At 70.2% G+C, this 110,909-nt stretch carries 107 protein-coding genes, 2 tRNA genes and 1 pseudogene (2 of these 110 only partly in view); 61 read left to right on the forward strand and 49 right to left on the reverse strand.

Annotation, left to right across the window (positions count from 1 at the left end; all coding sequences use genetic code 11):
• Positions 1-600: the 3' portion of a DMT family transporter gene (locus ACZ32T_RS15670; RefSeq protein ID WP_467367298.1), read on the forward strand. Its footprint begins 390 nt before the window's first position; only the last 600 of its 990 coding nucleotides appear in the window; the start codon falls outside the window, past its left edge; the stop codon is at positions 598-600.
• Here ACZ32T_RS15670 and ACZ32T_RS15675 read toward each other — a convergent pair.
• Both ACZ32T_RS15675 and ACZ32T_RS15680 read right to left on the reverse strand, forming a co-directional pair.
• Complete coding sequence (locus ACZ32T_RS15675; protein ID WP_467367594.1) at positions 590-1,255, reverse strand: DUF4232 domain-containing protein; 666 nt, start codon at positions 1,253-1,255, stop codon at positions 590-592. The genes ACZ32T_RS15670 and ACZ32T_RS15675 overlap by 11 nt on opposite strands.
• Before the next feature lie 262 nt (positions 1,256-1,517).
• A complete protein-coding gene (locus ACZ32T_RS15680) occupies positions 1,518-2,018 on the reverse strand; it encodes a hypothetical protein (RefSeq protein ID WP_467272154.1) in 501 nt (166 codons plus the stop codon).
• Positions 2,019-2,490: 472 nt separating this feature from the next.
• Here ACZ32T_RS15680 and ACZ32T_RS15685 point away from each other — a divergent pair, with 472 nt between their 5' ends.
• Positions 2,491-4,890 (forward strand): PA14 domain-containing protein, encoded by a 2,400-nt coding sequence (locus ACZ32T_RS15685; RefSeq protein WP_467367300.1) that lies wholly within the window; start codon positions 2,491-2,493, stop codon positions 4,888-4,890.
• Between the two features lie 410 nt (positions 4,891-5,300).
• Here ACZ32T_RS15685 and ACZ32T_RS15690 read toward each other — a convergent pair whose 3' ends face one another.
• A complete protein-coding gene (locus ACZ32T_RS15690; protein WP_467367303.1) occupies positions 5,301-5,639 on the reverse strand; it encodes a thioredoxin family protein in 339 nt (112 codons plus the stop codon).
• Positions 5,640-5,715: 76 nt separating this feature from the next.
• Complete coding sequence (locus ACZ32T_RS15695; protein ID WP_467272162.1) at positions 5,716-6,855, reverse strand: PucR family transcriptional regulator; 1,140 nt, start codon at positions 6,853-6,855, stop codon at positions 5,716-5,718.
• Positions 6,856-6,941: 86 nt separating this feature from the next.
• Here ACZ32T_RS15695 and ACZ32T_RS15700 point away from each other — a divergent pair, with 86 nt between their 5' ends.
• Positions 6,942-7,997 (forward strand): ferredoxin reductase, encoded by a 1,056-nt coding sequence (locus tag ACZ32T_RS15700; protein WP_467367305.1) that lies wholly within the window; start codon positions 6,942-6,944, stop codon positions 7,995-7,997.
• A 7-nt stretch (positions 7,998-8,004) separates the two neighbouring features.
• Complete coding sequence (locus tag ACZ32T_RS15705) at positions 8,005-9,123, forward strand: fatty acid desaturase family protein (RefSeq protein WP_467367307.1); 1,119 nt, start codon at positions 8,005-8,007, stop codon at positions 9,121-9,123.
• Between the two features lie 504 nt (positions 9,124-9,627).
• Here the strand turns inward: ACZ32T_RS15705 and ACZ32T_RS15710 are convergent.
• From ACZ32T_RS15710 to ACZ32T_RS15755, 10 genes and pseudogenes are all read right to left on the reverse strand, one after another.
• Positions 9,628-10,298, reverse strand: a pseudogene (locus ACZ32T_RS15710) (nucleotidyl transferase AbiEii/AbiGii toxin family protein).
• Positions 10,295-10,642: a transcriptional regulator gene (locus tag ACZ32T_RS15715; protein WP_147961734.1), complete on the reverse strand. Its 348-nt coding sequence runs from the start codon at positions 10,640-10,642 to the stop codon at positions 10,295-10,297. Before ACZ32T_RS15715 ends, ACZ32T_RS15710 begins: the two are co-directional and overlap by 4 nt.
• A 154-nt stretch (positions 10,643-10,796) precedes the next feature.
• On the reverse strand, positions 10,797-11,108 hold the full coding sequence (locus ACZ32T_RS15720; protein ID WP_147961733.1) for an NIPSNAP family protein: 312 nt from the start codon (positions 11,106-11,108) through the stop codon (positions 10,797-10,799).
• A gap of 336 nt (positions 11,109-11,444) precedes the next feature.
• Entirely contained in the window at positions 11,445-11,846 is a 402-nt protein-coding gene (locus ACZ32T_RS15725) for a DNA-binding protein (protein ID WP_467367309.1), read from the reverse strand.
• Positions 11,843-12,091, reverse strand: coding sequence for a type II toxin-antitoxin system CcdA family antitoxin (locus tag ACZ32T_RS15730; protein WP_329043579.1), 249 nt, complete (start codon positions 12,089-12,091; stop codon positions 11,843-11,845). Before ACZ32T_RS15730 ends, ACZ32T_RS15725 begins: the two co-directional genes overlap by 4 nt.
• A gap of 127 nt (positions 12,092-12,218) precedes the next feature.
• The gene (locus ACZ32T_RS15735; protein ID WP_467367312.1) at positions 12,219-12,965 is read right to left on the reverse strand and encodes a hypothetical protein; all 747 of its coding nucleotides are present in this window, start codon (positions 12,963-12,965) and stop codon (positions 12,219-12,221) included.
• Positions 12,966-13,562: 597 nt separating this feature from the next.
• Positions 13,563-13,853, reverse strand: a complete 291-nt coding sequence (locus ACZ32T_RS15740; RefSeq protein WP_467272176.1) for a hypothetical protein — start codon at positions 13,851-13,853, stop codon at positions 13,563-13,565.
• Positions 13,854-13,882: 29 nt separating this feature from the next.
• Positions 13,883-14,248, reverse strand: a complete 366-nt coding sequence (locus tag ACZ32T_RS15745; protein ID WP_365243019.1) for a hypothetical protein — start codon at positions 14,246-14,248, stop codon at positions 13,883-13,885.
• 28 nt (positions 14,249-14,276) lie between these two features.
• Positions 14,277-14,462 carry a type II toxin-antitoxin system Phd/YefM family antitoxin gene (locus ACZ32T_RS15750; RefSeq protein ID WP_093708058.1) on the reverse strand — a complete coding sequence of 62 codons (186 nt, stop codon included), beginning with the start codon at positions 14,460-14,462 and terminating at the stop codon, positions 14,277-14,279.
• 160 nt (positions 14,463-14,622) lie between these two features.
• Positions 14,623-14,696 (reverse strand) — tRNA-Gly (locus ACZ32T_RS15755).
• A 477-nt stretch (positions 14,697-15,173) separates the two neighbouring features.
• On the opposite strand from ACZ32T_RS15755, the gene dcd reads away from it, so the two are divergent.
• Both dcd and ACZ32T_RS15765 read left to right on the forward strand, forming a co-directional pair.
• Positions 15,174-15,749 carry a dCTP deaminase gene (gene dcd / locus ACZ32T_RS15760; RefSeq protein ID WP_356709417.1) on the forward strand — a complete coding sequence of 192 codons (576 nt, stop codon included), beginning with the start codon at positions 15,174-15,176 and terminating at the stop codon, positions 15,747-15,749.
• 6 nt (positions 15,750-15,755) lie between these two features.
• Positions 15,756-16,256 (forward strand): phosphoribosyltransferase, encoded by a 501-nt coding sequence (locus ACZ32T_RS15765; RefSeq protein WP_356709419.1) that lies wholly within the window; start codon positions 15,756-15,758, stop codon positions 16,254-16,256.
• Between the two features lie 74 nt (positions 16,257-16,330).
• On the opposite strand, the gene ACZ32T_RS15770 is transcribed toward ACZ32T_RS15765, so the two are convergent.
• The 3 genes from ACZ32T_RS15770 to ACZ32T_RS15780 form a co-directional block, all read right to left on the reverse strand.
• Positions 16,331-17,257, reverse strand: a complete 927-nt coding sequence (locus ACZ32T_RS15770; protein WP_467274514.1) for a Yip1 family protein — start codon at positions 17,255-17,257, stop codon at positions 16,331-16,333.
• Positions 17,258-17,458: 201 nt separating this feature from the next.
• Positions 17,459-19,726, reverse strand: a complete 2,268-nt coding sequence (locus tag ACZ32T_RS15775; protein WP_467367314.1) for a (Fe-S)-binding protein — start codon at positions 19,724-19,726, stop codon at positions 17,459-17,461.
• A gap of 92 nt (positions 19,727-19,818) precedes the next feature.
• Positions 19,819-20,415: a sugar transferase gene (locus ACZ32T_RS15780; protein ID WP_467274515.1), complete on the reverse strand. Its 597-nt coding sequence runs from the start codon at positions 20,413-20,415 to the stop codon at positions 19,819-19,821.
• 443 nt (positions 20,416-20,858) lie between these two features.
• Between ACZ32T_RS15780 and dnaK the strand changes: the two genes are divergently transcribed.
• The 4 genes from dnaK (at position 20,859) to ACZ32T_RS15800 (ending at position 25,097) form a co-directional block, all read left to right on the forward strand.
• Positions 20,859-22,715, forward strand: coding sequence for a molecular chaperone DnaK (gene dnaK / locus ACZ32T_RS15785; RefSeq protein WP_356716979.1), 1,857 nt, complete (start codon positions 20,859-20,861; stop codon positions 22,713-22,715).
• On the forward strand, positions 22,712-23,362 hold the full coding sequence (gene grpE, locus ACZ32T_RS15790; protein ID WP_467274510.1) for a nucleotide exchange factor GrpE: 651 nt from the start codon (positions 22,712-22,714) through the stop codon (positions 23,360-23,362). Before dnaK ends, grpE begins: the two co-directional genes overlap by 4 nt.
• A 93-nt stretch (positions 23,363-23,455) precedes the next feature.
• Positions 23,456-24,649: a molecular chaperone DnaJ gene (gene dnaJ, locus ACZ32T_RS15795; RefSeq protein ID WP_467274320.1), complete on the forward strand. Its 1,194-nt coding sequence runs from the start codon at positions 23,456-23,458 to the stop codon at positions 24,647-24,649.
• Position 24,650: 1 nt separating this feature from the next.
• Entirely contained in the window at positions 24,651-25,097 is a 447-nt protein-coding gene (locus ACZ32T_RS15800) for a heat shock protein transcriptional repressor HspR (RefSeq protein ID WP_356716985.1), read from the forward strand.
• Between the two features lie 29 nt (positions 25,098-25,126).
• On the opposite strand, the gene ACZ32T_RS15805 is transcribed toward ACZ32T_RS15800, so the two are convergent.
• Both ACZ32T_RS15805 and ACZ32T_RS15810 read right to left on the reverse strand, forming a co-directional pair.
• A complete protein-coding gene (locus tag ACZ32T_RS15805; RefSeq protein WP_467274348.1) occupies positions 25,127-26,134 on the reverse strand; it encodes a helix-turn-helix transcriptional regulator in 1,008 nt (335 codons plus the stop codon).
• A 90-nt stretch (positions 26,135-26,224) separates the two neighbouring features.
• Positions 26,225-27,208, reverse strand: a complete 984-nt coding sequence (locus ACZ32T_RS15810; RefSeq protein ID WP_467274322.1) for a helix-turn-helix transcriptional regulator — start codon at positions 27,206-27,208, stop codon at positions 26,225-26,227.
• Between the two features lie 128 nt (positions 27,209-27,336).
• On the opposite strand from ACZ32T_RS15810, the gene ACZ32T_RS15815 reads away from it, so the two are divergent.
• Complete coding sequence (locus ACZ32T_RS15815; RefSeq protein WP_467274324.1) at positions 27,337-27,591, forward strand: hypothetical protein; 255 nt, start codon at positions 27,337-27,339, stop codon at positions 27,589-27,591.
• Positions 27,588-27,911 (forward strand): (2Fe-2S)-binding protein, encoded by a 324-nt coding sequence (locus ACZ32T_RS15820; protein ID WP_467274326.1) that lies wholly within the window; start codon positions 27,588-27,590, stop codon positions 27,909-27,911. Before ACZ32T_RS15815 ends, ACZ32T_RS15820 begins: the two co-directional genes overlap by 4 nt.
• A 113-nt stretch (positions 27,912-28,024) precedes the next feature.
• Here ACZ32T_RS15820 and ACZ32T_RS15825 read toward each other — a convergent pair whose 3' ends face one another.
• On the reverse strand, positions 28,025-28,426 hold the full coding sequence (locus tag ACZ32T_RS15825; protein ID WP_467274328.1) for a pyridoxamine 5'-phosphate oxidase family protein: 402 nt from the start codon (positions 28,424-28,426) through the stop codon (positions 28,025-28,027).
• Between the two features lie 137 nt (positions 28,427-28,563).
• Between ACZ32T_RS15825 and clpB the strand changes: the two genes are divergently transcribed.
• The 3 genes from clpB (at position 28,564) to ACZ32T_RS15840 (ending at position 33,387) form a co-directional block, all read left to right on the forward strand.
• Positions 28,564-31,170 (forward strand): ATP-dependent chaperone ClpB, encoded by a 2,607-nt coding sequence (gene clpB / locus ACZ32T_RS15830; RefSeq protein WP_467367596.1) that lies wholly within the window; start codon positions 28,564-28,566, stop codon positions 31,168-31,170.
• A 332-nt stretch (positions 31,171-31,502) separates the two neighbouring features.
• Positions 31,503-32,771, forward strand: a complete 1,269-nt coding sequence (locus tag ACZ32T_RS15835; RefSeq protein ID WP_467274329.1) for an MFS transporter — start codon at positions 31,503-31,505, stop codon at positions 32,769-32,771.
• 70 nt (positions 32,772-32,841) lie between these two features.
• Positions 32,842-33,387, forward strand: coding sequence for a type III secretion system chaperone family protein (locus tag ACZ32T_RS15840; RefSeq protein ID WP_467274331.1), 546 nt, complete (start codon positions 32,842-32,844; stop codon positions 33,385-33,387).
• An 81-nt stretch (positions 33,388-33,468) separates the two neighbouring features.
• Here the strand turns inward: ACZ32T_RS15840 and ACZ32T_RS15845 are convergent, their stop codons facing one another.
• The gene (locus ACZ32T_RS15845) at positions 33,469-34,650 is read right to left on the reverse strand and encodes a pyridoxal phosphate-dependent aminotransferase (RefSeq protein ID WP_467274332.1); all 1,182 of its coding nucleotides are present in this window, start codon (positions 34,648-34,650) and stop codon (positions 33,469-33,471) included.
• 126 nt (positions 34,651-34,776) lie between these two features.
• Between ACZ32T_RS15845 and ACZ32T_RS15850 the strand changes: the two genes are divergently transcribed.
• From ACZ32T_RS15850 to ACZ32T_RS15920, 15 genes are all read left to right on the forward strand, one after another.
• Positions 34,777-35,040, forward strand: a complete 264-nt coding sequence (locus tag ACZ32T_RS15850; RefSeq protein ID WP_467367316.1) for a hypothetical protein — start codon at positions 34,777-34,779, stop codon at positions 35,038-35,040.
• 327 nt (positions 35,041-35,367) lie between these two features.
• A complete protein-coding gene (locus tag ACZ32T_RS15855; RefSeq protein ID WP_467274336.1) occupies positions 35,368-35,889 on the forward strand; it encodes a DUF2617 family protein in 522 nt (173 codons plus the stop codon).
• Between the two features lie 113 nt (positions 35,890-36,002).
• Positions 36,003-37,604, forward strand: coding sequence for a polyamine aminopropyltransferase (locus ACZ32T_RS15860; RefSeq protein WP_467367318.1), 1,602 nt, complete (start codon positions 36,003-36,005; stop codon positions 37,602-37,604).
• Positions 37,605-37,687: 83 nt separating this feature from the next.
• Complete coding sequence (locus ACZ32T_RS15865; RefSeq protein ID WP_467367320.1) at positions 37,688-38,629, forward strand: SRPBCC family protein; 942 nt, start codon at positions 37,688-37,690, stop codon at positions 38,627-38,629.
• 30 nt (positions 38,630-38,659) lie between these two features.
• The gene (locus ACZ32T_RS15870; RefSeq protein WP_467274342.1) at positions 38,660-39,454 is read left to right on the forward strand and encodes an aldose epimerase family protein; all 795 of its coding nucleotides are present in this window, start codon (positions 38,660-38,662) and stop codon (positions 39,452-39,454) included.
• Between the two features lie 30 nt (positions 39,455-39,484).
• The gene (gene pyrE, locus ACZ32T_RS15875; protein ID WP_467274344.1) at positions 39,485-40,024 is read left to right on the forward strand and encodes an orotate phosphoribosyltransferase; all 540 of its coding nucleotides are present in this window, start codon (positions 39,485-39,487) and stop codon (positions 40,022-40,024) included.
• Positions 40,025-40,191: 167 nt separating this feature from the next.
• On the forward strand, positions 40,192-41,223 hold the full coding sequence (fbaA, locus tag ACZ32T_RS15880) for a class II fructose-bisphosphate aldolase (protein WP_104787119.1): 1,032 nt from the start codon (positions 40,192-40,194) through the stop codon (positions 41,221-41,223).
• A gap of 204 nt (positions 41,224-41,427) precedes the next feature.
• Positions 41,428-42,927: an MFS transporter gene (locus ACZ32T_RS15885; protein ID WP_467367322.1), complete on the forward strand. Its 1,500-nt coding sequence runs from the start codon at positions 41,428-41,430 to the stop codon at positions 42,925-42,927.
• 3 nt (positions 42,928-42,930) lie between these two features.
• Entirely contained in the window at positions 42,931-43,344 is a 414-nt protein-coding gene (locus tag ACZ32T_RS15890; RefSeq protein WP_356717013.1) for a DUF3151 domain-containing protein, read from the forward strand.
• 156 nt (positions 43,345-43,500) lie between these two features.
• Positions 43,501-44,349 (forward strand): tryptophan 2,3-dioxygenase family protein, encoded by an 849-nt coding sequence (locus tag ACZ32T_RS15895; protein ID WP_467269570.1) that lies wholly within the window; start codon positions 43,501-43,503, stop codon positions 44,347-44,349.
• Between the two features lie 17 nt (positions 44,350-44,366).
• Positions 44,367-45,563 carry a kynureninase gene (kynU, locus tag ACZ32T_RS15900; RefSeq protein ID WP_467367324.1) on the forward strand — a complete coding sequence of 399 codons (1,197 nt, stop codon included), beginning with the start codon at positions 44,367-44,369 and terminating at the stop codon, positions 45,561-45,563.
• Between the two features lie 129 nt (positions 45,564-45,692).
• On the forward strand, positions 45,693-46,568 hold the full coding sequence (locus ACZ32T_RS15905; RefSeq protein ID WP_467269573.1) for an alpha/beta hydrolase: 876 nt from the start codon (positions 45,693-45,695) through the stop codon (positions 46,566-46,568).
• 75 nt (positions 46,569-46,643) lie between these two features.
• Positions 46,644-47,960, forward strand: a complete 1,317-nt coding sequence (locus ACZ32T_RS15910) for a histidine kinase (protein WP_467367325.1) — start codon at positions 46,644-46,646, stop codon at positions 47,958-47,960.
• On the forward strand, positions 47,957-48,625 hold the full coding sequence (locus ACZ32T_RS15915) for a response regulator (protein ID WP_467367327.1): 669 nt from the start codon (positions 47,957-47,959) through the stop codon (positions 48,623-48,625). The genes ACZ32T_RS15910 and ACZ32T_RS15915 overlap by 4 nt, the downstream gene beginning before the upstream one ends.
• Before the next feature lie 9 nt (positions 48,626-48,634).
• A complete protein-coding gene (locus tag ACZ32T_RS15920; RefSeq protein ID WP_467367329.1) occupies positions 48,635-49,840 on the forward strand; it encodes a cytochrome P450 in 1,206 nt (401 codons plus the stop codon).
• Here the strand turns inward: ACZ32T_RS15920 and ACZ32T_RS15925 are convergent.
• From ACZ32T_RS15925 to ACZ32T_RS15935, 3 genes are read right to left on the reverse strand one after another with little or no spacing between them, the layout of a single operon-like run.
• The gene (locus ACZ32T_RS15925; protein WP_467269579.1) at positions 49,823-50,209 is read right to left on the reverse strand and encodes a hypothetical protein; all 387 of its coding nucleotides are present in this window, start codon (positions 50,207-50,209) and stop codon (positions 49,823-49,825) included. The two genes, ACZ32T_RS15920 and ACZ32T_RS15925, sit on opposite strands and share 18 nt — an antisense overlap.
• 35 nt (positions 50,210-50,244) lie before the next feature.
• Positions 50,245-51,903, reverse strand: a complete 1,659-nt coding sequence (locus ACZ32T_RS15930) for an ABC transporter permease (protein ID WP_467367331.1) — start codon at positions 51,901-51,903, stop codon at positions 50,245-50,247.
• The gene (locus tag ACZ32T_RS15935) at positions 51,900-52,832 is read right to left on the reverse strand and encodes an ABC transporter ATP-binding protein (protein WP_467367333.1); all 933 of its coding nucleotides are present in this window, start codon (positions 52,830-52,832) and stop codon (positions 51,900-51,902) included. Before ACZ32T_RS15935 ends, ACZ32T_RS15930 begins: the two co-directional genes overlap by 4 nt.
• Before the next feature lie 93 nt (positions 52,833-52,925).
• Here ACZ32T_RS15935 and ACZ32T_RS15940 point away from each other — a divergent pair, with 93 nt between their 5' ends.
• Positions 52,926-53,441 (forward strand): GbsR/MarR family transcriptional regulator, encoded by a 516-nt coding sequence (locus tag ACZ32T_RS15940; protein WP_467269824.1) that lies wholly within the window; start codon positions 52,926-52,928, stop codon positions 53,439-53,441.
• Positions 53,442-53,460: 19 nt separating this feature from the next.
• On the opposite strand, the gene ACZ32T_RS15945 is transcribed toward ACZ32T_RS15940, so the two are convergent.
• Positions 53,461-54,297: a diacylglycerol kinase family protein gene (locus ACZ32T_RS15945; protein ID WP_467367335.1), complete on the reverse strand. Its 837-nt coding sequence runs from the start codon at positions 54,295-54,297 to the stop codon at positions 53,461-53,463.
• A 186-nt stretch (positions 54,298-54,483) separates the two neighbouring features.
• On the opposite strand from ACZ32T_RS15945, the gene ACZ32T_RS15950 reads away from it, so the two are divergent.
• Positions 54,484-55,767: an adenylosuccinate synthase gene (locus tag ACZ32T_RS15950; protein ID WP_356713905.1), complete on the forward strand. Its 1,284-nt coding sequence runs from the start codon at positions 54,484-54,486 to the stop codon at positions 55,765-55,767.
• Positions 55,768-55,840: 73 nt separating this feature from the next.
• Here ACZ32T_RS15950 and ACZ32T_RS15955 read toward each other — a convergent pair whose 3' ends face one another.
• Both ACZ32T_RS15955 and ACZ32T_RS15960 read right to left on the reverse strand, forming a co-directional pair.
• Complete coding sequence (locus tag ACZ32T_RS15955) at positions 55,841-56,377, reverse strand: hypothetical protein (protein WP_467367337.1); 537 nt, start codon at positions 56,375-56,377, stop codon at positions 55,841-55,843.
• Positions 56,378-56,455: 78 nt separating this feature from the next.
• Positions 56,456-57,994 (reverse strand): substrate-binding domain-containing protein, encoded by a 1,539-nt coding sequence (locus ACZ32T_RS15960; protein ID WP_467367339.1) that lies wholly within the window; start codon positions 57,992-57,994, stop codon positions 56,456-56,458.
• Between the two features lie 266 nt (positions 57,995-58,260).
• On the opposite strand from ACZ32T_RS15960, the gene ACZ32T_RS15965 reads away from it, so the two are divergent.
• Both ACZ32T_RS15965 and ACZ32T_RS15970 read left to right on the forward strand, forming a co-directional pair.
• Entirely contained in the window at positions 58,261-59,157 is an 897-nt protein-coding gene (locus tag ACZ32T_RS15965; RefSeq protein WP_467269589.1) for a glycoside hydrolase family 19 protein, read from the forward strand.
• A gap of 97 nt (positions 59,158-59,254) precedes the next feature.
• Positions 59,255-59,749 (forward strand): hypothetical protein, encoded by a 495-nt coding sequence (locus tag ACZ32T_RS15970; protein WP_467269590.1) that lies wholly within the window; start codon positions 59,255-59,257, stop codon positions 59,747-59,749.
• 79 nt (positions 59,750-59,828) lie between these two features.
• Here ACZ32T_RS15970 and dnaN read toward each other — a convergent pair whose 3' ends face one another.
• Positions 59,829-60,947, reverse strand: a complete 1,119-nt coding sequence (gene dnaN / locus ACZ32T_RS15975) for a DNA polymerase III subunit beta (protein ID WP_467367341.1) — start codon at positions 60,945-60,947, stop codon at positions 59,829-59,831.
• 365 nt (positions 60,948-61,312) lie between these two features.
• Here dnaN and ACZ32T_RS15980 point away from each other — a divergent pair, with 365 nt between their 5' ends.
• The gene (locus tag ACZ32T_RS15980) at positions 61,313-62,770 is read left to right on the forward strand and encodes a helix-turn-helix domain-containing protein (RefSeq protein ID WP_467367598.1); all 1,458 of its coding nucleotides are present in this window, start codon (positions 61,313-61,315) and stop codon (positions 62,768-62,770) included.
• A 21-nt stretch (positions 62,771-62,791) separates the two neighbouring features.
• On the opposite strand, the gene ACZ32T_RS15985 is transcribed toward ACZ32T_RS15980, so the two are convergent.
• From ACZ32T_RS15985 to ACZ32T_RS15995, 3 genes are all read right to left on the reverse strand, one after another.
• Positions 62,792-64,552, reverse strand: coding sequence for a serine/threonine-protein kinase (locus ACZ32T_RS15985; protein ID WP_467367343.1), 1,761 nt, complete (start codon positions 64,550-64,552; stop codon positions 62,792-62,794).
• A gap of 76 nt (positions 64,553-64,628) precedes the next feature.
• Positions 64,629-65,123, reverse strand: a complete 495-nt coding sequence (locus ACZ32T_RS15990) for a MarR family winged helix-turn-helix transcriptional regulator (protein ID WP_467269596.1) — start codon at positions 65,121-65,123, stop codon at positions 64,629-64,631.
• A complete protein-coding gene (locus ACZ32T_RS15995; RefSeq protein ID WP_467367345.1) occupies positions 65,120-65,731 on the reverse strand; it encodes a DJ-1/PfpI family protein in 612 nt (203 codons plus the stop codon). The genes ACZ32T_RS15990 and ACZ32T_RS15995 overlap by 4 nt, the downstream gene beginning before the upstream one ends.
• Positions 65,732-65,919: 188 nt before the next feature.
• On the opposite strand from ACZ32T_RS15995, the gene ACZ32T_RS16000 reads away from it, so the two are divergent.
• The 3 genes from ACZ32T_RS16000 (at position 65,920) to ACZ32T_RS16010 (ending at position 68,851) form a co-directional block, all read left to right on the forward strand.
• On the forward strand, positions 65,920-67,293 hold the full coding sequence (locus ACZ32T_RS16000) for an aminotransferase class III-fold pyridoxal phosphate-dependent enzyme (protein ID WP_467269599.1): 1,374 nt from the start codon (positions 65,920-65,922) through the stop codon (positions 67,291-67,293).
• 97 nt (positions 67,294-67,390) lie between these two features.
• Positions 67,391-68,104, forward strand: a complete 714-nt coding sequence (locus ACZ32T_RS16005; protein WP_467269601.1) for a GntR family transcriptional regulator — start codon at positions 67,391-67,393, stop codon at positions 68,102-68,104.
• A 96-nt stretch (positions 68,105-68,200) separates the two neighbouring features.
• Positions 68,201-68,851 carry a hypothetical protein gene (locus ACZ32T_RS16010; RefSeq protein ID WP_467269603.1) on the forward strand — a complete coding sequence of 217 codons (651 nt, stop codon included), beginning with the start codon at positions 68,201-68,203 and terminating at the stop codon, positions 68,849-68,851.
• A gap of 53 nt (positions 68,852-68,904) precedes the next feature.
• Here ACZ32T_RS16010 and ACZ32T_RS16015 read toward each other — a convergent pair whose 3' ends face one another.
• Positions 68,905-69,693: an SLATT domain-containing protein gene (locus ACZ32T_RS16015; protein ID WP_467269604.1), complete on the reverse strand. Its 789-nt coding sequence runs from the start codon at positions 69,691-69,693 to the stop codon at positions 68,905-68,907.
• Between the two features lie 360 nt (positions 69,694-70,053).
• On the opposite strand from ACZ32T_RS16015, the gene ACZ32T_RS16020 reads away from it, so the two are divergent.
• From ACZ32T_RS16020 to ACZ32T_RS16050, 7 genes are all read left to right on the forward strand, one after another.
• Positions 70,054-70,389 carry a YbaB/EbfC family nucleoid-associated protein gene (locus ACZ32T_RS16020; protein WP_356713924.1) on the forward strand — a complete coding sequence of 112 codons (336 nt, stop codon included), beginning with the start codon at positions 70,054-70,056 and terminating at the stop codon, positions 70,387-70,389.
• A 60-nt stretch (positions 70,390-70,449) separates the two neighbouring features.
• Positions 70,450-71,049: a recombination mediator RecR gene (gene recR / locus ACZ32T_RS16025; protein WP_099173476.1), complete on the forward strand. Its 600-nt coding sequence runs from the start codon at positions 70,450-70,452 to the stop codon at positions 71,047-71,049.
• A gap of 83 nt (positions 71,050-71,132) precedes the next feature.
• The gene (locus tag ACZ32T_RS16030) at positions 71,133-71,792 is read left to right on the forward strand and encodes a DUF5063 domain-containing protein (protein ID WP_467269606.1); all 660 of its coding nucleotides are present in this window, start codon (positions 71,133-71,135) and stop codon (positions 71,790-71,792) included.
• Between the two features lie 219 nt (positions 71,793-72,011).
• Positions 72,012-73,283, forward strand: a complete 1,272-nt coding sequence (locus tag ACZ32T_RS16035) for an aspartate kinase (RefSeq protein ID WP_467269608.1) — start codon at positions 72,012-72,014, stop codon at positions 73,281-73,283.
• On the forward strand, positions 73,280-74,344 hold the full coding sequence (locus tag ACZ32T_RS16040) for an aspartate-semialdehyde dehydrogenase (RefSeq protein WP_467269610.1): 1,065 nt from the start codon (positions 73,280-73,282) through the stop codon (positions 74,342-74,344). Before ACZ32T_RS16035 ends, ACZ32T_RS16040 begins: the two co-directional genes overlap by 4 nt.
• Positions 74,345-74,703: 359 nt before the next feature.
• Positions 74,704-75,279: a SigE family RNA polymerase sigma factor gene (locus tag ACZ32T_RS16045; protein ID WP_099173480.1), complete on the forward strand. Its 576-nt coding sequence runs from the start codon at positions 74,704-74,706 to the stop codon at positions 75,277-75,279.
• Complete coding sequence (locus tag ACZ32T_RS16050) at positions 75,276-76,652, forward strand: hypothetical protein (RefSeq protein WP_467367347.1); 1,377 nt, start codon at positions 75,276-75,278, stop codon at positions 76,650-76,652. The genes ACZ32T_RS16045 and ACZ32T_RS16050 overlap by 4 nt, the downstream gene beginning before the upstream one ends.
• Positions 76,653-76,935: 283 nt before the next feature.
• Here the strand turns inward: ACZ32T_RS16050 and ACZ32T_RS16055 are convergent, their stop codons facing one another.
• Both ACZ32T_RS16055 and ACZ32T_RS16060 read right to left on the reverse strand, forming a co-directional pair.
• Positions 76,936-77,718 carry an SURF1 family protein gene (locus ACZ32T_RS16055; RefSeq protein WP_467367349.1) on the reverse strand — a complete coding sequence of 261 codons (783 nt, stop codon included), beginning with the start codon at positions 77,716-77,718 and terminating at the stop codon, positions 76,936-76,938.
• Positions 77,719-77,780: 62 nt separating this feature from the next.
• Positions 77,781-79,622, reverse strand: a complete 1,842-nt coding sequence (locus ACZ32T_RS16060) for a S9 family peptidase (protein WP_467367351.1) — start codon at positions 79,620-79,622, stop codon at positions 77,781-77,783.
• A 90-nt stretch (positions 79,623-79,712) separates the two neighbouring features.
• On the opposite strand from ACZ32T_RS16060, the gene ACZ32T_RS16065 reads away from it, so the two are divergent.
• Complete coding sequence (locus ACZ32T_RS16065; RefSeq protein WP_467367353.1) at positions 79,713-80,549, forward strand: class I SAM-dependent methyltransferase; 837 nt, start codon at positions 79,713-79,715, stop codon at positions 80,547-80,549.
• A gap of 51 nt (positions 80,550-80,600) precedes the next feature.
• Positions 80,601-81,020, forward strand: a complete 420-nt coding sequence (locus tag ACZ32T_RS16070; protein WP_467269619.1) for a nuclear transport factor 2 family protein — start codon at positions 80,601-80,603, stop codon at positions 81,018-81,020.
• A gap of 117 nt (positions 81,021-81,137) precedes the next feature.
• On the opposite strand, the gene ACZ32T_RS16075 is transcribed toward ACZ32T_RS16070, so the two are convergent.
• Both ACZ32T_RS16075 and htpG read right to left on the reverse strand, forming a co-directional pair.
• Complete coding sequence (locus ACZ32T_RS16075) at positions 81,138-81,932, reverse strand: SGNH/GDSL hydrolase family protein (protein WP_467269620.1); 795 nt, start codon at positions 81,930-81,932, stop codon at positions 81,138-81,140.
• A 395-nt stretch (positions 81,933-82,327) separates the two neighbouring features.
• Positions 82,328-84,241: a molecular chaperone HtpG gene (gene htpG, locus ACZ32T_RS16080; protein WP_467367356.1), complete on the reverse strand. Its 1,914-nt coding sequence runs from the start codon at positions 84,239-84,241 to the stop codon at positions 82,328-82,330.
• A gap of 178 nt (positions 84,242-84,419) precedes the next feature.
• On the opposite strand from htpG, the gene ACZ32T_RS16085 reads away from it, so the two are divergent.
• A complete protein-coding gene (locus ACZ32T_RS16085) occupies positions 84,420-85,664 on the forward strand; it encodes a damage-control phosphatase ARMT1 family protein (protein ID WP_467269622.1) in 1,245 nt (414 codons plus the stop codon).
• On the opposite strand, the gene ACZ32T_RS16090 is transcribed toward ACZ32T_RS16085, so the two are convergent.
• Positions 85,639-86,292 carry a TetR/AcrR family transcriptional regulator gene (locus ACZ32T_RS16090; protein WP_467269623.1) on the reverse strand — a complete coding sequence of 218 codons (654 nt, stop codon included), beginning with the start codon at positions 86,290-86,292 and terminating at the stop codon, positions 85,639-85,641. The genes ACZ32T_RS16085 and ACZ32T_RS16090 overlap by 26 nt on opposite strands.
• Positions 86,293-86,408: 116 nt before the next feature.
• On the opposite strand from ACZ32T_RS16090, the gene ACZ32T_RS16095 reads away from it, so the two are divergent.
• The 4 genes from ACZ32T_RS16095 (at position 86,409) to ACZ32T_RS16110 (ending at position 89,823) form a co-directional block, all read left to right on the forward strand.
• On the forward strand, positions 86,409-86,969 hold the full coding sequence (locus ACZ32T_RS16095; RefSeq protein ID WP_467269625.1) for an NAD(P)H-dependent oxidoreductase: 561 nt from the start codon (positions 86,409-86,411) through the stop codon (positions 86,967-86,969).
• A 235-nt stretch (positions 86,970-87,204) separates the two neighbouring features.
• A complete protein-coding gene (locus tag ACZ32T_RS16100; protein WP_467367358.1) occupies positions 87,205-87,855 on the forward strand; it encodes a GntR family transcriptional regulator in 651 nt (216 codons plus the stop codon).
• A gap of 121 nt (positions 87,856-87,976) precedes the next feature.
• Positions 87,977-88,684 (forward strand): 4-carboxy-4-hydroxy-2-oxoadipate aldolase/oxaloacetate decarboxylase, encoded by a 708-nt coding sequence (locus tag ACZ32T_RS16105; protein ID WP_467269627.1) that lies wholly within the window; start codon positions 87,977-87,979, stop codon positions 88,682-88,684.
• The gene (locus ACZ32T_RS16110) at positions 88,681-89,823 is read left to right on the forward strand and encodes a 4-oxalomesaconate tautomerase (RefSeq protein ID WP_467367360.1); all 1,143 of its coding nucleotides are present in this window, start codon (positions 88,681-88,683) and stop codon (positions 89,821-89,823) included. Before ACZ32T_RS16105 ends, ACZ32T_RS16110 begins: the two co-directional genes overlap by 4 nt.
• Positions 89,824-90,034: 211 nt before the next feature.
• Here ACZ32T_RS16110 and ACZ32T_RS16115 read toward each other — a convergent pair.
• Positions 90,035-90,108: transfer RNA gene (locus ACZ32T_RS16115), tRNA-Pro, on the reverse strand.
• 90 nt (positions 90,109-90,198) lie between these two features.
• Positions 90,199-91,137: a metallophosphoesterase gene (locus tag ACZ32T_RS16120; protein ID WP_467269631.1), complete on the reverse strand. Its 939-nt coding sequence runs from the start codon at positions 91,135-91,137 to the stop codon at positions 90,199-90,201.
• 79 nt (positions 91,138-91,216) lie between these two features.
• On the opposite strand from ACZ32T_RS16120, the gene ACZ32T_RS16125 reads away from it, so the two are divergent.
• Positions 91,217-91,681, forward strand: coding sequence for a GatB/YqeY domain-containing protein (locus ACZ32T_RS16125; RefSeq protein WP_467367362.1), 465 nt, complete (start codon positions 91,217-91,219; stop codon positions 91,679-91,681).
• Positions 91,682-91,760: 79 nt separating this feature from the next.
• Here ACZ32T_RS16125 and ACZ32T_RS16130 read toward each other — a convergent pair whose 3' ends face one another.
• Complete coding sequence (locus tag ACZ32T_RS16130) at positions 91,761-93,995, reverse strand: transglycosylase domain-containing protein (RefSeq protein ID WP_467269635.1); 2,235 nt, start codon at positions 93,993-93,995, stop codon at positions 91,761-91,763.
• A gap of 398 nt (positions 93,996-94,393) precedes the next feature.
• Here ACZ32T_RS16130 and ACZ32T_RS16135 point away from each other — a divergent pair, with 398 nt between their 5' ends.
• On the forward strand, positions 94,394-94,771 hold the full coding sequence (locus ACZ32T_RS16135) for a WhiB family transcriptional regulator (RefSeq protein ID WP_382987128.1): 378 nt from the start codon (positions 94,394-94,396) through the stop codon (positions 94,769-94,771).
• Positions 94,772-94,820: 49 nt separating this feature from the next.
• On the opposite strand, the gene bagB is transcribed toward ACZ32T_RS16135, so the two are convergent.
• Positions 94,821-96,293: an ATPase BagB gene (bagB, locus tag ACZ32T_RS16140; protein WP_467269638.1), complete on the reverse strand. Its 1,473-nt coding sequence runs from the start codon at positions 96,291-96,293 to the stop codon at positions 94,821-94,823.
• Complete coding sequence (gene bagA / locus ACZ32T_RS16145; protein WP_467269640.1) at positions 96,290-97,324, reverse strand: ATPase BagA; 1,035 nt, start codon at positions 97,322-97,324, stop codon at positions 96,290-96,292. Before bagA ends, bagB begins: the two co-directional genes overlap by 4 nt.
• A gap of 71 nt (positions 97,325-97,395) precedes the next feature.
• Here bagA and ACZ32T_RS16150 point away from each other — a divergent pair, with 71 nt between their 5' ends.
• The 4 genes from ACZ32T_RS16150 (at position 97,396) to ACZ32T_RS16165 (ending at position 99,899) form a co-directional block, all read left to right on the forward strand.
• Complete coding sequence (locus ACZ32T_RS16150; RefSeq protein ID WP_019992579.1) at positions 97,396-97,554, forward strand: DUF4177 domain-containing protein; 159 nt, start codon at positions 97,396-97,398, stop codon at positions 97,552-97,554.
• Positions 97,554-98,024: a RidA family protein gene (locus ACZ32T_RS16155; RefSeq protein ID WP_467269641.1), complete on the forward strand. Its 471-nt coding sequence runs from the start codon at positions 97,554-97,556 to the stop codon at positions 98,022-98,024. The genes ACZ32T_RS16150 and ACZ32T_RS16155 overlap by 1 nt, the downstream gene beginning before the upstream one ends.
• Before the next feature lie 118 nt (positions 98,025-98,142).
• The gene (locus ACZ32T_RS16160) at positions 98,143-99,072 is read left to right on the forward strand and encodes an NUDIX hydrolase (RefSeq protein ID WP_467367364.1); all 930 of its coding nucleotides are present in this window, start codon (positions 98,143-98,145) and stop codon (positions 99,070-99,072) included.
• Positions 99,069-99,899, forward strand: coding sequence for an MBL fold metallo-hydrolase (locus ACZ32T_RS16165; protein ID WP_467367367.1), 831 nt, complete (start codon positions 99,069-99,071; stop codon positions 99,897-99,899). The genes ACZ32T_RS16160 and ACZ32T_RS16165 overlap by 4 nt, the downstream gene beginning before the upstream one ends.
• Before the next feature lie 100 nt (positions 99,900-99,999).
• Here the strand turns inward: ACZ32T_RS16165 and ACZ32T_RS16170 are convergent, their stop codons facing one another.
• A complete protein-coding gene (locus ACZ32T_RS16170) occupies positions 100,000-100,674 on the reverse strand; it encodes a Crp/Fnr family transcriptional regulator (protein ID WP_031090867.1) in 675 nt (224 codons plus the stop codon).
• Between the two features lie 277 nt (positions 100,675-100,951).
• On the opposite strand from ACZ32T_RS16170, the gene nth reads away from it, so the two are divergent.
• The 3 genes from nth to ACZ32T_RS16185 all read left to right on the forward strand — a co-directional run bounded on the left by nth (position 100,952) and on the right by ACZ32T_RS16185 (position 103,879).
• Positions 100,952-101,770: an endonuclease III gene (nth, locus tag ACZ32T_RS16175; protein WP_467367368.1), complete on the forward strand. Its 819-nt coding sequence runs from the start codon at positions 100,952-100,954 to the stop codon at positions 101,768-101,770.
• A 74-nt stretch (positions 101,771-101,844) separates the two neighbouring features.
• On the forward strand, positions 101,845-102,582 hold the full coding sequence (locus ACZ32T_RS16180; RefSeq protein ID WP_467367371.1) for an NUDIX hydrolase: 738 nt from the start codon (positions 101,845-101,847) through the stop codon (positions 102,580-102,582).
• 91 nt (positions 102,583-102,673) lie between these two features.
• A complete protein-coding gene (locus ACZ32T_RS16185) occupies positions 102,674-103,879 on the forward strand; it encodes a MarP family serine protease (RefSeq protein WP_467367373.1) in 1,206 nt (401 codons plus the stop codon).
• A 118-nt stretch (positions 103,880-103,997) separates the two neighbouring features.
• Here ACZ32T_RS16185 and ACZ32T_RS16190 read toward each other — a convergent pair whose 3' ends face one another.
• From ACZ32T_RS16190 to ACZ32T_RS16215, 6 genes are all read right to left on the reverse strand, one after another.
• Complete coding sequence (locus tag ACZ32T_RS16190) at positions 103,998-104,201, reverse strand: hypothetical protein (RefSeq protein ID WP_382096052.1); 204 nt, start codon at positions 104,199-104,201, stop codon at positions 103,998-104,000.
• A gap of 105 nt (positions 104,202-104,306) precedes the next feature.
• Positions 104,307-105,284, reverse strand: coding sequence for an alpha/beta fold hydrolase (locus ACZ32T_RS16195; protein WP_467269651.1), 978 nt, complete (start codon positions 105,282-105,284; stop codon positions 104,307-104,309).
• Positions 105,281-105,811 carry a phage holin family protein gene (locus ACZ32T_RS16200; RefSeq protein WP_467269653.1) on the reverse strand — a complete coding sequence of 177 codons (531 nt, stop codon included), beginning with the start codon at positions 105,809-105,811 and terminating at the stop codon, positions 105,281-105,283. The genes ACZ32T_RS16195 and ACZ32T_RS16200 overlap by 4 nt, the downstream gene beginning before the upstream one ends.
• A 39-nt stretch (positions 105,812-105,850) precedes the next feature.
• Positions 105,851-107,251, reverse strand: coding sequence for a Na+/H+ antiporter NhaA (gene nhaA, locus ACZ32T_RS16205; RefSeq protein ID WP_467269655.1), 1,401 nt, complete (start codon positions 107,249-107,251; stop codon positions 105,851-105,853).
• 399 nt (positions 107,252-107,650) lie between these two features.
• Positions 107,651-109,618 (reverse strand): acetate--CoA ligase, encoded by a 1,968-nt coding sequence (acs, locus tag ACZ32T_RS16210; protein ID WP_467367375.1) that lies wholly within the window; start codon positions 109,616-109,618, stop codon positions 107,651-107,653.
• A 185-nt stretch (positions 109,619-109,803) separates the two neighbouring features.
• Positions 109,804-110,909: the 3' end of a SulP family inorganic anion transporter gene (locus ACZ32T_RS16215; protein WP_467367377.1), read on the reverse strand. It continues 1,405 nt past the right edge of the window; the window shows 1,106 of its 2,511 coding nt (coding positions 1,406-2,511); its start codon lies beyond the right edge, outside the window; its stop codon occupies positions 109,804-109,806.

The following is a 110,909-nucleotide window of genomic DNA, read 5'->3' on the forward strand; positions in this document are numbered from 1 at the left end:
GTGACCCTGGGCGCCGCCGTCGCCGCAGGGCTCGGCGGCGGCAGCCTGCACGGGGTGCTGCTGTCCCTGGGGGCGCTCGTCGGAGAGGTCGCCTTCTCGCTGCTCGCTCTTCCCCTGCTGCCCAAGCTCGGCCCCATCAGGGTCGCCGCCTACCCCGCTGCGCTGGCCGTGCCCATGCTCCTGGCCGCGAGCATCGCCCTGGACGGTACGAGTGCCCTTCGCCTGCCCACCCTCACCGAAGCAGCCGCCTTCGGCTACCTCGGGGTGCTCGTCACCGCCACCGCCTTCTTCCTCTGGTACGACGCGCTACGCCGACTGGGCGCCGCACGCGCCGGACTCTTCGCCGGCCTCGTCCCGGTGGGCGCACTGGTCACCACGGTCGCACTCGGGCTCGGGGACGCCGGACCCGCGGACGTCACCGGCGCACTGCTCGTCGCCACAGGTGTCCTGATCGGTCTGCGGCAGCCCGCGCCGACCGGCGCCGCAGTCCCGCCGTCGGAGCGTGGTGAACGGGCCCAGGACGGGGAGACCCGGAGCGGGGAGGCTCCGGTCACAGTGAGCCCGGTATCCCCGCCACGGTCCGGTCCGGTCAGACGATGACCGGGACGGCCTCGGAGCGGTTGGTGGCCCAGTTGGTGACGATGGGCTTGTCGACGGTGGCGGTGTCGGGGAGCTTGAGCTCAGCGGGGTCGGGATCGTCGTTGGTGACGGCGATGATGACGTTCTCGAACTCCACGCCGCCATCAGTGTCCGTGGTCTTCGGGCTGATACCGGTGTACGCGACGGCGGATCCGCTGAGCTTGATGGGGTCCTCACCGCCCTGTCCGACAGGGGAGGCGACGCCCTCGGCGCCGGAGCCGAAGGACACGCTGGGGGTGTTCACGTCCAGGTAGCAGGTGATACCCGACTTGGCCTTCGCCGTGACGAGGTAGTAGCCGCCGGCCTGGGACTCCGAGGTGACCGTGAAGTTCAGGTCGTTGGTGCCGCAGGACTGCCCGACGCCGCTCTCGCTCCCGCCCGCAGCATCGGCGGCCTTGGTGGTGGAGTCGCTGGAGGAGTCGCCGGACCCGGAACCGGTGGAACCGGAGCCGCTGCTGGAGGGGCTGCTGCTCGCGGAGCCGCCGGCGGAAGCCGAGGAGCTGCCGGCGTCCTCGGAGTCACCGCTGCTGCAGGCGGTGGAGGTGGCGGCGATGGCCGTCAGGGCCGCGACGGCGAGGACGAGACGGGTGGAACGGGCGGTGGGGCGCGCACGCATCATGATCTCCAGCGGCTTCGGTGTGGTGCTTCCTGCTTCCACCGATGACACTAGGGCCGAGTCGATCCTGAAATGATCTTTTACGTGTCCGGGTTCTGTCTCAGCGGCATCGGTTCCACGAGACGGGGTCGGATCGGCCCACCACCAGCACCGGCGGGAGCCTCGGTGGACGACGACCGAGGTCATCGACCTGCGGAGCGGCGGATATCTGCCGCGGTTCGCCGATGCCTGTGTGGACGCCGGTGCCGCGTTCAGTTCATGACTACTGGAAGCAGTCCTCCGCGGAGAACTCCGCGACCGCTGCGTCCGTCACGCCGTCGAGGTCAGGGATGTAGGGGCGGACGTCCGGCAGCGGTGTACAGAAGGTGACGTTCGAGGTCAGTAGTGCCTCGTCGGTGTCGGCGAAGGAGAACGAGACGTAGGACTTCACCGCTGTGTCGCCGAAGTGCTCCTGCGCGCCGTGCAGGCAGGCGGCGGCGTACGCCAGGCACCTCCGTACGAGGACGGGCGTGCGCACGTCCGCCGCAGAGGGAAGGTCATAGTCCGTCATGCCCCTGCCGTTGACCGTGGTCTCCTCCGCGAGCCGGTCGGCGCACTCCGGAAGGATCTCCGGGAGAAGGCCGGTCAGCACTCGCCCGCCGGCGGGCGTCAAGGACCATCCTCGCTCCACGACTTCACGGAACAGGGGAGGGATGTCCTGAGCACTCAGTCCTGCCGTGTCCGTCTCCCGCAGGAGAGCCCTCATCCGGGCATTGGTTCGCATGTCCGCTCACCGCCGAGCGCGTCAGCGCGCACAACCGGCACTCCGCTCTGCCGACCAGACCGTGGACGTCTGGAGCGCAGGGCCGTCGACCCGGACCGCGCCCGCTACGTATGCGGCCCAGAGTAGTTCCTGGCAGCCGAAGAAGGACTCCCCCAGCTGTTCACCCAGATGCGCTCGCCACTGAGGAGGAGGGCGGATGTCGGACGGACCAGTGCCTGTCTCAGGTCGTTGAAGGGGCTCTGACCTGCATTTTCCCGTCAGGCGGAGTGTATGACTACGGTCTCTGGGTACCCCACCTGACCGCTGTTGTCCGCTCTGCTGGGCACGGATGGGGCACGGGAGTCACCACGAAGGCCGTGCCCCAGCGTCTGAGCTGTTACGGCTGAGGCTCGTACAACCAACCCGCCCTCTTGTCGGTCTTGTTCGGCGACGTCTGACCGACATCGGCCGCCGAACAGGACTGAAGGACTTGATGAACCCAGCCAGACGCACGACCGCCACCGCCTTGGTTCTGGCCACGGCAGGCGGAGTGCTCTACGCCACCGCCGTACCTGCTTCCGCGGCGGTGAACTGCACTTCCCCCGTCTTCAAGCGGCAGTTCTTCGCGAACACGACGTTCTCGGGTACGCCGAAGAAGACAGACTGCGATTCCGCGATCGACCAGAACTGGGGCAAGGGAGCGCCCGTCTCCGGCGTGCCGTCCAACAACTTCGGCGTGCGCTGGTCGGTGACGCGCGACTTCGGCTCCGGTGGTCCCTTCGCGTTCACGGCCTCCGCCCAGGACGGAATGCGCGTCTACCTCGACGGCGTCCGGAAGATCAACGTGTGGAAGAACGTCTCCGCCACCGTCAGGAAGACGGTCAACGTGACGATCCCCGCGGGCAAGCACACGATCCGCTTCGACTTCGTCAACTGGACGGGTTCCGCGAACGTCAGGTTCGCCTATACGCCGCGCACCTCCGCCGCCTATGACAAGGTCAAGCCCCTCAGCCCGACGGGCGCGGCCGTCTCGTACAACCCCGCCACCGGCGCGGCCAAGCTCACCTGGGCCAGGAGCAAGGAGATGGACCTGGCGAATTACCGGGTCTACCGGCGGCTGAAGGGCGCGCCGTACGGCAAGCAGCTTGCGACGACCACCGCCACGTCGTACAACGACAGCGCGCTGCCCAAGACCGGCGCGGCCTACTACTACGAGGTGCGGGCCGTCGACAAGGCGGGCAATGTATCCGGCGGCAGCCCCGACAAGCTCGTCACCACCGTCGACAGGACGCCGCCCGCCGCGCCCTTCGTCGAATGGGATGCATGCCCGGCCGACCAGCCCTACGCGGCACCGGAGCTGGTCACCACCGCGAGCAACGCCGCCGACATCGCCCGGTACGAGATGCAGCGGCTCGACGCGACCACGAAGCGCTGGAGCACCGTCTACTCCGGCACCAAGGGTGCGATCTGCGACACCGGCTACCGGGCCGACGGCAGCAAGGTCACCTACCGGGGGCGGGCCCGGGACGCCGCCGGGAACTGGTCGGCCTACTCGGCCGCCACGACGTTCACCACCCCCGACCTGACCCCGCCCGCCGCCGTCACGGGGCTCCGCGCCGAGTACCGGTCGGGCGTTCCGCATCTGGTGTGGTCGCCCGTCACCGGGGCCGCCTCGTACCAGGTCCTCCAGTACGAACCGGCGACCGGCGGCTACGTCGACGCTCTTCCCGAGGGGAGCCCCAGCACCCGGACCGACGTGGTGCCGCGTCAGTCGGCCGCCGTCGCCGACAGCTACCGGTACGCGGTGCGCTCGCTGGACGCCAAGGGCAACCCTGCCGCGCCGGTGGAGATCACTCTGGAGTTGGCCGACCGCCCGGAGGCGATCCCCGCGTTCAAGACCACTGCCAACGGGTTCGACGAGGGTGTGATGGTCGAGTGGAGCAGCGTCGACCCGTGGACCGTCGACGAGCGGTCTCTTCCCACATACAAGATCATCCGGACCGACACCGCGACCGGCGAGACCGACATCGTGGACCGGTGCAAGCCGAACAGCTCAGTGGACCAGCCGCTGGGTGACCCGGACACGTACTGGACCTGGGCGGACGACGATGCTCCTCTGTCCGCCCGCAAACAGGTCAACGGCAGCTGCTGGGACGTCCAGGGCAAGTCGGAGACGACGTACGAGTACCGAGTCGTGACGACCGACCGGTACGGACATGTGTCGCAGGCCGGCCCGCCCGCCACGGAGACCACTCCGGACACCCAGCGTCCCGCCCCGGTCCAGGACCTGACCGCGGAACGAGTCCCGCTCGGCGTCCGGCTGACCTGGACGCCGCCCGCCGACACCGATGTCTCCGGCTACCGCGCGTGGCAGGGCGTCACCGACCCGGACAGCGGTGAGACGGTCTGGAAGAACAACTGCTGGACCGGCAGCTCCCTGACCAGGACCGAAATCCTCTGCCCGACAGTGCCGGACGGCGCCACCCACGTCTACAAGGTGGCCGCGATGGACGATTACCGCGAGGATCCACTCGGCGTCCTCCACCCCACCGAGGTCTCGATCACCCTGCCCGACACCCGGCCGCCGGGCTGGACGGAGACCGAGGTCCGTGAGGGCCAGTACCCGGATCTGTACGTCGGCTGCTCCGAAAGCTCCGGACTCGGGGACTGTTCCCGGTTCGCGAGCTACCGCGTGGAGCGCTGGGACCCCGTCACTGCCGCCTACGTCACCCTGGCGGAGGGCGCGATGGGTGACGCCGCGTTCTACATGGACACCACGGTGCACGAGGACCGGCTCGGCCTGTACTACTACCGCGTCGTACGGCTCGACGCCTCGGGCGTCGAGGCCGTGACCCGATCGACGGCGTATGGCATCTGGGACTCCTGGCTCTGACCGGACGTGGGAGGGGACCGAAGGGTTCTTCGGTCCCCTCCCCAGGCGACGAGCGGTTCGACCGGCCCCAGGACCTCGACCTGGACGTGTACCGGGTCTCCTGTCTCGACGACTTCAAGGCCCGCTGCCATATCGGCACAGCCACCGTCCGCCTTTCTGCCCGGGAATGACGGCGCTTGCTCGGCGACGTCGCCCTTGCGGTGGTGAGGGCCTTCGGCGCCCCCGCGACCGCCGGCGGTGACGACGGACGGGTCGAGGCGGTCATCCCGGTCGAGGGCACCGAGCACGTCTGCTGCGAGTTGCTGAGCTCGGACCGCCCTGCGGTGGTGAGGCGGGAGATGGGCTGCCAACCCGCCCGCGTCCGCTTCGAACGCGACGAGAAGCGGCGGTCCGGGCGCCGCAGCGGCCACTCAGATGTGACCGTCCAGGAACTTCCGTACCTCGTCGATGGTCATAGGTCCCGTGCCGTGCGCCACCGCCGCTCCCTCCTTCAGCAGGAGGCAGGACGGGGCTCCGGTGATCCCGTATCGCGCGGTCGCCGCCGGGCAACGCGTGACGTCGGTGCGGACGACCGCCAGGCGGCTCGTGTAGGCGGCGGCGATGTCGACCATGACGGAATCCATCACCCGACAGGACTCGATCGCCTTGGGCCATGCCCCGGTGAAGTATGCGAGAACCGGAACCTTGCTTCTCCCGAGGATGAAATCGAACTCCGCGTCCTCATGAGGTCGGTGAACCAGCTTTGTCATGGGAGCTCCTGACCTCACGTTTCGTACTCCGTCCCATCATGGACGCTCGCGGACGCGGCGGTAGCCGGGTGACGCGTCAGCTGACCCGGAGGCCGACCGCCAGCGTCAGTTCGAGGACCCGTTGTGGCGATGCGAGATCGGGAAACAGCTCGCGCAACTGCGACATCCGGTATCGAACAGTCTGGGGATGGACGAACAATGCCGCCGCGGCCTCGTCCCGCCTGCCCTGGTGCAGCAGCCACGCTCGCAACGTCTCCTCCAGCCGTCGTGCGGTTGCGGCAGGCAAGGTCTGCAACGGTGCGAGGGCTCGGGCGCGCAGGTCTGCGAACGCGTCCACGTCGGCGCTGAGCACCAGCTCGGGCAGGTGGTCCTCGGTGTCGCGAATGTCGGAGGAAAGGGAGCGCGCGCGTAGGGCTCGTGCGTACGAGGCGGACGCATGAGTCCAAGGCCGGGCCGGGCCGACCACGGCGGCTCGGTCGGTCAGCTGCCGCAGGAGACGCGATCGGTCGGCATCGGGGACGAGGAGCACACCGGTGGCATCCGGCAGATCGTCGAGGACGAGGGTGCTCGGGTCGAGTGTCCGGTAGGCAGGCCGGGCCTGGGCGGCGGGCAGCAGGACGGCGGTCAGCGACACCGGAGGCTGCCACCTGGCCCGTTGGCCGGAGGCCAGCAGCACGTCCGGGCTCGCGCCGGCGAGGAGGTCGCGGGCCAGGTGTTCCAGGTGGCGCTCGTGGGCTCTGCCCCGGGCGGCCAGTTCGTCGGCGTGGCCCGCGGCGCTCGCGGCGGAGAGCTCATCGATGTAGGCGAAGGTCAGCTCGGCGAACTTCGCGACTTCGGCGGCTGGCAGACCTGCGGGTACGGCACCCGCTGCCAGACAGCGCCAGGCGACTCGGGCGCCGACGCGGTAGGCGCTGAGCAGGGCGTCCATCGAACGGCCGTCGCGCACCTCACCGCGGCCCAGCTCGTAGGCGGCGTCACCGGCGTCGCCGCCTGTGGCGTTTCCGCTCGCAAGGTCCAGGTAGTGCCCCAGGGCGGTACGGACGGCTCTGCGGATGGTGGCGCCCATGCGGCCCGAAAGAGCATGGGCGTAGGGAGGAACCTCGTCGATGATCGCCTGGACGACTTCGTCGGCGGTGGTCTTCAGTGCGGCCCGAAGGGCGGTGACCGTTGTTTCGTCCAGGGTCAGTTCGCTGGCCCTCCGTATTGCATAGCTCACTTTTTGTTCCCTGCGAACAATTCAGTCGACCAGATTTACGTCCTGTGGTCAGGACTTTACGCCTGAAGGCGCAGCAAGCTGGAGTCATGACGAGTGGAGCCCTCCGCAGTAGGGCGTGGAAACTGCTGGAGATGGTCACGACGCCGCTGCTGCCATCGGACTACCTCGACCTGATCAGCCCGCTGCGTGCGGGCGCTGACCTGTGTGGGCGCATCGAGGCCGTGCACCCCGAGACCGATGACACCGCGACTGTCGTGATCAGGCCAGGGCGGGGCTGGCGCGGCCACACAGCCGGCCAGTACGTGAGGATCGGGGTCGACGTCGACGGAGTGCGCCTGTGGCGTGCCTACTCCATCACCTCGCCGACAAACCGCCGGGACGGCCGCGTCACGATCACCGTGAAGGCGATCCCGGACGGCAAGGTCAGCAACCACCTGGTCCGCAGGGCGAAACCGGGCACGCTGATCCAGCTCGACCAGCCGACCGGTGACTTCGTCCTGCCGCAGGCCAAGCCTGCCAAGGTGCTCTACCTGACGGCGGGCAGCGGCATCACGCCCGTGATGGGCATGCTGCGCGACATCGAACTCGACGACATCGTCATGGTCCACTGCGCGCCACAGCCTCAGGACGTGATCTTCCGCAAGGAACTGCACGGCCTGGTCGCGGACAAGAAGCTCCGGCTCACCGAAGTGCACACCGACACGGACGGCAAGCTCGACATCACGCGTCTCCAAGAACTCGTGCCCGACTGGGCCGAGCGCGAGACCTGGGCCTGCGGGCCCGCAGGCCTGCTCGACGCCGCCGAAGGGCACTGGACCGAGCAAGGTGTCCGAGAACGCCTGCACACCGAACGGTTCCGCCCCAGCATCGTCGTCGCCGGCGACGGCGGTGAGGTCACGTTCAGCGCCAGCGGCAAGACCATCGTCGCGGACGGCGCCACGCCGTTGCTCGACATCGGCGAGGAGGCCGGCGTGCTCATGCCCTCCGGGTGCCGCATGGGCATCTGCTTCGGCTGCGTCACGCCGCTCAAGGCCGGTGTTGTCCGCGACCTGCGCACCGGCGAGATCACCGAGGCCGAGCCGGGCGTCCTCATCCAAACCTGCGTGTCCGCCGCGGCGGGCCCCTGTGACATTGAACGGTAGGAGCACCTTGACCGCCATCGACCCCACCGCCCACCTGACCGCGGAGCAGATCGAGGAGCTGGGCCGCGAACTGGACGCGATCCGCGACGAGGTGATCGCCGACCGCGGTGAGAAAGACGCCGCCTACATCCGTAAGGTCATCTCGGCGCAGCGCAAGCTCGAGCTGGTCAGCAGGGGTGTGCTGCTGTTCTCGTTCTTCCCGCCCGCGTGGTTGCTCGGCACCGCCGGGCTGTCCGTGGCGAAGATCATGGACAACATGGAGATCGGTCACAACGTCCTGCACGGCCAGTGGGACTGGATGCGAGACCCGAAGATCCACTCCACCACCTGGGAGTGGGATCACGTCTCGCCGTCCGATCAGTGGAAGCACTCGCACAACGAGCTGCACCACACGTACACCAACGTGATCGGCAAGGACAACGACCTCGGCTACGGCATCATGCGCGTCGACGAAGACCAGAAGTGGCACCCCTTCCACCTCGGCCAGCCGCTGTGGAACTTCCTCAACGCCTGTTTCTTCGAGTACGGCATCGCAGCGTACGACCTGGAGCTCGGCAAGAACCTCACCAAGCGCCGCCGCAAGAACCCGGAGTTCCGCGCGCGGGCCAAGGCCGTGGGTCGTAAGATCCGCAAGCAGGTGCTCAAGGACTACGTGATCCACCCGTTGCTGTCGGGCCCTTCATTCCCCACCACACTCGCCGCCACGTTCACCGCGAATCTGGTCCGCAACATCTGGACCCACTCGGTGATCATGTGCGGGCATTTCCCCGAGGGCGTACAGGTCTTCGAGCGCCGGTCGATCAGGGACGAGACGCGCGGCCAGTGGTACCTACGCCAGATGATGGGCTCGGCGAACATCAGCGGCAGCAAGGCCATGCACTTCATGACCGGCAACCTGTCGCACCAGATCGAGCACCACCTGTTCCCGGACCTGCCGAGCAACCGGTACGCCGAGGTCGCGGTGAAGGTGCGCGCGCTTTTCGAGAAGTACGAGCTGGAGTACGTCACCGGCCCGCTGCCCAAGCAGGTGTTCTCCGCGTGGCACAAGGTCTTCCGGCTCGCGCTGCCGGACAAGCAGCCCAAGGTCGGAACGCCGGACCGTGAGCAGGACCTCATCGCCGCCTGACCCCCCGGCCTCACCTCGAGCCGGCAACTGAGTGGGAGCTTCTCTCCGGTTCTACGACGAACCCACGGCAGATGAGAAGGGCGGCGAGGTGGACTACGACTTGGTGTGAGCAGGTCGCTGGTACAAGCACGGCCGGGGGCGGCGCGGTAGGCCCCCTTCTGAGCTGATGTACGCCCCGGCCCGGCTGGCGACCGAAGCCGGTCGGCGACATCCGGACGATGCTCCGGGCCGACAAGAAAGCCCCCGGCGGCTGGCCTTGGGCTCTTTCATGGAGCGGGTGACGAGAATCGAACTTGCGCTTTGAGCTTGGGAATCAACGGTTCTTGAACGGCTCTAACGGCTCTGACCTGCATGTTTGCCTGGGTCGGTCGAGGCTTGCGTGGTCTCTGGGCGCTGTGCTTGACCGCTGTTGTCCGCTCCGAAGGGCACGGATGGGGCACGGTCGTTGTGGGCTGAACAGCATGAGGTGCATCCTGCCGAGCACGTCCGGTCTGTGTGCGGCCCTCAGTCTTCGTGCGGAGCCTCCTGCTCCTGGAGTCGTTCGCCGATGTCGCCGGCCCATGTCTGTGCCCACTGCCGCAGCCTGGTGATTGCTTGCTCGTTGAGTCCGTAGGCGGCGAATTCCGTGTCGTCGATCCAGTCGGCTCCGTCCAGTCGAGCTTGCAGCTCGCTCAGGTCGAAGGAGTCGCGGGCATGGCGCCGTCCGAGCTCTTCGAGTTCGACGTGACTCCAGTGGTTCGCTGCGGCCTGAACGTCGATCAGGTCGCTGGCGAGCCCGCGGTCGGACAGCGCGCGGCCCTTGGTTCCGACGACATCTTCGAGTGACAGCACCAAGCCGTGCTCGGTGTGCACAGGCGGTCGTCAGAGGGCTTCCTTGAGGATGTCGACTTCGCACTCTTCACGGCTGGTGGGATCGGTGACGATCAGGCGCGCGGAAGCGGGTCTGTTTCCAGAGCGCTGACCTGCCACCCGCGCTGCTCCAAGCCGATGCGCACGGCAGTCGCAATGTCCTCCATGCGCTCGGGGTTCTCGGTCGCGACGTCGAGGTCCTGGCTGAGCCGGTCGACCAGGCCGTGCGCTTGGACCGCGTAACCACCGGTAAGCGCCAGAGGGTATGCACCGCCTACAGCAAGCACGTCTGCAAGCAAGCGACGGTGCAGGTCGGTGAGGTTCACGCTGCGGCCTGGGCGCTGTGAGCCAACTCGTCGAAGGCGCGTTCCCAGACTTCACGGACATCACGGCTGATCAGCGTGCGCAGTGTGGGCCACAAGCTGACGAGGAGGCCGCGATTGAGATACCGGACCAGATCATCGTGCTGGCCCTCGGCCAGCACGATGCGGTAGTAGCTCATCCGCAACCGGGGCTGATCGAGGTCGAAAGTGGTCAGTCCCGACCACGCCAGGTGGAGTGGCAGGCTCACTGTGCCGTGCTCGGGGCCGGCGAGCTCGGAGAGCGCCGCGGGTGCGCGCCGGGCAAACTTGGCACGGCGGAGATCGGAAAGGCTGGGCTGTGAGGCCATACCCCGATTATCCAGGGAGAGGCCACCGGGGCGACCTGCATGGTGGCCGACCTCCTGGCGGGCTGGTGCGCACATCGCGGATACGCACCGGGATGCCGGAGCCATTGCAGTGGGCCGCTGCTCGGTGTGATCGCGCGGCATGCCTCCTGCCGGCCTAGGACAGGTCGTCGAGCGGCCTGAGAAACCGGCGCTCGTAGCGCTTGATGCAGCGGGTCTCACGAGCCAGGTCGAACGCTTGCTGGCACTCCGAGTCGGACATGCTGTCGGAGCGGTACTGCTCGTACGCGGCAAGACTGGGGAAAGAGAACAGGGCGTAGGCAATGTCGCTGTCGCTCTCACTCGGCAGGAAGTAGCCGTGGTGCGTCCCGCCGAACCGGTTGACGAGCCGGACCCAGCGGCGACCGTACTCCTCGAAGTCCTCAAGCTTGTCAGCGTCGATCTCGTACTTGAGATGAATGGTGATCACGCTTGCATGATGCCGTGTCACGGACGGGCACCCGTACGATCAGGCCGGTGGCGAGGGCATCCAGCACGGATATGGCCCCCCAGGCGCAAAGAAGCCCCGGGCCGCTGGCCTGGGGCTCTTTCATGGAGCGGGTGACGAGAATCGAACTCGCGCTCTGAGCTTGGGAATCAACGGTTCTTACGCTGTTGGAGGGGCTCTGACCTGCGGTTTCGGATTGGGTAGGTGGATGGCTCCCGGTCTCTGGGAGCCGTATCTGACCGCTGTTGTCCGCTCTGCTGGGCACGGATGGGGCACGAGAGCTGGCAGTGCGACGCGTGCTCCGGGCGGGCCGACTGGTCAGAGGGGGACGATGCGGACTTGGTTGCCGCAGAGCTTGGTCATGTCATCGCTGTCGGACGTCAGGAGGGCGACGGGTTTCGGCTGGCGGAGCGCGACCTCGGCGACCGTGGCGTCGATGGCGTACTTGCGCCCGTGCAGCCCGGCGCCTTTGAGCAGCTCCGCTGCCGCTTTCGCCGCCTGCTCGGTGACCGGCTCCACCTTGATGCGGGACAGGGCCCAGTTCAGGCGGGGCATGTTGGTACGGGGGTGGGATACTTCCACGATGGTGTTCGCCCCGATCACCAGGTCGGCTCCCATGTCGTGGAAGACCTGAAGCATCGCGAGGAGCTTGCGGTCCTGCGCGACCCAGGCGGAGAGTCCTTCCGAGTCCAGGACAACGGTTTCGATGCGCTCGCTCACGCGGCGTCCGCGCCCTTGGAGGAGTTGGTGGCGCCGAAGATCTTCGAGTGGGCCTCGGCGAGCTCCTCGTCGCTGAAGCCTCCATGCTCCTCCTCGTGCCGGCGAAGGTCGTCGCCCAGCAGTTGGTGCCGGATCTGGCGGGCCACGGCTTCCGCTACATAGCCGGAGACGTTGTCCGTGAGCTTGCGGAGTTCCGCCACCTGGTCGCTGGGGAGCGTGACGGTGATGCGAGTCGTTGAGGACATGCGGTAAGCATACTGGAGTATGCGTGCAGGCTTTTTGCGGCACCGATCCTTCTGGTCAAGGTTTCGCGACCGGAGAGTGCGGTTTCCGGTGCCGGGAGTACGAGCCCGCCGACCATGCGCGTATCGGTCAGAAGGGCGGTTCGAGATAGCTGCGGCCATCACCGTGCGGCCCCCAGGCCCAGGACTCCTCCAGGAAAGGCTCGGAGTCGGGGGCGTCGTGGCCCCACGCTTCGAGCGCCCTCCGGGCAACACGCCGGTTGGGGTCGTCGCCGCTGGTGTCCAGGATGGCGCGCGCGTGCACGGCGAGGTGATCGCGGTGTTCGGCGAGCGCGGGGTGCTCGGCGAGGATGAGCGCGGCGATAACGGCGGCTTCGCGCACGTCCTCATGGCTGTCTCGGAGGAAGGGCGAGACCGCCTGGTAGAGCATCGGGCGCAGGTCCCGGAAGGACGCCACGACGGTGTCGGGGGCCAGGAAGCCAGGGAAGTACTGCTCCGTGCGGCTCGCAACCTCGTCGGAGGCGTCGTAAGCCGTGGAAACCAACCAGTTCAACAGTGCCGCGCGGATGGGGGCCTTGCGATAGGGCCGGGGGGTCGTAGCCGCCGGGTGGGTGAGGATGCCGGCGACATACATGGCGACGGGAGCGGTGGCTTCGTAGATGGTGTTCTGGTGGCCGACCATCTCACCTAGCTCTGACAGAGCGTTGACCTGGGCCCTGGGGTCGGGTGTCAGCAGCCGTGTGAGGACCTCGGGGAGGTCCTCACCGTTCCCGAAAGGCGTCTCGAGCGAACCCCAATCAGTTTCCGACAGGACTATCTGGTAAGGCGGCAAGTCGGGCTCGCGGGGTGCGCCGCCGTTGGAACAGCTGTGGTTCACAGGCAAAACCTAGACCAGACGGCGGATGCAATTCTCATGGTCCACGGCGGTGCGGACGGACGTCGCCGTCTGTGCCAGGCGGGCCCGGAGCTGACCACGGGCAGGCGTGCTGAAGGGGCCGCCACGTCGGAAGCGGGCATGCGGGCCGTCGTTCTGTTGGCCTTTCTCGCCTGGAGCGGCAGCGCGAGGTTGTGGCCGGCCTCGACCAGCGCGTGCGAGCACGGCGTGAAGAGGCGGATGACCAGGCATCTGGCACGGACATGGCACGAGATACCTGAACTGGTCCAGACAACAAAGAAGCCCCCGGCCGCTGGCCTGGGGCTTTTCTTGGAGCGGGTGACGAGAATCGAACTCGCGCTCTGAGCTTGGGAATCAACGGTGCTTGGACCGTCGAAGGGGCTTTGAGCTGCACTTTCGCGCTGGACGAGGTGTATAGCTACGGTCTCGGGGAGCCGTACCTGACCGCTGTTGTCCGCTCTGCTGGGCACGGATGGGGCACGTCGACGGCGGGTCATCAGCCTGAGGTTCTGTGCTGGAGCGGCTGGCGGAAAACGGAACGGGACCACCTGTGCTGCAGATGCTCCGGTGGCGCAGACGTCAGGCCCAGAAGGCTTCGGTGACCACGATCTGGGGGTCGGCGTGGCGCCGCATGAAGGTGTAGATGAGCCAGCCGCGTCCGCCGGCCAGGTCCACGATGTGGGGGCCGCCGGGGCTTGTAGAGGCCAGAGGCCGGACGGTCATCCAGTGCGGGAGCGAGGCATCGGCGTCGATCCCCCGGAAGTACGGGTCTTCGGTCGTGATCAGTTCCGCACGGGCGCTCATGATCAGATCACTGCCTTCGACAGGCATGTTCTGGAAGTCGTGCTGCGCCTGCTTCGTCCAGTCCATTTGCCAAGGCGGCCGGAGTGGTGCGTCGGTCACTCTCCGGGCTTCCTCTCAGCGGCTTCGTGCCGGAGGCGGCTGTACTCCTCCAGGAGCCGGATGGACTCCTCGGGGTCCTCGGACTTGGCGGCGCGGGCTTCGAGGTCGCGAAGGTGCGAGTCGAGGACGGGATCCCTGGCGATGGCGTACTGCGTCCACCACAGGCGCATGAAGGCGGGCACGGGCGTGATGTTGAAGGCGTCGCCGATGACGCGCTTCCAGTGCGCCTCAAAGTCCGGGAGGAGGTGCGGAGTGTGTTCCTGAATCGCCAACCGAAGTGCCTGAGGCGTGTGTTCGGGCATGGGCGGCAACCGCAGGGGTTCCCCCTCGTACCCATCGAAATGGAGTGCGTGGGCGGGCATGGTTCGTGCTCCTTGGTGTGGGGGTGGGTCAGGCCGCCTCGTGTCGGTCCTCGCGCTCGCGGGCCATCTGCTCGAACCACTCGGCCGGCACCAGGTAGGCGACCGTCTTCCCCTTGCGGGTGATGGCGGCGGCCTCGCCGGCGATCCGGGTCCGGTCCAGGATCTCGCCCATCCCCTTGCGCAGGTCGATGGTTGTGTACGTCTTCGTCTCCATGTGCTGAAGCATATAGCAACTATCATAGTTGACATATGTGCCCGTGGGGTGCGGCGGCTGGAGGAAGCCAGCAGGCGCATCGGGTGCAGAGCGGGCGCGGGGTGCCTGATCGGGCTTGTGGCAACAAAAAAAGCCCCCGGCCGCTGGCCTGGGGCTTTCATGGAGCGGGTGACGAGAATCGAACTCGCGCTCTGAGCTTGGGAAGCTCATGTTCTACCATTAAACTACACCCGCGAAGCGCACCGATGATCGGCTGTGCACCGTCCCACACTGTACCCCATCGCAGGCCCCCGGCGTGTTCGTCGTGGGGTCTGTGTGTCGTTCCGGAGGGTGGACGCGGGTGCGGGTGGGGGGAGTTGAGGGCGTAGCGTGGGTGGGCGGAGTGCCGCCTGGAGTGGCGTCCCCTTCATCCCCTAATGTGGCGGTCTCGTCCAAGGCTGGTTGGGGAAGGGACTTGATGGAGTCGATGGAGCGCACCGTCGTCCGCTGTGCCGAAGGGCACGTTTTCGCTACGTCGTCGTTCCCGATGCAGCAGCTCGGGTCCGGGCGGATCGGGCCCGGGCGGCTCATCCGCTGCCCGCGCTGCGCGCGGTTGCGGCAGGCGGTTCCCGTGGTGTTCGAGGAGCGTTAGCGAGCGGCAGAGGTCGGAGGCAGGCGCGCGCGGGGCGGTCCGGTTGGGGTCGGCTCGCGCGTTCTGCGTATCCTCGGTGCGTGCTTCTCTCAGATAAGGACCTCCGGGCCGAGATCGATGCCGGGCGGGTTCGCATTGACCCGTTCGACGCTTCGATGGTGCAGCCCTCGAGCATCGATGTGCGGCTGGACCGCTACTTCCGGGTGTTCGAGAACCACCGCTATCCGCATATCGATCCCGCCGTCGAGCAGGCGGACCTGACCCGTCAGGTCGAGCCGGACGGTGACGAGGCGTTCATCCTCCACCCCGGTGAGTTCGTCCTGGCGTCGACCTACGAGGTCATCTCGCTCCCGGACGACCTGGCGTCGCGGCTGGAGGGGAAGAGTTCGCTGGGCCGGCTCGGGCTGGTGACGCATTCCACGGCAGGTTTCATCGACCCCGGTTTCTCGGGTCATGTGACCTTGGAGCTGTCGAATCTGGCGACGTTGCCGATAAAGCTCTGGCCGGGAATGAAGATCGGGCAGCTGTGCATGTTCCGGCTGACGTCGTCCTCCGAATTCCCGTACGGCTCCGAGCGTTACGGATCGCGTTATCAGGGCCAGCGAGGGCCGACCGCCTCGCGTTCTTTCATGAATTTCCATCGGACACAGGTGTGATACGGCATGGCTGGTGAAGTGCGGGAGAATCTGACGTACGAGGTCTTCGGACACGCCGTACGTGAGCTGGCCCAGGCGGTGGCCGACGACGGCTACGAGCCCGATGTCGTGCTGAGCATCGCGCGGGGCGGGGTCTTCGTCGCGGGTGGTCTGGCGTATGCCCTGGACTGCAAGAACATTCATCTGGTGAACGTGGAGTTCTACACCGGGGTCGGGACCACGCTGGAAATGCCGGTGATGCTCGCGCCCGTGCCGAACGCCATCGACTTCACGCAGAAGAAGGTGCTCATCGCCGACGACGTCGCCGACACCGGAAAGACGCTGAAGCTGGTCCGCGACTTCTGCATCGACCATGTGGCCGAGGTGCGCAGCGCCGTCATCTACGAGAAGCCGCATTCGCTCGTGAAATGCGAGTACGTGTGGAAGAAGACCGATCAGTGGATCAACTTCCCGTGGAGCGTCGAGAAGCCCGTCGTGCGCCGTGAGGGCCAGGTTCTCGACTCCTAGGCCGCCGCCACGGCACACCGTGCGGAAGGGGCCCCGGTGCGTTCACCGCACCGGGGCCCCTTCCGCATGCCGGATCAGATCGTGCCGAGCTTGATGATCGAGAGCAGCGCGATCAGCTGGATCGCGGAGGCGCCCAGCGCCTTCGGCCACGGCAGGTCGTGCGACTTGCTCACCATCGAGGTGAACAGCGCTCCGGCGGCCAGCCAGGTGATCCAGCCGAGGATCTGGACGAGGGCGTTCTCGCCGCCGAGGAACAGGGCGAAGACCAGGCGCGGTGCGTCCGTGATCGACATGATGAGCATCGAGAGGCCCACGGTCGGCTGCCAGGAGCCCGTGCCGCCCAGCTGGCGGGCCAGGGTGTGTGTGACCGCGCCGAGGACCAGTCCGCCGATGACGAAGCCGACGCCCGTGAAGATCACGTACGGGGCGGCCGTGGAGACCTCCGCGTGGATCGCCTCGTCGCGGGCCCCGTCGAAGCCGAAGAGCGCGAGCAGGCCGTAGACGAACGTGACGACGATCGCGGGGCCCCAGACGGGGTAGTCGCGCATCTGCCAGAACGTCGGGCCCGGCCGCATCACGATGCCGCTCAGCAGCTGCTTCCAGGGGAGCCTGGGCCCCGACGGCTGTGCGGGGGCCTGGCCGGCCTGGTAGGTGTTGCCGTCGCCGTACGGGTCCTCGTTGATGCTGAACGCCTGGGTGTGCCCCGGGGCGTTGGCATACGGGTCGTGCTGCGAGGGCTGTTGGTACGGGTCGCCGAAGTACTCCGGTTCGCCGTGCCCGCCTGTGTGCCCCTGGCCACCCCCGTGTCCGTTGCCGCCGTGCCCGCCGCCGTACGGGGCGCCCTGGGGGCCTCCGTACGGCGCGCCGTTGCCTCCTGCCGGGGGCCACGACTGCCCGCCGTGCGGCGGCGGTGATGCCTGCGCGCCGTACGGCTGTTGCTGCTGCGGGTGTTGTTGCGGTGTGCGGTTGTCCCGGCCGCGTCCGATCCTGAATCCAGCCACGCATCGAACGTACCTGGTCCGTGTGGGTGCGGTGTGAGGGCCGGGGGAACACGGGGCCCATTGCGGCCTAGCTGTGACATCCCCTAGGGGAACCCCGGGGGGCCCGCACCACCCCTGGGTGGCCCGGCAGCACCCCTGGAACGCCGGAGCGGCCGGTCCTGCCCCCGAGGCAGGTCCGGCCGCTTCCGTGGTGGGAGACAGCTACTGGACGGGTTCCGGTTCCGGCTGGTCGGCCGTCTCCGCGTCGCCCGCCGGGTCGGCGGGTGTCTTCACCGACTCGAGGAGCAGCTGGGACACGTCGACGACCTGGATCGACTCCTTGGCCTTGCCGTCGTTCTTCTTGCCGTTGACCGAGTCGGTCAGCATGACGAGGCAGAACGGGCAGGCGGTGGAGACGATGTCCGGGTTGAGGGAGAGGGCTTCGTCGACGCGCTCGTTGTTGATGCGCTTGCCGATCCGCTCCTCCATCCACATCCGGGCACCACCGGCGCCGCAGCAGAAGCCGCGCTCCTTGTGGCGGTGCATCTCCTCGTTCCGCAGACCCGGGACCTTCGCGATGATCTCGCGCGGAGGCGTGTAGATCTTGTTGTGACGGCCCAGGTAGCAGGGGTCGTGGTACGTGATCAGGCCCTCGACCGGCGTCACCGGGATCAGCTTGCCCTCGTCCACCAGGTGCTGGAGCAGCTGCGTGTGGTGGATGACCTCGTACTCGCCGCCGAGCTGGGGGTACTCGTTGGCGATGGTGTTGAAGCAGTGCGGGCAGGTCGCGACGATCTTCTTCGACGACTTCGGCTTCTTCGTCTCCGGCTCGTCGTCATCTTCACCGAACGCCATGTTCAGCATCGCGACGTTCTCCTGGCCGAGCTGCTGGAACAGCGGCTCGTTGCCCAGGCGGCGGGCGGAGTCACCGGTGCACTTCTCGTCGCCGCCCATGATCGCGAACTTGACGCCCGCGATGTGGAGCAGCTCCGCGAAGGCCTTCGTCGTCTTCTTGGCCCGGTCCTCGAGGGCGCCCGCGCAGCCGACCCAGTACAGGTAGTCGATCTCGCTGAGGTCCTCGACGTCCTTGCCGACGATCGGGACCTCGAAGTCGACCTCCTTGGTCCACTCGACGCGCTGCTTCTTGGCGAGCCCCCAGGGGTTGCCCTTCTTCTCCAGGTTCTTGAGCATCGTGCCCGCCTCGGACGGGAACGCGGACTCGATCATCACCTGGTAGCGGCGCATGTCGACGATGTGGTCGATGTGCTCGATGTCGACCGGGCACTGCTCGACGCACGCACCACAGGTGGTGCAGGACCAGAGGACGTCCGGGTCGATGACGCCGTTCTCCTCGGCCGTGCCGATCAGCGGGCGCTCGGCCTCCGCGAGGGCGGCCGCGGGGACGTCCTTGAGCTGCTCCTCGGTGGCCTTCTCGTTCCCCTCCATGTCCTTGCCGCCGCCGGCCAGCAGGTACGGCGCCTTGGCGTGCGCGTGGTCGCGCAGGGACATGATCAGGAGCTTCGGGGAGAGCGGCTTGCCCGTGTTCCAGGCGGGGCACTGCGACTGGCAGCGGCCGCACTCGGTGCACGTGGAGAAGTCGAGGATGCCCTTCCAGGAGAACTGCTCGACCTGGGAGACACCGAAGGTGTCGTCCTCGCCCGGGTCCTCCCAGTCGATCTCCTTGCCGCCGCTGGTCATCGGCTGCAGCGCGCCGAGAGCGACCTCGCCGTCGGCGTTCCGCTTGAACCAGATGTTCGGGAAGCCGAGGAAGCGGTGCCAGGCGACGCCCATGTTGGTGTTGAGCGAGACCGTGATCATCCAGATCAGCGAGACGCCGATCTTCACCATCGCGGTGAAGTAGATGAGGTTCTGGAGGGTGCCGAGCGCGAGGCCCTTGAAGGCGAGCACGAGCGGGTACGAGACGAAGTACGCGGCCTCGTAGCCCTCGACGTGGTGGATCGCGCCCTCGAGACCGCGCAGGGTCAGGATCGCCAGGCCGATGACGAGGATGACGTACTCGACGAAGTACGCCTGCCAGGCCTTGGAGCCGGCGAATCGGGACTTGCGGCCGGCCCGGGAGGGCAGGTTCAGCAGTCGGATGGCCATCAGCGTGACGATGCCGAGCACGGTCATGATGCCGATGAACTCGATGTACAGCTCGAACGGCAGCCAGCTGCCGACGAACGGCAGCACCCAGTCGGCCTGGAAGAGCTGTCCGTACGCCTGGAGCAGCGTCGGCGGCAGTGTCAGGAAGCCGATCGCGACGAACCAGTGGGCGAAGCCCACGATCCCCCACCGGTTCATCCGGGTGTGGCCGAGAAATTCCTTGACCAGGGTGATCGTGCGCTGCTTGGGGTCGTCGGTGCGGCTGCCTGCCGGCACCGGCTGTCCGAGACGGACGAACCGGTAGATCTGCGCGACTGCTCGGGCGATGAGCGCAACGCCGACGACAGTCAGCACCAGCGACACGATGATCGCGGCGAGTTGCATTTGGGGGCTCCTCGGGCCTGCGAGGGTGGGATCCAGCGCGTACATGCGATTACTAAGCAGTAACTTAATCAGTCTGTGCTGACACTATCCACTTATTCCGCCACGCTGTAGCCGGGCAGGCGGTGATCTGTGTCGCTCAGGTGAGCCTTCCCCGGACGTCGCAGTCGCCGGAGCGCCGCACCCAGGGGGATGCGTACGGAGTGCGCCAGGATCGCCAGGTCCAGCCCTGTTCCATGATGCTCTGCGTAGTGCGCGTCCAGGAGGGCGGGTTCGTCCCAGGGCATCCCTGACCGGGCGCGCACCTGGGCCAGCCCGGTCAGGCCGGGGCGGACGCTCTGGCGCCGGCGGGCCGCGGTGGCCTCCAGGAGGGCGGCCTCGCCCGGGGTGAGAGGTGCCGGGCCGACCAGGGAGAGCTCTCCCCGTACGACGTGGGGCAGCCGGGACAGCAGGTCCAGCCGGAGCCGCCGGGTGCGCAGGGAGCGCAGTTCGAAGGGGCGGCCGCCCAGGCCCACCCGGATCTCGCGCCTCCGTACGCCTCTCCCGTCATGGGGTGGCCGGACGGCCAGGGCCAGCGCGGCGAGGGCGAGTGCGGGGGCCGTCAGAAGCAGCAGCGCCGAGCCGAGGGCCAGGTCGAGGGCCCGTTCGGCCGTCATGGCCGACAGAGGTCCGGTGATCCGCCTGGCCGCCATGGTCGTCAGGGCTCCGGCGGCGCGTCCGGCCGTCACGGTTGCGCGGCCGATCCCGGGGAAGGGGCCGGTGGCGGACCGGGACGGTCCTGCCGCCGGTGACGGGGCAGGGTGCCGTCTCCTTCGTTCCGCAGTCTGCTTCGCGTTCCGCATGGCACCTGCCCGGAGTCGATGACGGGACGGTATGACCGTCTCGATGCATTTTGTGACAGAACGATCCCACGGTGCGATGGTGGGTGGGGGGCGTGTGACGTGTGACGCGTGGTGGTGTCGCGGATCGGGGCGGTCGCTGCGGGCTTCTTTCACCATCCGTAGGCGTATAACGCCTGTTCATAGGGCCGCGAGCACATAAGTTGAGCGTAAGTGGCTCAGGTCCTTTGACTCCGGGGTGGGTGTCATGCATCCTTGAGTCAGATCCACTCAAGTAGTCAGTTGGAGGAATTGAAATGGCACGTGCGGTCGGCATCGACCTGGGCACGACTAACTCCGTCGTCAGCGTTCTCGAAGGCGGCGAGCCCACCGTCATCACCAACGCCGAAGGCGCCAGGACCACGCCGTCCGTCGTCGCCTTCGCGAAGAACGGCGAGGTTCTGGTCGGCGAGGTCGCCAAGCGTCAGGCGGTCACCAACGTCGACAGGACGATCCGTTCGGTCAAGCGCCACATGGGCACTGACTGGAAGATCGAGCTCGACGGCAAGAACTTCAACCCGCAGCAGATGAGCGCGTTCATCCTGCAGAAGCTGAAGCGCGACGCCGAGTCCTACCTGGGCGAGAAGGTCACCGACGCGGTGATCACCGTCCCGGCGTACTTCAACGACTCGGAGCGCCAGGCGACCAAGGAGGCCGGTGAGATCGCGGGCCTGAACGTCCTGCGCATCGTCAACGAGCCGACCGCCGCCGCGCTGGCGTACGGCCTCGACAAGGACGACCAGACGATCCTCGTCTTCGACCTCGGTGGCGGCACCTTCGACGTGTCCCTCCTGGAGATCGGCGACGGCGTCGTCGAGGTGAAGGCCACCAACGGTGACAACCACCTCGGTGGTGACGACTGGGACCAGCGGGTCGTCGACTACCTGGTGAAGCAGTTCGCCAACGGGCACGGTGTGGACCTGTCCAAGGACAAGATGGCTCTCCAGCGTCTCCGCGAGGCCGCGGAGAAGGCGAAGATCGAGCTCTCGTCCTCGACCGAGACCACGATCAACCTGCCCTACATCACGGCGTCCGCCGAGGGCCCGCTGCACCTGGACGAGAAGCTCACGCGCTCGCAGTTCCAGCAGCTGACCGCGGACCTCCTGGACCGCTGCAAGAACCCGTTCCACAACGTCATCAAGGACGCGGGCATCCAGCTCTCCGAGATCGACCACGTCGTTCTCGTCGGTGGCTCGACCCGTATGCCGGCCGTCGCCGAGCTCGTCAAGGAGCTCACGGGCGGCCAGGACGCCAACAAGGGTGTGAACCCGGACGAGGTCGTCGCCATCGGTGCCTCGCTCCAGGCCGGTGTCCTCAAGGGCGAGGTCAAGGACGTCCTGCTCCTCGACGTGACCCCGCTGTCCCTCGGCATCGAGACCAAGGGAGGGATCATGACGAAGCTCATCGAGCGCAACACCACGATCCCGACCAAGCGTTCCGAGATCTTCACGACGGCCGAGGACAACCAGCCGTCCGTGCAGATCCAGGTCTACCAGGGCGAGCGCGAGATCGCGGCGTACAACAAGAAGCTCGGGATGTTCGAGCTCACCGGTCTGCCGCCGGCCCCGCGTGGTGTGCCGCAGATCGAGGTCGCCTTCGACATCGACGCCAACGGCATCATGCACGTCGCCGCCAAGGACCTCGGCACCGGCAAGGAGCAGAAGATGACCGTCACCGGCGGCTCCTCGCTGCCGAAGGACGAGGTCAACCGGATGCGCGAAGAGGCCGAGCAGTACGCCGACGAGGACCACCGCCGTCGCGAGGCCGCCGAGTCGCGCAACCAGGGCGAGCAGCTCGTCTACCAGACGGAGAAGTTCCTCAAGGACAACGAGGACAAGGTCCCCGGTGACGTGAAGACGGAGGTGGAGACCGCGCTCACCGAGCTGAAGGAGAAGCTCAAGGGCGAGGACACCGCCGAGATCCGCACCGCCACCGAGAAGGTCGCCGCCGTCTCCCAGAAGCTGGGTCAGGCGATGTACGCCAACTCCCAGTCCGAGGGTGCGGCACCGGGTGCCGAGGCGCCGGGTGACGGCCAGGCCAAGGCCGCTGACGACGACGTCGTCGACGCCGAGATCGTGGACGACGAGAAGGACACGAAGGGCGGTGCGGCGTGACCGAGGAGACTCCGGGCTTCGACGAGAAGCCTGACGTCCCCTCCGGCGCCGATGCCGACGACGCCGAGCCGAAGGCCGCCTCCCCCTCCGAGGAGGAGGCGGCGGCCCCGGCCGGGGACGTACAGCAGACAGCGGCCCTGACGGCCCAGCTGGACCAGGCCCGCACCGCGCTCAACGAGCGTACGGGCGACCTCCAGCGGCTCCAGGCCGAATACCAGAACTACCGTCGTCGGGTCGAGCGTGACCGGGTCACGGTCAAGGAGATCGCCGCGGCGGGTCTCCTGACCGATCTCCTGCCCGTGCTCGACGACATCGGCCGGGCGCGCGAGCACGGCGAGCTCGTCGGCGGCTTCAAGGCCGTGGCCGAGTCGGTGGAGACGGTCGTCGCGAAGATCGGCCTCCAGCAGTTCGGCAAGGAGGGCGAGCCCTTCGACCCGACGATCCACGAGGCCCTGATGCACTCGTACGCGCCGGACGTCACCGAGACGACCTGCGTGGCGATCCTGCAGCCTGGGTACCGCATCGGGGAGCGCACCATCCGCCCCGCGCGGGTGGCCGTGGCCGAACCGCAGCCGGGCGCCACGCCCGCGGCGGCGAAGGAAGAAAAGGCAGACGACGAGGAGAGCGGTGGCACCGAAGAGGTCTGACATTCCGTCCGACCACAGCGGTGAACACCGACGGGGCGTGCGGCCGGCCACAGGGCCGGCCGCACGGCCGATCGTCCGGAAGGAGGGACGTCGATGAGCACGAAGGACTTCGTCGAGAAGGACTACTACAAGGTTCTCGGCGTCCCCAAGGACGCCACCGACGCCGAGGTCAAGAAGGCGTACCGGAAGCTCGCCCGCGAGTACCACCCGGACGCCAACAAGGGTGACGCCAAGGCCGAGGAGCGCTTCAAGGAGATCTCCGAGGCGAACGACATCCTCGGCGACCCCAAGAAGCGCAAGGAGTACGACGAGGCGCGCGCCCTCTTCGGCAACGGTGGCTTCCGGGCCGGCCCCGGCGGTGCGGGCGGCAACTTCAACTTCGACCTGGGCGACCTCTTCGGGGGCGCCCCGGGCGGTGGCCAGGGCGCCGGCGCCGGTGGTTTCGGCGGAGGCGGCGGTGGCGGCCTGGGTGATGTCTTCGGCGGCCTGTTCAACCGCGGTGGCGCGGGCACCCGTGTCCAGCCGCGCCGTGGCCAGGACATCGAGTCCGAGGTGACGCTCAGCTTCACCGAGGCGGTCGACGGGGCCACGGTCCCGCTCCGGATGTCCAGCCAGGCCCCCTGCAAGGCGTGTTCGGGCACCGGCGACAAGAACGGCACCCCGAGGGTCTGCCCGACATGCGTCGGCACCGGCCAGGTCTCGCGGGGCACGGGCGGCGGGTTCTCGCTCACCGATCCCTGCGTCGACTGCAAGGGCCGGGGCCTCATCGCCCAGGACCCCTGCGAGGTCTGCAAGGGCAGCGGCCGTGCCAAGTCGGCCCGCACGATGCAGGTCAGGATCCCCGCGGGCGTCTCCGACGGCCAGCGGATCCGGCTGCGCGGCAAGGGCAGCCCCGGCGAGCGCGGCGGCCCGGCCGGCGACCTCTACGTCGTCGTCCACGTCGACGCCCACCCGGTCTTCGGCCGCAAGGGCGACAACCTCACCGTCACCGTGCCCGTCACCTTCCCGGAGGCGGCGCTAGGCGGCGAGGTGAAGGTCCCCACGCTCGGCGGACCCCCGGTCACCCTGAAACTCCCGGCCGGCACGCCCAACGGACGTACGATGCGGGCCCGGGGGAAGGGTGCCGTGCGCAAGGACGGCACCCGTGGCGACCTCCTGGTCACCGTCGAGGTGGCCGTGCCCACGGACCTCGGCGCGGACGCCCAGGACGCGCTGGAGGCCTACCGGAAGGCGACCGCGGGGGAGGACCCGCGGGCGGAGCTGTTCCAGGCTGCGAAGGGAGCTTGAGATGGACGGCCGTCGACGCAATCCGTACCAGCTGACCGACGAATCACCGGTCTACGTGATCTCGATCGCGGCCCAGCTCTCGGGCCTGCACCCGCAGACACTGCGCCAGTACGACCGTCTCGGCCTGGTCTCGCCCGACCGCACGGCCGGGCGCGGCCGGCGCTACTCGGCCCGCGACATCGAGCTGCTGCGCACCGTGCAGCAGCTGTCGCAGGACGAGGGCATCAACCTCGCGGGCATCAAACGCATCATCGAGCTGGAGAACCAGGTCGCCGCGCTGCAGCAGCGCGTCGCCGAGCTCTCGGCGGCGGTGGACGGCGCGACCGTGGCCATGCAGCAGCGCGAGGCCCAGGTGCACGCCTCCTACCGGCGTGATCTGGTGCCGTACCAGGACGTGCAGCAGACGAGCGCACTGGTGGTCTGGCGGCCGAAGAGGCCGAAGGACTGAGCCGGCCGCGAAGGGCCCGCCCCCGAGTCTCATGACTCGGGGGCGGGCCCTTCGCGCGTGGCCGCGGCGTCCTTCACGATGCCGGACCGCACGATGAGGACGCCCAGATGGGTCCGGCTGGTGGCGCCCAGGACCTGCATCAGCCTGGCGATGTGGGAGCGGCAGGTGCGGACGCTGATGCCCAGCCTGCGGGCCACCGCGTCGTCGACATGGCCCTCGCCGAGGAGCCGGGCGATGCTCTGCTGGACGGCCGTGATCTGGGTGCCGGGTGCGGGCACGGGCAGTTGCCGCCCGAAGGGCGTGGCCTGGGCCCAGAGGACCTCGTAGACCTGGATGAGGTAGTCGACCAGGGCGGGGTGCCGTATGCGGAGTGCGGTGCGGCGGTCGGGCGCCGCCGGGACGAACGCGACGGTCCGGTCGAAGATGATCAGTCGTTCCACGGTCTGCTCCGTGGTACGCACCTGCAGGTGCTCGGGGGAGATCTGGTCGAGGTAGCCCCTGACGGTGGTGCTGTAGCGCGCCGGGTGCTGGTAGATGTGCCGTAGGCGGGCTCCACGGGCGATGGCCGTCCTGGCGTTGGCGATTCCCCGCTCCATCCCCTCCCGGGGGCGGTCGCTGCCCGGCTGGGCCGTGAGGACCTGTTCGGTGACGACGGAGGTGGCCTCCCGCAGGGCCTCCTCGATCACCGGTCTGCCCTCCAGGACCGTGAACGCCAGGTCGGGGTCGGCGCTGGCGACGGACGACAGGGGTGCCAGCGACCGGCTGAGCGCCGCGGCGAGCTGTACACGCTCGTCGAGTTCGCGGGTGATCGGCTGAAGCAGATGGGCCAGGGCCGCGGACGGGGGGACGGGGCGCATCCACGCGAAGTCGGCCGGGTCGGGCTGGACCAGGCCCATACCGGCCAGGCAGGGGGCGGCGGCGAGAGCGGTGCGGGTGATGCGGCCCGCGACGACGGCTTCCTCGTACAGCCGCAGGCCGGTGGCGCAGAGCTCTCTCGGACCGTGCGAATGCTGTGTGTTCACGTCATCCGTGACGATTTGACGACCCCTCACTTCGTGCACTGCAACAAGATGACCGTGGCGCGTACGCGGCTGCGAAGGGAGTGTGGAGGTGCGGGGGGCGCGCGGTCATGAGTCCTGGTCCAGGATTCCTGACCGCGCGATCAGATAGCCCAGCTGAGCGCGGCTCGTGCTGCCGAGGGTGGCGGACAGCTTCGCGACGTGCGCCCGGCAGGTTCGGACGTTCATTCCGAGACGGCGGGCGATCGAGTCGTCCACATGTCCCTCGACGAGGAGTTGGGCTATGGAACGCTGGACACCGCTGATGCCCTTGGTCGGCGGGTCGTACTGGAGCTCGCCGAGCAGGGGGGACGCGCGGCTCCACAGCTGCTCGAAGACCTTCACCAGGTAGTTGACGAGCCCTGGGTGGCGGAGTTCGAGGGCGACCTGGTCGTCGTTCTGGGCGGGTATGAAGGCCACGGTCCGGTCGAAGACGAGGAGGCGCTCGATGAGCTCCTCCAGGGTGCGGATCTCCACCTTGTCGTTGGCCAGGCGCGCGGCATAGGCGAGCGTGCCCTGGCTGTGCCTGACGGTGTGCTGGTAGAGGGTGCGCATGCTGACGCCCCGGTCGACCACCGACAGGGCGCGTTCCAGGCCTTCGCTGAGACGGTCCTCGCCCCGGTCCCCGCCCGGCTGGACGGTGAGGACCTCCGTGCGGCATTCCGCGGTGGCGAGATCGAGTGCGGCGTTGATCCTGTTGCCGCCCTCCAGCACGGTGATGGCGTGGGTGGTCGGCGGGTCCTGGGCGCTGATGTCCATGAACGGCTCGAAGGACTCCGCCAGCTCGACGGAGCGCCGTCGGCGGTCCTTGATCTCCCGTTCGATGGGGTGCAGGCGCTGGGCCAGCGCCGCGGACGGCGGGACGGGCCTGAGCCAGGTCGTGTCGTCCGGATCGGGATGGAGGAGGGCGAAGTCCATCAGGCAGGGGGCGGGGCCGACTTCCGCGCGGGAAATCCGTCCGGAACGCAGGGCGCTCGCGTAGAGGCGCTTTCCCTCGTCGCATAGGTCGGTGATCCCGTGAGGATGTGCCCCTGTTGTGTCGTTTGTGGTCATATCTACACCCCCCAGGTTCCTGAACATGCAGGAACATGATGCATCGTCCTGGTGGCGTTGTGTGGCCCGGGTGAGACATCGTCGTGGATGCGGGGGAGAGGAATCCACAAGTGAGGACGAAGCCGACTATGGATAAGCGAAAGCTTCGCTCGGTGCTTGCTGCCGCTTTCGTCGCGGCCCTGGCCTTTGGCGTGGCGGGCGGCGTGGCCGGCAGCGCATCCGGGCCCGGTGAGATCAGCTGGTCGGAGCGGGCAGCAGGGGCGGATGAGATCAGCTGGTCCGTACGGGCGGCCGACGCACCCGGTGAGATCAGCTGGGGCATGCCGACGGCAGCCGGGGACGAGATCAGCTGGAGCGCTCCGACAGGCGCCGCAGGCGCATGACCACCCCACCGGACGACCGCACCTTCCGGCGGGAGATGGCCACGGCATATCGCTCAGGGTGGCACTTCATCGATCTGCTCACGGCACTTACCCGCCAGGGCGATTCGTTGATGGTCACCCTGTTCGGAGAGCCGATTGTCGTCGTGATGGAAACGGATGACGATATCCGCGCCTATCGCTGTCTACGCCGGCCACGCGGAGCACCGCAACCGGTTCGCTGTGCCGTGAGGTACGGCATGATTTTCGTAAATCTCGATCAGCGCGACCATGAACTGTTCGAGCAAGAAGAAGCCATTTCCGCCACCCCCCGCAGTGCCTGAACGATTCCCCCGTCGTTACATATCGTTCCGGCACTTCCCCCACACAGCGGCGCCATCGTGACCTGAACACGATGGCGCCGTTGTGCTGGCCGGAATTGGCCCGGCATGCATTCCTAGGCGTTTCCGAGTGCCCTGTCGACGGCGATCTCGATGACGACCCGCTCCGGGTTGGGCCGCGGGGTGCGCTCGTAACGCTCCGCGTAGCGGCGTACGGCGTCCTGGACCTCCTCGGGCTCGGTGCGGACCACCGCCCGGCCCTCCAGGGTCGCCCAGCGGCGCCCCTCCATCTGGCAGACCGCGACCCGCGCGCCCCCGGGGCCCGCCGCCAGGACGTGGGCCGCCTTCCTGGTGTTCCCTCCGGTGATGACGCGGGCGATCCGCGTCTCCGGGTCGTAGGTCACCCCCACGGGCACCACATGCGGTGTGCCGTCCGGGCGGAGCGTGGTCAGGGTGCACACATGGCGCTCCCGCCAGAAGGTGAGGTATCCGGGGCCGGGGTTGCGTACGTCAGGCATGGGGCCAGCCTAGAGAGAGGGCATACGGAGGAGACGCGGGGACGCCGTATCGGCCTTGAGTGGAATAGACTCAACTTTGTACCCGTTGTTCGAGTCATAGTTCCGTGAAGCCCCAGCACGAGGAGGAGACAGCGCCCGTGGACGCCGAGCTGACCAACAAGAGCCGGGACGCCCTGAACGCGGCCACCAGCAGGGCCGTCAAGGACGGTCATCCCGATCTGACCCCCGGGCACCTGCTGCTTGCGCTGCTCGCGGGTGAGGACAACGCGAACATCATCGATCTCCTGGCAGCCGTCGAGGCCGATCAGGTGGCCGTGCGCGAGGAGGCCGAGCGGCTTCTGGGCTCGCTGCCCAGCGTGACCGGCTCGACCGTCGCCCCGCCGCAGCCGAGCCGCGACATGCTCGCCGTCATCGCCGACGCCGACCAGCGCGCCAAGGAGCTCGGCGACGACTACCTCTCCACCGAGCACCTGCTGATCGCCCTCGCGGCGAAGGGCGGCCGCGCCGGTGAGATCCTCGACGGGCAGGGGGCAAGCGCGAAGAGGCTCCTGGACGCATTCGAGAAGAGCAGGGGAGGGCGCCGGGTGACCACTCCCGACCCCGAAGGCCAGTACAAGGCGCTGGAGAAGTTCGGCACCGACTTCACGGCCGCCGCCCGCGAGGGCAAGCTGGACCCGGTCATCGGCCGTGACCAGGAGATCCGCCGGGTCGTGCAGGTGCTGTCGCGCCGCACGAAGAACAACCCCGTGCTCATCGGTGAGCCCGGTGTCGGCAAGACGGCCGTCGTCGAGGGTCTCGCCCAGCGCATCGTCAAGGGCGACGTGCCCGAGTCCCTTCGGAACAAGCGGCTCGTCTCCCTGGACCTCGGCGCGATGGTCGCGGGCGCCAAGTACCGCGGCGAGTTCGAGGAACGCCTCAAGACCGTCCTCTCCGAGATCAAGGAGAGCGACGGGCAGGTCATCACCTTCATCGACGAGCTGCACACCGTCGTCGGCGCGGGAGCCGGCGGCGACTCCGCGATGGACGCGGGCAACATGCTCAAGCCGATGCTCGCCCGTGGTGAGCTCCGCATGGTCGGCGCCACCACGCTGGACGAATACCGCGAGCGGATCGAGAAGGACCCGGCCCTGGAGCGCCGCTTCCAGCAGGTCATGGTCGCCGAACCGTCCGTCGAGGACACCATCGCCATCCTCCGTGGCCTCAAGGGCCGCTACGAGGCGCACCACAAGGTCCAGATCGCCGACTCCTCGCTGGTGGCCGCCGCGACGCTCTCGGACCGCTACATCACCTCCCGGTTCCTCCCCGACAAGGCGATCGACCTCGTCGACGAGGCGGCCTCCCGGCTCCGCATGGAGATCGACTCCTCCCCTTTGGAGATCGACGAGCTCCAGCGGTCCGTCGACCGTCTGCACATGGAGGAGCTGGCGCTCAGGAACGAGAGCGACGAGGGCTCCAAGCAGCGCCTGGAGAAGATCCGCCGCGACCTCGCCGACAAGGAGGAGGAGCTGCGCGGTCTCACCGCCCGCTGGGAGAAGGAGAAGCAGGGTCTGAACCGCGTCGGTGAGCTCAAGGAGCGCCTCGACGAGCTGCGCGGCCAGGCCGAGCGCGCCCAGCGCGACGGTGACTTCGACACCGCATCCAAGCTGCTGTACGGGGAGATCCCCGGCCTGGAGCGGGAGCTGGCCGAGGCCGACGAGGCCGAGCAGGAGGCCGCCCAGGACAAGGACACCATGGTCAAGGAGGAGGTCGGCCCGGACGACATCGCCGATGTCGTCGGAGCCTGGACCGGGATTCCGGCCGGACGCCTCCTGGAGGGCGAGACCCAGAAGCTGCTGCGGATGGAGTCGGAGCTGGGCAGGCGGCTGATCGGCCAGACCGAGGCCGTGCGCTCCGTGTCGGACGCCGTGCGGCGCACCCGTGCGGGCATCGCCGACCCCGACCGGCCCACCGGTTCGTTCCTCTTCCTCGGCCCGACCGGGGTCGGAAAGACGGAGCTGGCCAAGGCGCTCGCGGACTTCCTGTTCGACGACGAGCGGGCCATGATCCGCATCGACATGAGCGAGTACGGCGAGAAGCACAGCGTCGCCCGGCTCGTCGGTGCCCCGCCCGGCTACGTCGGCTACGAGGAGGGCGGCCAGCTCACCGAGGCGGTCCGCCGGCGCCCGTACAGCGTCGTGCTGCTGGACGAGGTGGAGAAGGCCCACCCCGAGGTCTTCGACATCCTGCTCCAGGTGCTCGACGACGGCAGGCTCACCGACGGCCAGGGCCGGACGGTGGACTTCCGCAACACCATCCTGGTCCTCACGTCGAACCTCGGCAGCCAGTTCCTGGTCGATCCCCAGATCGATCCCGAGGCGAAGAAGGAGCGGGTCCTGGACGTCGTACGGGCCTCGTTCAAGCCGGAGTTCCTCAACCGGCTGGACGACCTGGTCGTCTTCTCCGCCCTGTCCGGAGACGAGCTGGCCCACATCGCGGGGCTCCAGGTGGCCCGTCTCGCCGGCCGGCTGGCCGACCGGCGGATCCAGCTCGACGTCACCCCGGACGCCCTGTCCTGGCTGGCCGAGGAGGGCAACGACCCGGCGTACGGCGCCCGGCCGCTGCGCAGGCTCATCCAGACCGCGATCGGCGACCGGCTCGCGAAGGAGATCCTCGCGGGCGAGGTCAAGGACGGGGACACGGTCCGGGTGGACCGGGCCGGCGACGGACTGATCGTGGGCACCGCGGCCACGACGAAGACCCTGTAGGCGGTAGCGGGTGACCTGTGCCCCCGGCCGGACGACGTCGCGTCCCGGCCGGGGGCACACGTGTGTGCCATCCGTTCGCATTGATGTGTGCATCCAGCACGCACTGCCGGTGGGACCCGTCCGCCAAATTGAGCCGAAAATTTACATTCCGTGGCTGAATGGGAGACGGAACCAGCTTTTTGTACCGGGGTGATACATATCTGTGCGCTCGGGCGGAACCCGCGGGACGGGCTCTCGGGTGATCGTGTTCCGCGCAATATCGGGACACTCCGGGCCCTTTTCTTTGTGGCGGGGAAGGGTTCTCCGAATTACGGAGCCGGTAAGGTACGCGCATGACGGAGCGAATACCCGGTGAGCAGAGTGCGGAGCCGAACGATTGCAGAAGTGACAGCCTCATTCGCCTGAGCGAATTTCGTACGCTGTGGGCGGCTTTTGCTCAGTCCGTGCTGGGTGACCAGCTGGCGAGGGTGGCGCTGTCGCTGCTGGTGTTCGAACGCACCGAGTCGGCCGGCTGGACCGCGGCGACCTACGCCCTGACGACGCTGCCGGCCCTGCTGTCCGGGGTGCTCCTCTCCGGGCTGGCCGACCGGTTCCCCCGGCGTACGGTCATGATCAGCTGCGACCTGGTGCGTGCCGTCCTCGTGGGGCTGATGGCCCTGCCCGGTACGCCCTTGCCGCTGCTCGCCGGGCTGCTTGTGCTGGCACAGCTCGCCGAGGCGCCCTTCGGGGCGTCGCAGGGCGCCCTGATGCCGGCGGTCCTGGGCGAGCGCCTGTACGAGCGGGGTCAGCGGGTCATGCTGGTCACGCACCAGGCCGGACAGCTGGTCGGCTTCGCCGCCGGCGGGGTGCTCGTCGTGTGGCTGGGCAGCCATCTCTCCCTCGGGCTGAACGCGGCGACGTTCCTGGTCTCCGCGGTCCTGATCAGGGTGGGTGTGAAGGCGAGGCCGGTGGACAAGGACGCCGACGCGCCGCCGAAGCGCATGCACACCCAGGTGCGGAAGGCCGCCGCACTGATCTGGTCGGACCCCCGGCTGCGGTCGCTGGTCGCGCTCGGCTGGCTGGCCGGGTTCATCGTGCTTCCGGAGGGCCTGGCCGCACCCTTCGCCGAGGAGGCCGGCGCGACCGCCGCTTCGGTGGGGCTCCTGCTCGCCGCGCACCCCGCCGGCATGGTTCTGGGCGCGGCGTTCCTGGGCCGTGCCGGCTTCGACGTGGAGCGGCGCCGTCGGCTGCTCGGGCCGCTGGCGGTGGGTGCCAACCTCCCGCTGGTCGTCTACTGGGCGGGCCCCGGTGTGGGGGTGGCCCTGCTGGTGCTGGTGGTGTCGGGTGTCTGTTCCGCCTACCAGATCACCGCGGGGGCGACCTTCGTGCTGCTCACTCCGGCCGACCAGCGCGGCCAGGCGCTGGGACTGGCCAGGTCGGGACTGACCGCGATGCAGGGGATCGGCGTCGCGGCGGGCGGCCTGGCAGCGGAGCTGTCCGGGTCCTCCGCGCACACGATCGGGGGGGCGGGCCTCGTCGGAACGCTCTGCGCGGTCGTGATCGCGGTTTCCTGGTCGCGTGCCAGGGGAACGAGCGCGGGGACGATTCCCCTGAGCGCATAGGACCACCGGCCGCGATGGCGGCTAGGGTCGAAGCCAGGAAACCACGTGCGATCCACAGGAGTACCCAGCGATGTCTATCGACCCGTCCTCGATCCCTAACTTCGGGGGCCAGCCCGAACCGCAGACGTCAGGTCCCGAGGGCCCCGTGGTCCCCGACCAGGACCTCGTCAAGCAGCTCCTCGAGCAGATGGAGCTGAAGTTCGTCGTCGACGACGAGGGCGACCTCGCCGCGCCGTGGGAAGACTTCCGGACGTACTTCATGTTCCGTGGCGAGGAGGAGCAGCAGGTCTTCTCCGTGCGGACCTTCTACGACCGCCCCCACGCCCTGGACCAGCGGCCCGTTCTCCTCGACGCGATCGACGACTGGAACCGCCGCACGCTGTGGCCCAAGGTCTACACGCACGCCCACGAGGGCGAGGAGGGCACCGCCGGCTCCGTGCGGCTGGTCGGTGAGGCGCAGATGCTCATCGGCACCGGTGTCAGCCTGGAGCACTTCGTCTCCTCGACGGTCAGCTGGGTGCGGGCCTCGATCGAGTTCGACAAGTGGCTCGTGGAGCGTCTCGGCCTGGAGCCCGCCGAGAAGAAGGCCGAGGGCGAGGAGCCCACGGAGGCCTGACCGGGCCCACGGACCGCGAGGGCCCGGTCCGGAGCGCGGCCCGTACGGCCGGCGCCCGGACCGGGCCCTCGTCATGGGCGGTCAGGAGGCCCGGAGGCTCTTCAGCCGGGTGACCGCCTCGGTGAGCACGTCCGTGCGCTTGCAGAACGCGAAGCGTACGAAGGGGGCGCCCTGCTCGCGGTGGTCGTAGAAGACCGCGTTCGGCACCGCGACGACCCCGCAGCGTCCGGGGAGCGCCCGGCAGAAGGCGAAGCCGTCGCTCCCCTCGCCGAGCGGCCGGATGTCGGTGGTGACGAAGTACGTCCCGGCGGGCCTGTAGACATCGAAGCCGGCCTCGGCGAGTCCCGCGGCGAGCAGGTCACGCTTGGCGCGCAGGTCGGTGCGGAGCCCGTCGAAGTAAGCGGCGGGCAGCCGCAGGGCCTCGGCGACGGCGTACTGGAACGGGCCGCCGGACACGTACGTCAGGAACTGCTTGGCGGAACGGACCGCGCCGACCAGTTCCGGGCTCGCCGTGATCCAGCCGATCTTCCAGCCCGTCAGCGAGAACGTCTTCCCCGCGCTGCTGATGCTGACCGTGCGCTCCCGCATGCCGGGGAAGGACGCGAGGGGGATGTGCTCGCCCTCGTAGACGAGGTGCTCGTAGACCTCGTCGGTGACGACCAGGAGGTCCCGCTCGCACGCGAGCGCGGCGACGGCCGCGAGCTCGTCACGGGTCAGGACGGTCCCGGTCGGGTTGTGCGGGGTGTTGAGCAGGATCAGCCGGGTGCGGGGCGTGACGGCCGCGCGCAGCTCGTCGAGGTCGAGCCGGTAGGCGCCCTCGTGGGGCCTGAGCGTGACGGGGACGCGGGTGCCGCCCGCCAGGGCGATGCAGGCGGCGTACGAGTCGTAGTACGGCTCCAGGGCGATGACCTCGTCGCCGGGTTCCAGGAGGGCGAGCAGGGAGGCGGCCACCGCTTCCGTGGCGCCCGTGGTGACCAGTACCTCGGCGTCCGGGTCGTACTCCAGTCCGTAGTGCCGCAGCTGGTGCTCCGCGACCGCGGAGCGCAGCTCGGGGATGCCGGGGCCCGGTGGGTACTGGTTGCCGTGGCCGGCGCGCAGGGCGCGGACGGCGGCCTCGCGGATCTCCTCGGGGCCGTCGGTGTCGGGGAAGCCCTGACCGAGGTTGATCGATCCGGTCTGTACGGCCAGCGCCGACATCTCCGCGAAGATCGTCGTGCCGAACTCGGTGAGGCGGCGGTTGAGCAGCGGTCGTCCCTGTGTCATGGGCGCCATCCTGTGCCGAAGCTCTGGAGTTGCTCAAGTCTGCTTTGGCCGCGGCGGGGCGCGGGAATCCAACGGTCAGTCGAGAAGCGGGGACCTCGCTTCGGGGGACAGAAGGATGTGAGGTCGATGGGGTTGTTCTTCTTCATCGTGTTCCTGGTGATCGTGGTGGTGGGCATCGCGGCCCTCGCCTCGGGATCCGGTGGCCGCCGGAAGGCGTCGCCGTCACGCGCGGGGCGCAGGGGAGGCGGAGGTTCGGACAGCGGCTCGGGTGGAAGCTCGGGCAGCTGGTGGGCCGGGGACAGCGGCGGTGACTCCGGCGGGCATTCCTGCGGGGGCGGCAGCAGCAGCTGCGGCGGTGGCGGAGGCTGCGGCGGTGGCGGCGGCAACTGAGACGGGTTCGCCCGCCCCGCACGGGGGTCGGGGCGGGTGCGCCTGAGGTGTCCGGTGGGACCGAACTCCCGCCGGACACCTTTTTGTTGGGCACGCGGGAACAGGTGAACCGTCCTGCCCCCTGAGGGATGGAAACCACGGCAAGTTGGGTAAAAACGCTGAGAGCGCGACGTACTTCGTGATTGCATCGTTGTAGTCAACATTCAGCCCCCGGGCCCCAGTTGGGCGTACCCCAGTTGGGCCGGATCGGGCTCCTCCTCCCCCGCGTGCGCCGGCACGGGGGTGCCTCCTGTCCATGTGTCCCTGTGCGTTTTGCGGAGCCGATCCATGCTCACAACCCTCCAGACCGCCTACTCCGATACCCGAGCCGCCGATCTGGCATGGACGCTCGGGCGGGAGCCGCTGCCCGCCCTGGCTGTACTCGACCTCGAACTAGCGGGCGCAAAGGTCCAGTTGCGGCTGCTCGGCGCCTCTCACCAGGTGCTGCTGGAAGAGGAGCGCCGTACGTGCTCCGAGACCGTGGCCTGTCTGCCGGGCAGCAGCACACCGCTGCCGCTGGGTGTCGCCGAGAGCCTGGGCGACTGGGACTACGAATTCGCGGCGCGCGTCGAGACGCTCTCGGAGGGCTCGTTCGCGGGGCGTGCGCAGGAGCTGCTCGCGCTGGTGTCCGACCACCCTCATGGACTGGCGGGGACGTTCCCCGGCAGTCCGTACGCCTTCACGGCGATGCTCGCGCAGCGCACGGAGGGGCAGGTGCGCTGGCGGACCTGGCACGCGTATCCGCAGGAGGGGCAGCTGGTCGTCACCCGGTCGAAGGTGGGCGCGCGGGTGCCGGTGGCGGTGTCGTGAGGGAGCGTGCGCGGGTCTGCCCGGTCCGGCGTGCTCGGCGCCCGTTCGGCGCACCACACTTACACCCGTGTGGGTGACAAGCGGCGACCTTTCCGTCACGTAGCGTTTATTTCATGATCGACCAGCAGATGCCGCTGCGAGCAGGCCCGGCGGGGCTCCCCGTGCGGCCGAGGACCGGCCGGCTCCTCGTGCTGGCCGTGGTCTTCATCTGTGCCGCGTGCGGTCTGGTGTACGAGCTGGAGCTGGTCGCGCTGGCCTCGTACCTGATCGGTGACTCGGTCACGCAGGCGTCGGTCGTGCTCTCCGTGATGGTGTTCGCGATGGGTATCGGCTCGCTGCTCGCGAAACGTTTACGCGGCTGTGCCGCCGTGGGTTTCGGGCTGATCGAGGCCGCGCTCGCGCTCGTCGGCGGCACGTCGGCGCTGGTCCTGTACGCCTCCTTCGCCTGGCTCGGGGAGTCGCGCCACGCGCTGGTCGGCTTCTCGCTCGCGATCGGGATCCTGATCGGCGCGGAGATCCCGCTGCTGATGACGCTGATCCAGCGGGTCGACCGGCAGGACGCGGGCGGGGCGGTCGCCGACCTGTTCGCCGCCGACTACGTGGGCGCGCTGGTCGGCGGGCTCGCCTTCCCGTTCCTGCTGCTGCCGATGACGGGCCAGCTGACGGGGGCACTGCTCACCGGCGCGGTCAACGCGGCGGCGGGCGGGGCACTGGTGCTGTGGGTGTTCCGGCGCGACCTGGGCACCAGGGCACGATGGCTGCTGATCCTGGTCAACTGTGCGGTGATCTCCCTGCTGGCCACGGCCTCCGTCCTCGTCGACGACTTCGAGCGCGCGGCACGGCGCGCGGTGTACGGGGACGAGGTGCGGGTCGCCGTGCAGACCGACGTACAGGAGATCGTCCTCACGGGGCCGGGGCGGGGCGCGCTCGACCTCTACCTGGACGGCCGGCTCCGCGTCAGTTCCCGGGACGAGCACCGCTACCACGAGGCGCTCGTGCACCCCGCGATGAAGGGCGCCCACCGGCGGGTGCTGATCATGGGCGGCGGCGACGGACTGGCGGCCCGTGAGGTGCTGCGCTACCCGGATGTCGCGTCCGTCGTGGTGGTCGAGCTCGATCCGGCCGTCACCCGGTTGGCCCGTACGGACCCGGCGCTCTCCCGGCTGAACGGTCACGCGTACGACGATCCCCGGCTGACGGCGGTCGCCGGGGACGCCTTCACATGGCTGCGGGACACGCACGAGCGTTACGACGTGGTGATCTCGGACCTTCCCGACCCGGGGATCACGGCGAGCACGAAGCTCTACGCGGCCGAGTTCTACGGGCTGGTCGCCGGGGCGCTGGAGCCCGGCGGCCGGCTGGTGGTGCACGCGGGCCCGGCGGTGAGCAGACCGACGACGTTCTGGACGGTGGAGGCGTCGGTACGGGCAGGCGGCCTCGCGACCCTGCCCTACCGTGTCGACGGGCGCCTCACCGGGTTCGCGGCGGGGCCGGACCGGGCCGCGGCGGGCGGGGCGGAGGCGCCACGGGACTGGGGATTCGTGCTGGCCGCCCGGCAGGAGGTGGGCCGGCTCGGACTGGACCCGGGGGCGCCCGCCCTGCGGACGCTGGGGGAGCGGGAGCTGCTGGCCGCCCGGCGCTCGGCGGAGCGGGCGCGGCAGCACGGGGTGCCGCCGTCCACACTCGTCCATCCTCGGTACTGGGAGGAACCCTGAGCGCGGCGGCGCGGCGCGGGCCGCACGGGCGTCCGGGGTGGAAGCGCTGACGGGACGGCCGGGGCTGAGTAGGCTCGGTCGGTATGGAGCATGAGGTGTTCGTTCCGGTTCCGGTTCCGGCCCTGCGGCGGACGCTGGGTGATCCCGCCCGCGTCGCACGCTGTGTGCCAGGACTCCAGCAGGATGCCGACGCGTCGGCGGGGCCGCTGGCGGGCCGGCTGAAATTCCGGGCCGACGGCCACACGATCACGTACCGGGGGGCGCTGACGCTGCGGCCTTCCGGCGGGGGTGACTCCTTCTCCGTGACCGGGGAGGGTGTGGAGGCCCGGGGCACGGGCTCGGCGAAGCTGGCACTGACCGTCGGCCTCACGGAGGCGGACGGCGGGACGACGATCGGGTTCACCGGCACGGTGAGCGGTGACGGCCGCATCGTGGACCTCGACGCGTCCGCGGCGCTCGCCGCGGCACAGCGGCTGCTGGACCGCTTCACGCAGCAACTGGTGACGGAGACCCTGGCGACGCGGGACGGCGAGGGGGAGGCCGGCACGCCGCCCGGGGACGAGGCCGGCGCGGCGTCTGCCGAGGGGGCGTCGCCACCCCGGGTCTCTCCCGAGCCGTCCGGCGAGGCACCGTCTTCCGAAGCCGAGTCTCCCGAGGAGCCGTCTTCCGACGCCGAGTCCCCCGAGGAGCCGTCTTCCGGAGCCCAGTCCCCCGAGTCGCCGTCCGCGGACAGGGAGTCCGTGTTCGACGCGCCCGTGCCGCCGCCGTCGCTCGATCCGTCGACGGAGATCGAGTTCACCGTGCCGGACGAGCCGCCCGCCGAGGCCGCGCACGCCCGCCGCACGATGATCGGCCGCAGCACGGAGGAGGTCGACCACGCCCCGCCGCGTGGCCGGTACGCCCCCGTCCCGTCGCCCGAGTCGGGAGCCGCGGGCATCACGCTCCGCTGGGCCGCCCCGGCAGCCGCCCTGGCGATCGCCTCGGCCGTGGTGGTGGGCAGGGCACTGCGGCGCAGGCGGCCGTAGGGAGCCGCCCCGCGCCAGTAGTGTCGGGGGGTGAGCAGAGTTGCGAAGAACGCCCGGCTGACCGCCGGCGACGTCGAATTGACCGTTGACCCCGTGAACGGCTGCCGGATCAGCAGCCTGCGGATCGGGGACACCGAACTGCTGCGCCAGGGCGAGCGGTACGGCTGCTTCCCCATGGTGCCGTGGTGCGGCCGCACCGAGAACGGCCTGTTCCGCAACGGTGGTGAGCTGCACCGGATGCCGCTCAACTCCCCACCGCACGCCATCCACGGAACCGGCCGCGACACCGCCTGGCGGCCGGCCCGGGAGGGTGACACGGAAGCCGCCTTCTTCTACGACCTGGCCGACCCATGGCCGTACGAGGGCCGGGTGACGCAGTCCTTCGAGCTGACGGAGGACTCGCTGACGCTGAGCCTCGGCATCGAGACGTACGGGGACTCCTTCCCGGCGCAGGCCGGGTGGCACCCCTGGTTCCTCCGGAACCTGGGCGGCCAGGACGTGCGGATCGACTTCGACGCGGCCTGGCAGGAGGAGCGCGGCGACAACCACCTGCCGACGGGACGCCGGATCGATCCCCGGCCAGGCCCGTGGGACGACTGCTTCGGGATGCCCGCGGGCGTCGACGTGAAGCTCACCTGGCCCGAGCAGCTGGAGCTGACGGTCAGGAGCAGGGACGAGTGGGTGGTGATCTACGACGAGCAGGCGGAGGCGGTCTGCGTGGAGCCGCAGTCCGGGCCGCCGAACGGGCTCAACACGACCCCCCGCCTGGTCACCCCGATCGAGCCGCTGGAGATCACGACGACCTGGAGCTGGGCGCGGCTCTGACCCTCCGTGGCAGCCCTTACCCTCGTTGTCATGACTGACGTACGCGCTGAGCTGCTCCAGCAGATCAAGGACAAGGCCGTGGTACACGGCAAGGTGACCCTCTCCTCGGGTCTGGAAGCCGACTGGTACATCGACCTGCGCCGGATCACGCTGGACGGCAAGGCCGCTCCGCTGGTCGGTCAGGTGATGCTCGATGCCACGGCCGAGCTGGACTACGACTGCGTGGGCGGCCTGACGCTGGGAGCCGACCCGGTGGCCACCTCGATGCTGCACGCCTCGGCGGCGCGCGGTGAGAGCCTGGACGCGTTCGTCGTCCGCAAGGCGCAGAAGGCCCACGGGATGCAGCGCCGGATCGAGGGCACGGACGTCAAGGGCCGGCGCTGCCTCGTCGTCGAGGACACCTCGACGACCGGTGGCTCGCCGCTGACCGCGGTCGAGGCGGTGCGTGAGGCCGGCGGCGAGGTCGTGGCCGTCGCCGTGATCGTCGAGCGCGGAGCCGCTCCGGCGATCGCCGAGGCCGGTCTGCCGTACGTTCATGTCTACTCGGTGGCCGACCTCGACCTGGGCTGACCTGGGGATTCCTTGGGCCGCTCCCCGTTTCACGTGAAACGGGGAGCGGCTGTCCCGTGGGCAGCGTGGAGCCGAAGCGAGAGTCTGGGAAGATGTGGGCGACGATGACGTCGCCCCCAGGTCAGGGACCAAGCACTGCACACCCGCACATCCCAAGGAGCGGACAGATGCCCATCGCAACCCCCGAGGTCTACGCCGAGATGCTCGACCGGGCGAAGGCAGGCAAGTTCGCCTACCCGGCCATCAATGTGACGTCGACCCAGACCTTGCACGCTGCACTGCGCGGCTTCGCGGAGGCGGAGAGCGACGGCATCGTCCAGATCTCCACCGGTGGTGCCGAATTCCTGGGCGGCCAGTACAACAAGGACATGGTGACGGGCGCCGTAGCCCTGGCCGAGTTCGCGCACATCGTCGCCGCCAAGTACGACATCACGGTCGCGCTGCACACCGACCACTGCCCCAAGGACAAGCTGGACGGTTACGTCCGTCCGCTGCTCGACGTCTCCGCGGAGCGCGTCGCCAAGGGTCTGAACCCGCTGTTCCAGTCGCACATGTGGGACGGCTCGGCCGAGACCCTCGCCGACAACCTGTCCATCGGCCAGGAGCTGCTGGCCAAGGCCGCCGCCGCCAAGATCATCCTTGAGGTCGAGATCACCCCGACCGGTGGCGAGGAGGACGGCGTCACGCACGAGATCAACGACGAGCTGTACACGACCGTCGACGACGCGCTGCGTACGGCCGAGGCGCTCGGCCTGGGCGAGAAGGGCCGCTACCTGCTGGCAGCGTCCTTCGGCAACGTCCACGGCGTCTACAAGCCGGGCAACGTCGTCCTGCGGCCGGAGCTCCTCAAGGACCTCCAGCAGGGTGTCGCCGCCAAGTACGGCAAGCCGGCCGGCAGCCAGCCGTTCGACTTCGTCTTCCACGGCGGTTCGGGCTCCACGGCCGAGGAGATCGCCACCGCGCTGGAGAACGGCGTCGTGAAGATGAACCTCGACACCGACACCCAGTACGCCTTCACCCGCCCGATCGTGGACCACGTGTTCCGCAACTACGACGGTGTGCTGAAGGTCGACGGCGAGGTCGGCAACAAGAAGGTCTACGACCCGCGCAGCTGGGGCAAGTCCGCGGAGGGTGGCATGGCCAAGCGTGTCACGGAGGCCTGTGCGAACCTGCGGTCCTCGGGTACGAAGCTGAAGTAAGCGCGTCACGTCGCGGGCCCGGTCTCCTTCTGGGGGCCGGGCCCGCTGCGTGCCGACGGGCGTGCCTGTCGGGAACCGGGGCTCCGCCCGGACCCCGCTCGTCAAGCGCCGGAGGGGCCGGGTGCCGCGCCGGAAGGGGCTGGAAACGGGTCCTCGGGTGGTGTGTGAATGGCCCGTCGGGGCGGGAGCGGTGATGCTGCTCGTATGACTGACACGGACGGCGCGGACGGCGACGGGATCCGGGTTGCCTCGCCCGTGGGGCGGTGGGTCGTCCTGACCACCGTGCTCGGGTCCAGCATGGCTCTGCTCGACTCCACGGTCATCAATGTGGCCCTCCCCCGCATCGGCGAGGACCTCGGCACCGACATGGCCGCCCTGCAGTGGACCGTCAACGCCTACATGCTCACCCTGGCGGGGCTGATCCTGCTCGGGGGCGCGCTCGGGGACCGGTTCGGGCGGCGGAGGGTGTTCGTCCTCGGCGTGGTCTGGTTCGCCGTGGCCTCGCTGCTGTGCGGGATCGCGCCCACCGCGGAGGTGCTGATCGCCTCGCGGGCGTTGCAGGGGGTCGGTGGCGCGCTCCTCACCCCCGGATCGCTGGCGATCATCCAGGCGAGCTTCCATCCCGACGACCGGGCCCGTGCCGTGGGCCTCTGGTCCGGGCTCGGTGGGGTCGGGGCCGCCGTCGGACCGTTCCTGGGAGGGTGGCTGGTGGACGGGCCTGGATGGCGGTGGGTGTTCCTGCTCAATCTGCCGCTGGCCGCCCTCTGCGTTCCCGTGGCTCTCCGCCATGTACCGGAGTCGCGGGACCCGGACGCCCACGGCCGCTTCGACGTGCTCGGGGCCGCCCTCGCCGCGCTGTCTCTCGCCCTGGTCACCTACGCGCTGATCGAGGTGCCCGAGCAGGGCGCGTCCGTCACCGTGATCGGCGCGGCACTCGGTGGCGTGGTCCTCGGAGCGGCCTTCGTGCGGCTGGAGCGGCGCCGGGCCGACCCCATGGTGCCGCCGTCGATCTTCGCGTCGCGGCAGTTCACGTCCGTCAACATCGTCACGTTCTGTGTGTACGCCGCCCTGGGCGGGTTCTTCTTCCTGTCCGCGATCCAGCTCCAGGTGGTCGCCGGCTACTCGGCGCTCGGCGCGGGCACCGCGCTCCTGCCCACGACGGTGCTCATGCTGCTCTTCTCGGCGTCGGCGGGCGACCTCGGACGGCGTATCGGGCCCCGGATCCCGCTCACCGTCGGCTCGCTGGTGGCGGCTGCCGGGATGCTCCTGATGCTGCGGGTCGGCCCCGGTGCCTCGTATCCGCTGGACGTCCTGCCCGCCGTGCTCGTGCTGGGCCTCGGCATGGTCACCCTCGTCGCGCCCCTCACCGCGACCGTCCTGGCCGCCGTGGACACCGGCCGGGCCGGGCTCGCCAGCGGGATCAACAACGCGGCGGCGCGGGCGGCCGGGCTGCTCGCGGTGGCCGCGCTCCCGCTGCTGGCCGGGATGGGCCCGGAGGCCTACCGCGACGCGGGGGAGTTCGCATCGACGTTCCGGCGGGCCATGCCGATGTGCGCCGGTCTGCTGGTCGCGGGTTCGGTGATCGCCTGGTGGGCCGTGCGGAAGGGTCCCGAGACCCGGCCGGAGCCCCGGCCGGAGTGCTCGACGCACTGCGGGGTCTCGGCCCCGCCCTTGGAGCCGGAACCCCCGCCCAGGCACACTTGAACCATGTCCATCCACGAGAACCTTCTCGGGGGCCCTGCCCCGACCCACCTGCCCGACGACCCGGAGCCGCGCGAGCTGCTCGCGAGCGGCACGGCGCCCGCCGATGTCGCGGCGAAGTACCCCACCTCCTCGCTGGCCTGGGCGCAGCTCGCCGACGAGGCGTACGAGGGCGGCCGGGTCGTCGAGTCGTACGCGTACGCGCGCACCGGTTACCACCGCGGCCTCGACTCCCTGCGCCGCGCGGGCTGGAAGGGCCACGGCCCCGTCCCGTTCGAGCACGAGCCGAACCGCGGCTTCCTGCGGGCCCTGCACGCCCTCGCGCGCGCCGCGCAGGCGATCGGTGAGCAGGAGGAGTACGAGCGCTGCTCCTCGTTCCTGCGCGACTCCTCGCAGACCGCCGCCGACATCCTGGGCTGAGCCGGCCTCGCCTTCCCGGGCCCCGCGGGCAGCAGCCCGCGGGGCCCCGGCGCGTCCCGTGGATGGCCGTTAGGATGCCGAGCAGGGGACCGGAGCTCCACCACCTCAGAGGAAGGGGCGGACCGCTACCCGGAAGCTCGTGTCGAGGAGACAGAAATGTCGACGATCAACCCCGACCCCGAAGCCACCGGTGCGGACAACCCGCACCTGGACTTCGCGGGAACGACTCCGTACGAGGACTACGTCCAGGCGGACGTCCTGACCCACCTCCAGCACCTGCGCTCGGACGATCCCGGCGAGATGGTCTTCCTGGTCACCACCCAGGTCATGGAGCTGTGGTTCACGGTCATCGTCCATGAGTGGGAGACGGCGGCGCACGCCCTGCGCGAGGACCGCATACCGGTCGCCCGTGACGCCCTGAAGCGTTCGCTGCGGGAGCTGGAGGCGCTGAACGCCTCCTGGAAGCCGCTCGCCGGCCTCACCCCCGCCCAGTTCAACTCCTACCGGGGGTCCCTCGGTGAGGGGTCAGGCTTCCAGTCGGCGATGTATCGCCGGATGGAATTCCTGCTGGGCGACAAGTCCGCCTCCATGCTCGTGCCGCACCGGGGCGCGCCCCGGGTCCACGCGGAGCTGGAGAAGGCGCTCCACGAACCCGGTCTGTACGACGAGACGCTCGCCCTGCTCGCCCGGCGTGGGTACGCCGTGCCGCAGTCGGTGCTGGAGCGCGACCTCTCGCAGAGGTACGAGCCGTCGCCCGCGGTCGAGGCCGTCTGGGCGGAGATCTACGCGGACGCGGACCAGAACGCCGAGCTCGTGCGGCTGGGCGAGGTGCTGACCGATGTCGGCGAGCTGGTGTGGCGCTGGCGCAACGACCACCTGACCGCCACCCGGCGGGCGATGGGATCGAAGACCGGAACCGGCGGATCGGCCGGGGTCGCGTGGCTGGAGAAGCGGGCCACCAAGAGCGTGTTCCCCGAGCTGTGGACGGCGCGTAGCCATGTCTGACTTCAAGGAGCGCGCCCATGTCTGACTTCAAGGAACGCGCAGAGGCGCTCGACGCCGCCGACGGGCTGACCGCCCTGCGCGAGCTGTTCACCCTCGACGACACCGTCTACCTCGACGGCAACTCGCTGGGCGCGCTGCCCCGCCACGTCCCCGCGCGCATGCAGGACGTCATCGCCCGCGAGTGGGGCTCGCTGCGCATCCGCTCCTGGGACGAGAGCGGCTGGTGGATCGCGCCCGAGCGGATCGGCGACCGGATCGCCCCGCTGGTCGGGGCGGCCGCAGGGCAGATCGTGGTGGGCGATTCCACCAGCGTGAACGTCTTCAAGGCGGTCGTCGCGGCGACCCGGCTCGCGGGCGAGGGCCGCGACGAGCTCCTCGTCGACGCGACGACCTTCCCCACGGACGGGTACATCGCCGCTTCGGCGGCCAGGATGACGGGCCACCGCGTCGTCCCGGTCGCCCCGTCCGACGTGCCGGCCGCGCTCGGGCCCCGTACGGCGGCGGTCCTCCTCAACCACGTCGACTACCGCACGGGCCGGCTCCACGACCTGCCCGGCCTCACCGCCGCAGTCCATGAGGCGGGCGCCGTCGCCGTGTGGGACCTCTGCCACAGCGCGGGCGCGCTGCCCGTGGGTCTCGACGCTCACGGTGTCGACCTGGCCGTCGGCTGCACGTACAAGTACCTCAACGGCGGCCCGGGTTCGCCGGCCTACCTGTACGTCGCCGAACGCCATCAGGCGGCCTTCGACTCGCCCCTGCCCGGGTGGACCTCGCACGCCGACCCGTTCGCGATGACTCCCGGATACGCCCCCGCGGACGGGTCCGTACGGGGCCGGGTCGGCACTCCGGACATCCTGTCCATGCTGGCCCTGGAGGCTTCGCTGGACGTGTGGGAGGGCGTCGAGGTCGAGGCCGTGCGGGCCAAGTCCCTGGCGCTGACGGACTTCTTCCTGGAGTGTGTCGCCGCCTACGTACCCGAGGGCCGGGTCACCCCGGTCACCCCGGCCGCCCACGCGGAGCGCGGCAGCCAGGTCTCGCTGCGGTGCGAGAACGCCGACGAGACGGAAGCGGTGATGCGCGCGCTCATCGAGCGCGGCGTGGTGGGCGATCTGCGCCGCCCGGACGTCCTGCGCTTCGGTTTCACCCCGTTGTACGTCGGTTTCGCCGACGCGGAGCGGGCGGCGCGGATCCTCGCCGGGGTGCTGGCGGTCTGAGACGACAGGTCCGACCCTCCGCCGCCGTACCGGCCCACACTCCGGGCCCGTACGGCGGCAGTTCGTCGTACTGGTACCGTCCCCGCAGGTCAGTCCAGTTGGGCACGGGCCCAGGACGGTTGGAGCAGCATGTCGGATTCTGCCGCGCGTGATCGTGACGCCGCCGAGACCGAGTCGGCGTTCGCCCATCCGGTGGTCGCCCCCGACGGGTCCGTGGCCTACGGGAGCCACCCCGACCAGGTGATCGACTTCTTCGCACCGCGGGACGGCCGTGCCGGGGCGCCGCTCGTGGTCCTGCTGCACGGGGGTGCCTGGCGGGCGCCGTACGACCGGCAGCACGTGTCGCCGTTCGCGGACTTCCTCACGCGGCGCGGCTTCGCGGTGGCCAACGTGGAGTACAGGCGCGGCGGCGAGATCCCGGGGCAGGGCACGTCGGGTCCGGTCGCGGGGCGCTGGCCCGAGACCTTCGACGACGTGGCCGCGGCGATGGACGCCCTGCCGGCGCTGGCGGCCCGGGAGCTGCCGACGGCGGACCTGCGCAAGACCGTGGTCACCGGGCACTCGGCCGGCGGGCAGCTCGCGCTGTGGGCGGCCGCCCGGCACGTACTCCCCGAGGGCTCGCCGTGGCGGCTGCCCGCCGCGCCGCCGCTGCGCGGGGTGGTCGCGCTGGCGCCGATCGGGGACTTCGCGAGCGCGGTGGAACTCGACGTCTGCTCGGGCGCGCTGCACCAGCTCCTGGGCGGCGAGGACGACTTCGAGGCGCGGAGCGCGCACGTCGATCCGGCTCTGCTGCTGCCGACGGGGATAGCGACCGCCGTGGTCCAGGGTGTGGACGACGTCACCGTGCCGCAGGCGGTGAGTGAGGCGTTCGTGGACGCCGCGGCGAAGGCCGGGGAGATGGTGGGCCTGACGCTGCTGGACGGGGTGGGACACTTCCCGCTGATCGACCCGTCGGCGGACGCCTGCGCCGTGGTGGCCGAGGAGATCGCCCAGCTGGCCTGGTAGTACTTGCGATGGACGCCCGAGGATCCGTATCACTGCTGACGACCGGGGCAGGGGCCGACGCCTACCTTGGGACACGTGACCGATACCAAGACCCGAAGCCCGGAGCACCAGGCGGCAGCCGGGGCGATAGCCGGCCTGCGCCAGGACCTGTTCCGAGACGTACTCGCCTACCGCCCGCTGAGCCCGCTGGGCCCGGACGGGCCCGTGATCCGGCGACTGCCGGAGACCGTCCGGAGGGGAGCCGTCTGGTTCCCGCACGCGGTGGTGGGTCTCGTCGCGCTCATCGCGGCGATGGACGGCGTCTTCACCGCGAACACCTACTCCCCGTTCGGCGTGATCACGGGCCTCACCGCGTTCGTGCCGCCCGCCGTGCTCATGATGACGCTGGTCCGCCCCGTACTCGCGTTCTGGGTGTCGATCGCCTCCATCCCCCTGGTGGCCGGCCTGAGCAGCGGGGCCTGGCCGTGGGGCGGGAGTGCCTTCACCTGTCATCTGGGCGTGCTGATCGTCGTCGCGGCGAGGACCCGGCCGCGCACCGCCGTCTGGATGTGGCTGATCACCCTGCTCGTCGGATCCGTCGTGGGGAACTTCGCCGGGCCCTACTCCTCCAGCACCCAGCCCATGGCCGTCGCGTCCGCGTTCGCCCTGCTCCTCGTCGCCGTGGTCCAGGTACGCCGCGACGCCCAGCGGGAGGTGACCGTGCAGCGCACCGTCACCGCCGTGGAGCGCGACCGGCGCACGCTCCTGGAGGAGCGCACCACCATCGCCCGCGAGCTGCACGACGTCGTCGCCCACCACATGTCCGTCGTCGCCATCCAGGCCGAGGCCGCCCCGTACCGGGTGGAGAATCCGCCGCCCGAGCTGGAGCAGGCGTTCGTGACCATCCGGGAGAACGCCGTCGCCGCGCTCACCGAGCTGCGCCGCGTCCTCGGCGTCGTACGGGCGGAGGACTACGAGGCGCCGGACGCCCCTCAGCCCACGCTCGCCGAGCTCGACCGGCTGCTGGACAACGTCCGGGAGACGGGCCTGGAGACGGAGAAGACCGTCACCGGCGCGGTGCGGGAGCTTCCGCAGGGCGTCGAGCTGTCGGCGTACCGGATCGTCCAGGAGGCACTGAGCAACACGCTCCGGCACGCTCCGGGCGCCACCGCCAAGGTGGAGATCGGCTATGTGCTCGGCGGGCTCGGGGTACGGGTCGTCAACGGCCCCGCGAGAGGGCTGGTCAAGCCGTCGCCGGGTGCCGGCCACGGAATCACGGGGATGCGGGAGCGGGTCGCGATGCTGAACGGGGAGATGACCGCGGGGGCGTACGGGGACGGTGGCTACGAGGTCGCCGTGTTCCTGCCCGTACCGGCGCAGCGCTCCGGCGCCGAGGACGGTGAGGGCGCGTGACCGAGTCGCCCATCCGGGTCCTGATCGTCGACGACCAGATGATGGTCCGCGAGGGCTTCTCCGTGCTGCTCAACGCCATGCCGGGCATCGAGGTCGTCGGTGAGGCCGTCGACGGGCGGCAGGCCGTCGCGCAGGTCGCCGCGCTACGGCCCGATGTGGTCCTGATGGACATCCGGATGCCCGAGCTCAACGGCATCGAGGCGACCCGGGAGATCGTCGCCGCCGACGCGGACGCCAAGGTGCTGGTCCTGACCACCTTCGACCTCGACGAGTACGTCTACCAGGCCCTCCGGGCCGGCGCCTCGGGCTTCCTCCTGAAGGACGCCTCGGCGCGGCAGCTCGCCGAGGGCGTACGGGTGGTGGCGTCGGGCGAGGCGCTGCTCGCGCCGACGGTGACCCGGCGGCTGATCACCGAGTTCTCGAAGATCGCCGAGGCGCCGAGACCGCCCGCCATGTCCAGGATCGGTGACCTCACCGAGCGGGAGACCGAGGTGCTCGTGCTGATCGCCCAGGGGCTGTCCAACCTGGAGATCGCCTCGCACCTGGTGGTCGCCGAGTCGACCATCAAGACCCATGTGAGCCGCATCCTGGTGAAGCTGGGGCTGCGGGACCGCACCCAGGCAGCCGTGTTCGCGTACGAGGCGAGGCTGGTCACGCCCGGATAGCGTCTGCTCATGCACGTGTCCTTCGACCCCTGGTCCCCGGCGTTCGTCGCCGACCCGTACCCCGCCTACGCCGCGCTGCGCGCCACCGGCAGGGCGCACTACTTCGAGCCGACGCGGCAGTGGCTCGTCCCGCACTACTCCGATGTGTCCGGGCTGCTGCGTGACCGGCGGCTCGGGAGGACCTATCTGCACCGCTTCAGCCACGACGAGTTCGGGGTCACCGCTCCGCCCGCCGCGCACGAACCGTTCCACACGCTCAACGGGCACGGGATCCTCGACCTGGAGGCCCCCGACCACACCCGGATCCGGCGGCTGGTCGCCAAGGCGTTCACGCCCCGGCGGGTCGAGGCCCTCGCCCCGACCGTGGAGCGGCTGGCCGCCGGGCTCGTCGACGACTTCGTCGCGGCGGGCGGCGGCGACCTGCTGAGCGCGGTCGCCGAGCCGCTGCCGGTGGCCGTCATCGCCGAGATGCTCGGGGTCCCGGAAGGGGACCGGCATCTGCTGCGGCCCTGGTCGGCCGCGATCTGCGGGATGTTCGAGCTGAACCCGCCGGAGGAGACCGCACGGGCCGCCGTGCAGGCGTCGGCCGAGTTCTCCGGTTATCTGCGCGAGCTGATCACCGCGCGGCGCGCCGACCCGGGGACCGATCTGATCTCCGGGCTCATCGCCGCCCACGACGACGAGGACCGGCTGACCGAGCAGGAGATCATCTCGACCTGCGTGCTGCTGCTCAACGCCGGTCACGAGGCGACCGTCAACGCCACCGCCAACAGCTGGTGGATGCTCTTCCGGCACCCCCGGCAACTGGCCGCGCTGCGCGGCGACCACAGTCTGCTGCCGACGGCGGTGGAGGAACTGCTGCGCTACGACACCCCGGTGCCCATGTTCGCGCGCTGGGTCCTGGACGACATCGAGATCGACGGCACCGTCATCCCGCGCGGTTCGCAGGTCGCGCTGCTCTTCGCGTCGGCCAACCGGGACCCGGAGCGCTTCGCCGACGCGGAGACGCTGGACCTGGCCCGGCAGGACAACCCGCACATCTCCTTCGGCGCGGGCATCCACTACTGCCTGGGCGCCCCGCTGGCCCGGCTGGAAATGGCCGCGTCGTTCGGCGAGTTGCTGCGCAAGGCGCCCGGCATGCGGCTGACGGAGGAGCCGGAGTGGAAGCCGGGTTACGTGATCCGGGGGCTGCGGGAGCTACTGGTCGAGATGTGAGGAGAGCGGTCCGGACAGTCGTACGGCGTCCGGGTCGTACGGGTTCGCCCAGGCGTGCAGGCCCCAGGTGGACAGGGCGAGGACGCCCGCGGTGCACACCGCCGCCAGGAGGGCCCGGACGCGCAGCGGCCCGCGCCCGCGCAGCAGACGCAGGGTCAGCAGCCAGGTCAGCGGCGGTACCAGGGCGCCGGCGAGCAGGACGAGAGGCAGCTCGGTCCACAGGACGGAGAGGTCCCTGCCGTGCCCCTCCAGGCCGGTGCCCATGTGCAGTCCGGTGCGCCGGGACGACCCCCAGACGTACAGGGCGGTCGCCGCCCCGAGCGCCGCCGTCGCGCATCCGCCGTACCCCGCCGCGTCACGTTGCTCCATACGCGTCCAGACGTGCGCGTGCCGGGGCCGGTTCCCTACTTGGTCCGCAGGTCCCGCCTCCGGAAGCCTTCCAGTCCGAGCAGGATCAGGGCGGCGGCGATCAGCGTGAGCACCGCCATGGGCGTCCAGCTCATGGGGGCCGCGGGCAGCTGGGGCACATGGCCGAAGGGCGACACGTTGTTCGTCCAGTGCGGGAACCGCAGCAGCGGGCCCAGGTAGCCGACCACGAACGCGTACACCGGTACGGCCCAGGCCGCCGACGCCGCCCGGGGCAGCCAGCCGAAGAGGACGGCCGCCACTCCCACCGTGACCCAGAGCGCCGGAGCGTACGCCAGCGCGGCTCCCACCAGCTTCGGGAGCAGCCCGGAGTCACCGGCCGACGCCGCACCGGCGACACCGATGCCGAGCCCCGCCAGGAGCAGCATCAGTGTGCCGCCCGCCAGCGCGACGGCGAGGTGGCTGCCCGCCCAGCGGGCGCGGGACAGACCGGTCGCGAGCAGGGGCTCCACCCGGCCCGCGTTCTCCTCGGACCTCGGTCGCAGGGCGGCCGTCACCACGTACACGGCGGCGACGACGGCGAGGACCACAGTGACCATCGAGGCGAAGGACTCGGCCATGGTCGTGCCGCCGATGTCCTTCAGCGCCTCCTGGAGCTGGTCGATGTTCTTCAGCATGTCCTCCGCGCTGCCGAGGATCGACCCGTACATCGCGCCCATCAGGAACAGCCCGGCGCCGAAGCCGGCCAGCACGGAGCGGTGCAGCCGCAGCGCGAAGCCCAGCGGCCCGGTCAGCGACCTGGACGCGACCGGGCTGCCGAGCCGTGCGGCGCGCAGCCCGGCTCCCACGTCCCGCCGGGTGGACAGGACGAACCCGGCACCGGAACACAGGACGGCGAGTGCCGCGCAGAGCAGCAGCGGCCACCAGCGGTCGTCCACGTACGGATAGGTGCGCTGGACCCAGCCGATGGGGGAGAGCCAGGAGAGGGCGTCGTCGCCGCCCGCGTCACCGGCGGCCCGCAGGACGTAGGCGAGGCCGATGACCGCCATGGCCGTGCCGGAGGCGCCCCGGGTGTGCGCGGTGAGCTGGACGGTGACCGCCGCGACACCGGCGAAGGCGATGCCCACGGCCGCGTGCGAGAAGCCGTAGAGCAGGGAGCCGCCGGTGTCGATGGATTCGATGCCCATCGAGCCGAGACCGACGGCCAGCAGCAGCGCGAGCGCGAGGTTGGCGAGCAGCGCGAGGGACAGGGCGGCTGCCAGGTGCGCGTGCCGGCCGACGACGGTGGAGCGGACCAGCTCGGCGCGGTCGGTCTCCTCCTCCTCCCGGGTGTGGCGGGTGATGGTCAGGACACTCATGAGGCCGACGAGCACGGCCATGAAGCCGAGCATCTGATGGCCGGTCATCGCGCCGAAGGTGTAGTCGTCGAGATAGTGCTCAGGCCCTGTCATGGCCAGTCCGGCCGGGCTCTTCATGGTGGTGACGACGGAGGCGCGGTCCGCCGGGTCGGCGTACAACGTCGTGTAGTTGCTCGCCGTGGAGGCCGTGCCGGCGAACAGGGCGAGGATCCAGACGGGCAGCCGGATGCGGTCCCTGCGCAGGTTGAACCGGATCAGGGTGCGGGTGCCGGCCAGGGCGCCGCCGCTCCGCGTGACGGACCGGGCGGGCGCGGGTGCCCGGGTGGTGGTGGCGGTCATCGGCTGCCTCCGTCGGGGTGGCCGCCCACGGCGAGCTCGTCGCCGTAGTGGCGCAGCATGAGCTCCTCGAGGGTCGGAGGATGGCTGATCAGGCTGCGTACGCCGCATTCGGCGAGCATGCTCACGGCCGTGGGGAGGTGGCCGCCGTCCACGTCGAACCGCACCCGGCTTCCCGGCCCCTCGTCACCGAACTCCACGGAGTGCACTCCCGGTAGGCCGTCGAGCCCGGTGGCGGGCCGGTCCGTCTCGGCCTCGACCGTCGTACGCGTCAGATGCCGCAGCTCGCTCAGCGACCCGGACTGCACGGTCCTGCCCAGCCGCACGATGCTGATCCGGTCGGCCAGTTTCTCCACCTGGGCGAGGATGTGGCTGGAGAGCAGCACGGTCCTGCCCGCGGCCTTCGCCTGGAGGATCACGTCCTGGAAGACCACCTCCATCAGGGGGTCGAGGCCGGCGGTCGGCTCGTCCAGGAGCAGCAGTTCCGCGTCGGAGGCCAGCGCGGCGACGATGGCCACCTTCTGGCGGTTGCCCTTCGAGTAGGCGCGGCCCTTCTTCGTCGGGTCGAGGCCGAAGCGCTCGATCAGCTCGTCGCGTCGCCGCTTGTCGGCCCCGCCGCGCAGACGCGAGAGCAGGTCGATGGCCTCACCGCCCGTGAGTCCCGGCCACAGCTCCACGTCGCCGGGCACGTAGGCCAGGCGCCGGTGCAGCTCCACGGCGTCGTGCCACGGATCCTTCCCGAGCAGCTGGGCCGCGCCCGAATCGGCCCGCAGCAGCCCCAGCAGGACCCGGATGGTGGTGGACTTCCCTGCGCCGTTGGGCCCGAGGAAGCCATGGACCTCGCCCGCTTCGACGGTGAGGTCGAGGCCGTCCAGCGCGTGTGTCCGCCCGAACGACTTGTGCAGTCCGGACACGGTGATTGCCTTCGTCATGTTTCTGAAAGTACGCTGACTTCATAAAGTTGTGAAGTTAAGGAAGCGTATAAAGTTGGGGTCGTGACCGGAGAAGGGGAGGCGGCGGAGGCCATGGCCAGCGGGACCGAGGTGTCCGGAAGGACGGAGAACAGCGCGGGCGGGCGTGACGAGAACGCGGTGTCCCGCTTCGTCGAGCGCTTCGCGGCGGAGATGGCCGAGGCGGGGATGCAGCGGATGGCCGCGCGCGTCTTCGCGGCGCTCCTCGCGGACGACGACGGCTCCATGACCTCCGCGGACCTCGGGCGGCAGCTGCAGATCAGCCCGGCCGCCGTGTCGGGCGCGATCAACTACCTGACCCAGGTCAGCATGGTCGGCCGTGAGCGGGACCCCGGCTCACGCCGCGACCGCTACCGCCTGCACGACGAGATCTGGTACACCACCTTCGCCAACCGCGACCAGGTGCTGACCCGCTGGGAGCGCACGCTGAAGGACGGCGCGCGCTCCCTCGGTGAGGACACCCCGGCGGGGGCGCGCCTCGCGGAGACCGCGGAGTTCTTCGAGTTCATGCAGACGGAGCTGGTCGGCCTCCTGGAGCGGTGGCGCGAGAGCCGCAAGCCGGCGGCCTGAGGCGCTGACGCCCCGGCCCTCAGGCCCCCGCCGCCGGGAGCACCAGCCCCCAGGCGCCCGCCCGTACGGTCCATGTGCGGGTCCTCACGGGGCCCGCGATCTGTATGTCCGCCCGGTAGCGGAAGTCGGGCCCGGAGACCGTGACCGCCTTGGCCTCCGCCGTGCGCGCCGTGCCGGAGGCCGTGCGGATCACCACGTCGGCGAGGCCTCCGTCGCCCTGGGCGGTCACCGAGACGCCCTCGACCGGCCGGTCCAGGTCGTTCAGCAGGACCCCGTCGGCCTCGACCCTCAGCCGGTGGGGGCGGGAGCTGCCCGAGGACGAGGCCGGGGCGGGGCGCACCAACGAGGCGACCAGGGTCCGGCAGGTGCCCCACACCGTGTGCGGCGGGCCCGGGGAGGGCCAGGCCGCGGGGATGCGCAGCTCGCCGAGGACGACGCCGTCGCTGTCGTCGACGAGCAGGTCCAGACGGCGCGCGGTCCCGTCGAGCGCCGTGCGGGCCGCCGCCACGGCGCCCCTGGGCACGCCGAGCGCGTAGCTGAGTTCCAGGCTGTGCGCGGCGCCGACCGGGATGAGGGAGAGCGTGCTGTCCGCCAGCTCCCGCTCGCGGTGGAGCTGGGACACGGCGCGCAGCAGCGCGTGGTCGTCACCGACGACGACCGGACGCCTGGAGCCCCGCCGGTGCAGGGCTCTGGCGAACTCGTCGGGGCCGTCCGCGAAGCAGATCTTGGCGTGCGCGCCGGCGCTCAGCACGTCCTTCGCGATGCGCACGGACTCGCCGTCGTAGCGGCGGGCAAGGGGGTCGATGAGCACGAGTAGCTGGTGGTCGCCGTCGCCGGGGGGCTCTGCAGCCGACACCTCGGTCCTTCCTCGGGTAGCATCTTGGTGCAAGAGCCCCTTGCGCTATTGCGCCAGGGGCTTCGTCTATTCCGGGGCACCCGGTTCGACGGCTCAGGCTTTGCCGTACATCGTCGTGCGGCAGGTACGACCTTTACGTACGCCCCCTGACCTTGGACATGCCCCGCCCGGAAGGGGTGTACGCCTGTGCCCGCACTTGTGCTGCTCGGTGCTCAGTGGGGTGACGAGGGCAAGGGGAAGGCCACCGACCTCCTCGGTGGATCCGTTGACTATGTGGTGCGTTACCAGGGCGGCAACAATGCCGGCCACACGGTCGTCGTAGGCGACCAGAAGTACGCACTGCATCTCCTCCCCTCCGGAATCCTTTCGCCGGGGTGTACCCCGGTCATCGGTAACGGTGTCGTCGTCGACCCGGCGGTCCTGCTCTCCGAGCTGAGCGGTCTGAACGAGCGAGGCGTCGACACGTCCAAGCTCCTGATCAGCGGCAACGCTCATTTGATCACTCCGTACAACGTCACCGTCGACAAGGTGACGGAACGCTTCCTCGGTAAGCGCAAGATCGGCACGACCGGGCGCGGTATCGGCCCGACGTACGCCGACAAGATCAACCGTGTGGGCATCCGCGTCCAGGACCTCTACGACGAGTCGATCCTGGAGCAGAAGGTCGAAGCGGCCCTGGAGCAGAAGAACCAGCTCCTCGCCAAGGTCTTCAACCGGCGCGCGATCGAGGCCGACAAGATCGTCGAGGAGATGCTCCAGTACGCGGAGCAGATCAAGCCGTACGTCGCCGACACGACGCTGATCCTGAACGACGCCATCGACGAGGGCAAGGTCGTCCTCTTCGAGGGCGGTCAGGGCACTCTGCTGGACGTCGACCACGGCACGTACCCCTTCGTCACCTCGTCGAACCCGACCGCGGGCGGCGCCTGCACCGGTTCCGGCGTGGGCCCGACGAAGATCAGCCGGGTCATCGGCATCCTCAAGGCCTACACCACCCGCGTCGGTGCCGGCCCCTTCCCGACCGAACTTCTCGACGAGGACGGCGAGGCGCTGCGCCGGATCGGCGGTGAGCGCGGTGTCACCACCGGCCGTGACCGCCGCTGCGGCTGGTTCGACGCCCCGATCGCGCGGTACGCGACCCGGGTCAACGGCCTCACCGACTTCTTCCTCACCAAGCTGGACGTGCTGACCGGCTGGGAGCAGATCCCGGTGTGCGTGGCGTACGAGATCGACGGCAAGCGCGTCGAGGAGCTCCCGTACAGCCAGACCGACTTCCACCACGCGAAGCCGGTCTACGAGATGCTGCCGGGCTGGTCCGAGGACATCACGAAGGCCAAGACCTTCGGCGACCTGCCGAAGAACGCGCAGGCCTACGTGAAGGCGCTGGAGGAGATGTCCGGCGCCCCGATCTCCGCGATCGGTGTCGGCCCCGGCCGTACCGAGACCATCGAGATCAACTCCTTCCTGTAGGGGTTTTCAGCGCGACGGCCGGGCCTTCCTCCGTGGAAGTCCCGGCCGTCGCCGTTGCCCGGGGCGGGTGCCGTCAGGGCAGCTGCCGGAGGAACGCGAACACGAACAGCGCCCCGGCCAGGGAGCAGACGAGCACCGCCGGCAGCACCCAGCCGGGTCTGCGCTCCCCGCGCAGCGGCGCCGTCAGCCGCTCCTGCAGCCGGGCGACGCCACAGAGCGCGACGACCGCGGCGGCGGCGCTGGGGACGGAGACGGCGAAGTGCGCGAGCCAGGCCCCCGCCCTGCCCGGGCCGCCCCACGCGTGGTCGTAGGGGCCCTGGTCGACGAACCCGTAGAACGGCCCCCGGACCACGGCCATCAGGAGCAGGCCGGCCAGGACCAGGGAGAGCGCGCCCAGCAGCACGGTCGCCACGGCGAGGCCGGCCGCCCGTACGGCTCCCGGACGCGCGGTGCCGGGCCCCGCGCCGGCCCGTAGCAGGGAGCGCGCGGACCCGCCCCGGCCCGCGGTGGCCGCGGCGAGCGCTGCCGCTCCGCGGGGCAGCAGGGTGACCGCGTCCCAGGTGCGGAGCGCGATGCGGCGTGCGGTGAGGGAGGTGCGTCGGGTGTTCATGGGCGCGGATGCTAGGAGCGGGTCCGGCCACGCCGCCAGATACCGGGGTACTGTCCCCGCCCCCTACCCGGGTACGGCTCAGCCCTCCCCGCAGAGCCGCATCCCCTTCGGGGTCGCGCACGGAAGATGGCCGTTGGTGCGCATGATCTCCTCGCCGTAGTTGTCCAGGTAGTTCAGGAAGCCGGCCACCAGGGATTCCGCGGGGGGTGATCCGTAGGTGTACGCGTACTCGATCTCCTGGTACGGGTAGCTGCTGGTGCCGATCGTGTCGACGGACGGGGTGGTGCCGTCGATGGCCGTCCGGTGGGCCCCGTCGGGGACTTCGCCGTTGCGCAGTTCGGTGTAGCCGATCGCGCCGTCCAGTTCGGCGACCTCCGACAGGACCTGGTCGGTGCCGTCGAGCTCGCAGCGCATGACCGGGGCGTCGGCGTAGTCCTTGGTGGTGCAGTCGCGCGAGGACGTGGCGAGCTCGTTGGTCTCCAGGACGCGGCGCTGGAAGACCTCGCGGGTACCGGAGTTGGCGTCCCGGCTGACGAGGCGGATCTCCAGGTCGGGGCCGCCCTCGACGATCTCGTTCCAGTTGCGGATCTCGCCGCGGTAGATCCGTCTGATCTGGTCGAGGGAAAGATTCTTCACCGGCACCGTGTCGTTGACGACGAGGGAGAACAGCGAGATGGCGACCGGCTTCCCGTGCAGCTTGGTGAGAGCGGCGGGCCTGGGGCCGTCGGACAGCGCGATCATGGCGGGCGAACCGGCCTGTCCGGCCTTCGCGCCCACGGCGTCGAGCTTCCGCACCCCGGCGTTGCTGCCGTGGATGTCGAGGCGGACCTCGGCGCCCTCGCACTCGTCCTCGTACTTCTCCTCCAACTCCTCCAGGACCGGCTTGAACGCGGTGGAGCCGGTGACCGTGAGGGTGCCCACGGCGCAGTCCATCGGGGGCGGGGAGTCGTCCCGTACGACGATGATGCCGGCGAGGGCGATGACACAGGCGGTGAGGGCCACGGTGATGAGCCTGGCCCCCCGGCCGAAGATCGGGGGCTTCTCGTCGGGGCGGGCCGCCTTGTTCCGCTCCACCTTTCCGTCCCGGATGCTCCCGGTGACGGTGATCGGGCCGCCCACGTTCGAACCCGTGAGCAGCACCAGGAGCTTGAAGTGCTCGTTGCGGTTGAGCGGGACGCGCGGCAGCCAGATGAGGGAGCCGCTGTGCTGGACGGCGTCGTCCGGTGTGAAGGTGTCCATCAGGTGGTCGGCGCCCGGTGCGTGGGTCACGGCGATACCGCGCACGGTGCGGCCCGAGAACTCGACGGTGAGGCCGGGGTGCACGGCGCGCTGGGGGTAGTCGTCCTCGCCGATCGACTGCGAGCCGTCGTTCTCGATGCGGAGCAGGACCAGGGTGGCGTCGGCCATGCCCGGGGTCTCGTTGAAGAGGCCGACCCGCACGTTGACCCGGCCCTGGCTGACTCCGCTGCCTATCGGGGTGTCCATCTGCACGCGGTAGCCGATGCGTTTGCGGCGCGGGACACGCCGCTCGTACCAGAGCACACCCGCCGAGGTCAGGATGCCCAGCAGGGCGGTGAGGACGGCGACGACGTTCTCGGGGGTGAACAACGAATCCATGTCGCTCGCGCTCCCTCGTGGGTGCCGTGGGCCGGACGGCGTCACCGTACGGCCGGGGGCCGAGGGGTAGGGGAGCCTCCGGATTCCTTCCGGTGAAGTTCGCTTTCCGTTCAACAAGCCTGCTTGGCGGTGGAGTTGAGCGGATAGGGTCGATGGGCGAGTTCTGGTCTAGACCTTGACAGGTCCAGACCATCGACGCTTGAGTGGGCCCAACCCCCCATGGCGGCGCTCGCTCACCGCGGGCGCCGCGCCGAAGGAGTGATCACGTGGCCAAACGTGTCATGAGCCTGATCGCCGCGCTGGGCGCGGTCATCGCGACGTTCGTCTTCCTTCCCGTCTCCACGGCGTCGGCCGCAGCCTGCGCCCCGGCCTGGAGCGCCTCCTCCGTCTACACGGGCGGCGGAGCCGCCTCCTACGGCGGTCACAACTGGTCCGCGAAGTGGTGGACCCAGAACGAGCGGCCGGGCACCGCCGACGTCTGGGCCGACCAGGGCAGTTGCGGCTCGGGTGGCGGCGGTACGGACCCGGGGGAGCCGGCCCCCTCCGGCTTCGTCGTGAGCGAGTCCCAGTTCAACCAGATGTTCCCGAACCGGAACTCCTTCTACACCTACAGCGGTCTCACCGCGGCCCTGAGCGCCTACCCCGGCTTCGCCAACACCGGCAGCGACACGGTCAAGAAGCAGGAGGCGGCGGCGTTCCTCGCCAACGTCAGCCATGAGACCGGTGGCCTGGTGCACATCGTCGAGCAGAACACCGCGAACTACCCCCACTACTGCGACACCAGTCAGTCCTACGGCTGCCCGGCCGGTCAGGCCGCCTACTACGGCCGTGGGCCGATCCAGCTCAGCTGGAACTTCAACTACAAGGCCGCCGGTGACGCGCTCGGCATCGACCTGCTGGGCAACCCCTGGCAGGTGGAGCAGAACGCGGCCATCGCCTGGAAGACCGGTCTCTGGTACTGGAACACCCAGTCCGGCCCCGGCACCATGACCCCGCACAACGCCATCGTCAACGGCGCCGGCTTCGGCGAGACGATCCGTTCGATCAACGGCAGCATCGAGTGCAACGGCGGCAACCCCGCCCAGGTGCAGAGCCGCATCGACAAGTACCGGGCGTTCGTGCAGATCCTCGGCACCACGCCCGGCTCGAACCTGAGCTGCTGAACCCGGCCCCACCCCGGGGAGCGGGGGCGTGTCCGGCAGCGGCCGGGCACGCCCCCGATTCGTGCTCCGGGAACGGCGGTTGGCAGGATCACCGACCATGGACACGGACAGCGACGCCACCCCTCCCACGACCACCGAGGGCCGGATCTCCCTGATCGACAGCGTTCTCGCCCTGCCGTACCCGGCCGGGGAGGAGAGCGAGGACAACGGCGTGCGCAGCAGCGGGCCCGGGCACCACCTGCTGATCCTGCGGGCGAGCCAGGACTTCTGGGACGACCGGTCCCCCGAGCTCGTCGAACCCGCCGAGCAGGAGATCGACGACGAGTTCAGCGTCCTGGCGACCGCGATGAGCGGGCGGTGGGGCGAGCCGGAGACCGTCGACCTGTGGCCGTATCTGGAGGGGGACGAGGACGGCGTGCGCGCCGCCGTTCCCGAGCCGATGGGGCAGCTCTGCAATCTGGCGGGCAGCATGCAGGTGTGGCGTGTGCCAGGCGGCACGCGGTGGCTCGGTCTCGCCGTGGGACAGGCCGATCCGGAATTCCCCATCTGGCTGCTGGCCGCCGTGGGAGAGACGTCGATCCTCCCGGGGTGAGCGACCGGACGCGGTCGTCGCGGAGGTCGACCGGGACGCCCCGGTCGACGCTGGGCCTGCCGGGGAGGTCCCCGGAGGGTCAGAGCAGCGGCGGTTTCACGGACATCAGCAGGTGCTGGTGCGTGGCCGCGCCGGTGCCCTCCCCTCCGGTGAGCATGGCGCGCTGTCCCGGCCCCATCAGCTCCATCCGGACGGTCGCATCCTCGAAGGAGGACAGGGCGTCCATCAGATACACGGGGTTGAAGGCCACCGTCATCTCCGCGTCGCCGGGCGAGGCCGTCGGCAGCCGCTGCGAGGCCACGTCGTCCTCGAACCCCGCCTGCAGCAGCACCGACCCCTCCGGGCCGGCGGAGAAGGCCATCTGGAGCGGGCTGCCGTCGTCCGCGACCACGGAGACCCGCCTGACGGCCTCCACCAGGCGAACCCGGTCCAGCACCACGACCGCGGGGTCCACCAGCGCGAACAGCTTGTCGTGACGCGGCAGCCTGCCGTCCAGCAGGCGCACCGTCGTACGCGTACCGGCGTGCTCGAACCCGACCGAACCCCCGTCCACGGCGACGTCGACCTGCCCGGACCTGCCGAGCGACCGGGCGATCTCGGCCAGCCGGCGGGCCGACACCACGACATCGGCCGCCACGTCGGGCGCGGTCGCCTTGAACGGCAGGGTCCGCACCGCGAAGCGGTACCGGTCCGTCGCCGCCAGCGTCATCGTGGAGCCGTCGAGCCCGAGGCGGATCCCGGTGAGCGTCGGCAGGGTGTCGTCCCGCCCCGAGGCCACCGCGACCTGCCCCACCGCCGAGGCGAACTCCCCGGCGTCCACCGCCCCGCGCACCTCCGGCAGCGGCGGCAGGGCGGGATAGTCGTCGAGGGGCAGGAGCGAGAGGCCGAAGCGTGAGCCGTCTCCCGTGACCGTGAGGCGAGAACCCTCCACGGCGCACTCCACGGGCCCCTCGGGCAGCACCTTGCAGATGTCGAGCAGCCGCCGCCCCATGACCAGCACCTTCCCCGGCCGGACGGTGTGCGCCTCCGTCTCGACGCGTGCGGACGCCTCGAAGTCCAGCCCGGACACGAGGAGTCGGCCGGCGTCCGCTTCGAGGAGGAGTCCGCCGAGGACGGGAACGGGGGAACGCGCGGGCAGCACCCGCGCCGCCCGGGAGACGGCATCGGTCAGCGCACCACGTTCCATGCGGAATTCCACAGCAGAGGCCCTCTCCGGCGTACGGCACGGTCGAGAACCACGCTAGGCGGCAGCACTGACAGTCGCCGCGGACCGACGACAGCGACCACCCCCGTGAGCCGCTGCCGCCGTGCCGTCCGGACGTCCCCCGACGTCCTCAGGCCCCCGGATCCGGGACGTCCTGACGTCCCCCGACGTCCCCCGAACGTCCCGGAATACGCTGGGGACTTTAGGTGGACGGGACCGCACGCGGGGAGATTCAAATCGCACTGCGTGGCCTCCGACGGGTATCAAACCGCACAGCCGGACCGGTACTCTGCACTCCGGTTTCGGGGAGGAACGGAGGACGCGTGCGTGCGCGTGAACGGGCCGACGACGTACTGCTGATGTACCGGCTGGCGCGGACCGGCGGGTCGCCGGAACTGCTGCGCAGGCTGGCCCAGCGGGCCGAGGGCTGGGCCGGGATCCTGGACGGGGCCGGCACGGTCCTCCAGGCCGTCGCAGGCAACGTCCGGTGGCCCGGACACGAAGCCGCCGGGCTCGCCGCCCGGGCGGCGCGGGAACTGACGGCCCGGGGCGCCGGTTCGTACGCCCTCGACACCGACGAGTGCTCCGCGCTGCTGCTTCCCCTCGACCGGACACCCGAAACCGACGGCGCGGTCCTCGCTCTCGTCGCGCCCAAGCCGCTGCCCGGCGGGCTGAGCACGCTCATGGCCGACGCGGTGATGCCGCTGGCGCTGTCCTGGGCGTCGGAGAGCGTCGAACGCAAACGGCGGCGGGTGGACCTCGCCGAGTCCCGGGGCCGCGAGGCCGTGCTGCATCTGCTGATGACGGGCCAGCTCTCCATCGCCCACCAGGTGGCGGGCGCCCTGCGGCCGAAACTTCCCGATCCCGTGCGCGTCTGCGTCGTCGAGTGCTCCGGCGGACAGCGGGACGAGGTGGCCCGGATCTTCACGGACGTCTCCGGCGGCCGTACCTGGATCGTGCGCTGCCCGGTCTACGCCCGGCACCTGATCCTGATCGTGCCGGCGGACGAGGGAGCGGACGCGGAAGGGCCGGATAACGGGCACACACTCGGGCCGGCCGTCGCCGGACTCGTGGACGACTGCGTCGTGGGCGTCAGCGAGGAAGTGCGGCTGGCCGACACGGCGACCGCCTACCAGCAGGCCTTCCACGCCCTCGCCGTCGCCCGCGGGCTCCCCGGACGCCACGCCCGGTTCGGCGCCGCCCCGGAGCCCGCGCTGGTGGCCGGCGACGCCGGCGCGCGGTGGGCCGACGCCCTGCTCGCGCCCCTCCTCGCGCATCGGCCGCGCCGTTCGCAGGACCCCGGTAGCCAGGAGCTGTCGGCGACCGTCGCGTCCTGGCTGGCCTTCTCCTCCCACGCCACCCGGCACCTGAAGATCCACCGCAACACCCTGGCCGCCCGTCTGAGGCTCGTCGGCGAGCTCCTCGGCCTGGACCTGAACCGGGTGTCGGACCAGTCCGCCGTCGACCTTGCGCTGCGCATCAGGGCCACTCCGGCCCTGCGCCGTTCCGGCCCCGGTGGCTCCGCGGCGCCCGAGGACCTCGACACGGTCCTGCGCGCCCCCGGAGTCCAGGACTGGGCCGCCCAGCAGCTGCGGATCATCGCTCAGGCCGGCCCCATGGCCGAGGAGACCCTGCGCACGTGGCTGCGCTGGGAGGCCCAACTGAGCCCGACAGCCGCAGCACTGGGTATCTCCGTGCCCGGTGCGCGCAAGCGCCTCACCCGGCTGGAGGCGCTGCTGTGCCGGTCACTGCTCCAGACGCCCAGCGCGCGGTACGACCTGTGGCTCGCGTTCCGGGCGGTCGACCTCACGGCGTGAGCCGGGCCGGGCTCGTACCGCTCAGCCTGTCTTCGTGTACGTCAGGCTCTGGCCGGTGGCGGTGATCTCGCGGCGCAGGGAGCCGTCGGGCAGGAGCGTCAGGACGGTGGGCTCCCCCGGGGTGCACGAGGACCGGGGTTCCCCCTCGGTGACCCGGGAGGGGCCGATACGGACGGGGCCGCCGGGGGCGGGCTCACTCGCCAGGCCGGCCTGGAACAAGCAGCGGTAGGAGCCACCGGTGTCGAGCGGTCCCTCGGCCGTGAGGGACAGCACCGTGTCCCCCACGTCGCCCTGCCGCACGACGAGTTGCCGGGTGGACGCTCCCGCGCCGGTCTCGACGGTGCCGGACCAGGTGCCGAGGAATCCGGCCGGGACGGTGCCGTCGTCGTCCGTGCCGTCGTCGCCCGTGCCGTCCGAGTTCGTGCCGTCGGTGTTCGTGTCGTCGGAGTTCTCGCCGTCCGGGCTCTCTCCGCCCGAGCCCTCGGAACCGTCGTCGGACGGGGAGACGCCGCCGGTCGCGGACACCGTGGGGTCGCCGTCCCCGCTCCGCATGAAGGCGTAGACCCCCCAGCCTGTCCCGACCGCGACGATCAGGGCGACGGCCACCAGCAGCAGGGTGGAGCCCGCCCCGCGGCGCTCGGGCGCGGGCGGCGGGGAGCCGGCCGACGGACCGTACGGCGGCGTGGGCCCGTATCCGTAGGCGCGGACGGGCTGTTGCGGGTAGCCGTACGACGTCGGCTGCGGCACCGGGACGGGCGGCCCGACCACCGTGGGGAGCACATACGGGGCGCCAGGAGGCCGTACCGGCGGGGGCGGCGCCGTTCGCGGGCCCTCCACGGGGCCGCTCTCCTCCGGGTCCTCGGAATCCAGCAGCTCCACCGCGTGCCGGCCCAGCTGGGCGATCAGCGCGCCCGGAAGCCACGGCTCCGCGGTGTCCGTGTCGCCGAGCCGCTCCAGAACGGTGTCCGTGGAGGGCCGCGCGGCCGGGTCCTTCGCCAGACAGTCCCGGATGAGCTCGACCAGGTCGACGGGCACGCCGGTGAGGTCGGGATCCTCCTGCGCGATCCGGAACATCAGCGCATGGGCCCCGCTGTCCGCCACACCGAACGGCATCCGTCCGGTGGCCGCGTACGCCAGCACGGAGCCGAGGCAGAACACATCGCACGCGGGCGTCACCCGCTCGCCCCGCACCTGCTCGGGCGCCATGAATCCGGGGGAGCCGATCATCGCTCCGGTGCGGGTGAGGCCGCCGTCGGCGACGGTCTCCAGGGCCCGGGCGATCCCGAAGTCGATGACCCGGGGGCCGTCGATCGTCATCAGGACGTTGGACGGCTTCAGGTCACGGTGGATCAGTCCGGCCCCGTGGATGTCCTGGAGGGCCCCCGCGAGCCCGGCGCCCAGGATGCGGACGGAGCGCTCGGGGAGCGGACCGTACGCCCCCGATTCGGCCACCGGGGCGCCCGGCAGGCCCGAGACGACGCGGTGGAGCGAGGGGCCCGCGACGTAACCGGTGGCCACCCACGGCACCGCGGCGTCCACTCCGGCGTCGAGCACCGGCGCGGTCCAGGAACCGCCGACCCGCCGGGCGGCCTGCACCTCGGCGCGGAACCGGTCGCGGAAGTGCTGCAGTTCGGCGAGCTCGGGGCGGACCAGTTTGAGTGCGACGGTGCGGCCCCGGTCCGAGCGGGCCAGGAACACCTGGCCCATCCCGCCGGCGCCGAGGCGGCCCAGCAGGCGGTAACCGCCGATGCGTTGCGGATCGCCAGGGCCCAGCTTCTCCATGGTGCGCTTCCTCCCCCGTACGGCCATGGCGGGCCGTGGATCGAGAATAGCGGCGCGGGTGCCCGGAGACCGCTCCTCAGCCCCCGGACGATTCCCGCCGCTGCCCCGCCGGGGACGACAGCGTGTCCATGGCGTCGGAGAGCCGCTCCAGGACCTGGACGGTCCGCGCGAACTCCTCCTCGCCCAGCACCCCGGCCAGCCGCGCCGCGAACTCCGCGTGGGCGGGGATGATCCCGCTCACCGCCGCCCGGCCCTCCTCGGTGGGCCGCAGCAGCTTGGCCCTCCGGTGAGCCGGGTTCGGGACGTATGCGGCGAGGCCCCGTTCGACCAGCAGGTCGGCGATCCGCTGCACGCTCTGCCGGGTGATCCCCATCGCGCGGGCGATCCCCGACACGGGAAGCGGCTCGGCGAGGACCGCGCCGAGGACCTGCCACCGCGCCGCCGTGAGCCCGGCGGGCCCGGCCAGCTCCTCGGCGACGGACAGGAACCGGCCGTTGAGCCGGAACACCCCGATGGCGGTGCGGCTGAGCAGTGAGGGGGCGTCGGCCTTCCCGTCCGCCGGAGCGCTCATTTGTTCAACTCCTCGTAGGCGCTCGCGTCCGAGTCGTGGAAGAGCCGGTACCAGGCGTCCAGCTTCTTCGGTCCGAACACCCCGAGCAGTCCGAAGATCTCGCGGGCGAAGGCGACCGGCTCGGTCGGCCCGGCCGTGACGAGGGCACCGCGGGACGCCCCGCCGCCGTCCGTCACCGCGTCGGCCTCCACGTAGCGCGCACCGCCCGCGTATCCCGTGGCGGCGAGATAGAAGGAGACGGCGCTCGTGTGGGCGCGGTCGTCGAGCAGCCCCTCGCGGGCCAGCCCCGCGGTCGCCCCGCAGATGGCCGCCACGGGCACACCGGCGTCCAGGAAGTCCCGTGCCGCGCGGGCGAAGGGAGCGAGCGTGTCGCCGGTGTCCCAGAGCGAGGCGCCGGTGAGGATCAGCAGCTCGCTGTCGCCGGGCGCCAGGCTGTCGAGCGCCAGGTCGGGCTGGACGCGCATCCCGCCCATGCTGGTGACGGGCGCGGTGGTGAGGCCGACGGTCCGCACGGTGTGGCCGTGCTCGGTGAGCTGGGCCGTCGCGAAGCCCGGCTCCCAGTCGGCGAAGGTGTCGTAGACGGCCAGGTGGACGCTCTTGCCGGTCATGGTGGCCTCCATCGGTGAACTGGCGGGTACCGTGTCGCGCTTTATGACAGAAGACTGTCATGGCGACAGCATGCTGTCAATAGATCGCCCGGTCGCGGCCGTGAACCCGACACCCTGCCGAGCCGTGCGGCCCAGGCCGTACACAGTGGCCATGGAGCACGCCCCGCGCCGCCGCATACGCTCGCCGCATGAGCACCGATGCCCCTCACGCCCCGTACGTCGACTCCGCAGCGGGCGCGGCCGTGAAGGCCGCCGACCGCGCCCACGTGTTCCACTCCTGGTCCGCCCAGGGCCTGATCGACCCGCTCGCCGTCGCCGGCGCCGAGGGGGCGTACTTCTGGGACTACGACGGCAACCGCTACCTGGACTTCACCAGTGGTCTCGTCTTCACCAACATCGGCTACCAGCACCCCACCGTCGTGGCGGCGATCCAGGAGCAGGCCGGCAGGCTCGCCACGTTCGCCCCCGCCTTCGCGGTAGAGGCGCGTTCGGAGGCGGCACGCCTCATCGCCGAGCGGACCCCCGGCGACCTGGACAAGATCTTCTTCACCAACGGCGGCGCCGAAGCCGTCGAGAACGCCGTCCGCATGGCCCGGCTGCACACCGGGCGTCCCAAGGTGCTCTCCGCCTTCCGCTCGTACCACGGCGCCACCGCCACGGCGATCAACCTCACCGGCGACCCGCGCCGCTGGGCGTCCGACACCGGTTCCGCGGGTGTCGTCCGCTTCTGGGCGCCGTTCCTCTACCGGTCCCCGTTCTACGCGCGGACCGAGGCCGAGGAGTGCGCCCGCGCGCTCCAGCACCTGGAGGACACGCTCGCCTTCGAGGGCCCGGCGACCGTCGCCGCCGTCGTCCTGGAGACGATCCCCGGCACGGCGGGCGTCATGACGCCGCCTCCCGGCTATCTCGCGGGTGTCCGCGAGATCTGCGACCGGTACGGGATCGTGTTCGTGCTGGACGAGGTGATGGCCGGTTTCGGGCGCACCGGGAAGTGGTTCGCGGCGGACCACGACGGCGTCGTACCGGACCTCATGACGTTCGCGAAGGGCGTCAACTCCGGTTACGTGCCGCTCGGTGGCGTCGCGATCAGCGCCGAGATCGCCGCCACCTTCGAGACCCGGCCCTACCCCGGCGGGCTCACCTACTCCGGCCACCCGCTGGCCTGTGCCGCGGCTGTCGCGACGATCCGTGTGATGGAGGACGAGAAGGTCGTCGAGAGTGCGGCACACCTCGGTGAGCACGTGCTCGGCCCCGGTCTGCGCGAACTCGCCGAGCGCCACCCGTCCGTCGGCGAGGTGCGGGGGCTGGGCGCCTTCTGGGCGCTGGAGCTGGTCCGTGACAGGGAGACCCGCGAGCCCCTGGTGCCGTACAACGCGACCGGCGAGGCCAACGCCCCGATGGCGGCCTTCGGCGCGGCCTGCAAGAAGCACGGTCTCTGGCCCTTCATCAACATGAACCGCACCCACGTCGTCCCCGCCTGCAACATCACCGAGGCCGAGGCGAAGGAGGGGCTCGCGGCCCTGGACGCCGCCCTCTCGGTCGCCGACGAGCACACGCTGTAGAGGGTGCGCTTGCACACCGTGAACGTCCCGGACGTGGCGCCACCCCCGTCCACCGGCCGGTCTAAGGTGACCCGAGCCGAGAACGGGAGGGGGCGCCATGGGTGCGGGCGGAGGTGTGACCCGCAGTACGCTGCGGCAGCAGATCGCCGACGCGCTGCGTGACGAGGTGCTCGCGGGGCGTCTGCGGCCACGGGTGGAGTTCACCGTCAAGCAGATCGCCGAGCAGTACGGGGTGTCCGCGACGCCCGTCCGGGAAGCGCTCTTCGACCTCTCCGCGCAGGGCCTGCTCGAATCCGACCAGCACCGCGGCTTCCGCGTCCGCGAATTCTCCGTCGCCGACTACCGGGCGATGGTGGAAGCGCGCGCGCTGGTCATAGACGGGGTGTTCCGGCGGATCTTCGACGGGTCCGGTTCGGCGCCCGCCGTGATCGGCGTGCACCGGGCCGCCCTCGTCTCCGTACGGCGCAGGGGCGAGGAGGCGGCACGGGCGGCGCGCGGCGGCGACCTCGACATCCTCATCGGCTACGACCTGCGCTTCTGGCGCGAGCTCGGTGCCGTCGTCGGCAACGCCTACATCAGCGACTTCCTGCAGCGGCTGCGGATGCAGGCCTGGGCCTTCGCCGTCCCGTACCTGCGGGGGGACGGCGATCTGCGCGACTGGCTGTGGAACGGCCACCAGGAGCTGGTGGAGGCGATCGCGGCCGCCGACGGACCGGCCGTGCGCGCGGTGCTGGACGGCTACTACACGCACGGGCTGGACTGGGCGGACCGGCTGGCCGCCGACGACCCCCCGCACCCGGGTCACACCTGAGCGCGCGGGGCGGCGGGGCCCGCACCCTGTGCGCGGGGTCGCGCCCGCATTACGCTGTCCCGACCATCGCACGAACCCGTTGGAGAGCGAGACTTCGTGGCCTGTGACCTGTGGCTGGTCCCCCTCGTCGATGTGCTGTGCCACAGCCCCGACAATCCGTTCGCCGAAGAGATCGCCGTCTACGACAAGGCGTTGACCGAGGCGGGGCTGCCGCCCGTGCCGGTCTACGCCTACATGCCGGGACTCACCGGGGACGTCGCCCCGGTCGCGGGCTTCGACTACGACGCCCTGCACTTCCTGCGCCGCGCCTACCTGCTCCAGCTGAGCGGCCTCGCCGTCACGCCCGTCGACGAACTCGGCGGGGACTACGAGCAGTTGCTGGAGATGTTCGAGCAGAGCGCGCAGGAGTCGCACCTGGTCTGGCACTACGACCACGCCGGAGCGTATGTCCCGGTGGACTTCCCCCGGCCGCTCTCCGACGACCAGCTGCTGGAGGGCGGAGGCCCGCTGGGCTCCTCCCACGGCCTGCTGCGCGAGCTGGAGTTCGTCGCCCCGTCCATCGGCATCGACCCGGCCAACCCGCCGGCCGCCCCGCTCCCGCCCGCCGGCCCCACCTCGCTGGAGGAGCCGGCCGCTCCGGCCCCCTACGACGAAAACCCCTTCGCCCGGGAGCGGCACGTCTGGCTGGGCCTGCACGCGGCGGCCACCCGCAGCCTCGCGCAGGGCTCCATGATCATCTTCAGCTGACCGGTGGCGCCGGCCGCCCCGGCTTCGTCAGCGGGGCGGCTCGGGATCCGGCTTCAGCGGGGCGGCTCCGGCGGTCGCTGGCGCGGCATGTTCGGTCTGACCGCCGCAGGCATGGTGAGCCGGCCCGGTGAGGACCCCGGCTCCGGACGGCCGCCGGGGCCGCCCGTCACCAGCGACTGCATGCCCATGGGGGCGGGTCCGGCCCGGAACTCCACCATCCAGTCCGCCGTCTCCATGCGGACGAGTTCGGTGATGTCCTCGGAGAAGCGTCGCAGCACCCCCAGGCACCGTTCCGCGGCCTCGCTGGCGGTGCCCTCCGTCGGTCCGAGCACCTCACGGACGCACTCGGAGGACCAGTCGAACTGGAGCACCTGCAGGCGCCGCTGCACGGCCTGTGCCGTCGCGAGATTCCTTATCCAGCCGGAGGTCAGGCCGAAGTACCGGTCGCACGCCATGCACGCGGCGCCCAGCAGCAGCGACAGATAGCCCCAGCCGGCCGACCCGTGCAGTTCCCCGGTCAGATCGAGCAGCGGGAGGGCCGCGCCCGCGACCACCCCGGCCGCCGTGCCGAGCCGGAGCAGCCTGGCCGTGCGCCGCTTGCGGACCCGGTCACGCAGATACCAGTCGGCGGTCTCCATGGCGCCGGCCTCGACCCACCGGTAGAGCTCGTCGAGCCGCTCGGCGGGTTCACCCCAGTCGCCGAGGGGGAAGGCACGGCCGGTCAGATCCCGTGGGCTCGAACCGTAGCGTGAGCCGGACCGTTCGGTTCCGGTGCCTGCACCGGATCCCGCGCCGGGCTCCTTGCGGGGCGGCCCCTCGGGCTGCATCTCCGGCTGACTCACCGGGGCACTCCTCTGCACTCTGCGTTCGGCGCGTATCGACGCGGATCGGCACGGTTCTCGGTCACGGAGGGGGCCGGGACCGGCATATGACCGGGGCCCCACCCGTGTAACTCTGCGTTACCTTCGCTGTGCGTATGGGTACGGATACGCATGCTCTTCCTACCGCCGAATGGTGGGCCGCGGGGTCGGAATCGCGGGATTCCCGCCTGGGTACGGCCTCTGGTCAGGTATAGGAACGCGGCAGGCACTTTTCAGATCTCACCCGAAAGAGTTGGTCCCCGGCGGGTGGGGCGCGGCGTCGGACGAACACGTAGGCTCGGCATACCGAAACAATCCGTCGTCGAAGTGCCAGGAGTGACCGTGATTCCCGGTGGTGGCCAGCCCAACATGCAGCAGCTGCTCCAGCAGGCCCAGAAGATGCAGCAGGATCTTGCCGAGGCCCAGGAGGAGCTGGCCAGGACCGAGGTCGACGGACAGGCGGGCGGTGGTCTCGTGAAGGCCACCGTGACCGGGTCCGGCGAGCTCCGCGCCCTGGTGATCGATCCCGGAGCGGTGGACCCGGAGGACACCGAGACGCTCGCCGACCTCGTCGTCGCCGCGGTCCAGGCGGCGAACGAGAACGCCCAGCAGCTCCAGCAGCAGAAGCTGGGACCGCTGGCCCAGGGCCTGGGCGGCATGCCGGGTCTCCCGTTCTGACCCTGTAGCTACCCACCCGTACCCGATACGGTACGAGCAGGAAAAAGGAGAGGCGTTCCGTTGTACGAAGGCGTGGTTCAGGAGCTGATCGACGAGCTGGGCAGGCTGCCGGGCGTCGGTCCCAAGAGCGCGCAGCGGATCGCCTTCCACATCCTGCAGGCCGAGCCCACCGACGTACGCCGTCTGGCCCATGCCCTCCTCGAGGTCAAGGACAAGGTCCGCTTCTGCGAGATCTGCGGCAACGTCGCGCAGCAGGAGCAGTGCGGCATCTGCCGGGACGCGCGCCGTGACCGCTCGGTCATCTGCGTGGTCGAGGAGCCCAAGGATGTCGTGGCGATCGAGCGGACCCGTGAGTTCCGGGGCCGCTACCACGTGCTCGGCGGCGCGATCAGCCCGATCGAGGGCGTCGGCCCCGACGATCTGCGGATCAGGGAGCTGCTGGCCCGGCTCGCGGACGGCTCGATCACGGAGCTGATCCTGGCGACCGACCCCAACCTGGAGGGCGAGGCCACCGCGACGTACCTCGCCCGGATGGTCAAGCCGATGGGCCTGCGGGTCACCCGGCTGGCCAGCGGGCTGCCCGTGGGCGGCGACCTGGAGTACGCGGACGAGGTCACCCTCGGCCGCGCCTTCGAGGGGAGGCGGCTGCTCGATGTGTGACCCGGCATCTGACTGCGGCTTTACGCGCGGCGGCGCTATGTTCTACCCACCGTTCGCGACCGTGCCCACGGGAGGTCCCCTCGATGTCTGACGCCACGCTGAACTCCGTCACGCAGGATCCGGACGACTTCGCCGTCCAGATCGCGGATCAGATCAAGACCTTCATCGTCGCGGTCACCGAGGTGTCCAAGGCCGAGGAGCCCGAGGAGGCCGTCCCGGTCCTGCTCCTCCAGGTCTCCCAGCTCCTGCTGGCCGGCGGGAGACTCGGCGCGTACGAGGACATCCTCCCGGACGAGCGCTACGAACCGGACCTCGGCGCCGAGCCGGACGCCGACGGGCTGCGTGAGCGCTTCGCGGAGCTCCTGGAGCCCATCGACGTCTACTCCGAGGTCTTCGACCCGTACGAGCCCCGCAAGGCGCCCGTACCCCACCGGATCTCCGACGACCTGGCCGACCTGGTCACGGACCTCGGGCACGGCCTCGCGCACTACGAGGCGGACCGCACGGCGGAGGCCATGTGGTGGTGGCAGTTCTCGTACTTCTCCAACTGGGGCTCCACCGCGTCCGCGGCTCTGCGCGCGCTCCAGTCGCTGATCGCCCACATCCGGCTGAACCAGCCGCTCCAGGAGCTCGACGGCCTGGACATCGACCAGGACCCGGGCGACGGGGACCTGGCCGAGGAGGCGGGGCGTGTGATGGCCGAGGAGATCGCGGGGCCGCTGGGCCTGCGGCCGGTCCTGTAGCGGCCCTCCGTGGCTTGTGCGACGGCCGCGTCTGTTGTGTCCTGGGACACAAAGAGGCGTGCGGATCGGGCCACTGGGCAACAGCCCCGTACGAGCAGTTCGGAGCGACATGCCGTTCCGGGTGGTGGGCGGGACATCTCACCATCCGGTACCGACGGGTTGATTCCGGACTGCTCGTTAAACTGAGCCGACCGCACCATTATTGAGCGAGGAGCGCACGTGGGCCTTGTCGTGCAGAAGTACGGAGGCTCCTCCGTAGCCGATGCCGAAGGCATCAAGCGTGTCGCCAAGCGAGTCGTGGACGCCAAGAAGAACGGCAACCAGGTGGTTGTCGTGGTGTCCGCGATGGGCGACACGACGGACGAGTTGATCGATCTCGCCGAGCAGGTATCCCCGATGCCTGCCGGGCGTGAGTTCGACATGCTGCTGACGGCCGGGGAGCGGATCTCCATGGCCCTCCTGGCGATGGCGATCAAGAACCTGGGCCACGAGGCCCAGTCCTTCACGGGCAGCCAGGCCGGTGTCATCACCGACTCGGTCCACAACAAAGCGCGCATCATCGATGTCACGCCCGGCCGCATCCGGACCTCGATCGACGAGGGCAACATCGCCATCGTCGCCGGGTTCCAGGGCGTCAGCCAGGAGGGCAAGAACATCACGACCCTCGGTCGCGGTGGTTCCGACACGACCGCTGTCGCGCTGGCCGCCGCGCTGGACGCCGAGGTCTGTGAGATCTACACCGATGTGGACGGTGTCTTCACCGCCGACCCCCGGGTCGTGAAGAAGGCCCGGAAGATCGACTGGATCTCCTTCGAGGACATGCTGGAGCTGGCGGCGTCCGGCTCCAAGGTGCTGCTGCACCGCTGCGTGGAGTACGCACGCCGTTACAACATCCCGATCCACGTCCGCTCGTCCTTCTCCGGACTGCGCGGCACCTGGGTCAGCAACGAGCCGCAAGGGGACCAGCAGGTGGAGCACGCCATCATCTCCGGAGTCGCCCACGACGTCTCCGAGGCCAAGGTCACGGTCGTCGGGGTTCCCGACAAGCCGGGCGAGGCCGCAGCGATCTTCCGCGCCGTCGCGGACGCGGAGATCAACATGGACATGGTGGTGCAGAACGTCTCCGCCGCCTCGACCGGGCTCACGGACATCACGTTCACCCTGCCCAAGGCCGAGGGCCGCAAGGCCATCGACGCCCTGGAGCGCAACCGCGCCGGCATAGGGTTCGAGTCGCTGCGCTACGACGACCAGATCGCCAAGATCTCCCTCGTCGGCGCGGGCATGAAGACCAATCCCGGTGTCACCGCCGGCTTCTTCGAGGCGCTGTCCGACGTCGGCGTGAACATCGAGCTGATCTCGACGTCCGAGATCCGCATCTCGGTGGTCACCCGGGTCGACGACGTCAACGAGGCCGTGCGCGCCGTGCACACCGCCTTCGGACTCGACAGCGACTCCGACGAGGCTGTCGTCTACGGGGGCACCGGCCGATGACAGGACGCCGCCCTTCGCTCGCGGTCGTCGGCGCGACCGGTGCGATCGGCGGCGTCATGCTCCAGATCCTCTCGCAGCACGAGGACGTCTGGGGCGAGGTCAGACTGATCGCCTCCCCGCGTGCGGCCGGCACCAAGCTGGTCGTACGCGGCGAGGAGACCGAGGTCCTCGCGCTCACCGAGGACGTGTTCGACGGTGTGGACGTCGCCCTGTTCCTGGTGCCGGACGAGGTGTCCGCGCAGTGGGGGCCGGTGGCCGCAGCCAAGGGCGCGGTGGTCGTGGACGACTCGGCCGCCTTCCGCCTGGACGACGACGTTCCCCTCGTCGTACCCGAGATCAACCCCCATGCCGCGCGGCTGCGTCCGCGCGGCATCGTCGCGTCCCCGAACTGCACGACACTGTCGCTGATCGTCGCGGTCGGCGCGCTGCACGCCGAATTCGGGCTGCGCGAGCTGATCGTCTCGTCCTACCAGGCGGTGAGCGGCGCGGGCCGGGACGGAGTCGCCGTGCTCCGCGAGCAGCTGGCCCTGGTGGCGGGTACGGAGCTGGGCACCCGCCCCGGTGACGTACGGAGGGCCCTGGGCGACGGTGAGAAGAGCCCCTTCGCCGCTCCGGTGGCGCTGAACGTGGTGCCCTGGGCCGGGACGGATGCCGGGGACGGCTGGTCGTCCGAGGAGCTGGCGATCCGCGAGGAGTGCCGGAAGGTCCTGGGACTGCCGGACCTCGAGGTCACGGCGACCTGTGTGTACGTGCCCGTCGTCACGACGCACTCCATGTCCGTGCACGCCCGCTTCGAGAACGAGGTGGCCGTGGCCAGGGCGCACGAGGTCCTGGCGACCGCGCCCGGGGTGGTGCTCTTCGACAGCCCGGCGGCCGGTGACTTCCCCACGCCGTCCGATGTGGTGGGCACCGACCCGACCTGGGTGGGCCGGGTGCGCCAGTCGATGGACGATCCGCGCGCCGTCGAGATGTTCATCTGCGGCGATAATCTCCGAAAAGGCGCGGCTCTCAACGTGGCCCAGATCGCCGAATCGGTGGCAGGCGAATTTTCCCGTACCTGATCGAACCTGTTTTGTAGGATCCGTGTGCGCCCTGTGGGCAACTTGCTGGTCTGAATCTCTTGAGCTGGGGCGTTGTCATATCCGACGATGATCTCCTCGCCCTCCGCAACCGCTAGGCGGGCGCTACGCGTCTCTGTCGTCACTTCTTGCGTGGCTGGATGCGTTTTCGGGGCATTTGGGGAAGAGCAGGTACGAATGAGGGCATGTCGCACAGCATCGAACGCGGTGCCGTACGCGTACAACCCTGACGGGGGGAAGCGTGTCCAACTGGCGTGGCAGAGGTTCTCGACATCACAGTGGTGGGCCCGTTGCGAGGCGCTCCGGCGCGTCAGCTCCGGAGGCCCCGCGCGGCCGGCGGCATGCCGGTGATCGCGCCCATGCCCGCCGCGCGCTCCACCCGGCTGCCCTCGCAGCGCGAGGGCGCTGAGGAGACGGTGGCGGCAGGAACGACGGTCGACCATCTGACCGAGACCTATCGCGCCCACTACCGCTCGCTGCTGGGCCTCGCGGCGCTCCTGCTGGACGACACCGCGTCCTGCGAGGACGTCGTGCAGGAGGCCTTCATCCGGGTGCACTCGGCGCGGAACCGGGTGCGCGATCCGGAGAAGACGCTGGCGTACCTGCGCCAGACCGTGGTCAACCTGTCGCGCTCGGCGCTGCGCCGGCGCATCCTCGGGCTGAAGCTCCTCTCCAAGCCGATGCCCGACATGGCGAGCGCGGAGGAGGGCGCGTACGACCAACTGGAGCGGGACGCGCTGATCAAGGCCATGAAGGGGCTGCAGCGCCGCCAGCGCGAGGTGCTGGTGCTGCGCTACTTCTCGGACATGACGGAGGCCCAGGTCGCCGAGACACTGGGGATATCACTCGGTTCGGTGAAGGCGTACGGTTCCCGGGGCATTGCGGCACTGCGCGTGGTGATGGAGGCGCAGGCATGAGCGGGCCCGAGCACAGGCACGACGATGACCGGACTGGAAACGGAATTGTGAACCACGGGCCGGAAAGCATCCCGAACACCGATCCGGAGCCGGACGGTGAACGGAAGCAGGACGCGGTCGACGGCGCCGAAGCCGCCTCAGGGACCACCGCGCCGGAGGCGGGCGGCAGTGGCCTGGAGGGTCACGACGGCTCGGACGGTCACGGCTCGGACGGTCACGGCGCGGACGGCCGTGACGAGGACGGCCCTGACGCCGGGTCCGGCGAGGGCGGCACGCTGACCGCACTCTTCGGCGGCGGGGGCGGCCAGGGCGGCGGTACCTCTGTCGGCGGTTCCGGCGGTTCCGGCGGTTCCGGCGGTTCCAGTGGAGAGGGTATGGACGAGGTCGCGCTGCGCCGCATGTTGCGGGGCGCCGTCCAAGGCCTGGAGCCCTCCGACGGCACCCTCGACCATCTGCATCGCGCGGTGCCCGCCCGGCGCGCCAGGCGGCGCCAGGGCGTGGTGGGCGCGGCGGCAGCGGCGCTACTGATCGGCACGGCGGTTCCCGCATTCGTCCACGTGGCGAATTCGGACGGCTCGACCACCGCCAGCCCCGCCATCGCCGGCCACGGCGAGCAGGCGCAGGGAGGCAGCGGCGAGGACGCGGGCGCCGAGGCCGACGGCGGAAGGACGGCGGGGCCCGAGGACCGCCGGAGCGAGGGTGCCGAGGGCGAGACGGGGAACTCCGCGGCTCCGTCGCGGGGGGCGGACCCGGGCGCCGAGAGCAGCGGGTCCGAGGGCCGGGACGATCCCCCGGGTGCCGGTGTGGCAGCGGCCACGGCCTGCGCGCCCGACCAGCTCGGTGTGGCCTCCGCGGACGCGGGCGCGCCCGGCTCGGACGGCACCGTGTACGGAACCTTCAAGATCGCCAACGTCTCCGGCGATTCCTGCTCGGTCACCACCAACGGCACCGTCGGATTCCAGGCGGCGGGCGCCGCCGACCCGCTGAAGATCACCGTGGTGCAGCACACCGCGGGCGACCCGGCGGCCGGTCTGCCCGATCCCTCGCTGGAGCCGGGGGCCGTACTCCTGAAGCCGGCGATGACGTACGAGGTGCGCTTCGCGTGGGTGCCGTCGGACACCTGCCCGACCACCGGCGGATCGCCCAGCCCGACGCCCACGGACGGTGGCGGAGGCGGCGGCGAGGGCACGACGGGGAGCGACACCGGGACGACGGACACGGCAGCGCAGTTCGGCAGCGCGGACGAGGGGCCGGCGGACGGCAGCATCGCGGTCACCCACACCCCGGAGGCAGGCGCGCCGACGGCGGAGACCACGATCGCCAACGCGTGCGCCGGCACCATCTACCGCACGGGCGTACTGGACGCGTCCTGAGCCCGCTCGCCCGGGCCGTCCCGGGCACGACCCGGTCGAAGGGCCCTGGCCGGGTCAAGCACGGCACGGTCCGGGCGCTCCGGGCGCGAGCCCTTGGCGCAGGGCGCTGACACGACGCCGCCGAGACACGCCCTCGGCGAGAGCGAGAACACGCCCTCGGCGAGAGCGAGAACACGCCCTCGGCGAGCGTGAGGACTTCGACTGATACGGGCAGGGGCCCGCCAGGACCCTCTCGGGCTCCCGGCGGGTTTTCGGCCCGGCCGGCCCCGGCCCCGGTCACGCGTCAGTCGGCGTCGGCCGCGAGCCCCAGCTCTATGTCGCGGGCGGCTTCCGCCTCGCGACGCATCAGCCGGAACCACATGAAGAGCACGAAGCCGCCGAAGACGAACCACTCGCCGGTGTAGCCGAGATTCTGGAAAGCCTTCAGATCGAGCCCGCTGCCCTGGGCCGCCGCCGCGGGAACGGGCTTCAGGCCACCGTCATCCGTGCCACCCGCCTCCGGCCCGGGCAGCGTCACCCACGCGTCGTAGACGTCGTACGGCACGACGTTGACGAGGGACGCCGCGCTGATCATGCCGAGCTGGCCCTCGGGGAGCCCGCCGCTGAGGTCGACCCCGGTGGTGCCGCTGTTCTCGGAGGCCTGCAGATCGCCGGTCACGGTGACCTCGCCGGCCGGGGCCTCGGGCACCTCGGTGCTGCCGGGACTGCCGGCCAGCCAGCCCCGCACGACGGGCAGGGCCTTGCCGCTGTCGGTGCGCAGCAGATCCAGCACGTAGAAGCCGTTGCGGTCGTCCAGCTCACGTCCGGGGACCAGGAACTGATCGGCGTACGTCCCCTTCGCCACAGCCGGGCGGCCGGACGTGTCCGTGCTGACGGGGAGCAGTTCGTCGAGCGGTGCCGGGGAGCGGGTGCCCGGATCGGGGCGCTCCTCGGCTTCCTCGTGCGACTGCACACGGTCCTCGAAACGGCCGAGCTGCCATGTGCCCATGAAGACGCAGAACGGGATGGCCAGCACGACGAAGAGGTTGATCCCCCACCACCGCGGGGTCAGCAGGAACCGGTACACCCCTCCAAGGTACGGTTCCCCGCTCCGGGCCGCCGGAGCGGGGTGCACCATTTATCCGGACCTTATGCGGTCGGTTCCTTCCCCTCCCGTCCCCGCCCGAGGTGGCGGAGGGCGAAGTCCAGCTCCAGCCGCACCTGCTTGATCCGCTCCTCCACGACGAGTGAGCCGTGTCCCGCGTCGTAGCGGTAGACCTCGTGGACCGCGCCGCGGGCCGCGAGACGGTCCACGTAGTTCTCCACCTGGCGGATCGGGCAGCGCGGGTCGTTAACACCGGCCGAGATGTAGACCGGGGCGCGCACGGCGTCCACATAGGTCAGCGGGGACGAGGCCTCGAAGCGCTCGGGCACCTCCTCCGGGGTCCCGCCCAGCAGGGTGCGGTCCATCGCCTTCAGCGCTTCCATCTCGTCGTGGTAGGCGGTGACGTAATCGGCGACCGGGACAGCGGCCAGCCCGAGGGCCCAGGCGTCCGGCTGCGTCCCCAGCCCGAGCAGGGTCAGATAGCCGCCCCACGAGCCACCGGCCAGCACCAGCCGCTCCGGGTCCGCGAGTCCCGACGTCACCGCCCAGTCCCGGACGGCCGCCACATCCTCCAGCTCGATCAGCCCGACCCGGTGCTTGAGCGCGTCCGTCCACGCGCGCCCGTATCCCGTCGACCCGCGGTAGTTGACCCGCACCACCGCGAAGCCGTGGTCCACCCACGCCGCTGGACCCGACGCGAAGGCGTCGCTGTCGTGCCAGGTGGGCCCGCCGTGTATCTCGAAGACCGTGGGGAACGGGCCGTCACCGGCGGGGGTCTGCACCAGGGCGTGGACGCGGCCCCCTGGGCCGTCCACCCAGGCGTCCCGCACCGGCACCGAGGCCGGGGCCTTCGCACCCGGCGGGTCGAGGACAACGGAGCCCGTCGTGGACCGCACCGCGGGCGGCTGGGCAGCCGACGACCACAGATACTCCACCGAGCCGTCCGGGCGGGCGGTGGCGCCCGACACCGTCCCGGCGGGTGTCTCGACCCGCACCGGCCCGGCGGCGCCCGGCTCGAACCGCCACAGCTCGCTGCGCGCCTCGAAGTCGTGCTCGATCAGCAGCGCGGACCCGTCCGGATACCACTCGGCGCCCGCGTCACCGGGCAGATCGACCGGCAGGTCCGTCTGCGTGCCCGCGACCGGGTCCCAGATCATCGGCTCCCAGCGCCCACGCCGCTGGTGCCCGACCAGCAGCCGGGTGTCACCCGCCACCGGGGCGAAGCCCAGCACCGACAGGCCGAGCTCCTTCGTGCCGCCCTCGGTGTCGTCCAGCTCGGCGACCGTCGAACCGTCGGGGCGCACCACCCGCAGCGCCGAGTGCATCGCGTCGCCGTGCTCCGTGTGTTCCAGGGCGATCAGCGTCCCGTCGTGGGAGAGGTCACCCACCCCGGCGGACTCCCGGTGCCGGTAGATCTCGACCGGCTCCGCCCCGGACCGCACCAGATGAACGGTCGTCCCGTCCTCGTCGGTCGAGCGGCCGACCACCGCTGTGCCGTCGCGGCCGATCGCGAGCCCGGCCGGGTAGGAGGGTTCGAGACCGGGCGTGGCCTCCTCGTCCGCACCGCCGTCGAAGGGCTGCCGCATCCACACCCCGAACTCGTCGCCGTCGGTGTCGGCGAACCACCAGACGGCCTGGCCGTCCGGCGTCAGCACACCGTCGGTCGTCCCGTTGGGCCGGTCCGTGACCTGGCGCTGCTTCCCGGTCGCGCGGTCCCACGCGTACAGCTCGTACGTGCCGGTGGCGTTGGAGACGAAGAGCGCGCGGTCGGGGGCGTCCTCGGCCCAGTCGGGCAGGGACACCCGCGCAGCGCGGAAACGCTGCTCCCACTGCGGCGGTTCCTGCTCCCGCTCCGGCACGGATGCGTCGTTCTGTGTGTCGCTCATGACCCCATCCAACCCGATGTGACCACGATGCCGGGGGGCCTGTGGATAACCGCTCGCACGCACCACCGGCCTGTGGGTAACTTTCACGGCATGTACGCACCGACGCCCGACGACTGGCACGAGGCCAACCGCGCACGCTGGGACGAGCGCGTGGCCATCCACGCGGCCAGTGACTTCTACGACCTGGAGGCCTTCCGGGCGGGGAAGGACGCTCTCCGCGGGTTCGAGCTCGCGGAGGTCGGTGACGTGACCGGCCGAACCCTGCTGCACCTGCAGTGCCACATCGGCCTCGACACCCTCTCGTGGGCGCGCCACGGCGCCGCCCAGGTCGTGGGCCTCGACTTCTCCGAACCCGCCGTCGAGACCGCCCGTGACCTGGCCCGCTCGCTGGGTCTGACACCGGAGCGGGCTACGTTCGTCGCGTCCGACGTGTACGACGCCGCGCAGGCCGTCCCGGATTCCGCGTACGACATCGTCTACACCGGCATCGGAGCCCTGAACTGGCTCCCGGACGTCGGCCGTTGGGCGGAGGTCGTATCGTCACTGGTCGCACCCGGAGGGTTCCTCTACCTGGCGGAGTTCCACCCGCTGACCGACTGCCTGGACGACGAAACCGGCTCGACGATCGCGTACGACTACTTCAGTCGCGATCCCTGGGTGGAGGAGTCGCCGGGCACGTACGCCGACTTGGATGCCGCCACCGTCCACAACCGCAGCGTCGAGTGGCCGCACCCCGTGGGCGAGGTCGTCTCGGCGCTGGCGGCGGCCGGGCTGCGGATCGAGTTCCTGCACGAGCACGATGCCTCGCTCTTCGCCCGCTACCCGGCGCTGGTGCGGCATTCGGACGGCTACTACCGCTTCCCCGCCGACCGTCCGCGCATCCCGATGATGTACTCGGTCAAGGCGTCCCGGCCGGTCGGCGGCTGACCGGAGCCGCGCCGCGGCCGACTGTCGGTGGCGGGGTCCACACTCGGGGGCATGACCGATATGGCTGACAGGCCGGGCGAGGCGTGGGGCACGGCCGAGGTGCGAGCCGCTGTCGAGATGTACTGGGCCACGGCGGAGGCCCGCGACTGGGGGGCGTTCGCCGCCACCCTCGCCGACGACGTGGTGTACGAACTGCCGCAGAGCCGTGAGCGCATCCTCGGCAAGGAGCGCTTCGTCCGGTTCAACCGGGAGTACCCGGGGGACCGGCACGTCCGGATCGAGCGGACAGTGGCCGACGGGGAAGGCCGGCAGGCCGCTGTCCGGACGCTCGTCACCGTGGGGCCGGACGAGACGCACGCCATTCACTTCTTCACGTTCGACGCGGACGGCAGGATCTCCGGGGTGACGGACTTCTGGCCCGAGCCCTACGAGCTCCCGGCCGGCCGGGAGCACCTGGTCGAGCGGTACTGAGCCCGGAGCGCAGCGAGCGCCCGGCCCGCCCGCCGGGCGGCGCGACCTCGGCGGCGGACCCGCCCGGCGTGTGGCGGACCCGCCCGGGGTGTGCCGGGCGGTCCCGCTCCACGCGCGCTACGCCACGGAGTCGAAGGCCGGAAGGTAGCCGTTCGACTGTCCGATGGCCTTCGGGTGGTACGAGTTGGTGACCGGGATGGACACGCTGTGGATCCACGCGTCACCCGAGCAGAGTTCGTGCCCGGTGAATTCGTCCACCACACTCGAATACGTGAACCCCGCGTCGGCCGCCCGCTTGGCGAGCACCCCGTTCAGTACGTCCGACGCGTTGTTGATGGCCCCGCGCTCGGTCTCCGTGAGGCCCGCGACGCAGGTGCCCGACAGCTTGTAGAAGCGCGGGTAGCCCAGGACCACCACATGGGCCTGCGGCGCCCGTGAACGGATGCCCGCGTAGAGGGAGTCGAGCCTGCCGGGCAGCGCGTTCTCCATCTGGGAGACCGCTGTGTTCACCCGGGACACGCAGGCGGCCTCGCTCTGCAGGACGCAGGTCTGCATGACGTCCGCGAATCCGACGTCGTTGCCGCCGGCGGTGAGGCTGACGAGCGTGGTCGACGAACTCAGCGCGCCCAGCTGACCGCTGGACACGGAGGCCGTCGTCGCACCCGAGCAGGCGACGAACGTGAACGACGACGGGGCGTTCGCGTTCTTCCACAGGAAGGGGTACGCGTTGGTGCTGCGTTTGCAGTCACCGCTCTCGGAGGTGTAGCTCCCGGCGCCGACGCCGGAGGAGTAGGAGTCACCGAGGGCGACGTAGTTGTCGCCTGCGGCGGATGCCGGTTGCGCCAGGCCGAGTGCGGCCACGGCTGCGATCGCGAGGGTGGTGAGGGACGCCCGGAAGGTTCGTACTGACATGGCTGCCAGCCCTTCGAAATGTGGGGGACGAGTGGGGAGTTCGTGGGGCGTGCACGTTTGTAGCAGCTCCCGGTACTCGGCGGTAATGGCCGCGGGGAAAGTCGTCTGATATGCCCGAAGGATCGTTCGGTCGTCGACGCTCCGCGCGTAGATAAACCTTCAACGGGTCGTCGAAAGAGTGAAGTTGTGGGTCTCTCCGACACCCGGCACGACTCCTCTGAGTCACCTTCGGGGGACCGCCACCTGTTCGAACGTCAGCCGCTTCGCGCCGTCGCTCACCCTTCACAACCGCTCTCGCGCCGCACGCTCGTCCAGCACCCCACATGCTCGCCCGGCACACGACTGCGGCCGCCAGGAATCCTGGCGGCCGCAGTGGGTCGGGGACGGTCCGTGGACTAGAGCGTGCGCTCCAGACGGTCCGCCATCAGCCTGCTGAAGCGCGAGGGGTCACTCAGCTCCCCGCCGTCCGAGAGAAGCGCGAGGCCGTGGACCAGCTCGGCGGTCTCGGCCAGTTCGGTGCGGGTGCCCTCCTCGCCGCTCTGCTCGGCGTACGCCTTGTTCAGCCCGCTGATCAGCGCGTGCGAGGGGTTGAGTTCGAGGATGCGCTTGATCTGCGGCACCTCCTGGCCCATGGCGCGGTACATGTTCTCCAGCGCCGGGGTGACATCGTGCGTGTCCGAGACGATGCAGGCCGGCGAGACGGTGAGCCGCGAGGAGAGACGTACCTCCTTCACGGTGTCACCGAGCTGCTCGGTCATCCAGGTCAGCAGACCGGCGTAGTCCTGCTGCTGCTTCTCCCGCTCGGCCTCGACCTCCTTCTTCTCCTCGTCGGTGTCGAGGTCGACCTCGCCCTTGGAGATGGACTGGAGCGGCTTGCCGTCGAACTCGGGAACGGACTGGACCCAGACCTCGTCGACAGGTTCGGTCAGCAGCAGGACCTCGAAGCCCTTGGCGCGGAAGGCCTCCATGTGCGGCGAGCTCTCCATGGCCGCACGGGACTCACCCGTCATGTAGTAGATCTGCTCCTGGCCCTCCTTCATCCGCTCGACGTACGAGCGCAGAGTGGTCAGCCCCTCCTCGTCCTGGGTGGAGGCGAACGAGGAGATCTCCAGGATCGCGTCGCGGTTCTCGAAGTCCTGGAACAGCCCCTCCTTGAGGACCCGGCCGAACTCCTTCCAGAACGTCTCGTACTTCTCAGGGGCGTCGGACCTCATGTCCTTCACCGTCGAGAGCACCTTCTTGACCAGACGGCGCCGCATCATCTCGATCTGGCGGTCCTGCTGGAGGATCTCGCGCGACACGTTGAGCGAAAGGTCCTGTGCGTCGACCACGCCCTTCACGAAGCGGAGATACGTCGGCATCAGCGCTTCGCAGTCATCCATGATGAATACGCGCTTCACGTAGAGCTGGACTCCACGCTTGTGGTCCTGCATGAACAGGTCCTGCGGCGCGTGGGACGGCAGGAAGAGCAGAGCCTGGTATTCGAAGGTTCCCTCCGCCTGCATGCGGATGGTTTCGAGCGGATCCGTCCAGTCGTGACTGATGTGCTTGTACAGCTCGCTGTACTCCTCATCGGTCACGGAATCCTTCGACCGGGCCCACAGGGCCTTCATCGAGTTGACCGTCTCGGTCCCGGGCTCCGCTCCCTCCTCGCCCGCAACCGCCGCCATGCGGATGGGCCAGGTGATGAAGTCCGAGTAGCGCTTGACGATTTCCCTGAGCTTCCAGGGCGAGGTGTAGTCGAAGAGCTTGTCCTCGGCGTCCTCGGGCTTGAGCCGCAGCGTGACCGAGGTGCCCTGCGGCGCGTCGTCGACGGACTCGACGGTGTAGGTGCCCTCGCCGCCGGACTGCCAGCGTGTGCCCGTTTCCTCGCCCGCGCGCCGAGTCACCAGGGTGACCTCGTCGGCGACCATGAAGCTCGAATAGAACCCGACACCGAACTGCCCGATGAGTTCCTCGGAAGCGGTGGCGTCCTTGGCTTCCTTCAATTCCTGGAGGAATTTCGCCGTACCGGAGTTCGCGATCGTCCCGATCAGCTGCACGACCTCGTCGTGCGACATCCCGATACCGTTGTCGCGCACGGTCAGAGTGCGCGTCTCCTGGTCGGCCTCGATGGCGATATGCAGGTCGGACGTGTCCACCTGGAGCGTGTCGTCACGGAGAGATTCGAGCCGCAGCTTGTCCAGCGCGTCCGAACAATTGGAAATGAGCTCACGCAGGAATACATCCTTGTTCGAGTAAATCGAATGGATCATCATCTGCAGGAGCTGGCGAGCTTCTACCTGAAACTCGAATGTCTCGGCCGGCATGGGTGCGGGTTCCCTTTCCTGGGGTAAGTCGTCTGAGCCGTTCCATATCGTAACCAGGCCCCGGGTGCTCCATGTGCCGGTTCCGCCACGGGCGTTGACCGCCGGTCGCGGGGGCGGACGGTGGACGCGCTCACCGTCGGGGGAGGAGCGGCTTCCGTCGGCAGGGCAGACTGGGTGCATGGGCGATACGCGAGCGACTTCCCGGGCCGTAGGAGACCTCGGCCTCCCCCCTGTGATCACCTGCAGGGAGCCCGGCAGCTTCGCCCGGAGCGTCATGGCCGAGCGCCACCCGGCCCTGATCGAGCAGGTGCGCGAGGCCTTCCCGTACGGCCCCCAGCAGCACCGCGCCCTCGACGCCCTGCTCCACGAGATCGTCCACGGGGTCGTCGAACCGCTCGGTCCCGGCAGCCCGGACCGTGAGCTCTGGCTGGGGCGGGGGCGGGAGCACTTCGGACGTCCGTGGTTCGACGCCCCGTTCCTCTGGGGCGAGAGCTATTTCTACCGCAGGCTCCTGGGAGCCGTCGGCTACTTCGACGAGGGGCCGTGGCAGGGCGTCGACCCCTTCGCCTCCTTCAAGCGCGCGGAACTGCGCGGTTCCACGGTCGAGGAGGAACTCCGATCGCTGGACGACCTCGCCGGTGCCCCCGCCACCGAGCGGGCGGCGGCCCTGCTCCAGGCCTCGCTCTGGGGGAACCGAGCCGATCTCGGCTTCCGCGGCCCGACCGGTGGGTCCACCCCCGGCGAGACCGACCCCGCTCTGGTCGCCGACGACAGTGCGGCGCTGTGGGCGCTCCTGCCCGTCGGGTCCCCGGCGACCGTCGCCGTCATCGCGGACAACACCGGGCGCGAGCTGATCCCCGACCTCGTTCTCGTCGACCACCTTCTCCGACACGGCCACGCCGACCGGGTGGTGCTCCATGTGAAGCCCGCCCCGTATTACGTCTCCGACGCCATGACGGCCGATGTCGTCGACTGCCTGCGCCGGCTGAACAGCGCCCCCGGTGAGGCGGGAGCGATCGGCGTCCGGGTCTGGGAGGCCATGGGGACCGGCCGGATCGAGGTGCGTACGCACCCGTTCTTCTGCTCCCCGTTCCCGTACGACCGGATGCCCCAGGAGCTCCGGTCGGAGTTCGGCGCGGCCACGCTGACGATCCTGAAGGGCGACCTCAACTACCGACGCCTGGTGGGCGACCGGCTGTGGCCGGCGACCACGCCGTTCGCCGACCTCACGGCGTACTTCCCGAGTGCCGTCGCCGCGCTGCGTACGCTGAAGTCCGACGTCGTCGTGGGCCTGGATCCGCGGACCCAGGAGAGCCTGGACCGCTCCGGCCGGGAGTGGCGTACGAGCGGTACGCACGCCCTGGTCCAGGTGCGGTCGCGGCCCCGTGGCACCGCCCTCAGCGCGCCACCCCGTAACGGCTGAGGAGCTCGTGCCAGCCCCGTTCCAGCTTGTCGACGCCGATGCCGCGTTCACAGGTCAGATGGTGGACGAGGGGCGTGTCGATCGACCCGAGCAGCGTGTGCGCGAGGAGCTCCGGCTCCCCCGCCGCATGTGCCTGGCGCAGGAGCAGGGTGACATGGCTGATCCTCAGCCGCTGCGCGGGGACCTCGTAGGTGCGCAGGGGGTCGGTGCGGGAGGCCAGGATCAGCTCGTGGTGATCGCGCTCGTGACGCATCAGGGCAGGGCCGAAGGCGTGCAGCCGCTCGGCCGCGGGGGCGTCCGGGCCCATGGGGGGCGGCCCGGAGAGGAAGGCGGCCTGCAGCAGGGCCTCGCGGTGGTCCAGGAGCGCGATGAGCAGGCCGGTGCGGTCCTTGAAGCGCCGGAAGACCGTGCCCTTGCCGACTCCGGCGGCTGCCGCGACCGATTCCATGGTGAGGTTCGCCACCCCGCAGTGAGCCAGGAGGCGTGAGGCCGCGTCCAGCAGGAGCGCCCGGTTGCGCGCCGCGTCCGCCCGCAGCATCTCGGGTTCGCCCACTCCGGCGAGCGTGAGATTCGTCCGCGCCTCGCCGGTGTCGGGCGGCCCGGGCAGCGGGGGCAGGGGAGCGGTCATGGCTTCAGGGTAGCCCCGGACGGACGGAAGTGGACCACGGTCCGTTTAGGTGGTACAACTTTAAACGGACCACGGTCCGCTTACTTCTGCAGTATCCGTCTCCCGGGAGCTCCCCCATGTCTGTACGCATCCTCGCCCTCGTCGGCAGCCTCCGCGCCGGTTCCCACAACCGCCAGCTCGCCGAGGCGGCCGTCAAGCACGCGCCCGAGGGCGCCGAGGTCGAGCTGTACGAGGGCCTCGTGGACGTCCCCTTCTACAACGAGGACATCGACGTCGAGGGCAGCGTTCCGGCTGCCGCCGCCCAGCTGCGCGAGGCGGCCGGCCGGTCCGACGCGTTCCTCCTGTTCTCGCCCGAGTACAACGGCACCATGCCGGCGGTCCTGAAGAACGCCATCGACTGGCTGTCCCGCCCGTACGGCGCCGGAGCCATGACCGGCAAGCCGGTCGCCGTGGTCGGCACCGCCTTCGGCCAGTTCGGTGGCGTGTGGGCCCAGGACGAGGCCCGCAAGGCGGCCGGTCTCGCGGGCGGAGCGGTCCTGGCGGACGCCAAGCTCTCCATCCCCGGCTCCGTGACGCGCTTCGCCGAGCTCCACCCGGCGGACGACGCCGAGGTCGTCACCTCGCTGACCGAGGTGCTCCGTCAGGTCGCCGAGGGTGCCACGGCAGCCGCTGCCTGATCTGCCGCTGACGCCGGCGCGCCGAGCACGCCGCACCGCCGCCGGCGTGCCGCCCGCATGACTTCCATGGGCCCGGTTCCCTCTCACAGCGAGAGGGAACCGGGCCCATGAGTCGTTACGGGAGTGCTCTCCCGCCGGTCCCGCCCCAGCATCTCCGTCAATATCGCAAACGGGATCGTTGACAATCCTGTTCCTCTGGTTTTAGGTTCGACAGGCACTCACTCAGGGGGCAGCGATGTCGAGACAAGCCGGTCCGATCAGCGGGGAGCAGGCCAGACAGCTGGCCCTGACCCACCTGCGGCAGGCGATTCTGCGCGGCGAGATGGCACCGGCCCAGCGGCTGGTGGAGATCGAACTCGCCGAGCGGTTCGGTGTGACGCGGGCCGGCGTCCGAGCGGCGTTGACCGAGCTGGAGTCGGAGGGCCTGGTCGAGCGGATCCGTAACCGCGGATCACGGGTTCGGGTGGTGAGCGTCGACGAAGCCGTCGCCATCACGGAGTGCCGCATGGCCCTGGAGGGGCTCTGTGCGGCCAAGGCGGCCGTCGCGGCCGACGCCGAGCAGCTCGACCGGCTCACGGCGGTCGGCGAGGCCATGACCAAGTCCGTCGTCGACGGTGAGCCGATGCTCTACTCCGACCTGAATCATGAGCTCCACGCCATGGTCAGGAAGTTCTCCGGCCAGCGGGCGGCCGTGTCGCTCCTGGAACGGCTGAACGGCCAGCTGGTGCGCCACAGGTTCCAGCTCGCCCTGAGGCCCGGACGCCCGCAGCAGTCCCTGAGTGAACACCTGGCCATGATCGACGCGATCAGGGCCAGGGAGCCGCAGGCGGCCGAAGCGGCCGTCCGCTCCCACCTGGCGAGCGTGATCGAGGCACTGCGCGGCTGACGCGCGGCGCCTGATCGACGCACTGCGCGCACGGCGCGCCGCGCTGGTGGGCCGACGCCCTGTCCAGCAAGGAGAGTTCAGCCATGAAGACCGAGACGGCGCGGACCACGGGGTCGCCGGCATGAGCGGCATCGTCGTCACCGGACCGCCGAGGGCGGACGCGCGGGACATCGAGGCGCTCGCACCGTACGGCGTCGCCACCGTGAGCGAGGCGATGGGCCGCACCGGCCTGCTCGGACCCGAACTGCGCCCCGTGCAACAGGGCGTACGGATCGTGGGCAGCGCGGTCACCGTGCTCAGCTGGCCGGGCGACAACCTCATGATCCATGCGGCGGTGGAGCAGTGCGGCGAGGGCGACGTCCTCGTCGTCACCACCACGTCCCCGTCCACCGACGGCATGTTCGGAGAGCTGTTCGCCACCGCGCTGCAACGGCGTGGGGTACGCGGGCTGGTGATCAACGCGGGCATCCGCGACACCCAGGAGCTGCGGGACATGGGCTTCGCCGCGTGGGCGAAGGCCGTGTCCGCCCAGGGCACGGTGAAGGCCACCGGTGGTTCCGTCAACGTCCCGGTCGTCGTCGGGGGCCAGGTGATCCGCCCGGGTGACGTCATCGTCGCCGACGACGACGGTGTGGTGGCCGTGCCCCGGGAACGCGTCCGCGAGACCGCCGAGGCGTCCGAGGCGCGGGAGGCCAAGGAGGCCAAGGCACGCGCCGCCTTCCTGGAGGGCGAACTCGGGCTGGACCGCTACGGACTGCGTGAGAAGCTCGAAGCTCTCGGCGTGCGCTACACCCCGTACGAGGACCACGCGAGGGAGGCCGGGGCGTGACCGGCGGACCGGCGGAGGTCCGCTGCCTCCTGATGCGGGGCGGTACGTCCAAGGGGGCCTACTTCCTGGCGGACGACCTGCCGCGGGCGCCGGCTGCCCGCGACGAGCTGCTGCTGCGGATCATGGGCAGCCCGGACCCACGGCAGATCGACGGCCTCGGCGGTGCGCACCCGCTCACGAGCAAGGTCGCGGTCATCTCCGTACCGGAGGACCCGGACATCGATGTGGACTACCTCTTCCTGCAGGTGGCCGTGGACACCGCTGAGGTGTCGGACCGGCAGAACTGCGGCAATCTGCTCGCCGGGGTCGGCCCCTTCGCCGTGGAACGGGGCCTTGTCGCCGCCCGGGAAGGGCAGACGTCCGTGCGCATCCGCATGGTCAACACCGGTGACCTGGCCACGGCGTCCTTTCCCACCCCCGGCGGGCGCGTCGACTACACCGGTGCGGCCCGGGTCTCCGGGGTGCCCGGGACCGCCGCACCGGTGGTGATCGAGTTCGAGCAGGGCGGCGGCCCGCTGCTGCCCACCGGCCGGGCGCGCGAAGTGATCGCCGGTACACCGGTGACCTGCGTCGACAACGGCATGCCGACCGTCCTCATCCCGGCACACACCCTGGACATCACGGGCTACGAGACGCCGGGGGAGCTCGAGGGGAACGACGCCCTGCGCGAGCGCCTCGAGCGGATCCGCCTCGAAGCGGGCCTCCTGATGGGCCTCGGCGACGTACACGACACGACGGTGCCCAAGCTCAGTCTGCTGGCCCCGCCCGCTCAGGACGGTGCGGTGACGACCCGTACGTTCATCCCGCACCGCTGCCACACCTCCATCGGCGTCCTCGGCGCCGCCGGCGTCGCGGCGGGCCTGCGCGTCTCCGGCAGCGTCGCCGAGGACATCGCCCGGCTCCCCCCGGACGGCGACCGGCTGCGCATCGAGCACCCCACCGGGTTCATCGACATCGAGGCCGGTGTCGGCACGGACGCGGACGGCGGCCCTGCCGTCAGGCGCACCGCCGTGGTGCGTACCGCGCGGAAGATCTTCGACGGCACGGTCTTCCCACGGCCCGAGCGGACAGCTCCCTCATCCCCCGCACTTTCTACCTGCGCGCCTTCGACGACTAGGAACACCACAGTCTCGTGCTGACCGCCGCCGAGAAGCCGGGCCTGCCCCGCACCGCCCTTCGCACCGCCGGCGAGGAGCCGGTGGCCGGCTCCTCGCCGGCGGTGCGACCACCACGGGCTTCACCGTCCTCGCGGCCGCGGCGAGCTGAACCACCGGCCCGCCCGGCCCTCCGAACACGACAAAGGCCAGGTCCTGAGTGAAGGACCTGGCCTTTGACCTGGTGTTTCAGCTGTCGGGGTGGCGGGATTTGAACCCACGACCTCTTCGTCCCGAACGAAGCGCGCTGCCAAGCTGCGCTACACCCCGATGTCCACCGATTGTCCCGGCGACATCGATTACTTTAGCCCACCGGCGCCCGGAGGCGAAATCCGGTTTTTGTGTGCAGGGCGGGGCGCCTCAGTCGCGCGGCGTCAGCGTCAGCAGGGTCGCCTCGGGCGGGCAGGCGAAGCGGACCGGGGTGTAGCGGTTCGTGCCGCAGCCCGCGGAGACGTGGAGGTAGGCGCGCCGCTCGCCGACCGTGTGGCCGGAGAGACCCTTCACCCGGTCCGTGTCCAGGTCGCAGTTGGTGACGAGGGCACCGTAGAAGGGGATGCAGAGCTGGCCGCCGTGGGTGTGGCCGGCCAGGATCAGCGGGTAGCCGTCCGCCGTGAATGCGTCCAGGGAGCGCAGGTACGGGGCGTGAACGACGCCGATCGACAGGTCCGCGCCCGTCTCGGGACCGCCGGCGACCTCGGCGTAACGGTCCCGCTTGATGTGGGGGTCGTCCAGGCCCGTGAACGCGATTTCCAGCCCGTCGGCCTTGATCCGGCCCCGGGTGTTGGAGAGGTTCAGCCAGCCCGCCTCGTCGAAGGCGTCCCGCATCGGCTCCCACGGGTTGTGGACGACACCGACCGCCGGTGCGTTCCCGTTGAGCCCGTGCTTGCCCTGCGTCTTCTCCAGGAGGTAGCGGACGGGGTTACGGAGCTTCGGGCCGTAGTAGTCGTTGGAGCCGAAGACGTAGACCCCAGGGAACTCCATCAGCGGTCCGAGCGCGTCGAGCAGCTCCGGCACGGCCTCCGGGTCGGAGAGGTTGTCGCCGGTGTTGACGACGAAGTCGGGGCGGAGGCCCGCCAGTGTCTGCAGCCAGGCGCGCTTCTTGCGCTGGCCGCTCACCATGTGGATGTCGGAGACCTGCAGCACGCGCAACGGGCGTGCCCCGTGGGGGAGTACGGGAATCGCGATCCGGCGGAGGCGGAACGAGCGTGCCTCGAATCCGGCCGCGTAGACGAGGCCGGCGGCGCCGACTGCTGCGCCGACTGCCGTTGCTTTCAGGGGTACTCCGTAGCGTGCGCGCATGGGGCCATCGTCGCAGAAACGGCGTGGTGGGACGAAAACAGGCGGGCGGCAAGTGCCCCGTACCTGTCACAATCGCCGCATGACCACGCTCAAGTCCAAGCTCAAGGAAGACCTCACCACGGCCATGAAGGCGCGTGACGAGCTCACCTCGTCCACCCTCCGGCTCACCCTGACCGCGATCACCAAGGAAGAGGTCAGCGGCAAGACGTCGCGCGAGCTCTCCGACGACGAGGTGCAGAAGGTGATCGCCAAGGAGGCGAAGAAGCGCCGTGAGGCAGCCGAGGCCTTCGCGCAGGGCGGCCGGACGGAGCAGGCAGAACGGGAGAAGGCCGAGGGCGAGCTGCTCGACGCGTACCTGCCGAAGCAGCTCTCCGACGACGAGCTGGACGTGATCGTCGCGCAGGCCGTCCAGGAGGCGAGGAGCGCCGGCGCCGAGGGGCCCCGGGCCATGGGCGCCGTCATGAAGATCGTCAACCCGAAGGTGGCCGGGCTGGCCGACGGAGGCCGGGTCGCCGCAACGGTGAAGAGGCTGCTCGCGGGCTGAGAGACGGACGCGAAAGGAGGGGCGCCCCCGGCTCGGGGCGCCCCTCCTCCGTCATCACGTCGTCGCGCGATCCGAACGGTCAGGGACCGTTGCCGCCGCGCCCGCCGCCGTGGTTCCCGCCGATGATGCCGGGCGGCAGGGTGATGCCGCCGATGGGGTCGGCACCGGGCTTGTCGTTGTCGTTGCCGCCGTCGTTGTCCTCGCCGCGGCCCTTGTCCTTCTTCTCGTCCTTCTCCTTCTCCTTGGCGCGCGGCACCTCGACCGGGCTGAAGGACGGGGTCTCGGAGGCGTTCAGCGCACCGGTCATCGCGGTCTTCCAGATGGGACCGGGGAGACAGCCGCCGCAGACCTTGTCGTAGTACTGGCCGCCGATGGTGATGTCGTACATCGGTACCTTCTTGCCGATGTCGGCACCGACCCACACCGCCGTGGACAGGTTCGGCGTGTAGCCGACGAACCAGGCGTCCACGCGGTTCTCGGTCGTACCCGTCTTGCCCGCGTTGTCGCGGTCGCTGAGGCCGGCCTGCTGGCCGGTGCCGTCCGCGATCACGCCCTTGAGCATCTGGTTGATCGTGTCGGCGGTCTTCTCACTCATCGCACGCGAGCAGGCCGACTTGGGAACTTCCAGCTTCTTGCCGTTGGCGTCCGTGATGGACTTGATGGCGATCGGCGTACAGAAGGTGCCGCGGTTCGCGAACGCGGCGTACGCGGTGGCCATGGCGAGCGGGGTGCTCTCCGTTGTGCCGAGCGTGATGGACGGGTTCTCCGTGAGCGGCTCGCCGTTACCGCGCTGGTAGCCGACCTTCTTGGCCATCGTGAGGGTCTCGCACAGGCCGGCCTTCTGCTCCAGCAACGCGAAGTACGTGTTGATGGACTTGCCGAGGGCCTCCGTCATGTCGTAGGCGCCCTTCTCGGACTCCATCTCGTTCTGTACGGACCATTCACCGCCGCCGGCGGGGCCGCCGTCACACCGCTTGTAGGTGTCCAGCGGCAGGGAGGTCTTCCACGGCGTGTCGAAGCTCTGCGCCGGGCTGACGCCCTTCTCCAGGGCGGCCGCCGCGGTGATCGGCTTGAAGGTCGAACCGACCTGGAAGCCGTAGGTGCTGCCGCCCATCTTGTTGCTGACCGCGAGGTTGAGGACCGTCTCGCTGTTGTTCTGGTCCAGCCCGTACGGCCTGGACTGGCCCATCGAGAGGATCTTTCCCGTGCCGGGCTCGACCTGGACCACCGAGGCGGCGACCTTGTCGTCCTTGTTGACCTTCGAGGTCGCGGCCTCGTTGGCGGCCTGCTGCGCGCGCGGCGACAGCGTGGTCCTGATGGTCAGCCCGCCGAGGTTCCAGAGCTTGGCGCGCTCCTCGTCGGTCTTCCCGAAGGCCGGGTCCGTCAGGATCGTCTTGCGTACGTAGTCGCAGAAGAACCCGGCACCGCTCACAGCGGTGATGCAGCCGTTCTTCGGCCTGCTGACCTTCAGCTCGAGGGGACTGGCGATGGCCTTCTGGGCCTCGGCCTCCGAGATGCTTCCGACGGCGGCCATGCGCTGCAGCACGGTGTTGCGCCGCTTGGTCGCCTCTTCCGTGTCGTTGACCGGGTCGTAGCGGGTCGGCGACTGGACGAGGCCGGCCAGCATCGCGGCCTCCTCCACCTTCAGGTCCTTGGCGTGCTTGGAGAAGTAGCGCTGGGAAGCCGCCTCGACCCCGTAGGCCTGCTGGCCGAAGAAAGTGATGTTGAGGTAGTTCTCCAGGATCTTCTTCTTGCCGAGCTCTTCCTCGACCTGGATCGCGTACTTCAGCTCCCGGACCTTGCGGCCCAGGGTCTGCTGCGTGGCCTCGGCGACCTTGTCCGGGTCGTCACCGGCCTCCTCGACGAAGACGTTCTTCACGTACTGCTGGGTGAGCGTCGAGGCGCCCTGGGCGGCACCGCCCTCCTGCACGTTGCGGTTCATCGCGCGCAGGATGCCCTTGAGGTCCACCGCGCCGTGCTCGTAGAAGCGCGAGTCCTCGATCGCGATGATCGCGTCCTGCATGTACGGCGAGATGTCCTTGAGCGGGACGACGGTGCGGTCACGCGAGTACACGGTGGCGATCGCACCGCCCTCGTTGTCCAGGATCGTGGTCCGCTGGCTCAGCGGCGGAGTCTTGAGGTTGGAAGGGATCTCGTCGAATCCCTCGACCGTCCCCTTGGCGGCGAGCCCGAGTGCGCCGGCGGCCGGCAGTGCGATGCCGGCCAGGACAGCTCCGGAGAGCGCGGCGACACCGAGGAACTTGGCGGCCTGCTGGGTCGTCGTCAGACCCCCGCCTGAGCGCTTCTTTGGCATGGGGGCAGCCTACGTTCTCATTCGCCGGACACGCGTATAGGCCTTGGCCTAAGCTGCTCTCAACTGTCACAGCAGTCCGGTCGTGCATCAACCCCCTTGCACACCCCTCAACGGAATTCAGCCACCTGCCGAGGCGCCCCCGAATTCGCCTCATGCGTCACTGAATGTCCGTTGCGACTTGGGGTTTCTGTCCGGGTTCTGCCGGGAAGGTCGCGCATGTCCTCCCGTCACTCCCCTGGGTGATCTGCCGCGTACGCATAGTCCGTTCGGACCATTCAAGATTGGGCCCGAAGGGGGTGTTGTGCTGTCCCCGCCTTCCGTAACGTCCTCAACTGGCAGCGGTGAATATGCCGCTACCGCCGTGGGGGAGCCTCGATTCGGGAGAGGACGGCGCCGGCATGGGCTGGGTAACCGACTGGAGTGCGCAGGCAGCCTGCCGCACTACCGATCCGGATGAATTGTTCGTACAAGGGGCAGCGCAGAACAGGGCCAAGGCGGTGTGCACCGGTTGCCCGGTGCGGACCGAGTGCCTGGCCGATGCGCTGGACAATCGCGTCGAGTTCGGCGTGTGGGGCGGAATGACGGAGCGGGAGCGCCGCGCACTGCTGCGCCGAAGGCCCACCGTCACGTCCTGGCGCCGCCTGCTGGAGACCGCGCGCAGTGAGTACGAGCGGTCCACGGGCATGCTGCCGGCAGCGGTGGGTCTGGACGACGACCTGCATGACGACGGTCTGCACGACGACGAACTGCACGAGACGTTCGCCGCTGTGGGGTGAGTGCGGGCGGTGCCGCACGGACTGCCCCTTGGCACGCCCGGTGGTGGTCCTAGACAGCTCCGGCCGGTGCGGAAGCGGAACCGGTCGCGAGCAGTTCCCCGATGGCCCTGAGGCCTGAGAGGTCGTGGACGTCACCGGGCAGCGCGGCCACCTCGGCCACCGGCACCTCGGGGTGAAGCGCGCTGAAGTGGTCCCGGGTGTGCTGTTCGCGTGCGACGACGTGCATCCGCTCGGCGTGCAACCGCAACAGACCTGCGGTCAGCTGCTCGATGGTCACCTCGACGTCCGTGGCGGGCGTGCCGTACCTGTCTGCTTCTGTGGGCGCGGGTTCTGTTTTCGTGAGTTCTGGGTCAGCGGCTGGTCCGGACGGGTCAGGCGACTTCCGGCCACGGCCGTGAGGCTCGGGCTCAGGTGGACGCGTCGTCCGTTCGTGCTGGGGCGGCTCCTGCTGTGACGGCTCGTACGGGGCGTGCTCGTTGCTGCGCTCGGGGGAGAGCGGCTCCGGGGCTTCGGGAGAGGTGGCGGACACAGGGTCCACATCACCAAGGCCAGCCTTCCCGGCCGTCTGATCCACAATGCCGACGCCTTCAAGATTTTCTGCGGCTGTCAGCGCCTGTTCCGAGGAGAGCCGTGCGGCCTCGCTTCCGTGCACCCGGTTGAGGACAAGGCCGGCCAGCGGCATCTCCTCCGCGGCCAGCCGTTCGACGAAGTACGCGGCCTCGCGCAGAGCGTCCCGCTCCGGCGTCGCGACCACGAGGAACGCGGTGCCGGGGGCCTGGAGGAGCTTGTACGTCGCATCGGCCCGGGTACGGAACCCGCCGAACATGGAGTCCATCGCGGCGACGAAGGTCTGTACGTCGCGGAGGAACTGTCCGCCGAGCAGCTTGCCGAGCGTCCCCGTCATCATCGACATCCCGACGTTGAGGAACTTCATCCCGGCACGCCCGCCGATCTTGGCCGGAGCGATCAGGAGCCGGATGAACTTCCCGTCCAGGAAGGAGCCGAGACGTTTCGGCGCGTCCAGGAAGTCCAGCGCGGAGCGGGACGGCGGGGTGTCGACGATGATCAGGTCCCACTCGTCGCGCGCCCGCAGCTGGCCGAGCTTCTCCATGGCCATGTACTCCTGCGTGCCCGCGAACCCGGCCGACAGGGACTGGTAGAAGGGGTTCTCCAGGATCGCGCGCGCCCGCTCGGCGTCCGTGTGCGCCTCGACGGTCTCGTCGAAGGTGCGCTTCATGTCGAGCATCATGGCGTGCAGCTCGCCCTCGCCTTCGATGTCCTCGACCTGGCGCGGGATGTTGTCCAGCCGGTCGATGCCCATGGACTGGGCGAGCCGGCGGGCCGGGTCGATGGTGAGGACGACGACCTTGCGCCCGCGCTCGGCCGCCCGTACGCCGAGAGCCGCCGCGGTCGTGGTCTTGCCCACGCCCCCGGACCCGCAGCACACGACGATGCGGATCTCCGGGTCGTCCAGGAGCGCGTCGGTCTCCAGCCCCGGTGCGGTGTCCGTGCCCAGCGTCATGACCTCAGCCCTTCTCCGGATCCGCGTCGCTTCCCGCCCCGGGCTCTCTGCTCCGCCGCGTCCGCGGTGTCGTCGCCCATGCCCTGCTTGCGGAACTCCGCCGCCAGTTCGTGCAGCGCTGAGGGGCTCACTCCCTCGCCCATCAGCGGGAGCTCGGCCATGGGCAGTCCCAGCCCGGACAGCACCGCGCGCTGCTCACGCTCCAGACCGACGCGCTGGGCGTGCTCGGCGGCCTGCGCGACGAGCGGTCGCACCAGTCCGGCGGAACCCGTCACGCCGGCCCGGGTGAGTGTCTTGGCGATCTCCTTGCGACGGCCGCCCGAGGCCGTACGCAGCGCGTCCTCGTCCAGCAGGTGGGGGCGCACCATGTTCACGACGACCCTGCCCACGGGCAGTTCGGCGGCGCGCAGCTCGGCGATGCCGTCCGCCGTCTCCTGGACCGGCATCTCCTCCAGGAGCGTCACCAGGTGGACCGCGGTCTCGGGGGACTTCAGGACCCGCATCACGGCCTGCGCCTGATTGTGTATGGGGCCGATCCGCGCCAGCCCGGCCACTTCGTCGTTCACGTTGAGGAAGCGCGTGATCCGGCCGGTGGGGGGTGCGTCCATGATCACGTAGTCGTAGACGAACCTGCCCTGCTTGTCCTTACGGCGTACGGCCTCGCAGGCCTTGCCGGTCAGCAGGACGTCGCGGACCCCCGGGGCGATGGTGGTGGCGAAGTCGATCGCGCCGAGCTTCTTCAGCGCCCGGCCCGCGCTGCCCAGCTTGTAGAACATCTGGAGGTAGTCCAGGAGCGCGCGCTCGGCGTCGATCGCCAGCGCGTGGACCTCCCCGCCGCCGGGCGCCACGGCGATCCTGCGTTCCTCGTAGGGGAGTGGCTCGGACTCGAAGAGCTGGGCGATGCCCTGCCTGCCCTCGACCTCGACGAGGAGCGTGCGCCTGCCCTCGGTCGCGAGGGCGAGCGCGAGTGCGGCGGCGACCGTGGTCTTACCGGTCCCGCCCTTGCCGCTGACGACCTGGAACCTGCTCACGTCTTCGAGCCTAACCAGTCGGCAGGCAGGCTACGCACGAGGCCGCCTGTGCCAGGCATTACAGTCGGCTCATGACCAAGTGGGAATACGCGACCGTGCCCCTTCTCGTGCACGCGACCAAGCAGATTCTGGACACCTGGGGCGAGGACGGCTGGGAGCTGGTCCAGGTCGTTCCCGGCCCGAACAACCCCGAGCAGCTCGTGGCCTACCTGAAGCGGGAGAAGCCGTAGTGGCGGGCGCCGTCGAGGCGAAGCTCGCCGAACTCGGCCTCGCGCTCCCGGACGTCGTGCCGCCGCTGGCCTCCTACCAGCCGGCCGTGCGGTCGGGGGTGTACGTCTACACCTCCGGCCAGCTCCCGATGGTGGACGGCACACTCGCGGTGACCGGCAAGGTCGGCGCCGAGGTGACGCCGGACGAGGCCAAGGAACTGGCGAAGACCTGCGCGCTGAACGCCCTGGCGGCGGTGAAGTCGGTCGCCGGCGATCTGGACCGGATCGCCCGGGTCGTCAAGGTCGTGGGCTTCGTCGCCTCCGCCACCGACTTCACCGGGCAGCCCGGGGTCGTCAACGGTGCGAGCGAGCTCCTGGGCGCGGTCCTGGGCGACAAGGGTGTGCACGCCCGCAGCGCCGTCGGCGTCGCGGTGCTGCCACTCGACGCACCGGTCGAGGTCGAGGTCCAGGTCGAGCTCGTCGACGCCTGAGTCCGCACTGCCCCCCGATCCCGCCCGGTCCCGCGACCGGGCGGGATCCGTGTGTAAGGGGCAGGTACCTATGTGCGGGGCCCTCGAACATCGGCGCGGTTCCGGATAGCCTCCGGCCATGTCCAACGGTCAGTGGTACCCACCGGAATGGCCCGCCCGGATCCGGGCCCTCGCCAGCGGCGAGCTGACAGCCGTGACCCCCAGGCGCGCGGCCACCGTGATGCTGCTCCGGGACGCCGCGCCGGGTCCTGGTGCCGCCGGTCCCTTCGTGCACATGCTGCGCCGGCGCACCTCCATGGCCTTTGCCGGCGGTGCGTACGCCTATCCGGGTGGCGGGGTCGACCCGCGCGACGACGACCACCTCGTGCGCTGGGCGGGACCGTCCCTGGGCACCTGGGCCGGCCGCCTCGGTGTCGGCACGGCCGCCGAGGCGCAGGCCGTCGTCTGCGCCGCGGTCCGTGAGACGTACGAGGAGGCGGGCGTCCTGCTGGCCGGGCCGACCGCCGACACCGTCGTGAGCGACACCACGGGCGCCGACTGGGAGGCCGACCGTGAGGCCCTCGTCGCCCGGGAGCTGTCCTTCGCGGGGTTCCTGGACCGCCGGGGTCTGGTGCTGCGTTCCGACCTGCTGGGGGCGTGGGCGCGCTGGATCACCCCGGCCTTCGAGCCGCGCCGCTACGACACCTGGTTCTTCGTGGCCGCGCTCCCCGAGGGCCAGCGCACCCGGAACGCCTCCACCGAGGCCGACCGGACGGTGTGGATCCGGCCAGGTGACGCCACCGACGGCTACGACAAGGGCGAACTGCTGATGATGCCGCCCACGGTGGCCACCCTGCGGGCGCTGAGGCCGTACGGGACGGCCGCCGAGGCGCTGAAGGCGGCGGATGCCCAGGACCTCGCTCCTGTGCTGGCAGAGGCCCGTATGGAGGGCGACGAGCTGGTGCTGACCTGGCCGGGCCACGACGAGTTCACCAAGCACGTCCCGACGGCGAGTGGGACCGCCTTCCCCTCCGCCGCCGAGGGCGCGGGCCCCGGGGCGGCCTCATGAGCGACGCGGCCGCACTGCCGGGACAGCCCCGCGGCGGGGTCCTGTCCGGCCCCGCCACCACTCGTACGGTCAACGTCCTGGCCCCCAACGCCTCCGCGATGACCCTGGACGGCACGAACACCTGGATCGTCGCCGAGCCGGACTCGGACCTGGCGGTGGTGATCGACCCGGGGCCGCTCGACGACGTACATCTGCGGACCGTCATCGACACCGTGGAGCGGACGGGCAGGCGCGTCGGTCTCACCCTGCTGACCCACGGCCATCCTGATCACGCGGAGGGCGCGACCAGGTTTGCCGAGCTCACACGCACGAAGGTGCGCGCCCTGGACGCGGCGCTGCGGCTGGGTGACGAAGGGCTCGCGGCAGGTGACGTGATCAGCACGGGGGGGCTGGAACTCAGGGTCGTCCCCACACCGGGGCACACTGCGGACTCCCTCTCCTTCCACCTGCCGGCCGACCGGGCCGTGCTGACGGGCGACACGATCCTCGGGCGCGGCACCACCGTCGTCGCCCACCCGGACGGGCGGCTCGGGGACTACCTGGCCACCCTGCGGCGGCTGCGCTCGCTGACCGTCGACGACGGGGTGCACACGGTGCTTCCAGGGCACGGGCCGGTGCTGGAGGACGCGCAGGGCGCCGTCGAGTTCTATCTCGCCCACCGGGCACACCGCCTGGCCCAGGTGGAGACGGCCGTGGAGGCGGGGCACCGGACGCCCGCCGAGGTCGTGGCGGCGGTGTACGCGGATGTGGACCGCTCCCTGTGGCCGGCGGCGGAGCTGTCGGTGCGGGCCCAGCTGGTGTACCTGACCGAGCACGGCCTGGTCTGAACCGGACCGGCCCTGGGCGCTGAACCCGACCGGCCCGGGAGGCACGCGAAAGGCCCCACCGGTGGTGGGGCCCTTTTCGGCGAGCGTGCGGGGCGGTGGGTCAGCGGGACCGCTTCGCCAGCCGCTCCACGTCCAGCAGGATCACGGCGCGCGCCTCGAGCCGAAGCCAGCCGCGGCCCGCGAAGTCCGCGAGCGCCTTGTTGACCGTTTCGCGGGAGGCGCCGACCAACTGGGCCAGCTCTTCCTGCGTCAGGTCGTGCACGACGTGGATGCCCTCCTCCGACTGCACGCCGAAGCGGCGCGACAGATCGAGGAGCGCACGGGCGACCCGGCCCGGCACATCGGAGAAGACCAGGTCGGACATCTGGTCGTTGGTCTTGCGCAGGCGACGGGCGACGGCTCGCAGCAGCGCGGTGGCCACCTCGGGGCGGGCGTTCAGCCAGGGCTGGAGGTCTCCGTGGCCGAGGCCGAGGAGCTTGACCTCGGTGAGCGCGCTCGCGGTCGCGGTGCGCGGGCCCGGGTCGAAGAGCGAGAGCTCCCCGATCAATTCGCCGGGGCCGAGGACGGCCAGCATGTTCTCCCGCCCGTCGGGAGAGGTCCGGTGGAGCTTCACCTTGCCCTCGGTGACCACGTACAGGCGGTCGCCCGGGTCGCCCTCGTGGAACAGCGCGTCGCCGCGTGCGAGGGTCACCTCACTCATCGAGGCGCGGAGCTCCGCGGCCTGCTCGTCATCGAGCGCCGCGAAAAGCGGGGCGCGCCGCAGAACGTCGTCCACGAGTTCTCTCCTTGTCGGCCTGTTCAGGGAAGCGTCGTTTCCATGATGCCGGACGGTAAAACAGTGCGATCGATCACAAACCAGTTTGACGCACGCGCGTGCCGGACCCTACGGCAGGGGGCCGATTGGGCGTGGATACGCAGTGACCGGGGCGGATGTCAGCCCCTGGCTCTAGGCTGGCCGGGTGTCCGGAACGCCGGTGAGAGTGCAGGCCGAGGGGGCTGATGGGGTGTCGGGAGACAGGAATTCCGCTGTGGGCGAACAGGCCGCACGAGGTATGAAAAAAGCTGCAAACCGCCCGACGGGAGCCCCGTCGGGCAAGTCCGCGAAGCCGGAGTCGCATCTCGCGATGGTCCGCCGTGCCCGCCGGATCAACCGCGAGCTCGCGGAGGTCTACCCGTATGCCCACCCCGAGCTGGACTTCCGCAATCCGTTCGAGCTCCTGGTGGCCACGGTCCTCTCCGCCCAGACGACCGACCTGAGGGTGAACCAGACCACTCCGGCCCTCTTCGCCGCCTATCCGACGCCCGAGGACATGGCCGCCGCCGTGCCCGAGAAGCTGGAGGAGATCATCCGGCCGACCGGTTTCTTCCGGGCCAAGGCGCGCTCCCTCCTGGGCCTGTCGGCCGCGCTCAGGGACGACTTCGGCGGAGAGGTCCCCGGCCGGCTGGCGGATCTCGTGAAGCTGCCCGGCGTCGGGCGCAAGACGGCCAACGTCGTCCTCGGCAACGCGTTCGGCGTACCAGGGATCACGGTGGACACCCACTTCGGCCGACTGGTCCGCCGATGGAAATGGACCGAGCAGGAGGACCCGGAGAAGGTCGAGGCCGAGATCGCGGCGATCTTCCCGAAGAGCGAGTGGACGATGCTCTCGCACCGCGTGGTCTTCCACGGCCGCCGCATCTGCCACTCCCGCAAGCCCGCCTGCGGAGCCTGTCCGATCGCCGCTCTCTGCCCTGCCTACGGAGAGGGTGAGACGGACCCCGAGAAGGCGAAGAAGCTCCTGAAGTACGAGATGGGCGGCTATCCGGGCCAGCGCCTCAGCCCGCCCCCGGACTATCCGGGCAGTCCCGCACCGCCGCTCGGAGCCGGGTGAGCGGGCGGCCTGCCCGAGCGGGTCCGTGCGGAACGAAATGGCCGACGACAGGCGTTGGAACGACGGGGGTGCCCATGACGCACGCACAGAGGACACGGGCCGCAGCCGACGCGGCCACCACCGGGACGAGCACGCCCCAGGACAGCGCGCTCACCGTGACCACCGACGGCCTGCCCGGCTGGCTGGAGCCCGTGGCCCGGGCGGCGCGTACGGTGCGTGCCCACCAGCTCAGCCGTTTCCTGCCGCCTGAGAGCGGCGCCGGGCGCCAGTCCGCCGTCCTGGTCCTCTTCGGCGAGGGCGAGCGCGGTCCGGAGCTGCTTCTGATGGAGCGTTCCGGGTCCCTGCGCTCCCATGCCGGCCAGCCGTCCTTCCCCGGGGGCTCCCTCGACCCGGAGGACGGTGACCACACCACCACAGGGCCGCTCAGGGCCGCGCTGCGGGAGGCCGAGGAGGAGACCGGACTCGATCCGAGCGGTGTCCAGCTCTTCGGTGTGCTGCCCCGGCTCTACATCCCGGTGAGCGGCTTCGTCGTGACACCCGTCCTCGGCTGGTGGCGGACGCCCAGTCCGGTGGGAGCCGTCGACCCGGCCGAGACCGCCCGGGTCTTCACCGCGCCGGTGGCGGATCTCACGGACCCCGCCAACCGTGCGACAGCCGTCCATCCCAGCGGCCACGAAGGCCCAGCGTTTCTGGTCGAGTCCGCCCTCGTGTGGGGTTTCACAGCCGGAGTGATCGACAGGATTGTGCACTACGCGGGGTGGGAACGCCCCTGGGACAGGACCAGGCAGGTGCCGCTCGACTGGCGCGCATGACAGGCTGACTCCCGTGCTGCGCTGTTCCGGGCCCGGCCCGGACCCCGTCGAACCGGACGGGCCAGGTGACGAATCTGCGAGGCTATAGACGGTGAACGTGCTGGACATCCTGCTGCTCGTCGGCGCCGTGTGGTTCGCGGTCATCGGCTACCGCCAGGGTTTCGTCGTCGGCATCCTGTCCGTGATCGGCTTTCTGGGTGGCGGACTCGTGGCCGTCTACCTGCTGCCGGTCATCTGGGACCAGGTGACCGACGGGTCGGAGGTCTCCTCCGCCGCCGCCATCGTCGCGGTCGTGATCGTGATCGTGTGCGCCTCGGTGGGCCAGGCTTTCACCACCCACCTCGGCAACCGGCTCCGCCGGTACATCACCTGGTCGCCCGCAAGGGCCCTGGACGCCACGGGCGGCTCCCTGGTCAACGTGGTGGCGATGCTTCTGGTGGCCTGGCTGATCGGCTCGGCGCTGGCCGGTACCTCACTGCCGACGCTGGGCAAGGAGGTCCGTAACTCCTCGGTCCTGCTCGGGGTCTCGCGGGTGATGCCCGATCAGGCCTCCAACTGGTTCACGGACTTCTCGTCCGTCCTCGCGCAGAACGGCTTCCCGCAGGTCTTCAGCCCGTTCGCCAACGAGCCCATCACCGCGGTCGAGCCTCCGGACCCCGCGCTGGCGGGAAGCCCTGTCGCCGCCCGCGCGAAGAAGTCCATCGTCAAGGTCGTCGGTATGGCCCCGGGCTGCGGAAAGGTCCTGGAAGGGACCGGCTTCGTGTTCTCCGACCGCCGGGTGATGACCAACGCCCACGTGGTCGGCGGCGTCGATGAACCGACCGTCCAGATCGGCGGCGAAGGCAGGCTGTACGACGCCAAGGTCGTCCTCTACGACTGGCAGCGGGACATCGCCGTACTGGACGTCCCGGACCTGGACGCCGAGCCGCTGCGCTTCACCGACAGTGACAAGGACGCGGGAAGCGGTGACAGCGCCATCGTCGCCGGCTTCCCGGAGAACGGCGCCTACGACGTGCGCTCGGCGCGCATCCGGGGCCGTATCGACGCCAACGGGCCGGACATCTACCACCGGGGCACCGTGCGGCGCGATGTGTACTCGCTCTTCGCGACCGTCCGCCAGGGCAACTCCGGTGGACCGCTGCTCACTCCGGACGGGAAGGTGTACGGAGTGGTGTTCGCGAAGTCGCTCGACGACCCGGACACGGGTTACGCGCTGACGGCCGACGAGATCCGCGAGGACATCGAGCTCGGCAGGTCCACGGCCCAGCAGGTCGACAGCCAGGGCTGCGCGCTCTGAGACGTCCATAACCGGACACCGGGGGCCACCTGACCCCGGCGTGCGGAGGTCACGTACGGTCCCCGGTCCTCAACGGGCCGGGGACCTGCGCGTGGCGTGCCGTCGTACCGCTATCGCGTCATCCGCGGGGATGGCGCAGGCGCGCCGAGACCCAGCGGGCCCGGCGATGGAGAATGCGCGGAATGCCCAGCCGGAGATCATGGAAATCGCTCACATCGTGCACCCGGCTCAGGGAGCCGCCCCCCTCATGAATGCTCGGACCGGCAGGAGCGGTCGAGCGGCGGTTGCGTGCTGCGTCATTGAAGTCGCGCGTCCAGCCCATACCTCGACGTCTGCCCGTGACCCAAGGTCGGTAATCGTGCGCGAGTCAGCCAATTGGCTTATGCGGCAGGCAATTGGCTGTTCGTCGGACAACTGTGCCCATCGGCTACCGGTCGGGCTCAGGATCCTTGAGCCAGTTGATGAGTTCGGCCGAGAAGCCGACCGGGTCCTCCTCGTGGGGGAAGTGACCCAGACCGTCGAAAAGTCGCCACCGGTACGGTGCCTCGACGTACTCGCCGGACCCCGCGGAACTGCGGGTCCGGATCGCCGGGTCGAGCGACCCGTGGAGATGCAGGGTGGGTACACGTACCGGGCGCTTCATCCGCCGGTTGAACTGGACGCCGTCCGGACGGGCCAGTGAGCGGACCATCCAACGGTACGGCTCGATCGAGCAGTGGGCGGTCGAGGGGATGCACATCGCGCGCCGGTAGACGTCCGTGGTCAGGTCGTCGGGGAAACCGGGGGTGCGCGGCCCCGACCAGTCTCGGATCAGCCGGGCCACCAACGCCGCGTCGTCCGCCACGAGCTGACGCTCCGGCACCCAAGGCCGCTGGAATCCCCACACGTGCGAGCCGGCTCGGGACTGAGAGAAGTCCGAAAGCATCGAGGAACGCCATCGACGCGGATGAGGCATCGACGACACCACGAGCCGGCGGACCAGCTTCGGCCGCATCACAGCCGCCGTCCAGGCGAGATAACCGCCCATGTCGTGCCCCACGAGCGCCGCGTCGGGCTCACCGAGCGAGCGGATCACGCCGGTGACGTCGAGCGCCAGGTTGGCGGGGTCGTAGCCCCGGGGCGTACGGTCGCTGCCGCCGACCCCGCGGAGGTCCATCGCGACCGCCCGGTATCCGGCGTCGGCCAGGGCGGTCAGCTGATGGCGCCAGGTCCACCAGAACTGCGGGAAGCCGTGCAGCAGCAGCACCAGCGGCCCGTCGCCGAGCTCGGCGATATGGAAGCGCGCGCCGTTGGCGGCGACATCACGGTGGGTCCAGGGCCCGTCGATGCGGACAGGGCTGCCGTTGCCGGCAGCCGGCCCCAGCGGCCCCACCGGACCGGATGCGCTGAAATCGGGGTCGGTCATGTGGACGAGCGTGTCACAGAGACCGCCTCGTCCTGGACAGGACGGTGCTCGATGGCCCTGTCCGCGAGTGTGCTGCCCTGCGCCTGTTCGATCGCACGCGCGCCGGTGACGGGGCGGGGGTGGGGCTTGACGCCCTGCAGCACCGCAGCGGTCTGCTTGGCCGAAGCGATGGACTTCTCCGGCGGCTTGACCTTCTTGAACTTGGCGTACCCGAAGAGGCCGAGCAGGAGCCCCAGCAGGATGAACGCACCGCCGACGATCAGGAACGACCAGGCGAGCCCGAGTCCGAGATTGTGAATGCCGTAGGCCGCGGCGAAGCTCAGCACGGGGATCGCGAAGAGGAGCAGCACGCCCGTGACGATGAAGGCCGCGCTGCCGATCGCGCCGCGCTTGACGTCCTGTCGCATCTCGGCCTTGGCCAGCGCGATCTCGTCGTGCACCAACGCGGACATCTCAGCGGTTGCCGAAGCGAACAGCTGTCCGAGACTACGATCGGTGCTGCCCGCGTAGTTGCCGGGGTCGCTCATCCCTGACTCCCTCTCTTCTTCCGTACATCCGATGTCAGATCATGCCGGACTGTCCGGCTTGCTGCTCGCTGCCCCCGCCCGTTCGGCAAGGCGACGGTGCTCGGCAGCCTTCCTCTCGTAGATCGCGGCCATGCGCAGGTGATACCCGGGGTCGTCCTGCTCGTAGACGTCGGGCACCCCCGATTCGTCCGCGTCGAGCTCCTCGGCCTCGTACAGCGCCCTGTATCTGCGTACCCGCAGTCTGAGCAGTACACCGGAGAGTACGGCGGCAATCAGGGAACCGATGAGTACCGCTGCCTTCACGTCGTTGATCATGTCCTCGTCGCCGGTGAAAGCCAGCTCCCCGATGAGCAGCGAAACGGTGAAGCCGATACCGGCCAGCGTGGCTACGGCGAAGACGTCTGCCCAGGCGAGGTCCTTGTTGAGCTGGGCCTTCGTGAAGCGGGTGATCAGCCATGTGCCGCCGAAGATGCCCACGGTCTTGCCGACGACCAGACCGAGAACCACGCCGAGCGTTTCGGGCCGGGTGAAGACGCCGGCGAGGGCATCGCCCTTGAGGGTGACACCCGCCGAGAAGAGAGCGAAGAGCGGAACCGCGACGCCGGCCGACAAGGGGCGCACCAGATGCTCGATGTGTTCGCCCGGGGAGTGCGTCTCACCCTCGCGCCTGGTGCAGCGCAGCATGAGGCCCATGGCCACGCCGGCGATCGTCGCGTGGACGCCGCTGTTGTACATCAGTCCCCAGATGACCAGGGCGAGCGGCAGATAGACGTACCAGCCCCGCACTCCGACGCGCAGCAGCACGTAGAAGACGGCCAGACCCGCGAAGGCCCCGCCGAGCGCCAGGAAGTCGAGGTCCTCGGTGAAGAAGACCGCGATGATGAGGATGGCGAAGAGGTCGTCGACGACGGCGAGTGTCAGCAGGAAGGCGCGTAGCGCCGACGGCAGCGAGGTACCGATGACCGCGAGGACGGCGAGCGCGAACGCGATGTCGGTGGCCGTGGGGACGGCCCAGCCGCCGAGTGACCCTCCGCCGAGTGCGGCGGTCAGTGCGTAGACGACTGCGGGAACGGCCATGCCGCAGAGCGCTGCCGCGACAGGCAGCGCCGCGGCCCGGGGGTCGCGCAGCTCGCCGGCGACCAGCTCCCGTTTGAGCTCGACGCCCGCGACGAAGAAGAAGATCGCGAGCAGCCCGTCGGCTGCCCAGTGGGACACCGAAAGATGCAGTCCCAGTGCTTCGGGGCCGAAGTGGAAATGGCTGACGGACGCGTACGTGGAGCCGAAGGTGTTGGCCCAGAGCAGTGCCGTGACGGCCGCGAGCAGCAGGAGGACGCCGCCGACCGTCTCGGTGCGCAGGGCCTCCGCGACGTAATTGCGCTCGGGAAGGGAAAGCCGGCCGAGCAGAGTGCGGCGGCCGGAAGAGGGGACGGGCGGGGTCACGAGGAAGACCTCCGGGTCGGGTTACGGCAGTGGTGGCATGGCGGATACACATGCCGACCAGACTTCCCGGCGCCCCTGTGGAGATTTTCTTGTGCTGTTGTCGCTCGCGCCGTGCTCGGCGTTCGTGCTTGTCCACCGGCGGCGCGTGCTTGTGCCGGCGCGCTTCGCCGACGAAATCACCACTCTACCTGGGCTATCGGAAACGTATCCGGATGTGGTGTGCCCCGCGCGACGGCGCGCACCGACATCCGTACGTCTCTGACCTGCCCCGGCAGCCCGAAGGGGCACCCGGTGGTTCCGGGTGCCCCTTCGGGGTGTGCGAGCGGGTCCGTCCCAGGGCCCCAGGTCTGTGATGGACCTGGGGCCTGTCGCGACCCGTCTCCGTCTTCTCCGGCCCTTCTAGTCCTCGGACGAGGCGGAAGGCAGCTGGGTCTGGATGAGGGCCATGACCGAGGAATCCGTGAGCGTGGTGACGTCGCCCAGCTCGCGGTTCTCGGCGACGTCGCGCAGCAGACGGCGCATGATCTTGCCGGAACGCGTCTTCGGCAGCTCCGCCACCGGCAGGACGCGCTTGGGCTTGGCGATCGGCCCGAGCGTGGTGCCGACGTGATTACGCAGCTCGGCGACCAGCTCCTCCGAGGCGGTGGCCGTCCCACGCAGGATCACGAAGGCGACGATGGCCTGGCCGGTCGTCTCGTCGTTGGCGCCGACCACGGCGGCCTCGGCGACGGAGGGGTGCGACACGAGGGCCGACTCGACCTCGGTGGTCGAGATGTTGTGGCCCGACACGAGCATGACGTCGTCGACCCGGCCCAGCAGCCAGACATCGCCGTCCTCGTCCTTCTTGGCGCCGTCGCCCGCGAAGTACCTGCCCTCGAAGCGCGACCAGTAGGTGTCGAGGAAGCGCTGGTCGTCCCCCCAGATGGTGCGGAGCATCGACGGCCACGGCTCGGTCAGGACGAGATAGCCGCCCCCGCCGTTCGGCACCTCACGGGCCTCGTCGTCGACGACGGTGGCGGAGATGCCGGGCAGGGCACGCTGGGCCGAGCCGGGCTTCGTCGCCGTGACCCCGGGAAGCGGAGAGATCATCATGGCGCCGGTCTCGGTCTGCCACCACGTGTCCACGATCGGGCAGGAATCGGCGCCGATGTGCTTGCGGTACCACATCCATGCCTCGGGGTTGATCGGCTCACCGACCGACCCGAGCACACGCAGCGACGAGAGGTCGAACTTGGCGGGGATGTCGTCCCCCCACTTCATGAACGTCCGGATCGCCGTCGGCGCGGTGTAGAGAATCGTCACGCCGTACTTCTGGACGATCTCCCAGAAGCGGCCCTGGTGGGGCGTGTCGGGCGTGCCCTCGTACATGACCTGGGTCGCGCCGTTGGCCAGCGGGCCGTAGACGATGTACGAGTGTCCGGTCACCCAGCCGATGTCGGCGGTGCACCAGTACACGTCCGTCTCGGGCTTCAGGTCGAAGACCGCGTGGTGGGTGTACGCCGTCTGGGTCAGGTAACCCCCGGACGTGTGCAGGATGCCCTTCGGCTTACCGGTCGTTCCCGAGGTGTAGAGGATGAAGAGCGGCTGCTCCGCGTCGAAGGCCTCGGGCGTGTGCTCGGCGGACTGCCGGCCGGTGATCTCGTGCCACCAGACGTCCCGGCCCTCGGACCATGCGGTGTCCTGCCCGGTGCGCCGGACCACGAGGACATGCTCGACGCTGTCGATGCGGGAGACCGCGTCGTCCACCGCGGGCTTGAGTGCCGAGGGCTTGCCGCGGCGGTAGCCGCCGTCGGCGGTGATGACGACCTTGGCGTCGGCGTCCTGGATGCGGGCGGCGATGGCGTCCGCGGAGAAGCCGCCGAAAACCACCGAATGCGCCGCGCCGATACGGGCGCAGGCCAGCATTGCCACGGCGGCTTCCGGGATCATCGGCAGGTACACGGCGACCCGGTCGCCCTTGCCGACACCGAGTTCGGTGAGCGCGTTGGCCGCGCGGGACACCTCGTCCTTCAGCTCGGCGTAGGTGATCGCACGGCTGTCGCCGGGCTCACCCTCGAAATGGATGGCGACGCGGTCGCCGTTGCCCGCCTCGACATGACGGTCCACACAGTTGTACGCGACGTTGAGCTTGCCGTCCGCGAACCACTTCGCGAAGGGCGGATTGCTCCAGTCGAGCGTCTCGGTCGGTTCCGTGGCCCAGGTCAGGCGGCGGGCCTGCTCGGCCCAGAAGCCCAGCCTGTCCGCCTCGGCCTGCTCGTACGCCTCCACGGTCACGTTGGCGTTCGCAGCCAGATCGGCAGGCGGTGTGAACCGCCGCTCCTCCTTGAGCAGATTGGCCAGACTTTCGTTGCTCACGACATCTCCCATTCCCAGGGTGTCCGTTGTGTCCCGGGGGACAGCTCATCAGGCTGCGGGCCAGGTGACAAGTGTCTGCCGGAAATTGGTTTAGACCTGTGCCTCGTGTGGTGAGCCACACGTCCCGCTTTCGCGAGCAGCGCTGTGCGGTGCGAAAGCGGGACCACAAAGTCTCACGGACCGGGCGTGTGAGTGGTTCAGGCGCCGACGGCGGTACCGGGAGCCGGGTGCGGTGTCTCGATGCCCTGCTCGGCTCCCCAGACCGCGCCCGGGGCGACCCGGGCGAAGACCTCGTCAGGGCCCGTGCCGGAACTGACGCCCTCGGTCAGCAGGTAAGCCTGCGCCTCACCGACGTGGAAGTACATGCCGTGCAGCTGCAGGGTCCCCGCTGCCAGTCGGCGGGCCACCGACTCGTGTGCACGCAGATGTTCCAGCTGCTGCACCACATTGGTCAGGCAGAGCTGCTCCACCGCATCGGTGGGCAGGCGTCCGGCGATGCGCGCCCAGGAGTGGTGAGGGGAGCGCATGCGCTCCAGACTCGGCAGACCGTGCCGCAACCAGCGCCACAGCGGTGTCCGGGGCGTCTCCGGCGCGGCTCCCAACAGGGCCTGCATGGCCCCGCATCCGGAGTGGCCGCAGATGGTGATGGACTCGACCTCCAGTACATCCACCGCGTACTCGATGGCGGCGGCGACGGAGTCGTCATTACTCTCGGCGTCCCCTGTGTCCGGCGGCGGCACCAGATTGCCGACGTTCCGCACGGTGAAGAGGTCTCCCGGGCCGCTCGCCGTGATCATGCTGGTGACCAGACGGGAGTCGGCACAGGTGAGGAACAGCTGCGAAGGCCGCTGCCCCTCTGCGGCCAGCCGGGCCAGCTCCTCACGGACCAGTGGGGCGGTGGTGCGCTGGAATGAACTGAGGCCGCTGAGAAGCCGATGGGCGCCGTGCCGACGACCCGCGGGACCTTTCGGAGCCGTGGGGGGAGCAGCCTTCGAGACGACGTGCGCGGCAGGAGCAGCGGTGGTCGGTGCGGCATCCTGCACGCCGTCGTGGCAGTGGTGGTTGCGCCAGGGGGTCCATGGGCGGCAGCAGGAATGGGCGGCCGACGCAGGCTCGGCGATCCGGCCCCCGGAGCGCCCGGTGAACTCGATCCGGCCGCCCAGCGCGGTCTGCGCCGCGTACCAGTCCTGGATCGTCTCGTACGCGGCGTGGTCCATGAAGAAGCCGTCCAACTCGACCACCGCGTCGACCCCTTGCGGGAGCTTTCCGAGCACGCGGCTGAGCCGGGGGACGGCCAGGAAGG

The sequence above is a fragment of the Streptomyces sp. NPDC023573 genome, assembly GCF_055559735.1.

Excerpts from the sequence above, each read along its gene's own strand:
- ACZ32T_RS15840 (WP_467274331.1), top strand. The coding sequence starts at position 32,842 with ATGTCTATCGACCCGTCCTCGATCCCTAACTTCGGGGGCCAGCCCGAA.
- ACZ32T_RS16005 (WP_467269601.1), top strand. The coding sequence starts at position 67,391 with ATGGGTGCGGGCGGAGGTGTGACCCGCAGTACGCTGCGGCAGCAGATC.
- ACZ32T_RS15835 (WP_467274329.1), top strand. The coding sequence starts at position 31,503 with ATGACGGAGCGAATACCCGGTGAGCAGAGTGCGGAGCCGAACGATTGC.
- ACZ32T_RS15775 (WP_467367314.1), bottom strand. The coding sequence starts at position 19,726 with ATGCAACTCGCCGCGATCATCGTGTCGCTGGTGCTGACTGTCGTCGGC.
- ACZ32T_RS16040 (WP_467269610.1), top strand. The coding sequence starts at position 73,280 with ATGACAGGACGCCGCCCTTCGCTCGCGGTCGTCGGCGCGACCGGTGCG.
- ACZ32T_RS15815 (WP_467274324.1), top strand. The coding sequence starts at position 27,337 with ATGGATAAGCGAAAGCTTCGCTCGGTGCTTGCTGCCGCTTTCGTCGCG.
- ACZ32T_RS15985 (WP_467367343.1), bottom strand. The coding sequence starts at position 64,552 with ATGGAGAAGCTGGGCCCTGGCGATCCGCAACGCATCGGCGGTTACCGC.
- ACZ32T_RS15905 (WP_467269573.1), top strand. The coding sequence starts at position 45,693 with ATGTCGGATTCTGCCGCGCGTGATCGTGACGCCGCCGAGACCGAGTCG.
- ACZ32T_RS16100 (WP_467367358.1), top strand. The coding sequence starts at position 87,205 with ATGTCGAGACAAGCCGGTCCGATCAGCGGGGAGCAGGCCAGACAGCTG.
- acs (WP_467367375.1), bottom strand. The coding sequence starts at position 109,618 with ATGGGAGATGTCGTGAGCAACGAAAGTCTGGCCAATCTGCTCAAGGAG.
- ACZ32T_RS15960 (WP_467367339.1), bottom strand. The coding sequence starts at position 57,994 with ATGGATTCGTTGTTCACCCCCGAGAACGTCGTCGCCGTCCTCACCGCC.
- ACZ32T_RS15700 (WP_467367305.1), top strand. The coding sequence starts at position 6,942 with ATGACGAGTGGAGCCCTCCGCAGTAGGGCGTGGAAACTGCTGGAGATG.
- ACZ32T_RS16190 (WP_382096052.1), bottom strand. The coding sequence starts at position 104,201 with ATGGGCTGGACGCGCGACTTCAATGACGCAGCACGCAACCGCCGCTCG.
- htpG (WP_467367356.1), bottom strand. The coding sequence starts at position 84,241 with ATGCCGGCCGAGACATTCGAGTTTCAGGTAGAAGCTCGCCAGCTCCTG.
- ACZ32T_RS16060 (WP_467367351.1), bottom strand. The coding sequence starts at position 79,622 with ATGAGCGACACACAGAACGACGCATCCGTGCCGGAGCGGGAGCAGGAA.
- ACZ32T_RS16195 (WP_467269651.1), bottom strand. The coding sequence starts at position 105,284 with ATGACCGACCCCGATTTCAGCGCATCCGGTCCGGTGGGGCCGCTGGGG.
- pyrE (WP_467274344.1), top strand. The coding sequence starts at position 39,485 with ATGACTGACGTACGCGCTGAGCTGCTCCAGCAGATCAAGGACAAGGCC.
- ACZ32T_RS15810 (WP_467274322.1), bottom strand. The coding sequence starts at position 27,208 with ATGACCACAAACGACACAACAGGGGCACATCCTCACGGGATCACCGAC.
- ACZ32T_RS15845 (WP_467274332.1), bottom strand. The coding sequence starts at position 34,650 with ATGACACAGGGACGACCGCTGCTCAACCGCCGCCTCACCGAGTTCGGC.
- ACZ32T_RS15740 (WP_467272176.1), bottom strand. The coding sequence starts at position 13,853 with ATGGACTGGACGAAGCAGGCGCAGCACGACTTCCAGAACATGCCTGTC.
- fbaA (WP_104787119.1), top strand. The coding sequence starts at position 40,192 with ATGCCCATCGCAACCCCCGAGGTCTACGCCGAGATGCTCGACCGGGCG.
- ACZ32T_RS15690 (WP_467367303.1), bottom strand. The coding sequence starts at position 5,639 with ATGACAAAGCTGGTTCACCGACCTCATGAGGACGCGGAGTTCGATTTC.
- ACZ32T_RS15970 (WP_467269590.1), top strand. The coding sequence starts at position 59,255 with ATGGACACGGACAGCGACGCCACCCCTCCCACGACCACCGAGGGCCGG.
- ACZ32T_RS15780 (WP_467274515.1), bottom strand. The coding sequence starts at position 20,415 with ATGGCGGCCAGGCGGATCACCGGACCTCTGTCGGCCATGACGGCCGAA.
- ACZ32T_RS16135 (WP_382987128.1), top strand. The coding sequence starts at position 94,394 with ATGGGCTGGGTAACCGACTGGAGTGCGCAGGCAGCCTGCCGCACTACC.
- ACZ32T_RS15825 (WP_467274328.1), bottom strand. The coding sequence starts at position 28,426 with ATGCCTGACGTACGCAACCCCGGCCCCGGATACCTCACCTTCTGGCGG.
- bagB (WP_467269638.1), bottom strand. The coding sequence starts at position 96,293 with ATGACGCTGGGCACGGACACCGCACCGGGGCTGGAGACCGACGCGCTC.
- ACZ32T_RS15820 (WP_467274326.1), top strand. The coding sequence starts at position 27,588 with ATGACCACCCCACCGGACGACCGCACCTTCCGGCGGGAGATGGCCACG.
- ACZ32T_RS16000 (WP_467269599.1), top strand. The coding sequence starts at position 65,920 with ATGAGCACCGATGCCCCTCACGCCCCGTACGTCGACTCCGCAGCGGGC.
- ACZ32T_RS16150 (WP_019992579.1), top strand. The coding sequence starts at position 97,396 with ATGACCAAGTGGGAATACGCGACCGTGCCCCTTCTCGTGCACGCGACC.
- ACZ32T_RS16070 (WP_467269619.1), top strand. The coding sequence starts at position 80,601 with ATGACCGATATGGCTGACAGGCCGGGCGAGGCGTGGGGCACGGCCGAG.
- ACZ32T_RS16105 (WP_467269627.1), top strand. The coding sequence starts at position 87,977 with ATGAGCGGCATCGTCGTCACCGGACCGCCGAGGGCGGACGCGCGGGAC.
- ACZ32T_RS15675 (WP_467367594.1), bottom strand. The coding sequence starts at position 1,255 with ATGCGTGCGCGCCCCACCGCCCGTTCCACCCGTCTCGTCCTCGCCGTC.
- ACZ32T_RS15745 (WP_365243019.1), bottom strand. The coding sequence starts at position 14,248 with ATGCCCGCCCACGCACTCCATTTCGATGGGTACGAGGGGGAACCCCTG.
- ACZ32T_RS16160 (WP_467367364.1), top strand. The coding sequence starts at position 98,143 with ATGTCCAACGGTCAGTGGTACCCACCGGAATGGCCCGCCCGGATCCGG.
- ACZ32T_RS15930 (WP_467367331.1), bottom strand. The coding sequence starts at position 51,903 with ATGACCGCCACCACCACCCGGGCACCCGCGCCCGCCCGGTCCGTCACG.
- ACZ32T_RS16120 (WP_467269631.1), bottom strand. The coding sequence starts at position 91,137 with ATGCGCGCACGCTACGGAGTACCCCTGAAAGCAACGGCAGTCGGCGCA.
- ACZ32T_RS16095 (WP_467269625.1), top strand. The coding sequence starts at position 86,409 with ATGTCTGTACGCATCCTCGCCCTCGTCGGCAGCCTCCGCGCCGGTTCC.
- ACZ32T_RS16030 (WP_467269606.1), top strand. The coding sequence starts at position 71,133 with ATGTCTGACGCCACGCTGAACTCCGTCACGCAGGATCCGGACGACTTC.
- ACZ32T_RS16050 (WP_467367347.1), top strand. The coding sequence starts at position 75,276 with ATGAGCGGGCCCGAGCACAGGCACGACGATGACCGGACTGGAAACGGA.
- kynU (WP_467367324.1), top strand. The coding sequence starts at position 44,367 with ATGTCTGACTTCAAGGAACGCGCAGAGGCGCTCGACGCCGCCGACGGG.
- ACZ32T_RS15800 (WP_356716985.1), top strand. The coding sequence starts at position 24,651 with ATGGACGGCCGTCGACGCAATCCGTACCAGCTGACCGACGAATCACCG.
- nth (WP_467367368.1), top strand. The coding sequence starts at position 100,952 with ATGAAAAAAGCTGCAAACCGCCCGACGGGAGCCCCGTCGGGCAAGTCC.
- ACZ32T_RS16180 (WP_467367371.1), top strand. The coding sequence starts at position 101,845 with ATGACGCACGCACAGAGGACACGGGCCGCAGCCGACGCGGCCACCACC.
- ACZ32T_RS15925 (WP_467269579.1), bottom strand. The coding sequence starts at position 50,209 with ATGGAGCAACGTGACGCGGCGGGGTACGGCGGATGCGCGACGGCGGCG.
- ACZ32T_RS15850 (WP_467367316.1), top strand. The coding sequence starts at position 34,777 with ATGGGGTTGTTCTTCTTCATCGTGTTCCTGGTGATCGTGGTGGTGGGC.
- ACZ32T_RS15765 (WP_356709419.1), top strand. The coding sequence starts at position 15,756 with ATGGCTGGTGAAGTGCGGGAGAATCTGACGTACGAGGTCTTCGGACAC.
- ACZ32T_RS15865 (WP_467367320.1), top strand. The coding sequence starts at position 37,688 with ATGGAGCATGAGGTGTTCGTTCCGGTTCCGGTTCCGGCCCTGCGGCGG.
- ACZ32T_RS16045 (WP_099173480.1), top strand. The coding sequence starts at position 74,704 with ATGCCGGTGATCGCGCCCATGCCCGCCGCGCGCTCCACCCGGCTGCCC.
- ACZ32T_RS15890 (WP_356717013.1), top strand. The coding sequence starts at position 42,931 with ATGTCCATCCACGAGAACCTTCTCGGGGGCCCTGCCCCGACCCACCTG.
- ACZ32T_RS15980 (WP_467367598.1), top strand. The coding sequence starts at position 61,313 with ATGTACCGGCTGGCGCGGACCGGCGGGTCGCCGGAACTGCTGCGCAGG.
- ACZ32T_RS15940 (WP_467269824.1), top strand. The coding sequence starts at position 52,926 with ATGGCCAGCGGGACCGAGGTGTCCGGAAGGACGGAGAACAGCGCGGGC.
- ACZ32T_RS16065 (WP_467367353.1), top strand. The coding sequence starts at position 79,713 with ATGTACGCACCGACGCCCGACGACTGGCACGAGGCCAACCGCGCACGC.
- ACZ32T_RS16165 (WP_467367367.1), top strand. The coding sequence starts at position 99,069 with ATGAGCGACGCGGCCGCACTGCCGGGACAGCCCCGCGGCGGGGTCCTG.
- ACZ32T_RS15920 (WP_467367329.1), top strand. The coding sequence starts at position 48,635 with ATGCACGTGTCCTTCGACCCCTGGTCCCCGGCGTTCGTCGCCGACCCG.
- ACZ32T_RS15955 (WP_467367337.1), bottom strand. The coding sequence starts at position 56,377 with ATGAACACCCGACGCACCTCCCTCACCGCACGCCGCATCGCGCTCCGC.
- ACZ32T_RS16200 (WP_467269653.1), bottom strand. The coding sequence starts at position 105,811 with ATGAGCGACCCCGGCAACTACGCGGGCAGCACCGATCGTAGTCTCGGA.
- ACZ32T_RS15730 (WP_329043579.1), bottom strand. The coding sequence starts at position 12,091 with ATGTCCTCAACGACTCGCATCACCGTCACGCTCCCCAGCGACCAGGTG.
- ACZ32T_RS15935 (WP_467367333.1), bottom strand. The coding sequence starts at position 52,832 with ATGACGAAGGCAATCACCGTGTCCGGACTGCACAAGTCGTTCGGGCGG.
- ACZ32T_RS16075 (WP_467269620.1), bottom strand. The coding sequence starts at position 81,932 with ATGTCAGTACGAACCTTCCGGGCGTCCCTCACCACCCTCGCGATCGCA.
- ACZ32T_RS15990 (WP_467269596.1), bottom strand. The coding sequence starts at position 65,123 with ATGAGCGCTCCGGCGGACGGGAAGGCCGACGCCCCCTCACTGCTCAGC.
- ACZ32T_RS15885 (WP_467367322.1), top strand. The coding sequence starts at position 41,428 with ATGACTGACACGGACGGCGCGGACGGCGACGGGATCCGGGTTGCCTCG.
- dnaJ (WP_467274320.1), top strand. The coding sequence starts at position 23,456 with ATGAGCACGAAGGACTTCGTCGAGAAGGACTACTACAAGGTTCTCGGC.
- dnaK (WP_356716979.1), top strand. The coding sequence starts at position 20,859 with ATGGCACGTGCGGTCGGCATCGACCTGGGCACGACTAACTCCGTCGTC.
- ACZ32T_RS15715 (WP_147961734.1), bottom strand. The coding sequence starts at position 10,642 with ATGGCCTCACAGCCCAGCCTTTCCGATCTCCGCCGTGCCAAGTTTGCC.
- ACZ32T_RS15680 (WP_467272154.1), bottom strand. The coding sequence starts at position 2,018 with ATGCGAACCAATGCCCGGATGAGGGCTCTCCTGCGGGAGACGGACACG.
- ACZ32T_RS15750 (WP_093708058.1), bottom strand. The coding sequence starts at position 14,462 with ATGGAGACGAAGACGTACACAACCATCGACCTGCGCAAGGGGATGGGC.
- ACZ32T_RS16125 (WP_467367362.1), top strand. The coding sequence starts at position 91,217 with ATGACCACGCTCAAGTCCAAGCTCAAGGAAGACCTCACCACGGCCATG.
- ACZ32T_RS15860 (WP_467367318.1), top strand. The coding sequence starts at position 36,003 with ATGATCGACCAGCAGATGCCGCTGCGAGCAGGCCCGGCGGGGCTCCCC.
- ACZ32T_RS15685 (WP_467367300.1), top strand. The coding sequence starts at position 2,491 with ATGAACCCAGCCAGACGCACGACCGCCACCGCCTTGGTTCTGGCCACG.
- ACZ32T_RS16130 (WP_467269635.1), bottom strand. The coding sequence starts at position 93,995 with ATGCCAAAGAAGCGCTCAGGCGGGGGTCTGACGACGACCCAGCAGGCC.
- ACZ32T_RS16090 (WP_467269623.1), bottom strand. The coding sequence starts at position 86,292 with ATGACCGCTCCCCTGCCCCCGCTGCCCGGGCCGCCCGACACCGGCGAG.
- ACZ32T_RS15995 (WP_467367345.1), bottom strand. The coding sequence starts at position 65,731 with ATGACCGGCAAGAGCGTCCACCTGGCCGTCTACGACACCTTCGCCGAC.
- ACZ32T_RS16085 (WP_467269622.1), top strand. The coding sequence starts at position 84,420 with ATGGGCGATACGCGAGCGACTTCCCGGGCCGTAGGAGACCTCGGCCTC.
- ACZ32T_RS15895 (WP_467269570.1), top strand. The coding sequence starts at position 43,501 with ATGTCGACGATCAACCCCGACCCCGAAGCCACCGGTGCGGACAACCCG.
- ACZ32T_RS15855 (WP_467274336.1), top strand. The coding sequence starts at position 35,368 with ATGCTCACAACCCTCCAGACCGCCTACTCCGATACCCGAGCCGCCGAT.